Here is a 115,343-nt window from a genome sequence, read left to right as displayed (position 1 = left end):
TGGCTCGACCGTGCGCTCCAGGCGGAACGCAATATCAAAGAGCAGATTGCGGTGCTAAAAGGCAGTCTGTTGCTCTCGCGTATTCTTTACCAGCAACAGCAAAGGCTGCCCTCCGCCGATGAACTGGAGGACATGACCAACCGCATCGCGGATCTGCGTCTTGAGCAGTTCGATGTGAACCAGCAGCGCGATGCGCTTTTCCAGAGCGATGCCTTTGTCGCTAAGCTGGAAGAGGGCCACACGAGTGAAGTGAATGAAGAAGTTCATGACGCCCTGACGCAGGTAGTGGATATGCGTCGCGAACTGCTTGACCAGCTTAATAAGCAGCTTGGTAATCAGCTGATGATGGCGATTAACCTGCAAATTAACCAGCAGCAGCTGGTGAGCGTGTCGAAAAGCCTGCAGGAAATTCTGACGCAGCAAATTTTCTGGGTCAACAGTAACAAACCGATGGACTGGGACTGGGTTAAATCCTTCCCGGAAGCGCTGAAAGCCCAGATCAAAAGTATGAAAATTACGGTGAACTGGGAAAAGGCCTGGCCTTCCGTGCTGATTGCCTTCCTGGCCGGCCTGCCGCTGTTGTTGATAGCCGGCCTCATCCGCTGGCGTCTTGGCTGGCTGAAAAAATACCAGGCGAAGCTTGCCGATGAAGTGGGTCAACTGCGAAACGACAGCCAGCTCAACACGCCGAAAGCGATTTTCATCGACCTGATTCGCGCGATGCCGATCTGTCTGGTGATTCTGGCGGTGGGGCTGATTTTACTGACGATGCAGCTCAATATCAGCGATCTGCTGTGGGCATTCAGCAAGAAGCTGGCGCTGTTCTGGCTGGTGTTTGGCCTGTGCTGGAAAATTCTCGAGAAAAACGGCGTTGCGGTCCGCCACTTCAACATGCCTGAACAACTGACCAGCCACTGGCGTCGTCAGATCGTACGGGTGAGCCTGGCGCTGTTGCCGCTGCACTTCTGGTCGGTGGTGGCAGAGTTGTCTCCGCTGCATCTGATGGATGACGTGCTGGGCCAGCTGGTGATCATGCTCAACCTGCTGCTCATCGCCGTGCTGATGTGGCCCATGTGCCGCGAAAGCTGGCGCGATAAAGAGTCGCACAACATGCGTCTTCTCACCGTCACCGTGCTGGCGCTCATCCCGCTGGCGCTGATGGTGCTCACGGCGACAGGCTATTTCTATACCACGCTGCGTCTGTCGGGCCGCTGGATTGAAACCGTCTATCTGGTGTTGATGTGGAATGTGCTCTATCAAACCGTGCTGCGCGGTCTGAGCGTGGCGGCGCGCCGTATCGCGTATCGTCGTGCGCTGGCTCGCCGTCAGAATATGGTCAAAGAGGGGGCAGAGGGCGCGGAACCGCAAGAGGAGCCTACCATCGCCCTGGAGCAGGTGAACCAGCAGACGCTGCGTATCACCATGCTGGTGATGTTCGCCCTGTTCGGCGTGATGTTCTGGGCCATCTGGTCTGATTTAATCACCGTTTTCGCCTATCTCGACAGCGTTACGCTGTGGCAATACAACGGCACCGAAGCCGGGACGGCGGTGATGAAAAGCGTCACCATGGGAAGCCTGCTCTTTGCCATTGTCTCGGCGATGGTGGCCTGGGCGCTGATCCGCAACCTGCCAGGTCTGCTGGAGGTGTTGGTCCTCTCGCGGCTCAATATGCGCCAGGGGGCATCCTATGCCATTACCACCATCCTTAACTACGTGATCCTTGTAGCGGGGGCGATGACGGTGTTCGGGTCGCTCGGCGTATCCTGGGATAAATTGCAATGGCTCGCCGCCGCGCTGTCGGTCGGCCTGGGCTTCGGTTTGCAGGAGATCTTCGGTAACTTCGTCTCGGGCCTGATTATCCTCTTTGAACGTCCGGTACGCATAGGCGATACCGTGACCATCGGCACCTTCTCCGGTACGGTCAGCAAGATCCGTATTCGTGCGACGACCATCACCGATTTCGATCGCAAAGAGGTGATCATTCCGAACAAGGCATTCGTAACCGAGCGGTTAATCAACTGGTCGCTTACCGACACCATTACCCGCGTCGTGATACGCATTGGGGTGGCTTACGGCTCCGATCTGGATAACGTGAAGAAGGTCCTGCTGAAAGCGGCGATGGATCACCCGAAAGTGATGCACGATCCGGAACCGGCCGTCTTCTTTACGACCTTTGGTCCGAGTACGTTAGATCATGAGCTGCGTCTGTATGTTCGCGAACTGCGCGATCGCAGTTATACCGTGGATGAACTGAACCGTACCATCGATCGTCTGTGCCGCGAAAACGACATTAATATCGCCTTCAACCAGCTCGAAGTGCATCTGCGTAATGAGAAAGGTGAAGAACATACGGAAGTGAAGCGCGAGTTAAAAGGGGACGACCCTCAACCTCACCTTCAGCCATAACAGGCGACGTATCAGGCAGACTGAAGGCATCGCCTCAGTCTGCTTTATTCCTCAGCCTGCGGGCGGAGGCGAAACCTCTCTCCGCTCAAAATCCCGCTTCACAATCTCCAGCGCTTTCAGCACCGTCTCGACCGGGATAGCGTGGTTTTCCAGCAGCATAATCAAATCGACGGCCAGTTTGACTTCGTCGGGGGCGGTGTCCAGTGACATGGGATATTCCTTTAACGGGTCAGGCGTTCGATGACGCGTTCTATCTCTTCCAGTGCCTTACGGCAGCGACTCAGACGTTCTTCGAGAGCGGTGATTTCCCGCATTAACAACTGCTGTTCCTGCAACGTTTCGGTTTCGGTCAGCCTGCGCTCACGCGAGACCTTCATCTCAACCAGGCGACGTTCAAAATCCTGATGCTCCAGCCGTTTTTGCTGCCATTTTCGCGTGCCGGGCGAGGCACTGTCCCATGCGCGCAGCGGCCAGGCAACGATTTCCCGCTGTAGCGCCGTCATTTGTTCGGCCAGATGTTCGGCCAGCCACGCCACCTGCTCACGCTGTTCCTGCTCGACGGCGTGACGCAACTCATCCAGGTGGGTCTGGGCTTCATCCAGATAATCTTTCATCCGCGTGCTGCGGGTGCGAAAAAGCTGGCGATCGAAACGCGGCTTGAGCGTGGCATGTTGCATCAGCGGTGCGGCGTCTGTACGCAGTCGTATCAGCTGATTTTGCAGCGTCTCTAAAAGCAGTGCTGTTTTCAAATCGCTCTCCAGTGGTAAAGTAACCGTTCAGTTTGATAACGATTCGCATTATGAAGCGTACTATTTTAATCATCATTGGCTGGCTCGCGGTAGTGTTGGGCACCCTCGGCGTGGTTTTGCCGCTGTTGCCGACCACGCCCTTTATTTTGCTGGCGGCCTGGTGTTTTGCCCGCTCTTCACCGCGGTTTCACCACTGGCTGCTTTACCGTTCATGGTTTGGCGGCTACCTGCGTCACTGGCAAAAACACCGTGCGATGCCGCCTGGGGCCAAGCCGCGCGCCGTCGCCGTCATTCTGGTGACCTTTGCGCTTTCCCTGTGGATGGTGAACATAATGTGGGTGCGCATTCTGCTGCTCGCTATCTTAACCTGCCTGCTTATCTTTATGTGGCGAATTCCCGTCGTTGATGAAAAGCAATAAAAGCACGTAAGCATCATGATGACTGTTGCATTTCTTACCCGCAGCCAGTAAATTCGACCGTTTTCGAGCACAGGTGCGCCTGGTTAAAGGTTAAACAATTGTTACCTTCATCCCCCATTTCGCGCACTGTGAGTCACACTGTTTCATTTAGGCACAAACCGATGACCGCAACTGCACAGCAGCTTGAATATCTTAAAAGCAGCATCAAAAGTATCCAGGACTACCCGAAGCCTGGCATTCTTTTCCGTGATGTCACCAGCTTGCTGGAAGACCCGAAAGCGTACGCACTCAGCATTGAACTGCTGGTCGAGCGTTATAAAAACGCCGGGATCACCAAAGTAGTGGGTACCGAAGCACGTGGCTTCTTGTTCGGCGCACCGGTTGCGCTGGCGATGGGCGTGGGCTTTGTTCCGGTCCGTAAACCGCGTAAATTGCCGCGTGAAACCATCGCGGAAAGCTATGAGCTGGAATACGGCACCGATCAGCTGGAAATTCACGTCGATGCGATCCAGCCTGGCGATAAAGTGCTGGTGGTTGACGATCTGCTGGCGACGGGCGGCACCATCGAAGCCACGGTAAAACTGATTCGTCGTCTGGGGGGGGAAGTGACCGATGCGGCCTTCATCATTAACCTGTTTGATCTGGGCGGCGAGCAGCGTCTGGAAAAACAGGGTATTACCAGTTTCAGCCTGGTGCCTTTCCCGGGTCATTAATCCCCACTCCCACAACCTCGCCCAACGGGTGAGGTTGTGTTAGCATTACCCCCCTGAATATCCACCTTCCAGCGTTGCAGAGCCTGCCCATGAGTTATCAGGTGTTAGCCCGTAAATGGCGACCCCAAACCTTTGCTGACGTTGTCGGCCAGGAACATGTGCTGACCGCCCTGGCGAACGGCTTATCGCTAGGACGTATCCATCACGCGTATCTTTTTTCCGGCACCCGTGGCGTCGGCAAAACCTCTATTGCCCGTTTGCTGGCAAAAGGGCTGAATTGCGAAACGGGGATCACTGCCACGCCGTGTGGCGTTTGCGATAACTGCCGCGAAATCGAGCAGGGGCGTTTTGTCGATCTCATCGAAATTGATGCCGCCTCGCGCACCAAAGTCGAAGATACCCGCGATCTGCTGGATAACGTCCAGTACGCTCCGGCGCGTGGCCGCTTCAAGGTCTACCTGATCGATGAAGTGCACATGCTGTCGCGTCACAGCTTTAACGCCTTGCTGAAAACGCTGGAAGAGCCGCCCGCGCATGTTAAATTCCTGCTGGCGACCACCGATCCGCAAAAACTGCCGGTGACGATTTTGTCCCGCTGCCTGCAGTTCCATCTGAAGGCGCTGGACGTCGAGCAGATCCGCGCCCAGCTTGAACACATTCTTGATGAAGAGAAGATTGTCCACGAACCGCGCGCCCTCCAGCTGCTGGCTCGTGCCGCCGATGGTAGCCTGCGCGATGCGTTGAGCCTGACCGATCAGGCGATTGCCAGCGGCGACGGTGAACTCTCTACACAGGCCGTCAGCACCATGCTGGGCACGCTGGATGACGATCAGGCGCTGTCGCTGATTGAAGCCGTCATTGATGCCAACGGCGAGCGCGTGATGTCGCTGGTCCATGAGGCCGCATCTCGCGGCGTGGCGTGGGAAACGTTGCTGGTCGAGATGCTCAGTCTCTTGCATCGCGTAGCGATGCTGCAGCTCTCTCCTTCGGCAATCGGCGCGGATATGGCGACCATCGAACAGCGTATGCGTGAACTTGCCCGCATCGTGCCGCCTGCCGATATACAGCTTTATTATCAGACGTTGCTCATCGGGCGAAAAGAGCTGCCTTTTGCCCCCGATCCGCGCATGGGGGTTGAGATGACCCTGCTGCGTGCGCTGGCGTTCCATCCGCGTAAGCCGCTTCCTGAGCCCGAGGTGCCGCGACAATCCTTTGCCCCCGTAGCCCCGACTGCGGTGATGACGCCGTCGCAGGTGCCGCCGCAGCCGTCGCCACCTCCGCAGCCCGATGTACCGCTGTCGGATGCCACCAGTTCGGTGCTTGCCGCCCGCAGTCAGCTTCAACGCGCGCAGGGAGCAACCAAGCCAAAAAAGAGTGAACCGGCAGCGCCAGGAAGAGCGCGGCCGGTTAACAACGCCGCCCTCGAACGCCTGGCATCGGTAACGGAGCGCGTTCAGGCGCGCCCGTCCCCGTCCGCGCTTGAGCAAAAAGCCCCGGCGAAGAAAGAGGCTTATCGCTGGAAAGCAACCACCATCACCGAAGCGGTGAAGGTGGAAGTGGCTACGCCCAAGGCGCTTAAAAAGGCGCTGGAGCATGAAAAAACTCCGGAACTTTCCGCGAAACTCGCTGAAGAGTCTCTTGAGCGCGACGCCTGGGCCGCAGAGGTCAGCAAACTGCAGCTGCCAAAGCTGGTGGAGCAGGTGGCGCTGAACGCCTGGAAAGAGCAGGACGGTCATCAGATACGTTTACACCTGCGCCCGGGGCAGCGGCATCTGAACTCCCCTGGCGCGCAAAAAGCGCTGGCCGAGGCGCTCACCGCATTACAGGGTGCGCCGGTTGAATTGACTATCATTGAAGATGATAATCCGACGGTGCGAACGCCGCTGGAGTGGCGCCAGGCGATTTATGAAGAGAAGCTCGCGCAGGCGCGTGAGTCGATTATTGCGGATAACAACATACAGACTCTGCGCCGGTTCTTCGACGCCGATCTGGATGAAGAGAGTATTCGCCCCCTTTGATCGTGAGTCTGACTTACGGTTGTAATCCTTAAACGTGAAAGAAGAGAGAAGCCTATGTTTGGTGGAAAAGGCGGTCTGGGTGGCCTGATGAAGCAGGCTCAGCAGATGCAGGAAAAAATGCAGAAGATGCAGGAAGAGATCGCTCAGCTGGAAGTCACGGGTGAATCCGGTGCCGGTCTGGTCAAGGTGACCATCAACGGTGCGCACAACTGCCGTCGCGTTGAAATCGACCCAAGCCTGCTCGAAGACGACAAAGACATGCTGGAAGATCTGGTTGCAGCCGCGTTTAACGATGCAGCACGCCGTATCGACGAAACCCAGAAAGAGAAAATGGCTTCTGTTTCCTCCGGGATGCAGCTGCCGCCAGGCTTTAAGATGCCGTTCTGATGCAAACCAGTCCGCTGCTCACGCAGTTAATGGAAGCGTTGCGTTGCCTGCCGGGCGTTGGCCCAAAGTCAGCGCAGCGCATGGCGTTTACGCTGTTGCAGCGCGACCGCAGCGGCGGAATGCGACTGGCGCAGGCGCTGACCCGCGCGATGTCTGAAATCGGTCATTGTGCGGATTGCCGTACCTTTACCGAGCAGGATATCTGCAACATCTGTTCGAACCCGCGTCGTCAGGAAAACGGCCAGGTCTGCGTGGTGGAGAGTCCGGCGGACATCTATGCCATTGAGCAAACCGGGCAGTATTCCGGGCGCTATTTTGTGCTGATGGGCCATCTCTCTCCCCTGGACGGAATTGGCCCGGATGACATTGGTCTCGACAGGCTGGAGCAGCGTCTGGAGTCAGAATCCCTGACAGAAGTCATTCTGGCCACCAACCCGACGGTGGAAGGTGAAGCCACGGCTAACTATATCGGTGAGCTGTGCGCGCAGTATGGCGTTGACGCGAGCCGCATCGCCCACGGCGTGCCGGTAGGCGGTGAGCTGGAGATGGTCGACGGCACTACGCTGTCGCACTCGCTGGCAGGGCGCCGCAAGATTATTTTATGACCAAACGGAGGCTGCGTTCGTGGCCTCCGCTTGAAATATTTCTCCCTTGTCCCCATCTCTCCCACAACGCTTTTAAAACCCCATTAAATGGCATTGTTGAGGTCGACTTAAGATGAAAGGACAAGAAACCCGTGGTTTCCAGTCAGAAGTGAAACAGCTTCTGCACCTGATGATCCATTCCCTGTATTCCAATAAAGAAATCTTCCTGCGTGAATTGATTTCCAACGCCTCGGATGCGGCGGACAAGCTGCGCTTCCGCGCCTTGTCTAACCCGGATCTGTATGAAGGCGACGGCGAGCTGCGCGTTCGTGTCTCTTTTGATAAAGAAAACCGCACGCTGACCATTGCCGATAACGGTATCGGTATGACCCGCGATGACGTCATCGACCACCTCGGGACCATTGCGAAATCGGGCACTAAATCCTTCCTCGAATCCATGGGCTCCGATCAGGCGAAAGACAGCCAGCTTATCGGCCAGTTCGGTGTGGGCTTCTATTCGGCGTTCATCGTAGCGGATAAAGTCACCGTGCGTACCCGTGCCGCGGGCGAGAGCGCAGAGAACGGCGTATTCTGGGAATCCCACGGTGAAGGCGAGTACACCGTTGATGACATCACCAAAGCGGATCGCGGCACCGAAATCACCCTTCACCTGCGTGAAGGCGAAGATGATTTCCTGAATGACTGGCGCGTGCGCTCCATCATCAGCAAATATTCCGACCATATTGCCCTGCCGGTTGAAATTGAAAAACAGGAAGAAAATGACGGCGAAACCGTCGTTACCTGGGAAAAAATCAACAAGGCACAGGCGCTGTGGACGCGCAATAAGTCTGAAATCAAAGACGACGAATATAACGAATTCTACAAACACATTGCCCACGACTTTACCGATCCGCTGACCTGGAGCCACAACCGTGTCGAAGGTAAGCAGGAGTACACCAGCCTGCTCTATATTCCGGCGCAGGCGCCGTGGGATATGTGGAATCGTGACCATAAGCACGGCCTGAAGCTGTACGTCCAGCGCGTGTTCATCATGGATGATGCCGAGCAGTTCATGCCGAACTACCTGCGCTTCACCCGGGGCCTGATTGACTCCAACGATCTGCCGCTGAACGTCTCGCGTGAAATTCTGCAGGACAGCACCGTGACCCGCAATCTGCGTAACGCGCTGACCAAACGTACCCTGCAGATGCTGGAAAAACTGGCAAAAGATGACGCGGAAAAATATCAGACCTTCTGGAAACAGTTCGGCCTGGTGCTGAAAGAGGGTCCGGCAGAAGATACGGCGAACGTTGAAACGATTGCCAAACTGCTGCGCTTTGCCTCTACGCATACCGACTCTTCCGAGCAGACCGTGTCGCTGGAAGAGTACGTATCGCGTATGAAAGATGGGCAGGAGAAGATCTACTACATCACCGCGGACAGCTATGCTGCGGCGAAGAGCAGCCCGCACCTTGAACTGCTGCGTAAGAAAGGGATCGAAGTCCTGCTGCTCTCCGATCGTATCGATGAGTGGATGATGAATTACCTCACCGAGTTCGACGGTAAAGCGTTCCAGTCCGTCGCGAAAGCGGATGAGTCCATTGATAAGCTGGCGGACGAGGTCGATGAAACGGCGAAAGAAGCTGAAAAAGCGCTGGAACCGTTCGTTGAGCGCGTGAAAACGCTGCTGGGCGATCGTGTGAAAGAGGTGCGTTTCACGCATCGTCTGACCGACACCCCGGCGATTGTCACCACCGACGCGGATGAAATGGGTACCCAGATGGCGAAACTGTTCGCGGCTGCGGGCCAGGCGATGCCTGAAGTGAAATACATCTTCGAACTGAACCCGGATCACCCGCTGGTGAAACGTGCGGCAGGTACCCAGGATGAAGCTCGCTTCGCCGAGTGGGTCGAACTGCTGCTGGATCAATCTCTGCTGGCCGAACGCGGCACGCTGGAAGATCCAAACCAGTTCATTAAACGCGTGAATGCGCTGCTGCTAGCGTAACTCCCCCTCACCCCGGCCCTCTCCCACAGGGAGAGGGTGAAAGAGTTCCCTCCCCCTGTGGGAGAGGGTGAAAGAGTTCCCTCTCCCTGTGGGAGAGGGTTAGGGTGAGGGCACCCGACCACACTAACCCAAATTATCTCCCCCATTAACCGTTTCAGCCGTCCCGCCTTCCTTGAGCCATGCCCGTTCTGATGGTATTGTTTAGCGCTTTTGAAAAATTGAACCAACTTTTGAGGGGATTTTCGCAATGCGTATTATTCTGCTTGGCGCTCCGGGCGCGGGTAAAGGAACTCAGGCTCAGTTCATCATGGAGAAATACGGTATTCCGCAAATCTCTACGGGTGACATGCTGCGTGCCGCTGTTAAATCTGGCTCTGAGCTGGGTAAACAGGCGAAGGACATCATGGACGCCGGCAAACTGGTGACTGACGAACTGGTTATCGCCCTGGTTAAAGAACGCATCACTCAGGAAGATTGCCGCAACGGTTTCCTGCTGGACGGCTTCCCACGTACCATTCCTCAGGCTGACGCCATGAAGGAAGCAGGAATCAACGTGGATTACGTGCTTGAATTCGACGTACCTGACGAGCTGATCGTGGACCGTATTATCGGTCGTCGCGTTCACGCTGCTTCTGGCCGCGTTTACCACATCAAATTCAACCCGCCTAAGGTTGAAGGCAAAGACGACGTGACCGGCGAAGAGCTGACCACGCGTAAAGACGATCAGGAAGAGACCGTGCGTAAGCGCCTGGTGGAATACCATCAGATGACCGCGCCGCTGATCGGCTACTACTCCAAAGAAGCGCAGGCGGGTCACACCCAATACGCAAAAGTTGACGGTACCAAACCTGTCGCTGAAGTCCGTGCAGAGCTGGAAAAAATCCTCGGCTAATTGCACGCTTCTCACCCGGGCCTCCGGGTGAGAAAAATTCTCATCCTGCCTATCACAGCAATGGGTTCCGTTTAGCTGCTTTTCCGCTACAATTAACAACTATTCAAATGGTTAAGAGGCGTGAATGAGTCAGGCGAAAACCGGCATCTTGCTTGCCAATCTGGGCACCCCCGAAGCACCCACTCCTGCGGCGGTAAAGCGTTATTTGCGCCAGTTTCTGAGTGATTCCCGTGTCGTCGATACGCCAAAACTCTTGTGGTGGCCGCTGCTGCGCGGCGTGATCCTGCCGATTCGCTCGCCTCGTGTGGCGAAGCTCTATCAGTCCGTCTGGATGGAGGAGGGATCACCGCTGATGGTCTACAGCCGTCGCCAGGAGAAAGCGCTGGCTGCCCGCCTGCCGGATATGCCCGTTGCGCTGGGAATGAGCTATGGCACACCGTCGCTGGAAAGCGCGGTCGATAAGTTGATGGCGCAGGGCGTTGAGCACATAGTGGTGCTGGCACTCTATCCGCAATACTCATGCTCAACGGTGGCGGCCGTCTGGGATGAGCTGGCGCGCATTCTGTCGACGCGCCGTTTTATTCCGGGCATTACGTTTATCCGTGATTACGCCGACAATGAGCGCTATATTGCGGCCCTCGCCAGCAGCGTGCGGGCTTCGTTTGCTCAGCATGGCGAGCCGGATCTTCTTTTGCTCTCCTATCATGGGATCCCGCAGCGTTATGCCGATCAAGGCGATGACTATCCGCAACGGTGTCGGGATACCACGCGCGAGCTGGTCTCCGCGCTGGGCTTGCCGCCAGAAAAGGTGATGATGACCTTCCAGTCACGCTTTGGTCGTGAGCCGTGGTTAACGCCCTATACGGATGAGACCCTGAAAATGCTGGGCGAAAAAGGGGTGAAGCATATTCAGGTGATGTCGCCGGGCTTCTCTGCCGACTGTCTGGAAACGCTGGAAGAGATCGCCGTGCAAAACCGCGAGTTTTTCCTTGAAGCGGGCGGTACAAAATATGAATACATACCGGCACTTAACGATTCCCCTGAGCATATCGAGATGATGGCTTCCCTGGTGACTTCGCGCCGCTAATCGCGTTACGGGCCGGGTTTGTGCTACCCTTTCCGGCCCAATCTTCAGATATAGCCCAGAAAATGAAATTTCCCGGTAAACGTAAATCCAAACACTATTTCCCCGTCAACGCTCGCGATCCGCTGCTGCAGCAAATACAGCCGGAAAACGAAACCAGCGCAGCGTGGGTGGTCGGTATCGATCAAACGCTGGTGGATATTGAAGCAAAAGTGGATGACGCGTTTGTCGCACGATATGGCCTGAGTTCTGGTCATTCGCTGGTCATTGAAGACGATGTCGCAGAGGCACTGTATCAGGAGCTGGTGCGCGAAAATCTCATTACCCATCAGTTTGCCGGTGGCACCATCGGTAACACCATGCATAACTACTCTGTGCTGGCCGATGACCGTTCGGTATTGCTTGGCGTTATGTGCAGCAATATTGAAATCGGCGGCTATGCCTACCGCTATCTGTGCAACACCTCCAGCCGTACCGATCTGAACTACCTGCAGGGCGTTGACGGTGCGATTGGCCGTTGTTTTACCCTCATCAGTGATTCCGGTGAACGTACGTTTGCCATCAGCCCCGGCCACATGAATAAACTGCGCCCGGAGAGTATTCCTGAAGAGGTGATTGCGGGCGCGTCCGCACTGGTGTTGACCTCGTATCTGGTTCGCTGCAAGCCTGGTGAACCTATGCCAGACGCGACCATGAAGGCGATCGAATACGCGAAAAAGTACAACGTGCCGGTGGTCCTGACGCTGGGAACGAAGTTTGTGATCGCCGATAACCCGCAGTGGTGGCAGGCTTTCCTGAAAGAGCACGTCTCGATTCTGGCCATGAACGAAGAGGAAGCGGAAGCACTCACCGGCGAAAGCGACCCGCTGCTGGCCTCCGATAAGGCGCTGGACTGGGTCGACCTGGTGCTCTGCACCGCCGGACCGGTGGGCTTATATATGGCGGGCTTCACGGAAGAAGAGAGCAAACGCAAAACCCAGCATCCGCTGCTGCCCGGGGCGATTGCTGAGTTTAACCAGTACGAGTTCAGCCGCGCGATGCGTCATAAAGAGTGCGTGAACCCGCTGCGTATTTTCTCCCACATCGCCCCGTATATGGGCGGACCGGAGAAAATCATGAACACCAATGGCGCAGGCGATGGCGCGCTGGCAGCGTTGCTGCACGACATTACCGCTAATGCATACCATAAAACCAACGTACCCAACTCCAGCAAGCATAAATTCAGCTGGCTGACCTATTCGTCACTGGCGCAGGTCTGTAAATACGCGAACCGCGTCAGTTACCAGGTGCTGAACCAGCACTCGCCGCGCTTAACGCGCGGCCTGCCGGAAAGAGAAGACAGCCTGGAAGAGTCTTACTGGGATCGTTAAAAACTGACGTAAATCGGGGCCCTCTCGCCTCACCTCAACCCGACTCCTGACTATTCCCTCTCCCTGTGGGAGAGGGCCAGGGTGAGGGCATCAGGCCGCAGAGCCTGACTGTCGGGTGGCAGTTTAGACTGACCCGACCAACCAAACCTCCACCCGACTCCTGACCGTTCCCCTCTCCCCGTGGGAGAGGGCCAGGGTGAGGGCATCAGACCGCAGAGCCTGACTGTCGTGTGGCGGCTTCGCCTGACCCGACCAACCAAACCTCCACCCGACTCCTGACCGTTCCCCTCTCCCCGTGGGAGAGGGCCAGGGTGAGGGCTACAGACCGCACAAAACCTACCCCGTCACGGTCTCTGCAACTGGCGCCTTCTCAATCAGCCCAATCATCGTGTTCGCAATTTCACGTTCGCCCATCACCACCTGATCCGCGCCGCGTTCGGTAATGTAGTCAACCTCATCGTCATAATGGGCGCGAGCAATGATCTCAATCGAGGGGCATTTCTCCCGCGCCGTGGCAACGATTTCGCCGGCCTCATAGCCATTCGGTATTGTCAGCAGCAGCCAGCGTGCGCAGTCCAGATGGGCCAGATTCATGATCTCTTCATTCGCCGCGTTCCCCAGCACCGCCCGGATGCCGCGTGCGCGCAGTTCATCCACGCGCGTGCGTGACGTTTCAATCACCACCAGCGGAATCCCCTGGGCCATCAGCGCCTCTCCCAGCAGGCTGCCGACGCGGCCAAAGCCAACCAGCAGTGCATGGTTACAGATATCCACCGGGATCTGTTTGTCCTCTTCAATCGCCTCTTCGAGCGACTGCTCCTCCAGCGTTTCAGTTTTATCGAGATATTTCTCCAGAACCGTAAACAGCACTGGATTCAGCATGATCGACAGAATAGCGCCCGCCAGCACCAGATTTTGCCCGGCCTGCGGCAGCAGATTAAGCGACATTCCCAGCCCGGCGAGGATAAAGGCAAATTCACCAATTTGCGCCAGACTGGCGGCGATAGTCAGGGCGGTACGCGGTGAGTGTCCGAACATGCGGACCAGCAAAAACGCGACCACCGATTTACCGAAGATAATGATCGCCAGCGTCCCCAGCACGGCCAGCGGCTGCTCAATCAGAATGAACGGATCGAACAGCATGCCGACGGAGACAAAGAACAGCACCGCAAAGGCATCACGCAGCGGTAACGTATCGTGCGCGGCGCGATGGCTAAGTTCGGATTCATTCAGCACCATACCCGCGAAGAACGCGCCTAAGGCGAAGGAGACGTCAAACAGCTCCACGGCGCCGAAGGCGATGCCCAGCGCCAGGGCCAGTACGGACAGAGTAAAGAGTTCACGAGAGCCTGTCGCCGCGCTACGGGCCAAAATCCACGGCACCAGACGGCGACCAACCACCATCATAATGGCGATAAAGGCGATGACCTTCCCGATAGTGATGCTCATATCCAGCGTCAGCGAGGCAAAACCGACGTTTTCTTTTTCAACCATACCGGCGACGGCGGGCAGCAGGACCAGCGTCAGGACCATCACCAGATCTTCGACAATCAGCCAGCCAATGGCGATCTGACCGCGCTGGCTGTCTATCAGCTGTCTCTCTTCAAGCGCGCGTAGCAATACGACGGTACTGGCAGTTGAAAGACATAATCCAAAGACGATACCGGTCATCAGAGACCAGCCAAGCAGTGCGGAAAGCGCCATTCCCAGTAACGTCGCCACGCCAATCTGGGCGATCGCACCGGGTATGGCGATATGCTTTACCGCCAATAAATCCTTCAGGGAAAAATGCAGACCTACGCCGAACATCAGCAAAATCACGCCCAATTCCGCCAGTTCAGGTGCCAGTTTCGTATCAGCCACGAAGCCTGGGGTAAACGGACCGGCCAGTACACCCGCTAATAAATAGCCGACAAGAGGAGAGATTCGAAGCTTATTGGCAATCATGCCAAAAATAAAAGCGAGCACAAGGGCACCCACAATGGTGGTAATAAGCGGTGTGGCGTGATGCATTCCGTCTCCTTTCGTCGTGATGTGTTCCATTTTTGGTCGAAAACCAAAAGGCCGATTAACAGTTTATGACAATTTTCATCATTGTGTTTATGAATAATTGTTGAAACCTTAATAAATCGACAATAAGCACGATAAAAAGCAGGTTTGGACAAAACCGATGACGGAGTGAGAGCAAAGCCTCATGGCATAAGGAATGCGAGGTGGCCGAAGTTTATCTTAAGCCACCCATAATTCACGCTTTATGACGGTAATCAGGCAGGAATATGGTCAACATCCCGAGAAGCGGCAGGAAAGCACAGATTTTATAAACCAGGAAGATACTCGTATGGTCTGCGATCAGCCCCAGAACGGCCGCGCCAAGGCCGCCCATCCCAAACGCAAAGCCGAAAAAGAGCCCGGACACCATGCCAATACGGCCCGGTAGTAGCTCTTGAGCATAGACAAGGATAGCTGAAAAGGCCGAGGCGAGGATAAAACCAATGATCACAGTTAAAATCCCCGTCCATTCCAGGCTGGCATAGGGTAAAACAAGCGTAAAGGGCGCAACGCCAAGGATAGAGCCCCAAATCACATATTTACGCCCAATTTTATCACCCACCGGGCCGCCAATCATGGTTCCAGCCGCCACGGCAAACAGGAAAGCGAAGAGGTGAAACTGGGCGTTTTGGACCGATAATCCGAATTTTTCCATCAGATAAAAGGTGTAATAACTGCTAATGCTCGCCATATAGAAGTATTTCGAGAAAATCAGCACCAGCAGCAGCGAAACTGCCAGGATCACCTTATTGCGCGGCAGAGGATTAATGACAGGCGTCTGGGGTTTGCCCTTATTCACCCGATGCTGAGCGGCATACCAGCGGCTGATCTGAATCAGCACAACAATCGCCAGCAGGGCGGCGAGCACAAACCACGCCACGTTTCCTTTACCGTAGGGGGCAATAATCACCGCAGCGAGCAGCGGACCCAGCGAGCTGCCAAAGTTGCCGCCCACTTGGAATAAGGACTGCGCCAGACCGTGACGTCCACCCGAGGCCATACGCGCCACGCGCGACGATTCGGGGTGAAAGACCGAGGAACCGGTGCCGACCAGTGCCGCAGCCAGTAATACCATTTCAAAACTGCCCGCCAGTGCCAGCAGGATCAGCCCGCTTAAGGTAAAGCACATCCCAATCGGCAGGGACCACGGCATAGGGTATTTATCCGTCCAGTAACCCACCACCGGCTGTAGCAGCGAAGAGGCGAGCTGGAAGGTGAGGGTTATCATCCCTATCTGCACAAACGTCAGCGAGAACTCTGATTGCAGCAGCGGATAGATCGCCAGAATCAGCGACTGAATCATATCGTTAAGCAGATGAGAAAGACTGATCGCACCCAGAATGCCAAAGGCGGTGCGTGATTTTGGCGGCGACGCCGGCGCGCCCGAAACGGGCGGAGTTGATTCACTGATTGCCATAAATACCACGTGTTTTATGAAGAAACTGACAGGACGTCATTATTATCGGACTAACATACCTGTCTGCGAGTTTTGAAGAAAGTCGCAATTCTGAAAACTTATTTGTCTATTCTTGTGACTCATTGTAATTTTTGCGTTTGTCTACGGGTCAGGGAGAGAGAGATGAAGTTAATGAAACGCGGCGTTGCGCTGGCGCTGATCGCCGCCTGGAGTCTGGCAAGCCTGCCGGCTCAGGCTTATGAAAAAGATAAAACCTATAAAATCACCATCCTTCATACCAACGATCATCACGGTCATTTCTGGCGCAGTGAATATGGCGAATATGGTCTGGCGGCACAAAAGACGCTGGTAGACGGTATTCGTAAAGAGGTGGCGGCTGCAGGTGGCAGCGTGCTGTTGCTCTCCGGCGGCGATATCAATACCGGCGTGCCGGAATCCGATTTACAGGATGCCGAGCCGGATTTCCGTGGCATGAATTTAATTGGCTATGATGCGATGGCTGTGGGTAACCACGAGTTTGATAATCCTTTGTCCGTGCTCCGCCAACAGGAAAAATGGGCTAAATTCCCGCTCCTCTCCGCCAATATTTATCAAAAAAGCACCGGCGAGCGTTTATTCAAACCCTGGGCATTATTCAAACGTCAGGGGCTGAACATCGCGGTTATCGGATTAACGACGGATGATACAGCGAAAATCGGTAACCCGGAGTATTTTACCGATATTGAATTCCGTAAACCGGCTGATGAAGCGAAGCTGGTTATTCAGGAACTGAATCAGAACGAAAAACCTGACGTCATCATCGCAGCAACCCACATGGGGCATTACGATAATGGCGACCACGGCTCTAATGCGCCCGGTGATGTCGAGATGGCGCGCACTCTTCCGGAAGGTTCGCTGGCGATGATTGTGGGTGGTCACTCACAGGACCCGGTCTGCATGGCTTCTGAAAATAAAAAACAGACGGACTATGTCCCTGGCACGCCGTGCGCACCGGATCGTCAGAACGGTATCTGGATAGTGCAGGCGCATGAGTGGGGGAAATATGTCGGGCGTGCTGATTTTGAATTCCGTAACGGTGAGATGAAGCTGGTCCACTACCAGCTGATTCCGGTGAATCTGAAAAAGAAAGTCACCTATGACGACGGTAAAAGTGAGCGCGTACTTTACACCCCAGAAATCCCTGAAAGCGCCCAGATGCTCTCATTGCTGACGCCGTTCCAGAACAAAGGTAAGGCACAGCTGGATGTGAAAATTGGCACGCTCAACGGTCGTCTGGAAGGGGATCGCAGTAAGGTTCGTTTTGTGCAAACCAATATGGGGCACCTGCTTCTGGCGGCACAAATGGCACGTACCAGTGCTGACTTTGGCGTCATGAGCGGCGGTGGGATCCGCGATTCTATCGACGGCGGAGACATCACCTATAAAGACGTCCTGAAAGTGCAGCCGTTTGGCAATGTGGTGGTCTATGCGGACATGAGCGGTAAAGAGGTGATCGACTACCTGACCGCCGTGGCGCAAATGAAGCCGGATTCGGGCGCCTACCCACAATTCGCCAATGTCAGTTTCACGGCGAAAGACGGCAAACTGAATGATCTCAAAATCAAAGGTGAGCCGGTCGATCCGGGTAAAACCTACCGCCTGGCAACGCTCAGCTTTAATGCCACCGGCGGTGATGGTTATCCGCATCTCGATAACAAACCCGGCTACGTAAACACCGGCTTTATCGATGCGGAAGTACTGAAGCAGTTTATCCAGCAAAACTCACCGATCGACGTGAACGCCTATGAGCCGAAAGGTGAGGTGAACTGGCAGTAGTGCGGTTTTTTATGCCGGGTAGGGGGATGCCTTATCCGGCATAAAAGGGTATCGCAGGCCCGGTACGCGCAGCGCCGCCGGGCATAGACGTCACTCTCGTCGTGCAATATCCGCAAATTTTGCGTCCAGCATTTTCGCCAGATCGGCTGCGGCCAGTTCAATGTCCAGCCCGCGCTTGCCGCCGGAAATATAAATGGTCTCAAACGTCTGTGACGGGGCATCGATCAGCGTAGGCAGACGTTTCTTTTGCCCCAGTGGACTGATACCGCCCACCAGATAACCCGTTGTGCGTTGCGCAACCATCGGGTCAGCCATATCGACCTTTTTTGCCCCCAGCGCTTTCGCCACCTTCTTGAGATCCAGCTGTCCGGCGACCGGCGTAACGGCGACGGCCAGCTGTTTCATGTCGCCATTGACCGCGACCAGCAGCGTTTTATAGACCTGATCCGCATTCAGGCCGAGTTTGCGCACCACTTCGTCACCAAAGTTCGTCTCACTGGGATCGTGATCGTAGGTATGGATGCGGAAAGGCACTTTATTTTTTTCGAGTAATTTAACGGCGGGAGTCATCGCTATCCTTCTTGCCACAGACAATCAATACGTAAAGCATACGCCTGACATTGGTCTAAAAAATAGCACCATCTTGCGCAATAGTGTTGGCAGTGATGGTTACTTTGAGCGACAATCGCTCAACCGGGGGTCTCCCCCGGCATAATAATAACGATGAAATTCCTCTTTGACGGGCCAATAGAAATATTGGCCATTTTTTTATTTCAGCAACGACGGTAAATTGCCTTCACCGTATAAATGCAGCGCGCCAACCGCCACCACATAACGCCCCGCAGGCAGCGCCTGCAGCCGCGTCCGCCATGCCTGATTTCGCTCATGCATCAGCACATCGTATAAGCTTTCGCTAAAGGTGGAGGGCAATGCCAGCTGCGTGTCTGAGGGCGGAGCATCCAGCCACCAGCTGATCATGGTTTGCAACAGGCGGGCATTGGTGTGCCAGTGGGTCAGGGTGTCATCGAGCAACAGTAAACCATCTTCAGGAAGCTGGCGTAACAGGGCCACCTGGCTCTCTGCGCCTTCCAGTTCAATGACGGGCAACTGGCGTGATTTGGCGAGCGTTAACAGCTGGAAATCGATGCCGTAATCCCCGCGTAACCCCAGACGCTGCGCCTGCGTTGCCTGAAGGACCATGGCGATTTGCCACAATGGCTGGGTGTCGAGCATGGCAAGCGACAGCCCGACCTCTTGCGCAACGCGCTCCAGTTCCGCCAGCTGCGATTCAGTGAGACGTTCGTTGAGCGGAGGGGGGATCGCCAGATCGGCAAAGGGGGAGTCGTGACCTGAAATATCCGCTTCGACGACCAGAGCGTCGGCACGCGAGAGCTGTTTTAACAGCCCCGAGGGTAACGGCGACATATCCCGCGTCCCCATGTGAATGCTTCCCACCAGATGCAAATGCTGGCCGCCAGACAAGAGAATATCCACGGCAGGCCAGGCGTATCGGCGGGGGAAAAGGACGCGTAAACGGGCTTTTATTTGCTGAAACAGACTCATACGCGCTCCCACAATCGAAAGGATCATGCTAGCGCGTAGGCGTCTCAGGTTCAATCTTTCGGTGTAAAGCGCAACAGTCGGTTGGCGTTACTGACCACGGTGATAGACGACAGCGCCATCGCCGCACCTGCGACGACCGGGTTCAGTAATGTTCCGGTAAGCGGCCACAGGATCCCGGCGGCAATGGGTATCCCCAGCGCGTTATAAACAAAGGCGCCCAGCAAGTTCTGCTTCATGTTGCGCAACGTGGCTTTTGAGATCGCCAGCGCGTCGGCGACGCCCATCAAGCTGTGACGCATCAGGGTAATCGCGGCAGTTTCAATAGCGACATCGCTCCCGCCGCCCATGGCAATACCCACATCGGCCTGAGCCAGGGCAGGGGCATCGTTAATCCCGTCGCCGATCATCGCCACCTGACGTCCTTCAGACTGCAGTTTTTTGATCGCATCAGCCTTACCGTCAGGCAGTACGCCCGCGATCACCTCGTCAATGCCCGCCTCGCGGGCAATAGCATGCGCGGTCGTCGGGTTATCCCCGGTCAGCATCACCAGACGATACCCCGCCTGATGCAGACGCTTAAGTGCCGCCACGCTATCCTGACGCAGCGGGTCACGGATAGCGAAAACCGCCTCCGCTTTGCCGTCGACGGCCATTAAGACCGGCGTAGCGCCCCGGGAGGCCTGAGCGTTCACTTCGTCATCGAGCGAGGAGGTGTCGACGTGATGTTCATTCAGCAAGGCAAGGTTGCCGAGCAGAACCTGACGTCCGCCAGCATCACCGCTGACGCCTAACCCGCGCAGGGTGCGGAAGTTTTGTATCTGCGGCAGATCGGTCGTTCCGGCTTTCTCAAGAATAGCGTGGGCCAGCGGGTGGCTGGAGCCTTGTTCAAGTGCAGCCGCAAGACGCAACGCCTCTTCCTGTGAAAGACCGTTCGTGTGAATCGCCACAACCTGCGGCTTGCCTTCGGTCAGCGTGCCGGTTTTATCAAAGACAAGGGTGTCCAGCGTGCTGGCACGTTGCAGGGCATCGGCATCACGCACCAGAGCACCGAATTCCGCCGCACGTCCGACGCCGGAGATAATCGACATCGGCGTCGCCAGACCCAGCGCACATGGGCAGGCGATGATCAGCACCGTGGTGGCAATCACCAGGGTGTAAACAATCTGCGGTGCCGGACCAAAGAAGTACCAGATGGCGGCGCTAAACAGCGCGATCCCCACCACTACAGGGACAAAAACGGCGGAGATCCGATCGGCAAGCTTGCCAATTTCTGGCTTGCTGCTTTGGGCCTGACGCACCATGCGAATAATGCGTGACAGCGTGGTATGACTCCCCACGGCGCTGGCGCGGAATAAGACGCTACCGTCCTGGACCACCGTCCCGGCATGCACCGCATCACCTGCCGATTTTTGCTGTGGCACAGGTTCCCCCGTCAGCATCGCTTCATCGAGCCAGGCTTCGCCCTGGGTAATTTCCCCGTCGACCGGAACCCGATCGCCCGTGGTTAAACGCAGCGTCATACCGGCCTGCACCTCGGCGAGGGGAAGGGATTTTTCACCGTTGTCAGTGACGACCCGGGCAGTCGGCGGAGTCAGATCCAGTAAACGTTCCAGCGCTTTGGACGAGCGCTGCCGCGCGCGCGCTTCAAGCATATGGCCCAGGTTAATCAGGCCGATGATCATCGCGCTAGCTTCATAGTAGAGATGACGCGCTTCCATCGGGAACCACTGCGGCCAGACGTTCACGCTCATCGAGTAGAGCCATGCCGCACCGGTACCCAGCGCAACCAGCGTATCCATGGTCGCCGTGCGATTTTTCAGGCTCTTCCAGGCGCTGGTATAAAAATGGCCACCGGCAAAAACCATGACCGCAAGGGTAAGGATACCGATACCCAGCCACAGGGTGCGGTTGTCCCCGGTGACCATCATGTTGTCACCGATCATGCCCCAGACCATCACCGGGATCCCGACCAGCAGCGCAACGATGGCCTGCCAGCGGAAGCGTTTCATGGTGGCGATAGCGGTTTCTTGCTGACGTTCACGCCGTTCGAGATCGTCTTCTATGGCTTCAGCGCCATAGCCTGCTTTTTCGACGGCCTGAACTAAATTTGCGGCGGACGCACTGCCCATGACCAGGGCCGTGCGTTCCGCCAGGTTCACCCGTGCCTGTGAGACGCCCGGTACAGCCTGCAAAGCCTGTTGTACGCGGGAGACGCAGCTGGCGCAGCTCATGCCGTTGATTAACAGCTGTTGGCTGTCATCCAGGTCACTGGCTGCCGGAAGCTCAGGAGTTGCCGCTGTCAGTGCTTCCGACGGGGTTGTTGACGCTGTCAGCGGGTCAGCCTTTGGGTGGCTTAGCTCCGCCCCGTATCCGGCTTGTTTAATGGTTTCGATAAGCGTATCCGCGCTGGCACTGCCCAGCACAACGGCATGATCGAGGGTGACGTCAGCTTGCTCAACATCTGGTCGTTGTTCCAGACTCTCTTTCACCCGTTTGACGCAATGACCGCAGGTCAAACCGTCCAGGGTCAGGTCGATAGTTTGAGACATATTCAGGCTCCTTTGTTTCATAAGTTAACCTACGCTTATAAGCTTAAACCTTCCCGTAACTGGAAGGTCAAGGCGTAATGAAAAAGTCTCTTGCGGGTAAATTCCAGGACGCGACGATCCTGGGCGCAGAGCAGACCCCGTTGTATATGAATGTAATGAAGGTTGGTTCTTGACCTGAAGGGCTTACAATAAGCAGGGGCAGGTGAGCCAACGTGCAGGAGCAAAAATGAATATTAGCGATGTGGCAAAGAAAACCGGTTTAACCAGCAAAGCCATTCGTTTTTACGAAGAGAAAGGGCTGGTCACGCCGCCATTGCGCAGTGAGAACGGCTATCGCAGTTATTCCGCGCGGCATATTGATGAACTGACGTTATTGCGTCAGGCAAGGCAGGTTGGCTTTAACCTGGAAGAGTGCGGCGAACTGGTCAATTTGTTTAACGATCCTGAGCGTCATAGCGCTGACGTTAAAAAACGCACGCTGGAAAAGGTGGACGAGATAGAACGCCATATCGTTGAACTCCAGTCGATGCGGGATCAGCTCTTGACGCTGGCGGAATCCTGCCCTGGCGATGACAGTGCCGATTGTCCCATCATGGACAACCTTTCTGGCTGCTGCCACCGCAAAAGCCGCGCTTAGCAGGCTTTGACCCGAAGCGTAATCCCTTCGACCGCGATAACCTCAATGCGCGTACCCGCAATCAGGTCATCCTCGGACACGACGGGCCAGGAACTGTCCCCGACCTGAACATGTCCACGACCGTTCACCAGGGTGGTGTCCAGGATGAAGCGTTTACCAATGAGCTGTACGCCTCGCTGGTTAAGCGCTGCGTCCACCGGTTTTTGCGCGCGCACCTGACGTGAAAGCCAGCGCCACCACAGCCAGGCTGCAATCAGCGTCAGAGCGGCAAACAGCACGCCTTGCCACTCCCAGCCAAAGGGCAGCAACCAGACGAGCAGCCCGGTGACCACCGCCGCCACGCCGCTCCAGAGCAGGTAGCCGTTGCCGCCCAACATCTCGGCCGCCAGCAGCAACCCACCAAGGCTGAGCCAGAACACATGAGGATGTGCAGCAATCGTCTCAATCATTTTTTAAGCTCGTTTCCGCTGTCTTTCACCAGCTCTGCAATACCCGCGATAGATCCCATCAGACTGCTGGCGTCCAGCGGCATCATCACCACTTTGCTGTTATTGGCAGAACCGATTTGCTGCAGGGCATCGGTGTATTTCTGTGCAATGAAGTAGTTCACGGCCTGAATATCCCCTGCGGCAATGGCCTCAGAGACCATTTTCGTGGCGCGGGCTTCCGCTTCAGCAGAACGCTCACGCGCTTCAGCCTCCAGGAATGCCGACTGACGTTCGCCTTCGGCCTTCAGGATTTGCGATTGCTTGTCCCCTTCAGCTTTCAGGATCTCGGCCTGGCGAATACCTTCGGCTTCAAGGATGTAGGCGCGCTTGGTCCGCTCGGCTTTCATTTGCGCGTTCATGGACGAGATAAGCTCTGCCGGTGGGCGCACGTCACGAATTTCGATACGCGTAACCTTGATCCCCCACGGATTGGTCGCCTGGTCGACAATGTGAAGCAGACGCGTGTTAATGCTGTCGCGCTGAGAGAGCATCTCGTCAAGCTCCATGGAGCCGAGTACGGTACGGATATTGGTCATCGTCAGATTAATAATCGCCAGCTCCAGGTTGCTCACCTCATAGGCGGCTTTTGGCGCGTCGATCACCTGAATGAAGCAGACGGCATCAATCGTGACGTTAGCATTATCCTTGGAGATCACCTCCTGGGAAGGGATATCCAGTACCTGTTCCATCATGTTGATTTTGCGGCCAATGCGGTCCATAAAGGGGACCACCAGGCTCAAGCCGGGTTGTAGGGTAGTGGTATAGCGACCAAAGCGCTCCACCGTCCACTGATAGCCCTGCGGAACAATCTTGACGCCTGCTCCCACAATAATAAGCACAACGAAGATAAGAATGGGTACCACGATAAGCATAAAACCTCCTGTTTACTCGTCCGTTTAGCGAAAAAAGTCGTCGCGTGTTGACCTTAAGTATAAGGGGAAAATAGCGCGCGAATCACTCGTCCGGTTACACTACTACGGGTTTTCGGAATAAAACAGGGAATGCCATGAAGGACAACAACTTAATTTTGGAAATCAGCGACGTTGGCTACCGTGCGGGCGAGAAGACCATCCTGAATCACGTCAGCATGAATGTCTCGCCCGGGGAATTCAGGCTGATCACCGGGCCGTCAGGCTGCGGGAAAAGTACGTTGCTTAAAATTATCGCCTCGCTGCTCAGCCCTACGCACGGACGCATTTTATTTAAAGGCAAAGACATTGCCACCCTCTCGCCGGAAGCCTACCGACAGCAGGTTTCCTGGTGTGTGCAAACGCCTTCGCTCTTCGGGGATACCGTTTACGACAACCTGATTTTTCCCTGGCAGATTCGACATAAAAACCCCGAGCCAGAGGCCTTTATCGCCGATCTGGAGCGTTTCGGATTATCCCCTGATACGCTGACAAAGTCCGTTTCCGAACTGTCTGGCGGTGAGAAACAGCGGGTGTCCTTGATGCGTTATCTGCAATTTTTGCCCGACGTCTTGCTGCTGGATGAGGTGACCAGCGCACTGGATGAGCGCAATAAACAAAATGTGAATGACATCATTCATCGCTATGCCAAAGAACACAATGTGGCGGTGCTGTGGGTCACGCATGACGCAGATGAAATAAAACACGCGGATGAGGTGCTTCTGCTTCAGCCGCAGCCCGGGGAAGGGCAGGAGACGTATCATGGGTGAGCATAATATTACGAATGAATCGCTGGCTTTCTCCATGATTCTGGTGCTCGTGGCGATCCTCGTGAGCTACCGCGAGAAACTCGGGCTGGAAAAGGACATTATCTGGAGTATCTGCCGCGCGGTGATTCAGCTGATTATCGTCGGCTATGTGCTGAAATACATCTTCAACGTTAATCACGCGGTACTGACGTTATTAATGGTCCTGTTTATCTGCTTCAACGCGGCCTGGAACGCGCAGAAACGCAGTAAATATATTGATAAAGCCTTTGTCTCTTCGTTCATCGCAATTGCCACCGGAACAGCGCTTACCCTGACCGTGCTGGTTTTTTCTGGCTCAATTGAATTTACGCCGATGCAGGTCATCCCCATTTCCGGGATGATCGCGGGGAATGCCATGGTGGCGGTGGGGTTGTGTTACAACAATCTTGGCCAGCGCTTCAGCAGCGAACAGCAGCAGATTCAGGAAAAACTCAGTCTGGGCGCGACGCCCAAAACGGCCTCAGCGGGGCTGATTCGGGAAAGTATTCGCTCGTCGCTGATCCCGACGGTGGATTCAGCGAAAACGGTCGGGCTGGTGAGCCTGCCGGGTATGATGTCCGGGCTGATCTTTGCCGGTATCGATCCGGTTAAAGCGATTAAATATCAAATAATGGTGACGTTTATGCTGCTGTCAACGGCGAGCCTGTCGACCATCATCGCCTGCTATTTGACCTACCGGAAGTTCTATAATGCCCGCCACCAGCTGGTGGTGACGCAGCTGAAAAAAGCCCGGTGAAGCGATCACCGGGCCGCAGGTATCAGTACAGCAGGGCGTAAAGCTGGCGGCGATAGCGCGACGCCAGCGCATCCCCGGTCCCAAGCGCCGCGAGGATCTCCTGGAAGACCTTTCGCGCCTGTCCGTCGGCGGCGGTTAAATCTGTGCTCAGGTGCGCGAACAGGAGCTCAAGGGCTTCTTCATTGCGGCCCACCTGGTGCAGCTGTAACGCAAGCTGACTGGCCAGCGCGGCATCGTCAGGTTTGTCAGCCACCTGCTGCTGCAGTTGCTGGATTTCCGGCGTATCGGCAGCCTGCTTCAGCAGTTCAATCTGGGCGATAAGGCCCTGATAGCGGGTATCCTGATCCTGCAACGGAACCGTATTCAGAACGACCTGCGCATCGTCAGAACGGTTCAGGGCGATCTGCGTTTCCGCCAGCAGCAGTCCAATCTGGCTGTCCTGGTTTGAGAGCTGCCAGGCCTCCTTCAGCAGCGGCAGCGCCTCGTCATATTTCCCTTCCTGCATCAGCGCGATGGCTTCCTGCGCTTTTAACTCTTCTTCGCGGGGCAGCACTTTTTCAAGCAGGGCGCGGATCGCCTCTTCCGGTTGTGGGCCCTGGAAACCGTCCACCGGTTGACCATTCTGGAACAGATAAACGGTCGGAATGGCGCGCAGGCCAAACTGCGCGGCGACGCGCTGCTCGGCGTCACAGTCCAGCTTTGCCAGAATAAACTGACCATTGTACTGAGCGGCGAGGCGATCCAGCACCGGCGTCAGCTCCAGGCAATGCTGGCTCCGCTCGGACCAGAAATAGAACAGCACAGGTTTAACCATTGACTGTTCAAGCGTCTGTTGCAGGTTCGCTTCGGTGATGTTGACAATATTCTGTTCGGACATACGAAATTCTCAGTTATCAGTTTGATAAATACATGGGGGTGAGGAGCGAGGCTTCAACTCACCCGCGTAAAATTTTATCCATCATGCGGCCCGGCAACAGCCGCTTCAGCCACCCGACGGCATGGGTGACCAGGGTGACCGGATAGCGCATTTTGGGACGGTCACTTTCAAAAGCATGACGTACTTTTGCGACGACCGCCTCTGGCCCAAGGGTAAAGCGAGCCGCGATGCCGGGATTTTCGACCGGCTTATCGGACTGGGTCTGATTAACGTTTTCCGTGAAGCGGGTGCGAATCGGGCCGGGTTCAATCAGGCTGACTTTGATGCCGCTATGGCGCAACTCCATACGTAGCGCGTCGGACCAGGCTTCAAGAGCATATTTGCTGGCCGCATACGCGCCGCGGCCCGGCGTGGAAATCAGCCCCATGACGGAAGAGGTCATGACGATTCGGCCCTCGCCGTGCGGCAGCATGGCAGGGAGCAGTGCCATGGTCAGCTGATGTACGCCAAAGAAGTTGGCGGAAAACTGCTGTTCCATTTGCTCGCGCGTAATGGTTTCCAGCGGGCCATACATGCCGAAACCGGCGTTATTGAACAGGCCATACAGGCGATTGTCCGTCAGCGCGATCGTTTCGGCGGCGGCGCGTTCGATGCTCTCGGGGGAGTCGAGATCCAGCAATATGCCGGTCAGTCCCTTACCGTTCATCCGCTCGACATCGTCGGGTTTACGGCAGGCGGCCAATACCCAAAATCCCTGGCGTTTTAATTCTAAGGCGCTTTCAAGGCCAATTCCGCTGGAACATCCTGTAATTAAGACCGATTTTTGCATAACTTTACCTGTCAGGATCTCCGCTGAATTAAGAGTCATGTTTAACTAGAGGTGCCAGTCGTGTTGCCATCCAGTCGGCAATAAACGGCTGAGCGTCGCGATTAGGGTGAATGCCATCATCCTGCATCCATTGTGGTTTCAGATAGACTTCCTCCATAAAAAACGGCAGGAGGGGGATATCAAACTCTTTGGCCAGTTTTGGATAGATCGCGCTAAAGGATTCATTATAACGGCGACCGTAGTTTGCGGGCAGACGAATTTGCATCAGCAGCGGTTGCGCATTGGCGGCCTTGATATCCTGTATGATTTTACGCAGGGTTTGCTCCGTCTGTTGAGGCTGGAAGCCGCGCAAACCGTCGTTACCGCCCAGTTCTACTAACACCCAGCGCGGCTGATGTTGTTTCAGGAGCGCGGGCAGCCGGGCCAGCCCTTGCTGCGAGGTATCGCCGCTGATGCTGGCATTCAGCACCGGCGTCCGGGCCTGCCATTTCTCGTTAAGCAGCGCAGGCCAGGCCGCGGTGGCCGCCATTCGATAGCCTGCGCTCAGGCTATCGCCCAGAACCAGTAATGTGTCCGCCGCGGCGGCGCGAAAGGTCATCAGAATCAGAAACAGGAAGGGCAAATGCCAGCGGAAAACATTGTTGCAGTTCATCATCTTAAGAAGTCCGTCGGTCAGGGGGAACACGAGCTATCCATCCTCACCGGAGTTGAACTCGTTGTCAAACGCGGGGAAAGCATTGCCCTGATTGGTGAGTCGGGTTCCGGTAAATCCACCCTGCTGGCGATCCTTGCCGGGCTTGACGACGGCAGCAGTGGCGAGGTCAATCTGGTGGGCCAGCCGCTGCACAGGCTGGATGAAGAGGCGCGCGCTGCGCTTCGGGCAAAGCATATCGGCTTTGTCTTTCAGTCGTTTATGCTCATTCCCACCTTAAATGCGCTGGAGAACGTCGAGCTGCCTGGTTTGCTGCGCGGTGAAAATACCCGTCAAAGCCGTGACCACGCGAAAGCACTCCTTGAACAGCTTGGCCTGGGGAAACGCCTCGATCATCTTCCGGCACAGCTTTCCGGCGGGGAGCAGCAGCGAGTAGCGCTGGCGCGTGCCTTTAACGGGCGTCCGGACGTGCTGTTTGCTGATGAACCCACCGGCAATCTCGATCGCCAGACGGGGGATAAAATTGCCGACCTGCTGTTTACGCTCAACCGTGAACATGGCACCACCCTGATTCTGGTGACGCACGATCCTCAGCTGGCAGCCCGCTGCGACCGCCGCCTGCGGCTGGTGAATGGCCAATTGCAGGAGGAAGCATGATCGCACGCTGGTTCTGGCGGGAATGGCGCTCGCCATCGTTATTGATTGTCTGGCTGGCATTGAGTCTGGCCGTCGCCTGCGTGCTGGCGCTGGGCAGCGTCAGCGATCGTATGGAAAAAGGGCTGAGCCAGCAAAGCCGTGAATTTATGGCCGGTGACAGGACGCTCAGCAGTTCCCGCGACGTGCCTCAGGCCTGGCTCGATGAAGCGCAGCGGATCGGATTGAAGGTCGGTAAGCAACTGACCTTCCAGACGATGACCTTTGCCGCCGATACCCCGCAGCTGGCTAGCGTGAAGGCCGTTGACGATATCTATCCGATGTATGGCGATTTACAGACCACGCCACCGGGACTCAAGCCAACCGCAGGCTCCGTCCTGCTGGCGCCACGCCTGATGGCGTTGTTAAACCTTAAAACCGGCGACAAGATTGACGTTGGCGACGCGACGTTCACCATTGCGGGGGAAGTGAACCAGGAGCCGGATTCCGGTTTCAACCCCTTTCAGATGGCGCCGCGGTTACTCATGAACACCGCTGACGTAGAGAAAACCGGCGCGGTGCAGCCGGGCAGTCGGGTGACCTGGCGTTATAAGTTCGGCGGAACGCCGGCACAGCTGGCATCCTATGAAAAATGGCTGCTGCCTCAGCTTAAGCCTGAACATCGCTGGACCGGCATGGAGCAGGACGACGGCGCGCTCGGGAAATCGCTGGAGCGCTCGCAGCAATTTTTATTGCTCTCTGCACTGCTGACGCTGCTGCTGGCCGTTGCGGCGGTCGCGGTGGCGATGGGGCACTATTGCCGCAGCCGTTACGATCTGGTGGCGATCCTCAAAACGCTGGGCGCGGGCCGGGCACAGTTGCGAAAACTGATCGTGGGTCAGTGGCTGGCCGTGCTGGTGCTTTCCGCCGTGACGGGGGGCGCGATAGGGCTGCTGTTTGAAAAGCTCCTGATGGTGTTGCTCAAGCCTGTTTTGCCTGCGGCGCTTCCGGCGGCCAGCCTGTGGCCCTGGCTATGGTCGATAGGGGCGATGGGGGTGATTTCCCTGCTGGTAGGCCTACGTCCGTATCGTTTGCTTCTTGCCACGCAGCCGCTGCGTGTCCTGCGTCGTGACGCGGTGGCGAACGTCTGGCCGCTCAAAGTTTATCTTCCCGTTATCGTCTGTGTGGTGGTGGGATTGCTGGCCTGGCTGATGGGCGGCAGTATGCTTCTCTGGGCCGTGCTGGCGGGGGCGGTGGTGCTGGCAATGCTCTGTGGCGCGCTGGGCTGGCTTCTGCTTAGCCTCTTAAAAAGGGTCACGCTTCATTCCCTGCCGGTACGCCTGGCGGTGAATCGCCTGTTGCGTCAACCGTGGTCCACGCTCAGCCAGCTTTCAGCGTTCTCACTCTCATTTATGTTACTGGCGATGCTGCTGGTGTTGCGCGGCGATTTGCTGGATCGCTGGCAACAGCAACTTCCGCCTGAAAGCCCAAACTATTTTCTGATTAATATCGCGCCGGAACAGGTGACGCCGTTAAAAACCTTCCTGGCGGAACATCAGATTATCCCTGAGTCGTTCTACCCCATTGTCCGCGCGCGGCTGACCCAAATTAACGGCAAGGCGACGGAGGGGAGCCAGGATGAGTCGCTGAACCGCGAGCTGAATCTGACCTGGCAGGATAAACGTCCGGATCACAATCCGATCGTTGCCGGCACCTGGCCACCGAAAGCGGGGGAAGTGTCGATGGAAGAGGGGCTGGCGGGGCGTCTGAAGGTGACGTTGGGCGATACCGTCACGTTTACCGGAGACACCCAGGAATTCAGTGCCAAAGTCACCAGCCTGCGTAAAGTGGACTGGGAAAGCCTGCGTCCGAACTTCTTCTTTATCTTCCCTGCGGGCGCACTCGACGGACAGCCGCAGAGTTGGCTCACCAGCTTCCGCTGGGAGAAGGGCAACGGCATGTTGACCCAGCTTAATCGTGAGTTCCCGACGGTGAGCCTGCTTGATATCGGGGCGATCCTGAAGCAGGTGGGACAGGTTCTGGAACAGGTCAGTCGTGCGCTGGAGGTGATGGTTGTCCTCGTTACCGCGTGCGGCGTACTGCTGCTTCTGGCACAGGTCCAGGTGGGGATGCGTCAGCGACATCAGGAGCTGGTGGTCTATCGCACGCTTGGCGCAGGTAAAAAACTGCTGCGTACCACGCTGTGGTGTGAGTTTGCGCTGCTGGGGCTGGTCTCCGGGCTGGTGGCCGCCATTGGCGCAGAAACTGCGCTGGCGCTGCTCCAGACCAAAGTCTTTGACTTCCCGTGGGAGCCAGACTGGCGATTGTGGCTCATTTTGCCGATCTGCGGCGCGTTACTGTTGTCACTGTGTGGCGGCTGGCTCGGCACGCGTCTGCTGAAAGGAAAGGCGCTTTTCCGGCAGTTCGTTAGTTAATAACCTCCCGTTATGATTGCGCACCGGTTTTTATGCTGGTGCGTAATCATTTGGCAGCACAAATTGATAATACCCCTCTGTTTACCCGCACAAATCATTAAAAACCCGGCCACACGAGCGGTTTAATTCCGGATATTATTCGTCTGCTAAATAATTAGCAGCGTGTCTATCAAGGAATAATAATGACGATAACTAAAACAGCGCTGGCGGCAACGATCGGCGCAGCATTAGCAATGACTTCTTTCGCCAGCCAGGCAGAAATCACCGTATTGAAACAAGACCCTCAGGCAGGTAACCCGCTGAGCCGTCTTAACTTCACCGTGGGCGGCAGTATTCGTCCCCAGTTCCAGAATATGACCGGCGACGACGGCAAAAACGGCTATAAGCGCAACGGTTTTGACGGTGGCACCCGTTTCCGTTTCGCCGCCGATTATTACCTGTTCGACGATATTAGCTGGATCAGCTACTACGAGCTGGGCGTGAACATCCCGGCTCAGTTCAACTGGGACAATCACTACGCTGAAGGCGCACACGACACCTCTCGTCGTATGCTCTACACCGGCCTGAAAAGTGATACCTGGGGTACGCTGACCTACGGCCAACAAAACAGCGTTTACTACGATGTGGTCGGTGCGAAAACCGATATCTGGGACTATGACATGATCGGTCAGGCGTCAGGTAACGGTATTAACGGCGACTATGATGGATCTTATCGTTCACGCAAGATGCTGAAATATAAGAAAACCGTTGGCGATGCGGATATCTATGCTTCTTATCTGTTCGAAGACAGCGAATACCTGCCGGGCAATGGTCTGCGTTACAAACGTAAAGGCGGCGGCTCACTGGGTCTGAACTATCATCTGACCACCGATCTGACCTGGGGCGCAGCATGGAACTATACCCGTGCGGATATGCGTAACCCGGATAATGGCGACAGCAAATCCTATGACCAGAATATCCTGGGTACGGCGCTGAGCTGGACACCGGATAACTGGACCTTCTCTGCTGGCGGCGGCTGGTACCAGAACTTCCTGACCACCAAAAAAGTCTCTACTGACAACTACTTTGCCGGTGATGCATGGGGTATTGAATACTTCGCAGGTTACACATTCCCGGTCGAGCAGTATGCCGTTAAATCCATCCAGCCTTATTTTATGGGCGATCGCATCGAGTATGTGAATGGTCGTAACTACCAGCGCATCGATAACGGCGTGGGCATTAGCTTCCAGCTGGATTACGGTTTCCGTGTGGATTACGAACACGTGTTCACGTCCAGCACCGACAACCTGGGTGATATGAACCTGGTGCGTCTGCGTTACGACTTCTAAGACGTCTGTTCCCCGGTGGCGTTTCGCTTACCGGGGCTGCAAACAACGTGCAGGCCGGGGAAGGCGTAGCCGCCCCCGGCTTTTTTTAGCGATTTAACCAGTCCGCAATTTCGGCGAACGTCCCGCGATAAACAATCTTGTCGGCTTTCTTTTCAAGCTGATAGCGGTACATCGGGTCGTAATAGTCATTCAGCAGCGGCACAAGCCAGCTGAAGTGAGCGTCAGTGCCACCTGTCCGTTTTTGTTCCAGCAGCGCGCAATCGAGCAGGGCGGTGAATTGCGCAAAGCGTTGTAGCCCCAGTCGACGGCGAATCGCGAAAAGGCCGTGATGTAAGTATTCGCTATATGCCTGCCAGCCCGCATCCTCGCCGTATGCGGCAGAAAAATCTGCCCACATATGATCGAAATACTCTTCACGAAGACGTTCAAGACGAACGTCAAACGGATCTTCCACCACCACGATCGCCGCCTGTACCATGCTGTCGCGCAGGCATTCCGGCAGGTGGTTGGAGCCAATCATCCGGCCTTCATCTTCCAGCACCCAGCGTGCGGCCTCTTTTTTTAACAGCGCAACGGCTAGCTGGTTTTCAAAGCTCGCCTGGGAAAGCTGTGGCAGCAGCGTCCGGCCAAACGACGAGCCGCGATGATGTGCAAGCCCTTCCAGATCAATACCCTGCGGATGCTGTTTCACCAGCAGCGTTTTACCGCTGCCGGTGCAGCCGCCGATGAGCACCATCGGTTTTTGCGCCTGCTCAGCCGTAACCTCTATCGCCGTCTGACGCAGCGCTTTATAACCGCCCGCCACCAGGGGGTAGTCGACTCCGGCCTCTTTCAGCCACGCCTGGGTAATGTGCGAGCGCTGGCCGCCGCGCGCGCAGCAAAGATATCCCACAGGATGGGCCAGGCACGCCTCGCGCCAGGCCTGGATTCGGGCATCACGGCTTTCGCCTTGCACCAGGCTATGGCCGAGGGCCAGCGCGGCTTCGGGTCCCTGTCGCTTGTAGCAGGTCCCAACCGCGGCACGTTCGTCGTCGTTCATTAAGGGCAGGTTGATAGCGGCAGGCATCGCGCCCTGCGCAAACTCGATCGGCGCGCGAACGTCGATTAAAGGGGTATCGGACGCGAGGATCGCGCGATAGTCCATTCCATCGTTCATGGTTATTCCAGAAAACTAAACAGCAATGGACGGGGATTTTACGCGCGTTGTAAGAGGCCGGGGAAGGGGAAGATCAACTCCCCGGCACATATCGCTTATTTCAGCTTTGATTGCGCCCAGACAATTCCGCTGGCGTACTCTGGCGGCAGCAACGGAATGATGGCTTCAAGGGTCGCGCTCAGGCGGTCCGTATCGATATCATTCAGGTTCAGGTGGCCCACTTTACGGCCTGGACGCACCTCTTTGTCGTACCAGTGCAAATGCACCAGCGGCAGTTTCAGCCAGTTTTCATTCAGATCGGTACCGATCAGATTGATCATGACTGACGGGCTGTTGACCACCGGCACCGGCAGGGGCAGATCAGTAATGGCTCGCAGATGCAGTTCAAACTGACTGATCGACGCCCCGTTTTGCGTCCAGTGGCCGCTGTTGTGGACTCGCGGCGCCAGCTCGTTAATCAGCAGACCGGCAGGCGTGACAAAGCATTCCATCGCCATGACGCCCACGTAACCCAGCTCATGCATGATCGCAGAGAGCATTGCTTCCGCCTGAGACTGCTGGTCAGGATTGGCCTGTGGGAACACCACGCTGGTGCGCAGAATGCCGTCCTGATGCAGATTGTGGGTCAGTGGATAAAAGACGGTGCTGCCGTCGTGAGCGCGCGCCCCGACCAGTGACACTTCGCCGCTAAAGTTAATGCCCTGCTCAACGATACATTCGCCGTAGCAATCATCCGGCAGCTCAGCGGTTTCGCTGGCGCGTAAACGCCACTGTCCACGGCCATCATAGCCCCCGACGCGACGCTTCACGATGGCCAGTTCCCCCAGCGTGGCGAAAACGTTATTCCATTCGCGTTTATCCGCCAGGAGTTGCCACGGCGCGGTCGCCAGACCGAGCTTATCGAAGAGCTGTTTTTGCGTCAGACGGTCAGCAATGATCGGGAAAACATCGCGGTTAACAAAGGCGTTATGCCGTGCCAGCTCGCGGGTCAGAGCGGTTTCCGGCCAGCGTTCAATCTCTGCGGTAATCACGCTTTGCTGGAACGGCACGGCTTCGGGTTCAGCATCCAGTCCGACAGGCCAGACCGAAATGCCCAGCGGTTCGCCCGCCTGGCGCAGCATGCGGCCTAACTGACCATTGCCAAGGACGCAAACCTGCTTCATGCCTCACCCCGCGGGTCCGGATTGTCCAGCACTTCATCGGTCTGCGATTTGCGCCAGTCCGCCAGACGCTGATGCAAGGCCTTATCGTGGGTGGCCAGAATTTGTGCGGCCAGCAGGGCGGCGTTCGCGGCACCCGCTTTGCCAATCGCCAGCGTACCGACGGGAATACCGCGCGGCATCTGAACAATAGAATAGAGGCTGTCGACACCGCTTAACGCGGCGCTCTGTACCGGCACGCCCAGAACGGGCACCAGCGTTTTGGCGGCAATCATGCCGGGCAGATGTGCTGCACCGCCCGCACCGGCAATGATCACCTCATACCCGTTCTCTTCTGCGCCTTCGGCGAAGCTGAACAGTTTGTCAGGTGTGCGGTGCGCGGAAACCACTTCAATATGGTGCGGAACGTTCAGGATTTCGAAGATTTCGGCGGCGAATTGCATGGTAGCCCAGTCGCTTTTGGACCCCATCACGATGGCGACACGCGCCGGATTATTGCGGGAAGACATGCGTCTTAAAACTCCTGTGGTGCGAAACACACTGCTTTCGAGGGCACAGAGAATAGCATGTAATACGGGCAAGGAAAACGGTTGCGTGGTCAAAACGTCAGCCGTTGTCAGGCGTTTTGCAAAACAAAACAGACCGCGCTAAGGGCGGTCTGTTGCGTGAAATGTCGGCGTTTTTTTACAGCAGATTACCGGCGGTCAGGCTCTCTTTATCGAACGCGTGGCTCACTTCAATATGATTCTGCTGCGCGTGGGTGTCCATATTGGAACCTGCTTCAGGTGTTAAGACGCGATGCTCTGCCGCCACTGCGCCAGTCGACAGTGACGCGGCCAAAAGCAGGGCGCTTACGATGCTCATCTTTTTCATTCTCTTGTCCTTTCTCATCGTCTTGTCGCTGTCGCTGATGTACGGGCGGCACGGCAATCATCATCGTTAGTGAGTCAGTTCAGCGGTCATATGCACACGGTTGTCGAACTGAGCGCTGGTGATTTTGTAGGACGCACCCTGTTCAGCCGCTTTGGCGGCAATAATGGCTTCTGCACGGTCAAGCGTTGAGGCGTTCGCGCTTAAGCTTTGTGCGAAAGAACCGAAAGAGAGCAGAGAGAGAGCCGCAACTGCAACGAAAGTTTTGATGGATTTCATGGTCGTATTCCTTAAGCAATTTATCTGGAGTAGGGCGTGTTGCCCTGATGTGATAAATAATAGACCGACCATCGGTTGATTAAAATCGAAACAATTTGCAGATATCGTTCAAAAAATATGAACTATTCTATGAAGTAAAAATGACGGGTCAGAACGGGAAAGCAATCAGCTCCACTGCATCAGGAGTGACTTTGACCATGGAGCCTTCACGATGCCAGGCACCCAGCACGACACGATGAGCGGGCATGCCGTTGGCGCTCAGCGCATGCACGTCCGGGCGATGGGTATGCCCGTGGATAAGCCACTGCACCGCATGTTTCTCCATCACGTTGACCACCGCCTGCGGATTTACATCCATAATCGTCATCGATTTGCTGCTGTTTGCAGCTTTGCTGTCTGCACGCATTTTTGCCGCAATGCGTTTACGGATAAACAGCGGCAGCGCGAGGAAGAGCGTTTGGATCCAGGGCGTATGGACCTTTGCGCGAAACGCCAGATAGCCCGTGTCGTCGGTACAGAGCGTATCGCCATGCATGATCAGCACCTGGCGACCATACAGGTCGAGCACCTTTTCTTCCGGCAGCAAGGTCATGCCGCTTTCGCGGGCGAAGCGTTTGCCGATGAGAAAATCGCGGTTACCGTGGAGGAAATAGCAGGGAACGCCCGCCTTCACCAGGGAGTGGATCGCGGCGGCAACGTCACGATGAAGTGGATTAGGGTCGTCGTCGCCAATCCAGGCTTCAAACAAGTCGCCAAGAATATACAACGCGTCAGCCTTGCGTGCTTCGCCCTGTAAAAAACGCAGAAAACCGGCGGTAATCGCCGGTTCTTCTGTTTGCAGATGAAGATCCGCAATAAAAAGTGTCGCCACCAATTACTCGCTGACAGTCACGCTTGTAATGATCACGTCTTCTTTTGGAACGTCCTGATGCATACCGCTGCGGCCAGTAGAAACGCCTTTGATTTTCTCAACCACGTCCATACCTTCAACCACTTCTGCGAACACGCAGTAACCCCAACCCTGCAGGCTTTCGCCGGAGAAGTTCAGGAAGTCGTTGTCAGCCACGTTGATGAAGAACTGTGCGGTTGCCGAGTGAGGGGCCTGGGTACGCGCCATCGCCAGCGTGCCACGGGTGTTTTTCAGACCGTTGTTTGCTTCGTTTTTAATCGCTTCTTTGGTCTCTTTCTGGTGCATACCAGGTTCGAAACCGCCGCCCTGGATCATAAAGCCATTGATCACACGGTGGAAAATAGTGTTGTTGTAGAAACCTTCGCGGCAGTAGTCCAGGAAGTTTTTAACTGTTTCAGGCGCTTTGTCATCGAAGGTTTTGATGACGATATCGCCATGATTAGTGTGCAGAGTAACCATTTTTGCATCCTGTTCCGTTATTGTGGTACGTCGACCCTGGTTCGGGTCACATCTAGGGGCTTGTTATAGCATAACCTCTGGACGCGATCACCTTGCATTGTGTGCTGCTTCGATGACGAATAATGGGTATGATAGTAAAGTTTCTATCCACACACGTCTCACATGGAATCTTCGATGTTAAAAATCTTTAATACTATGACGCGCCAAAAAGAGGAATTTAAACCTATCCATGCCGGGGAAGTCGGCATGTACGTGTGTGGTATTACGGTTTACGATCTCTGTCATATTGGCCATGGCCGCACCTTTGTCGCCTTCGACGTTGTGTCTCGTTACCTGCGCTTTTTGGGCTATACGCTGAAATATGTCCGCAATATTACCGATATTGACGACAAAATCATTAAGCGCGCCAACGAAAAAGGGGAAAGCTTTGTCGATCTGGTCGACAGAATGATCGTTGAAATGCACAAAGATTTTGACGCGCTGAACATTCTGCGCCCGGACAGCGAGCCGCGTGCGACTCATCATATCCATGAAATTATTGAGATCACGGCAACGCTTATCGAACGCGGCCACGCTTATGTGGCGGATAATGGCGACGTGATGTTCTCCGTGCCTACCGATCCTGCATACGGTCAGCTGTCCCGTCAGGATCTGGATCAGCTGCAGGCGGGCGCCCGCGTTGACGTGGTCGACGTGAAGCGTAACCCAATGGACTTTGTTCTGTGGAAGATGTCGAAAGCGGGCGAACCAAGCTGGCCTTCTCCGTGGGGCGAAGGACGTCCTGGCTGGCACATCGAATGTTCCGCGATGAACTGCAAACAGCTGGGCAACCATTTCGATATCCACGGCGGCGGCTCGGATCTGATGTTCCCGCACCATGAGAACGAAATCGCTCAGTCAACCTGTGCCCACGGCGGTGAGTACGTTAACTACTGGATGCACTCCGGAATGGTGATGGTTGACCGCGAGAAGATGTCGAAATCGCTGGATAACTTCTTTACCGTGCGTGATGTGCTGAAATACTACGACGCGGAAACCGTGCGTTACTTCCTGATGTCTGGCCACTATCGCAGCCAGCTTAACTACAGCGAAGAGAACCTTAAACAGGCACGTTCCGCGCTGGAGCGTCTCTACATCGCGATTCGCGGCACCGACACATCGGTTCCTGCGGCAGGCGGTGAGGCTTTCGAAGCGCGCTTCATCGAAGTGATGAACGACGATTTCAACACCCCGGAAGCCTATTCCGTTCTGTTTGATATGGCCCGTGAGATTAACCGCCTGAAAGTCGAAGATGTCGCCGCCGCGAATGCGCTGGCATCACATCTGCGCAAGCTTGCCGCTGTACTGGGCCTGCTGGAGCAGGATCCTGAAGTGTTCCTGCAAAGTGGCGCACAAACCGACGATGACGAAGTGGCTGAGATTGAAGCCCTGATCACGGCGCGTCTGGAAGCGCGACAGGCTAAAGACTGGGCGGCAGCCGATGCGGCGCGTAATCGCCTGACCGAGATGGGCATTGTGCTGGAAGATGGCCCTCAGGGAACGATCTGGCGTCGTAAGTAATCGCCCCTGACCCTCTCCTTATGCGAGAGGGCAGCGCCGATACTCCCTCTCCCTAAGCGAGAAGGCAGCGCCGATACTCCCTCTTCCTAAGCGAGAAGGCAGCGCCGATACTCCCTCTCCCTAAGCGAGAGGGCAGCGCCGATACTCCCTCTCCCTAAGCGAGAGGGCAGCTCCGATACTCCCTCTCCCTACGCGAGAGGGCAGCACCGATACTCCCTCTCCCTAAGCGAGAGGACAGCTCCGATACTCCCTCTCCCTGTGGGAGAGGGTTGGGGTGAGGGCATCAGCGCGCACGTCTCCACCACAACAGCCCCATCACCACCACGCCCGGCAACCACACCCACAGTAGTTCTGAATAAATCACCTGATGCCCATAGGGCGTGGTATAACGCGACAGCGCAAAAGGGGCCACCCGGATAACCTGCCAGGGCGCAAAGAAACGTTCATCTGACCAGGGCCATAGCCAGCCGACCCCTTTTCCGCCTGTCGTTATCGAATCCAGTAAACTGTGCGACAGCAGCGACACCGTCAAAAAAAGCCAGCATCGGGTCAGGCTCGCCCGTAACCATCGCCGCCCAATCAACACGCAGAGTATCGGCACCACAAAAGCAAAGAGCAGCGAATGGGTAAAGCCGCGATGACCAAAGATATTCCCGTAGGCGATACCGAACTTAAACGCCAGCACGTCGGCATCCGGCAGCATGGCCAGAACGATGCCCGCAAACAGCAGGCGAGGGGGAATGATTTTGGTTCCCAGCCCTACTCCTAAGCAAAGGGGAACAGCGGCGTGGGTAACAATGGTTGGCATGGTAATGCTCCAGAGCAAATCAGGGGAATATACCAGTGAAAGCGCGTCGCGGGACCGGCGTGAAACTCTGAAATTACGCTGATTCCCGTGCGATAAGTTGCCCGGACAGGGTAATTCGCTGGATTTGCAGGTCCGGCTCTTTCAGCTTACGAATCATTAACCCGGCCGCCTGACGACCCGTCTCTTCGCTTGCCGAGGAGACATAGGTAAATGATGGCGAGGTGAGATTCACGTGAAGCATATCTTCAAAGCCTACCAGCGCGACCTGTTGCGTAAGGAAAACGTCTTTGCCCACCGTTCGGCCCACCTGATGAATGCCGGAGATGGAGCCAATCATCGCATCGGGAGAGTGACACAGCAGGGCGGTAATGGTGTTGTTTTTTTCCAGTAACTGACGCGTGGTAAAGCTGACGGCTTGCGTATCGTCGCTGCAGGCCGGCGTCGACTCCTCACGGCTGACCAGACCATACTGTTGCATTGCGCTGCGAAATCCCAGCAAACGCTGTTCGCGAATCAGACACCCTTCCTGACCGCCCACATAGGCAATGTTGCGATGTCCGCGTTCGATCAGATATCGGGTCGCGAGGTTGGCCGCCTGACGGTTGTCACGCATAACCAGATTGCATTTATCTTCCAGCAAGGACTGCGAGACCACGACCATCGGCAGCGGGTTCTGGCGGATTTTTTCCGGCAGATGCGGCGTCCGCGTGTCGGATGAGAGATAAATAACCCCGGCAACGCCCTGCTGTTTAAATGAAAGCAGGCAGCGCTCAAGATGTTCATGATCGTTGAGCGGCTGTCCGAGAAAGACCATGAATCCCTGCTTTTCCAGCTCCAGTACAATGCTTGCCATCACTTTTATGGAAAAGCTGTCGCTGAAATCGCGCAGGATCAGGCCGATAAGATTGGAGGTGTTGGCGCGAAGATTGGCAGCGGCGACGTTATGAACATAGCCAAGCAGGTTGATGGCGGCGTGGACTTTCTCAGTGGTGGCCTCTGAGATTTTCCCTTTCTGACGTAACACCAGCGACACGGTCGAAACCGAGACGCCCGCATGTTTTGCGACATCAATAATGCTGACTTTCTTCAAAACCGCTCCCTGAAATTTACCGATTATCAGCCAGATAAGACACGTCTCCCAGCGTACAGCAGACGTGTCTTTCAGGCATCTTATTATTTGCCGATCAGGGTGGACATGGTCTGTGCGATAAACTGTGCTCTGGCACCGAAAATCACCTGAATACCATTGTCACCAACAAAGACGACGCCACGCGCACCCAGGGCATTTAGCCCATCCTTGTTCACCGCCTCGCTTTTATCCACTTCAAGACGCAGTCGGGTGATGCAGGAACCAACGGAGCTGATGTTCTGCGCGCCGCCCAGCAGGCCGATAATATCGGTGGCGATTTCCGTGTCGGTTTTGTCATTCGCGCTCGTGGTCACCTCAGTACGGCCGGGCGTTTTCACATCGAAACGACGGATAACGAAGCGGAACGTGAAGTAGTAAATCAGCGCCATCGGAACCCCGATGATAATCGCATTCAGGAAGTTGGTCTGATACCCGTTGAAGGACGGCAAAATGCCGAATGACACATAATCAATAAAGCCCGCAGAGAACGACTTGGCGATATGCGCATGCATCAGATACATGGTCATGTAGGCCAGACCCGCCATGATGGCGTTAAAGACGTACAGAATCGGGGCCACAAAGATAAAGGTGAACTCAACCGGCTCGGTGATCCCCGTCAGGAAGCAGGTCAGGGCCGCGGAGAACAGAATACCGGCAGCGATTTTCTTATTTTTGGTATGGGCTTCGTGATACATCGCCAGACATGCCGCAGGCAGGGCAAATAACATCAGCGGGAATTCACCCTGCATAAACTTACCGGCGTTCTGGTAGGTGTCGCTGCTAAAGGATTTTACCCCTTCTTCCAGCATTTTGAACCAGATGGTCTGGTCACCATGAATTACCTGGCCTGCCTGGGTTGTATAATCCCCGAAGGAGTACCAGAAAGAGGGATACCAGATGTGGTGCAGGCCCAGCGGGATCAGAGCACGTTCGACCAGACCAAAAATAAAGGTCGAGGCGGCCTGGTTATCGCCGTTCACCACCACCGACAGCGCATCAATACCGGACTGAATATGCTGCCAGATGTAAGGCAACAGCAAGCCGAGAAGGAACGACAGCAGTGCGGTAGCAATGGCGACAAAGCGTTTCCCTGAGAAGAAGCCGAGGAATTCGGGTAATTGCAGGGTATGAAAACGGTTGTAACACCATGCGGCGAGAATACCGCAAATCAGGCCGCCAAAGACGCCCATCTGCAGCGTGGGGATCCCGACCACCATCGCGTATTTTCCGCCTTGCGACGCCATTTCTGGCGTTATGCTCAGCACCGTGCTGATGGTAATGTTTGTTACAAAGACCGATACCGCCGCCGACAGCGCAGCAATGCCGGATTCAGACGCCAGACCCACCGCTGAACCAATGGCAAACAGCATCGGCAGGTTATCAAAAATAACCCCGCCCGCATTCATCATCAGCGGCAGATGGAATTTATCGCCAAAGGCCAGTAACAGACCCGCAGCAGGCAACAGTGAAATTGGCAGCATAAGCGCGCGGCCAATCATCGATAACTTCGACAACGATTTAACAAACCCTGATATCAGACCCATGCTGATTTCCCCCGAAAAGCGCTTTTTTAGGCGCTGTTATTGTAAGTAGAACGTTTTAGTAGAACGTTCTACTTATCGTGAGGAAAGTCTGAAAAACGTGCAACGTTATTTTCACATTTCAACAAACGAAATAGTGATTATTTGAAGTTGATCGATAATTAACCGTGATGGTTGTGGGGGATTGGGAAGCCCTCTCCCGGTGGGAGAGGGTGAGAGCGCAGTCGGCTCAGGCAGTAACGGTAATGCTATGACCCTGGAAGGTCACGGTCTGTCCGGCAACAATTTTGCAGCGCTTGCGGGTTTCGATCGCGCCATCGACTTTGACCAGGCCATCAGCGATGACGATCTTCGCCTGCGCGCCGCTTTCGCTCCAGCCTTCCAGTTTAAGCAGATCGCACAGCTCGACGTGCGGGTGTTTACCTAATGAAAATGTGTCCATCTTATGCTTCCTCTGCATCGTGGTATTCGACGCATGCCTGATAGGTATTCTGAATCAGGGTTGCAACGGTCATAGGACCGACGCCGCCCGGTACGGGGGTGATATAAGACGCACGCGCTGCGGCGTCTTCGTACACCACATCACCCACCACTTTGCCGTTTTCCAGACGGTTAATGCCTACGTCCACCACGATCGCGCCCTCTTTAATCCACTCACCCGGGATAAAGCCTGGCTTGCCGACAGCGACGATCAGCAGATCGGCATTCTCGACGTGCTGGCGCAAATTTTTAGTAAAGCGGTGCGTAACGGTGGTGGTACAGCCTGCCAGCAACAGCTCCATGCTCATTGGGCGGCCAACAATGTTGGAGGCGCCAATGACTACTGCGTTGAGGCCGTACGTGTCGATGTTGTAGCGCTCCAGCAGGGTCACAATACCACGTGGGGTACAGGGACGCAGGCGGGGGGCGCGCTGGCATAAACGGCCCACATTATACGGATGGAAACCGTCAACGTCTTTATCGGGGGCAATACGCTCCAGTACCTTCACGTTGTCGATGCCAGCAGGCAAAGGCAATTGCACCAGAATGCCGTCAATCACTTCGTCGGCATTCAGGGTGTCGATCAGTTCCAGCAGCTCTGCTTCGCTGGTGGTTTCTGGCAAATCGTAAGAGCGGGAGATAAACCCCACTTCTTCACACGCTTTGCGCTTGCTGCCGACATAAATCTGCGAGGCCGGGTTACTGCCTACCAGCACTACGGCTAACCCCGGGGCGCGTTTTCCGGCCGCTGTACGGGCCTTCACTTTTTCCGCGACCTCAGAGCGCACCTGCTGCGCAATCGTTTTACCGTCAATAATTTTTGCTGCCATCAGAGAGAAGATTCCGTCTGTAACGTTTGAAAGGGGGATTGCCTATATTTTGTCAGAAGCGAGGGCTGCTGTCAGTCACCCATTGCGAGATTTCGACGGCGTACCGCGAACCCGCGTTAAAAACCCTGGGTTTCATGTGGCATATTCTTAGGCGTAATTAGGATGCGACCTGGACGATTAACAGTGTTTTGACATATTTAAAAATAACATCCTGCGCTACTTTAGCCTCTCCGAAATAAGCCTTGAATTAGGCCATCGTTCGTCACTCTTATTCCCGATATTGTCGGGAAGGGTATTTTACATTTTAAAGGAATAGACATGAAAATCAGCAATATTGCTTCTATCGTTATTGCTTCCCTGGCCCTGGTCGCGGGTGCTGCACAGGCTGAAGATCCTACGCCGGTTTCTGTAAACGGTGGCAGTGTGCATTTTAAAGGTGAATTAGTTAACGCCGCCTGCTCAGTGAATACTGAATCTTCTAACCAGACGGTTAATTTAGGCCAGTATCGTACGGCGAAATTTACCAAAGTAGGAGACACCACCTCCAATATTCCGTTCACTATCGAACTGAATGATTGCGATCCTCTGGTGGCCACCACCGCTTCTGTTGCGTTCACCGGCCAGATCGACGCCACCGATAAAACCCTGCTGGCCGTTACCTCAGGCAGCAATGATAACACCGCCAAAGGCGTGGGTATCGAAATCCTGGACAGCAAGTCCGCGACCCTGACGCCTGATGGTGCGACCTTCTCTGCAACCAAAGCGCTGATCGAGGGCACCAACACCCTTAACTTCACTGCCCGCTACAAAGCCACAGCAGCCACCACTGCGCCAGGCCAGGCAAACGCAGACGCAACCTTCGTGATGAAATACGAATAAGCCTTGTATCAGGGAGGAGTCTGGTCTCACGGAAGAGGCCTTTTTCAGGCGAAGCGAGGAGGATGGATGACCAGCAAAGGGATGATTTTTCTCATGATGCTTGCCGTTGTAAAGCCCGTCATCGCGCACAGCGTGATTGTGGATGGCGGCCAGGTCCATCTGAAAGGCGAGCTGGTTAACGGCGGCTGCGCCGTTGCCCCTGAAAGCCAAAATATGCGTATTGAAATGGGGCAGTACCGCACGAATGCCTTTTCTGGCGTGGGCAGCTTTTCGACGGTCAATGTGCCTTTCACGCTGCGGCTGGTGGATTGCAGTACCGATGTTTCAGGCACGGTTGGCGTGATGTTTGAAGGGGCCACACCTGTCGAAGATCCACAGGTTTTTCTGGCCACCTCCCGACCCGGTGAAAGCCCAATAAGCAGCGGCGTAGGGCTGGCGATATTTGATCCGCAACAGCGGCAGGTTATCCCCAACGCCCCCGCCATCAGTGAATTGCAGATGGATGAGCGTGAATTAGCGTTTCACTTTAGTGCCCGTTACCGGGCTATTTCCGAACACCTTGTACCAGGCAATATTCAGTCGGATGTCTGGTTTACGTTGATTTATCCATAACAACGTACGCACCTGCGAATCGATAATAAAAGGTAATGTTGTGATGAACTCACTCTTTAAACCAGGACTGATTGTTTCACTTATTTTTATGATGATCGCGTTACCGGCAAAAGCATCCGGTGGCATTGCACTCGGGGCAACCCGCGTTATTTACCCGGCGGATGCCAAACAGACATCGCTTGCTATTACCAATAGCAATAAGCAGGAACGTTATTTAATTAACGCATGGGTTGAAAACGATCGTGGGCAAAAAGAAAAAACCTTTGCCGTGACGCCGCCGTTGTTTGTCAGCGAGCCGGACAGCGAAAACACCTTACGTATCATTTACGCCGGCCCCGCGCTTCCTGCCGATCGGGAATCACTCTTTTTTATGAACGTGAAGGCCATCCCGTCGGTCGATAAAGCCAGTATGGAAGGTAAAAACGTCCTGCAACTGGCGATTCTGTCCCGAATCAAGCTCTTTGTGCGGCCCGCGAATCTGGCCATGCAGCCGGAAGAGGCCCTGTCGCACCTGCGATTTGAGCGGACGGGTAACCACCTTAAAGTCAGCAATGCCTCCCCGTATTACGTCACGCTGGTCAATCTGCAGCTGGGCGGCCAGAAGCTGGACAATCTGATGATCGCCCCGAAAAACGCGGCTCAGCAGGCCATCCCCGCGGGCACCAGCGGCGTGCTCTCCTGGCAAAGCGTCAACGATTACGGCGCTATTACGCCGGCGCGTAACGTGAATCTGTGAGTCGGGTCAGCATGATGCATATTCAGCGAGGGCGTTATGGCCCGGTCGCGCTGGCGTTGATGACGGCGCTCTGGCCGCAGGTGGGGTGGAGTGAAAGCTACTTTAACCCCGCATTTCTGTCTGATGATGCCGCAAAGGTCGCGGATCTCTCTCACTTTGAAAAAGGGCACCAGCAGGCCCCCGGTATTTATCGGGTGGATCTCTGGCGCAACGACGAGTTTATCGGCACGCAGGATGTCCGCTTCGGGACGGCGGAGGAGAGCACCTCCTCCGTATCGGGTGGGCTTTCACCTTGCATTACCCGCGCCATGCTGGAGCGTTTTGGCGTCAATATCGCCGCCTTTCCGGACCTGATTCAGGTCAGCGGCGAAACCTGTATCCCTCTGGCAACGGTCATTCCTGGCAGCGTGATTGCCTTTAACTTTGCCGCCCTGCGGCTGGACATCAACCTGCCGCAGGTGGCGATGCAGAACAGCGCGCGGGGCTATATTCCACCTGAACAGTGGGATGAAGGGATACCTGCGGCCTTGCTGAACTACAGCTTCAGCGGCAACAGGGGCAGCGATGACGACAGTTATTATCTTAACCTGCAAAGCGGGCTGAATTACGGCGCGTGGCGGCTACGCAACAACGGCGCATGGCGCTATACGAGCAGTAACGGCGAGCGTCACAATGAGTGGCAGAACATCGGCACCTGGGCTGAACGCACCGTCATTCCGTTGAAAAGCGAGCTGGTGTTAGGTGACAGCAATACGGGCAGCGACGTGTTCGACAGCGTCGGCTTTCGCGGAGGACGGCTCTACTCCTCCGACAATATGTACCCGGACAGCATGCAAGGCTACGCGCCAACCGTGCGCGGCATCGCGCGCACCCCTGCCAAAGTGGTTATTCGTCAGAATGGCTACGTTATTTATCAAAGCTATGTCCAGGCGGGGGCATTCGCCATTACCGATCTTAACCCCACCTCATCGAGCGGTGATTTGGACGTGACCGTTGAAGAGAAAGACGGCAGCCAGCAGCGCTATTCGGTGCCTTACTCCACCGTTCCGCTGTTACAGCGCGAAGGACGGCTGAAATACGATCTGGTCGTCGGGGATTACCGCAGCGGTAACAGCAATCAGGACACGCCATTCTTCACGCAGGGCACCTTGATTGCGGGGTTGACCGACGGTTACACCGTATATGGCGGCACGCAGCTTGCCTCGCGCTATACCGCGATGGCCGTTGGCGCGGGTAAAAACCTGGGGGACTGGGGGGCGGTATCGCTCGATTTCACCCATGCCCGAAGCCAGCTGGCCGATGACAGCCGCCATGAAGGTCAATCTTTGCGATTCCTGTACGCCAAATCGCTGAACGGCTTCGGCACCAACTTCCAGCTACTGGGGTATCGCTACTCCACCAAAGGGTTCTACACCCTGGACGACGTCGCGTGGAGAACGATGGAAGGTTACCAGTATGGCGACAGCAAGGACGAAAACGGCGTTCCGGATGTGCAGAGCTATCACAACCTGACGTGGAATAAAAAGGGGCGCTTCCAGGTCAATATCTCTCAATCTTTAGGCGACTATGGCTCGGTGTATGTCTCGGGTAGCGAACAAACCTACTGGGGCACCAGCGACTCCAATATCTGGTATCAGCTGGGCTATGCCGGCGGAATGAAAGGGGTGAGTTACTCCGTCTCCTGGTCATGGAACCAGGCGGTGGGGATCGGCGGCACCGACAAAATCGCCTCTTTCAATGTCTCTGTCCCGTTCAGCCTGTTTACCGGCAACGGCTCTCGCCGCGACAGCGCGATCGACAGGGCGTATGCCACCGCTTCGGCCAGCCGCAACAGCGAGGGAGAAAACAGCTGGCAGACCGGGGTGAGCGGCACACTGCTTGAAGACCGCAATCTTAACTATAGCGTGACCCAGGGGCACTCCAGCAGTAACGGAACCAGCGGAAGCGCCAGCGCCAACTGGCAGGCGACTTACGGCACTCTTGGCGTAGGGTACAACTATGCTGGCGATCGGCACGATCTTAACTGGCAGCTTTCGGGCGGCGTGGTAGGCCATGCGAATGGCGTTACGCTGAGCCAGCCGCTGGGGGATACCAACGTACTGATTCAAGCGCCGGGCGCCTCGGGCGTCAGCGTTGAAAACCAGACCGGCGTGAAAACCGACTGGCGCGGCTATGCCGTGATGCCTTACGCCACGGTGTATCGCTATAACCGCGTGGCGCTCAATACCAACACCATGAGCAACAACACCGATATCGAGAATAACGTCAGCAGCGTCGTGCCCACCAAAGGGGCGCTGGTACGCGCCAGTTTTGATACGCGTATCGGCGTGCGGGCGCTGATTACGGTGAGGCGAGCGGGCCAGCCGGTGCCGTTTGGCGCGGTGGTGCGGGAAACGCAAAGCGGCGTCACCAGTATGGTGGGCGACGACGGGCAAATTTATCTCAGCGGATTACCGCTTTCAGGGGACTTGCTCATCCAGTGGGGCAATGGCGCGCAATCCCAGTGCCGCGCACACTACACCCTGCCTGCGGACAGTCTCGACAAAGCCATTACGCTGGCGGAGGCCAACTGTGCGTCATAACAGGATACGAATCATGACTCTTATTCGCGCTTTTCTGGGCGCTCTGGTTTTTATCAGCGCATTGCCCGCCTCGGCCACCGTGTGCCAGAACGCCAACGGGGCGGCAAAAGATATCGCGTACGATCTTTCCGATGTGTTTAACAGCTCCAACAATAAGCCCGGGCAAATTATCACCCTGGCGCAAAAATCCGGGCTGGTGGGGGTGTACGCCATTTGCCCGAAGGGCACCACGGGCAAATCGACCCTGCGAAGCTATGTCACCGATCTGCCGATCACCAGCGTGGAGGACCGGTTTCAGTACGTCAAACTGAATGATTATCTCGATGGCGCCATGCAGATCCACGATGACTTCGCCGGCACCTTCTACCCGCCTGCGAAAGAAATCCAGATGGGACAACATCCCAACGTGCCGAATCAGAAATCATTTCCGGTGACGGATTCGAAGCTGGTGTTCCGGCTGAAGGTCACCCGTCGCTTTATCAACCTGGTGGTGATCCCCCGACAAACGATGTTCAGGGTGTATGTCACCACGCAAAAAGGCGATCCCCTGAGCACGCCCGTCTATACCATCAGCTACAGCGGAACGATTCAGGTGCCGCAAAGCTGTACGCTTAATGCGGGATCTATCGTTGAGTTTGATTTTCGCGAAATGGGGGCGTCGCTGTTTAGCGAAGCCGGGGCAGGGAACCGGCCGCAAAAAATCGCGCCGCAGACCAAAACCATCGCCATTAAATGTACCAACGTTGAGGCCAATGCCTACCTGACGATGCGTATTGAGGCGGACAGGGTTTCAGGCAATGCGCTGGTTTCCGATAATCCCGATCTGGGTTTTGTCGTCGCCACGCAGGAGGGTACGCCGCTGACGCCGAACAACCTCTCCAGCAAGATACCGTTTCGCCTGGATGATAATGCCTCGGCGCAGGTGGGGATCAGCGCCTGGCCGGTAAGTATTACCGGAAAAAAACCGGCGGAAGGCAAATTTACCTCGGTCGGCTATTTGCGGGTGGATTATGAATAACGTGATGCGACGAACACTGACGCTGGCCCTCTTGGTCGCAAGTAGCGCGACGCAGGCGAACAGCTCGCTGGGGCAGGTTAATATCAAGCTGTACGGCACTGTAGTGGACTTCACCTGTGTCGCAGAAGGTAATGACAGTAATAAATCGGTGACGCTGGGAACCTGGCCAACGAAGCAGTTGAGCAAGACCGGTAACCGTACGCAGGCGATGCCCTTTACGCTGAAACTGACAGGCTGCCCCCCAGGCGCAGCCTCGATCACCTTTTCCGGCAAAGCGGATGCTCAGGATAGCGAACTCCTGGCGCTGAATGATGCCAGCCAGGCCAGCCGCGTGGCGGTGGAAATCCGCGACAGCGACAAAACCCGTCTCCCCCTGCAGCAGGCCAGTCGGAACGTCGCGATTGATGCTCAGGGAAATGCGGTGTTAGCGTTCTACGCTAATTACATTGCCACGGCAGATAACCCGCAGCCTGGGCGAGCGGATGCCGATGCCACCTTTATGATTAATTATAATTAATGCGCAGCGACTTCCTGTCGCCCGGGCCGGGGCAGGAAGCCGCATCAGTTAAAGCAGTTCGTGTGCTTTAGCGTAATCAATGAGTTCAACAATAGTCTGAACACCTAATTTCGTATAGATATTCGATTTATGCGCACTAATTGTTTTGTTACTCAGTAATAATTGTTCTGCAATTTCTTTGTTAGATAATCCATTGGCGAGATAACGGAGAACCGTCACTTCCCGGTTGGATAAAGGCGTTTCCGATGAATGCCCACGTTGATGCGTAGCGTTATAAATAAAATTCAGCGTGTCAGATGGAAAGAAAGAATATCCAGAAAGCAACATTTCCACCGCGTTATAGATATCATTCAGATCCTTACGTTTACTGACAAAGCCGTTCGCGCCAGCCCGAATTGCCCTTCCTGCATAGAATGACTCCGATTTAGATGATAAAAACAGAACCTTTATTTTTTCATCTATGTTTTTGATTCTCTTGAGTAAAGAAAAACCGTCCGTGCCAGGGAGTTCGATGTCCAGTATCACCAGGTCGACGGGGTGATTACGGATGTAATCGAGGGTTTCGTGGCAGTCGCCAGACTTGAGTTTAATCTCGATATTTTTATTTTTCTGTAGCAGGACTTCTATCGACATTCTGACGATAGGATGTTCGTCCATAATGATTACGGATGCCGGTTTCATTTTTATGCCTCAGATTGTTAAAGCGCTGGTAAGCCGGAAGGATATTTAAGCAACCCCTGGTGGTGGGGTATTTCCCTGGAAAAAGCGAAAGCATCCTTGTTTACGTAATAACGAAAATACTGCCTCAGCGCTGTGGGTGAACATAGCTTGTAAAGGTAACTAAACGGTATTTCCGATTCATCTCTGGAATTTGGCTTATTATACCGTGTAAGTTTTCTCCGAAAAGCCTGTAAATTATCTTAATACCCTTGCCTAATATGATGTTCTGGAGAAACAAAGCGAATATTTTAAAAATGGTCTAAATATCTCTTTATCTTCATTAGTCCAACGCAACATGTTGATGTAATGACAAAAAATAATATATATCTCCAATTGTTAATGGTTTGTTAACTCAAGCGTCATGATTTCTTCTTTTATCAGGTGCCCGAAAAGGGTCCAGATTCCCTGTTTGTCCGCGTGACGCCTTCATTTGAAAGCGCTCCCTCATCTTATACCAGGCGGCCATATCAAAAAGCAGGATCTGCTGGATGCCCGTTCCTGGAGGTGGCACTTATTCACCAAGTTGATTGTTTTTACATCACTATTACAAAATTAACCGAAACGATTCATTCATAAACAGTGGACAGAAATGCTTTATCTCACTCATTCCTCAGAATTTAACGTTGCCTGAAGAAGAAAATTAGGAATAGTTATAATTGTTTTTATAATGTTAAATAATAACATTAAATTAACTTAATTTGATAAGTAATTTCCTAAAGTTATTTAGGAATTAAGGGGTTAGCAGAGGTTCCGGGAGTCTATTCAGAGAGGCGATTAAGAAGATGCAGCAGTTCCTGGCGATGATGTAAACCCAGTTTTGCCAGAATTCGACCCACGCGATACACGATTCTGCTGTAGGGCAGACCCCGCAGCAACGCAATATGCCGCAAGGATTCACCGGAGGATAAGTTTCGCAGGATGGCCCACTCCTCACGCGAAAACCACTCGCCACGCAGGGAGACGGGGACAGCGAGGTTGGTCAGCGTGTGTTGCAGCTGCGCACTTGGGAGCTGGCGCTCAATGACATTAAAGGGACCCGCCGCTTTGCAAAAAAGGCGACCATCATAATCATCTGCCCGCACCAGCAGATTCACGGGCGTGTAGGGGGGATAAAGGGCCAATCTGCGCAGCGGATCGAGCAGATCCGTAAGAGGGGAGATTCGGCTTTCAATGTCCACGACAAGCCGCGCAGAAGGCCAGAGTTGAACCGCACTGATGGCGTTTTCAAGCGTGTCATAGTTGCAGCAATGGCTTAAAGGGGAGGGGCTATGCTGGAATCCGGTGCAGAGAAAACGATCGTGCGAAACCAGAATCATGAAGGGCACGTCGGGCTTACGCATTTGATTGATGGACTGGCTCAGATGGACAAGACGATCAAAAAAAGGCGCGCTAAAGCGTGATTGCGCGAATCCCAACGAATCACTTCCCGTTCGGCGACGCCGATAACGGCGTACGGTCATGCGCATAACGTCCCTCTCAGGCGGCTGTCCTTTACTCTCGCGGCCAGCCAACGGATGGCCAGTAATATCCCTGACCGAATCCCGCTCCTGCTTTCAGCGCGCACTCACGATCCCGGTTTGATTCAATGCCTTCGATAAGCACATTTTCGGCAACGTGTGCGCAAAGGCTCACCAGTTCTTTTAATGCCGGAGTCGCCCTTAGTCGCCAGAATGCTATCTTATCGATTTTGATCCCGCTTAAGGTTAAACGGCTGCGTAAGAATCGCTGAATTTGCGTTTCATCAATATCATCAAGCCAGATGCGACAGTGACGCCGGTCAAGCAAGTGCAGGCGTTGAACGACACGGTGATACGACGCAGCGGGCAAAGAAAAAAAGGTGTCCGGATCGACAATCTCGATATTGATGCCAGGGCTGAGCAACGGTAACACCCGGCGAAATAATTCCGTCTCTGTTAATAAGGTTATCGGCAGATTGATAAAAAGATTGGCGTCCGGAAGACGATTTTTTAACGTGGCAAGCTGGGCCTGCAGTAATGCCAGCGACTCTTCAGCTGACTGCTGGTGAAAATAGCGTTCACTTTGATCGGGGGTGGCGAGCACGCTGAGGACCTCCAGACCGACGATGCGGGAGGTGGGCAGCGCGACGATGGGTTCCAGTTTTAAACCAACGACGTCACGCGCCACACGCCGCCATTCCAGCGGATCTGAAAGCAAACAAGGGTTCAACGCGCTCACACCACAATCCTGTCATTACCGGCCTCCTGGGCGCCGGGATACCGTTCTTCATTGTGAAGGCGATGACGAGGGGAAAATACAGGGCGTTACTTAATGTCTGCCAGGCTTTTTCGTATAGGGCTGATGCGACGGAAAATAAGGCGAAATGGCGAAAAAATGGGCATATCTCAGCGGCCTCCAGACCCAGGCGGAGAGAAGACAGGCAAACACGCCAAAAGGCATTGACTCACTTGCCATTGACCGTATAATTCCACGCGTTTCACCACGTTGTATCGCACTCTTCTCCGTGCGCCCTTAGCTCAGTTGGATAGAGCAACGGCCTTCTAAGCCGTAGGTCGTAGGTTCGAATCCTACAGGGCGTACCATTCAGCTACTTGCGCCTCCTTCTCATCGTCTGATTTTTTCCGATTAGGATATAGCTTGTACATTACCTCTAAAATCGAGTCAGTTAGCTTCGCATGTTCTGACGTTGCTTCGGATTCAGCAAGGTAAAATGGCATGCTTTTATATTGCTTTTCCAGGATATTAATTTTTCATGTCTGATGACATTGATCAGAACTTCCGATAAAGCTCGAACTGGGGACGTAATCTCTTGGCTGACTTTCTGCCCTCAGGCTTTAGTGAAAATATCTGTTAATTGCAACGTGGCGCAAAAAAGGGTCGTGATTGGAAGTATGAAAAATTAAATGTGAAGCTTACCTGGTTTAGGTGGCGCAAAGCGCCACCTCTTAATTATCCGACACGCCTTGTGACTGATTTACCAAGTCGGATGAAGGTAATTTCAATGTATCGAAATATGAGATTCGAGATGATAAGCGCTACACCCGTTGCTAAAAGGAAGTAGGTTAAACTCCCTTCGGTATTAATATTAAATGGAGTGGTGATATAGTACTTTATCGCAAAGAAAATAATTATATGAGACAAGTAAAGGGAGTAGGAAATATCTCCAAGCCTATCAAGTATTCCAATTTTTGGCAGAACGCCTGACCTTTCCAGAGTTAATCCAGCTATCGTAACTGCGATGGCAGCAAACCCATAGCTGGATGGGCCGTGAAAATTTGATACTCCACATTCGAAGAGGGAAATAAAAATGATAAACGATAGAATTGATAACGATATATAGGTTGAGCGTTTAAAGTTTACTCTGCTTATCACAGCCGAAATAATAATCCCATAGATGAATTCTATAAGCATAGGTGATGCTAACAGTTTAAACAGACCTTGAGTGAAAGCTAACGTCAGGGGTAGTTCAAAACTAACAGTATTATTAGAAATAAGCTGAAGGAAAATTACGCATGTGAGTATTATCAGTGAAGCAATCAAACCTCTTTTTTCATGGCAAATACTGATTGCTAGCACAAAAATAGAATAAAAAAGAAGTTCGTATGTAAGTGTCCATGCTGGATAAAGAAAGTTATATCCATAAAAGGGGGCTGCAGAATCAAAGTTTAAAGGAATAAACATTAATCCTTTGGCTAAATCAACAGGTTGTGGTATACCAGGAGCTATAGCAATAAAAGTGAAAACGCAAAATATAAATACCGGGTAAATTCGGAATATCCTCCTAATAATAAAGGTTAAAGGTTTGCTATGTTCTTTTTTAAGTGTTGACTGATGAATTATAAATCCACTTATTATAAAGAATAAATCAACACCGAATATTCCGTGCGAAAATAATTTGGAACCAATATCAGTTATGCCAAATGCACCATTCAAATTCTCCTTGAGGTGGGTGAACACTACCATTAGTGCGGCAATACCCCTCAAGTACTGGATGCTGTGGAATCTTTCCTGCATATAAATCAACCAGTGAAATTAATTTTAAGTATCCTCCAATCATAACAGCATGATGCTGTTGATCAAGCAGTCAGAACAATAGTCGGTCGAAGGGTGTCGATTTGGCAGGGGCGACGCAGGATGTAGCACCGAGGGTGATAACCGTGAGGTGTAAAGTGACTCCTTTGCCGCCTCGAATGTCACTTTAAAAATTGCTTATTTTCCGAACAGTTTTTCACAGTGAATTTCGGGATGAAAATTCTTGATTAAGTCAATAACGTACCCGGTAGTAAAGATCGTAAGGGAAGACGGCCATTTTTTTGTTGATCTCCCTTTTCCACAAGGTAAAACCTAAAGCGTTTGGATGCACCCCATCGGAATGAGTATATTTTAACTTTATGCCATCCTTATTTATCATATTCTTAGGTAAAGGTATGACATGACAGTTTTTGAACTGGGAGCATGTCGTATGGATTCTGGCATTGGCGGAAGGAAAATCAGCCGCGACAAAGGGGTACTTGACCCGATTTGGTACAAACGTTTCCATAACAAAGAGTTGCTTCGCGCGCGGCGCAGCATATTCGATCACGGCTGCAATCTCCCCTCCAAGCGCCTCACCTGACTCGCCCTGCATGAAATTGTTCGCACCCACTGATACCAACACGCCGTTGTACTTTTCAATTGGTGTTTCTTTTATACGTTTGAAAACGCCATGAACGGTGTCTCCCGCAATACCCAGGTTGACGTACTCGACATGCAGCTTATCCTGTTTCAGCGCCTGTATAATTGAGTCCCCAAAGAAAAGATAACTTTCATGAGACGCTTGCGAAAGGCGCATTTTATTGATTTGATTAGTAATTCCATAAAAACTCATGGGACTTTCATCAGTTTTATATATTGACTCGGCCTGCGCCAGAAAAGGCGATAGTGCTAGCATTAAAAAAATAGTCTTCACATCAACTCCTTATTGTTACTAAGGGATTTTACCACTTTGGGGAAGCTATCGGACCCTTGATAATTCTGACTTTTTAGAGTTTTGTAGGTACGCACAGTGACTTTTGTGCGTCTGTGCGAGGCAACTGGTATCTGAATGCACCGAACTGCAAGCCTTGATAATCAGTCTTACTTTTGCATCATATCAAAGGCGTACAGCGTTAAAGTCTCTTAAGTCCAATCTCATTCTGCATTTTATTTTTAAAAGAGCACAAAGTTGTACCTCACTCACCATTCGCACAATGACGCTCTATCCCGCTACGGTTTACGCTTGATTACAGAAAGATAATGCGTATAGTTCTCATTCTCTTTGGTGTTTGTGGGCGCAGAGGGACATCTCCCGCATAAAGTGAGCGCAGTTCTCACACGGAACCCTGAGTGTTTACGGTGGATTCTGCACTGGCCTCACCGCCTGTCGACAAAACATATCGCACAAACGCATGCGACGCAGACCCCGCCTGACTTCTCTTTAAAACGGTAAAGGATGTTCCTGATGACAAAAAAATTGTCCGCGCTGGCACTGCTGGTCGCTGCCTCTCTTTCGGGCTGTGCGGCTCAAAACGCGACTCCCGTTGCACCTGAATCTGCCCAAAAGGTTGCCGCGCCGGCGGAAACGGGCGTGGTGAAGCGCGATCTGGCGGATGGGCTTTATGAAATGGTGTTAAGCCCGAAAGGTGATGCGCTTTATGTCGCCAGCGCGGAAGGGTTCAAAGATGTGCAGGGCGGGGTTATCTATAAACTCGATCCGACCACCCTGAAAACCCTTGGCCGAAGCCATACCGATTTGAAAAACTTTGCGCTGGCAATCTCCCCTGATGGCAGCACCCTCTATGCGACGAACTCCCTGGACGGCGGCATCACTGCCCTTAATACCGCAGACGGTAAAGTCAAACATCGTCTGCTGTTCACCGAGCGCAACAAAGAGGGTTATCCCTACGGCGCGCGTCAGGTCTTGCTCCATGATGGGTTACTGTATATCGGCGGAGTCGCGGATCCTGCGGTCATCTGGGTGGTAGATGCCCAAACGCTGAAGTTGAAAAAAACCATTAAGAATGCGGGTCAGTGGGTGACCGGGCTAATGTGGTCTGAGCAGACCGGGCGCATCTATGTAGCCAACGGCGGCGGGGAGATCCTGATCGTTAATCCACGCACCAACCGTATCGAAAAACGCTGGAAGCCTCTGGGCGATAAACCAGCACTGCTGCTGAATATGGCCGAAGACAGCGCCACGGGCCGTTTGTTCGTGACGGACAACTCCAAAGCCAAAACTACGCTGGTCCTCGACATCCGCACGGGCGAAATTATTAAGCAACTCGACGTAGGTGATTCTCTGGCGGTGAAATTCAACCCCAAACGCCATGAACTCTATATCACCCAGCGTGAAAGCGGAAAACTGCTGAGTCTGGATGCGACCACCTGGGCGGTTAAGCAACGTTGGGATCTCCCGCCTAACCCCAACAGTCTGCTGCTGTCGGATGATGGTCAGACGCTCTACGTCACCGTGAAACAGGCCTTTAATAAAGACCACTCCACGAACGGGCCGGACAGCGTTGTCAGAATTTCTCTCAAATAAAAATGACCCGGCCCGGTAACGGGCCATTTTGCGCGTGATGAACGAGTTAATTATGAAAAACACCAGAATGAATAAAACGCTGCTGGCGATAGCTATCGGCACGGTTATGCATGCCGCTCAGGCGGCGGAAGCTCCCAAAGAAGAGACCATTGTCGTGCAAACGGCACCGGCTGATGCGTTTAAACCTGGCGGCGATCGGCTTGTTCCGGCCTTCCTGGACGGTCAGGTCGCCAACGGCGGACGCATGGGCATGCTGGGCCAACAGAGCGCGATGGACGTGCCCTTTAATATTATTAGCTACACCTCAAAGCTGGTAGAGGATCAACAGGCCCATACGATTGGGGATGTGGTGGCAAATGATGCGGGCGTGCAATCGGTTCAGGGCTTTGGCAATAACGCGGAAAGCTACCGTATTCGCGGCCTGAAATTCGACGGCGACGATATGACTTTTGGCGGCTTGTCGGGTGTCTTACCGCGCCAGGTTGTCGACGCCCAGATGGTTGAGCGTATCGAGATTTTTAAAGGGGCTAACGCCCTGATGAACGGCGCCGCGACTTCTGCCGTGGGTGGGATGATCAACCTGGAACCCAAACATGCCGGAGACCTCCCGCAGGCGAAAGTCGGCGTCGATTACACTTCAAACTCTCAGATTGGCACGACCCTGGATGCGGGGCGTCGTTTTGGTGACAGCGACCAGTTTGGCGCTCGCGTTAACCTGGTACATCGCGAAGGCGAGGCGCCCGTGGATAACGACCGCCGCCGCACCACGCTTCTCTCAACCGGACTTGACTATAAAGGCGATAAGTTCCGCACCTCCGTGGATATGGGCTATCAGAAGAAAAGTTTCCACGGCAGCGAAACCGGCGTGAATATCTCCGGGGTGGATTTTGTCCCCGAGCCTCCCAAAAATGATCGTAACTACTCGCAAAAATGGGCCTACAGCAATATCGAAAATGAGTTTGGGATGTGGCGCAGCGAGTATGACATTACCGACAACTGGACTGCCTACACCGGCCTGGGCGCGCAGCACGCACACGAAGAAGGGCTTTACAGCGGGGCGAAACTTGTCGATAAGAGCGGTAAAAACACCGCCACGCGTCTGGATACTAACCGTATCAGCGATTCTGTCAGCGGTATGGCAGGCATTCGCGGTAACTTCGACACCGGCTTCGTTTCCCATAAAGTGAATGTCGGCTATTCGGCGATGAGCAAAAACGAAAAAATTGCCTGGAAGATGTCGGCCGCGGCAGATAACCCAATCAGCAATATCTATCACAATACCGGCGTGGATGCGCCTGACAGCACCAACTCAAATGGTAAGGGCGGCAACTATAGCGATCCTCTCACCAGCGGGCGCACCCGCACCCAGGGCTGGCTATTGAGCGACACGCTCGGCGTACTGGACGATTCACTGCTGTTTACCGTCGGCGCCCGTCATCAAAAAGTGGTGATTCGCGGTTACGACAAAATCACCGGCGCGGAAAATGAAGGAGACAGCTTCGACGGCAGTCGCTGGATGCCAACCTACGGCGTGGTATACAAGCCGTGGCAAGAAATTTCACTGTACGCCAATCATACCGAAGCGCTACAGCCGGGCAAAACCGCACCCAATACGGCGACGAACTACGGGCAAAGCACCGGTATCGTTCACTCGAAGCAAAACGAAGTTGGGGTGAAGGCTGATTTTGGCCGTGTGGGCGGCTCGCTGGCGTTATTCGAAATCAAAATGCCTTCTGCAATCCTCGACAGCGTGACCAAACACTACGGACTCGACGCCGAGCAGCGTAACCGTGGCGTGGAGCTGAACCTGTTTGGCGAGCCGATGCTGGGGATGCGGCTTAACGCCAGCGCAACCTGGCTGCAGGCGGAAATGACCAAAACCAATAATGGTCTTTACCAGGGCAACGATGTGATTGGTGTGCCGAATTTCTACGCCGTGTTAGGCGCTGAGTACGACATCAAGCCAATCGACGGGCTGACGGCTACCGCCCGCGTAAACCACTCCGGTTCGCAGTATGCCAATCTGGCGAATACCAAAAAGCTGGACAGCTACACCACGCTGGATCTGGGCGTGCGCTACCGCTTTGCGGTCAACCATGATCAGAATCAGATGACGCTTCGCGCGGGTATCGAAAACGTGACCAACGAAAACTACTGGGCGGGCACTGAAGACTCTGGAACCTATCTCTTCCAGGGCGAGCCGCGCACGTTCAAAGTGTCGGCCAGCTACGCGTTCTGATTTCTTAGTATCCGGGGCAGGGATGCCCCCTTGCCTTCAACTGACCTGAAACTTGCTCCCGCTGACCCGAAGTGTTAAAAGGTGCCCCTCAATAAATAGACAGGGGAAAGGCGTGAAAGACGCGTCATCCGCTTCAGGCACCGGTGTTTCTGAAGCTTCGTCGGAACAGATTCCGACGCTGCAACGTGGTTTGCAAAATCGACATATTCAATTAATTGCCCTTGGCGGCGCTATCGGTACGGGGCTTTTCCTGGGTATCGGCCCCGCCATTCAGATGGCTGGCCCGGCGGTTCTGCTGGGTTACGGCATCGCCGGGGTCATCGCCTTTTTAATCATGCGCCAGCTTGGCGAAATGGTTGTCGAAGAGCCGGTCTCAGGCTCGTTCGCGCACTTTGCCTATAAATACTGGGGCCCTTTTGCAGGCTTCCTCTCCGGCTGGAACTACTGGGTGATGTTTGTGCTGGTGGGCATGGCTGAGCTGACTGCGGCGGGCATCTACATGCAGTACTGGCTCCCCGACGTCCCTACGTGGATCTGGGCCGCTGCCTTCTTTATCATCATTAACGCGGTTAACCTGGTGAACGTGCGCCTGTATGGCGAAACCGAATTCTGGTTTGCCCTGATCAAAGTGCTGGCGATTATTGGCATGATCGGCTTTGGGCTGTGGCTGCTGTTTTCGGGGCACGGCGGAGAACGCGCCAGTATCGATAATTTGTGGAAACACGGCGGCTTCCTGGCGACAGGATGGAAGGGGCTGATTCTGTCACTGGCGGTGATCATGTTCTCCTTTGGCGGGCTGGAGCTGATAGGGATCACTGCCGCAGAAGCGCGCGATCCACATAAAAGCATCCCGAAAGCCGTTAACCAGGTGGTGTACCGGATCCTGCTGTTTTATATCGGTTCGCTGGTGGTCTTGCTGGCGCTTTACCCCTGGGTGGAGGTCAAATCCGACAGTAGCCCGTTCGTGATGATTTTCCATGATATGAACAGCAATCTGGTGGCCTCGGCGCTTAACTTTGTGATTCTGGTGGCGTCCTTGTCGGTCTACAACAGCGGCGTCTATTCAAACAGCCGCATGCTGTTTGGCCTCTCTGTTCAGGGCAATGCACCGAAATTTTTAACCCGCATCAGCCATCGCGGCGTGCCGGTAAATTCGCTGCTGCTCTCAGGCGGGATCACCTCTCTGGTGGTGCTGATTAACTATCTGCTGCCCAAAGAGGCCTTTGGCCTGCTGATGGCGCTGGTGGTTGCCACGCTGCTGCTGAACTGGGTCATGATCTGCCTGGCGCACCTGAAATTTCGCGCAGCGATGCGTCGAAAAGGGCGCGAGACTCAGTTTAAGGCGCTGCTCTATCCGGTGGGAAACTATCTCTGTATCGCCTTCCTGGGGATGATCCTGGTGCTGATGTGTACGCTGGACGGCATGCGACTTTCAGCAATGCTGCTGCCGGTATGGGTTGCCTTCCTGTTTGTGGCGTTTAGGCTTTCTCGCAAAAAAGGCATGTAGCCTTACGCCCGGCAGCGCAGCCGTTGCCGGGCTAACAACCTCTCAAATTTGAAACGCAATCCGTTTCCCATTAGGCAATGTGACATCAAGACTCAACTCTCCACCGAGCGCTGCGACATAGCGTTTTAGCGTGGACAAGCGTGGGTCATTACCCGGTTGTTCGATTTTAGCCAGCGTAGGCTGCTTTACGCCCATTGCCGTGGCGAGCTCCGTCTGCGAAACATTGAGTTCCTCACGCAGTTGGTGAAGTGCAACTATACGGCGCATTTCTGCAATCTTAGCTTCAATGCGCGCCTGACTTTCCACGCTTTGTTGTGCCATGAGTTCTTTTAACGTTGCCATAGGATCTCCTTACTTCGCCAGGTGTTTACTGAATTCGGCGTCAGCCAACCTAATCATTTCTTTGTAGAATTGTTTTTCAACGCATCCAGTTTTATCACCAGCGCAGAGCACTATGGCTTTGCGACAGGGATCGAAAGCGAAGAATGCCCGAATCGGATCGCCAGCATGCTGGATGCGGAGCTCTTTCATGTTGGGATACACAGAAGATTTAACGGTATCCACATACGGGCGCCCGAGCTGCGGGCCGAATTCTGCAAGGATATGCAATGCAGCCAACATATCCTCCTTTAACGAAAGTGACTGGCGAAAGAGCCATTCTTCAAATCTCTCAGTAGTTTCAACATTCCACATTGTTTCTCCTGTGCTTCCTCGCTTAAATAATTTTATAGCTTATTGGCTATAAATCAATATTGTTCTTCGCCTCAGGTTCTCAAAAAATATTTATCGTGACCTCCTTCCCAAATCTGTTGCGATCCGCAGGATCTTTATTTTGTAATCGATTACTTTTTATGTGAACCGTTTTGTAATCGATTACTTTTTCTGGGTGAGGCTCATCATGGTGTCAACAACTGAAAGTAGTGGAAAGGCGACAGTACATCACCGGATGCTGGTTCCGCGTCTGTCGCTGATGATGTTTCTGCAGTTTTTTATCTGGGGTAGCTGGTCGGTAACGCTTGGCCTGGTGATGACCCAGCACAACATGTCGTTGCTGATCGGTGATGCATTTTCCGCCGGGCCTATCGCCTCAATTCTCTCGCCGTTTGTGCTTGGTATGCTGGTGGACAGGTTTTTTGCCTCACAGAAGGTGATGGCAGTGATGCATCTGGCCGGGGCGGCGATCCTCTGGTTCGTGCCAGGCGCGCTGGTCGCGGAAAACGGCGCGCTGCTGATAGGCCTGCTGTTTGGCTACACGCTCTGCTATATGCCCACGCTGGCATTGACCAACAATATTGCCTTTCATAGCCTGGCGAACGTCGATAAAACCTTCCCGGTTGTCCGGGTGTTTGGCACCATCGGCTGGATTGTGGCGGGGATCTTTATCGGTGTGACCGGTGTGGCTTCCAGCGTGACCATTTTCCAGGTGGCCGCGGTCAGCTCCGTGCTGCTGGCGATTTATAGCCTGACGTTGCCCCATACGCCTGCTCCGGCGAAAGGGCTTCCGGTTCAGGTTCGCGATCTGTTCTGTGCCGATGCCTTTGCGCTGCTGAAAACGCGCCATTTCTTCGTCTTTTCCGTCTGCGCGATGCTGATCTCCGTACCGCTTGGCACCTATTACGCTTACACCGCCTCGTATCTGGCGGATGCCGGTATTGCGGATGTCAGTACCGCCATGTCATTCGGGCAAATGTCCGAAATCGTCTTTATGCTGGTCATCCCGCTGCTGTTCCGCCGTCTGGGCGTTAAGTACATGCTGCTGATCGGTATGCTGGCCTGGTTTGTGCGCTATGCAATGTTTGCCCTGGGCGTGAGCGAGGAAGGTCGTATCCTGCTCTATCTCGGCATTCTGCTGCACGGCGTGTGCTATGACTTCTTCTTCGTGGTCGGCTTTATCTATACCGATCGCGTGGCGGGGGAGAAGGTCAAAGGTCAGGCGCAGAGCATGATCGTCATGTTCACCTATGGTATTGGCATGCTGCTTGGCTCGCAGATTTCTGGTGCGCTCTATAACCGCCTGGTGGCGGGGCAGACCGTACCGCAGGCGTGGGTGACATTCTGGTGGATCCCGGCGGTGGCTGCCGCGGTAATTGCACTGATTTTCCTGCTCACGTTCAAATACGACGATGACAAGGCGTAATTTTCAGGAGGTGGTATGAGGACAATAAAAGGACCGGGTATTTTTCTCTCGCAATTTATCGGCGGGCAGCCGCCGTTTAATACCTTAGACGGACTGGCTGGATGGGCGGCGGATAAAGGATACAAAGCGGTGCAGATGCCGTGCAACCATCCGCACATTTTTGATGTGGCTAAGGCCGCCGACAGCCAGACCTATTGCGATGAAATCGCCGGCATACTGGCCGGGCACGGGCTGGTTATCAGCGAACTGTCGACCCATCTTGAAGGGCAACTGGTGGCGGTAAACGACGCCTATCGCGAGGCGTTTAGCCACTTTGCTCCGGCTGAGGTCCGCGGGGATGATGCGGCGCGTCAGGCGTGGGCAACCGAAAAGGTCAAACAGGCGGCGGTCGCATCGGCCCGATTAGGGTTAACGGCACACGCCACCTTCTCCGGCTCGCTGGCGTGGCCCTTTTTCTATCCGTGGCCACCGCACAATGCACAACGTTTTTACGAGGCCTTTCAGGCGCTGGCTCGCCGCTGGCGTCCGATACTGGATGTTTTCGATGAGCAGGGGGTGAATCTCTGTTTTGAACTGCATCCCGGCGAAGATTTACACGATGGTGTAACGTTTGAGCGTTTTCTGGCGCTTGTCGACAACCACCCGCGCTGCAATATTCTCTACGATCCCAGCCATATGCTGCTGCAACACATGGATTATCTGTCGTTTATTGATATCTATCATTCACGTATCAAGGCGTTTCACGTCAAAGATGCGGAGTTCAGAGCTAACGGGCGCAGCGGCGTGTATGGGGGCTACCAGCCCTGGATCAACCGAGCCGGGCGTTTTCGTTCTCTGGGGGACGGGCAGATCGATTTCAACGGTATCTTTAGCAAGCTGACTCAGTACGACTACGACGGCTGGGCGGTGCTGGAGTGGGAGTGCTGTCTTAAGGATGGCGATACCGGCGCCCGTGAGGGCAGCGAGTTTATTCGCCGCCATATTATTCCGGTTTCCGGGCAGGCGTTTGATGATTTTGCGGCAGGAGGGCGTCATGATTAACGTTGGCATTATCGGCAGCGGATTTATCGGCCCGGCGCATATTGAGGCGCTGCGCCGTCTGGGATCTGTTCAGGTGGTCGCGCTGTGTGATAGCTCGCTTTCACAAGCCCAGGAAAAGGCGCGCCAGCTGAATGTGCCGCACGCCTACGACAGCGTAGAGGCGCTGCTCGAACACCCCGATTTGCACGTGGTACACAACTGCACGCCAAACCATATGCACGCCGGGATTAACCGGCAAATTTTGCGGGCGGGTAAGCATGTTTTCTCCGAAAAGCCGCTGTGTATGACCCCGGAAGAGGCCCGCGAGCTGGTGGCACTGGCTGAGCAGGCGGGGGTGATCCATGGCGTCAGCTTTGTCTATCGCCAGTTTGCGATGGTGCGCCAGGCGGCAAGCATGGTGCGTCAGGGCAGCCTCGGACGACTCTTCGCCGCCCACGGCAGCTATCTTCAGGACTGGATGTTACTGGAAACCGACTACAACTGGCGGGTGGATGCCGCGCTGGGCGGCGCGTCGCGTGCGGTGGCGGATATTGGCTCCCACTGGTGCGACACGGTGCAATTTGTCACCGGGCGGCGGATCACCGAAGTCATGGCCGATCTCGCCATCGTCTGGCCAACGCGCAAGGCCAACATGGCGGGCAATCAGACCTTTTCACAGGGTGAACATGCACAATACGAAGACAAACCGGTCACCACCGAAGATTTCGGCTCCGTGTTGATCCGCTTTGATGACGGCAGCAAAGGCAGTTTTAACGTCTCGCAGGTGAGCGCCGGGCGCAAAAACCGTCTGACGTTTGAGATTAACGGCAGCGAGCAGTCGGTTGCCTGGGATCAGGAGGTGCCCCAGCAGCTATGGACAGGACATCGCGCACAGCCAAACCAGTGCCTGACGGACGACCCCGGTTTGATGAACAAGGATGTGGCCGACAGTGCCCATTTTCCTGGCGGTCATATTGAGGGCTGGCCGGATGCGTTTAAAAACATGATGGCGCAATTTTACCGTGCCGTTGAGGCCGGTGAAATGCCCGCGCGGCCTCTGTTTGCTACCTTCCATGACGGTGCAAACGTCATGCATATCATTGATGCTATTGTGAAAAGCCATCAGCAACAGCGCTGGGTGCCGGTCGCGTCTTAAACCATTGCCCGGTTCGCCGGGCAACAAATTTATGGTAGCCTGCATAAAACGCTAACCGCAGGATGTGTCGTCGCTATGTCAATTCAGAAAATCGCCAGGCTTGCCGGGGTGTCCGTGGCAACGGTTTCCCGCGTGCTGAATAACAGCGATTCCGTGAAAGCCAAAAACCGCGAGCGCGTCCTGCAGGCCATCAAAGAGAGCAACTATCAGCCCAACCTGCTGGCTCGCCAGCTACGGACCGCCCGCAGCTATATGGTGCTGGTGATGGTGTCCAATATCGCGAACCCGTTCTGCGCGGAAGTGGTGAAAGGCATAGAAGAAGAGGCCGAAAAGAACGGTTACCGCATCCTGCTGTGCAACTCCGGCTCGGATATAGAACGCTCCCGTTCGGGCCTGAGTCTGCTGTCGGGTAAAATTGTTGATGGCATTATCACCATGGACGCCTTCTCAAAGCTTCCTGAACTTTCCGCCCTGATTGGCGCCGCCCCCTGGGTGCAGTGTGCTGAATACGCCGATGCCGGAACGGTGTCCTGCGTGGGGATTAATGACGTCGACGCTTCGCAGCATGTGGTGAGCCAGCTTGCCGACGGCGGGCATCGACGTATTGCATTAATTAACCATGACCTGAGCTACAAATATGCACGACTTCGCGAACGTGGCTACAAAAGCGTGCTGCATCTGCGGGAGCTGGACTATCAAAGGGTGGAGTATGCCAGCGAACTCAGCTCCAGCGCCGGGATGAAAGCCATGCAGAAATTACTGGCAGAGGACCCACCTGATGCGGTCTTCGCGGTTTCGGATACGCTGGCGGCAGGCGCGATGCGCGCTATTGAACAGGCCGGGCTCAGGGTTCCGCAGGATATTGCCGTGGTGGGTTTTGATGGAACAGAGTTGTCAGAGATGATCGCCCTGACCACCATCCAGCAGCCGTCGCGGGAAATTGGGCGCAAGGCGGTCGATTTACTGCTGAATAAAATCGATAACCCCGATGCGCCAACGGAAAGAGTGATGATGGACTGGCGCTATGTTTCCCGCGCCAGCACCTGACGTTTATTTTGCGAAGGCGTCCGACAGCGAGCGGATATCGTTTCCGGTCGGAGACTGATGAATGCGCAGACCAAATTCATCCACCACCGCGAAAATATGATCGAAGATATCGGCCTGAATCGCCTCATATTCCGCCCAGACCACCGTATTGGTAAACGCGTAAATTTCGATCGGTAATCCGTGAGCCTCTGGCGCTAACTGACGCACCATCAGCGTCATATCTTTACGGATGCGTGGGTGATTGCGCAGATATTCGTTCAGATACGCGCGGAAGGTGCCAATATTGGTCATCTTACGCCTGTTCAGCACCGACTCGCCTTCACCATTTTCCTGATTCCACAGCGTAATTTCGTCATGGCGTGCAGACATATAGGGTTTTAGCAGCTTTGCCTGAATCAGATGCTGCTGTTCCTGCTCGTTCAGAAAATGAATGCTGGTGGTATCTATATTCAGGCTGCGCTTTATACGACGCCCGCCGGAAGTGGACATGCCGCTCCAGTTGATAAACGCATCGGATACCAGCGCCCACGTGGGGATCGTGGTGATGGTATTGTCAAAGTTGCGCACCTTGACGGTGGTCAGCCCGATATCCGTTACCGTGCCGTTGGCGCCGTATTTCGGCATCTCCAGCCAGTCGCCCAGCTTGAGCATATCGTTGGCGGAAAGCTGAATACCGGCCACTAAACCGAGTATCGGGTCTTTGAACACCAGCATTAACACCGCTGCCATGGCGCCCAGACCGCTAATCAAAATCGCCGGAGACTGCCCAATCAACAGGGAGATAATCAAAATCCCGACCAGGATAGCGCTCACCAGCTTAATGCCCTGAAATATTCCCTTGAGCGGAAGCTGAGAGGCGGTAGCCATTTTCTGCGTCAGATTGAATATCACATCCAGTAACGAGAAAAAGGAGAGCAGGGCGTAAACCATGACCCACAGTTTTGCGCAGGTGGTCAGTAACTCCGCCGCTTCGCTGCCCTTCTGAAGCCATAATGCCGCCTGAACGTTGACGATAATCCCCTGGAGGGTAAAGGCCAGACGGTGAAATAATTTATTTTCAGTGATGATTTGCAGCCATAAATGACTGCTGGCACGTGCACGCTTTTCAAAGATCCGCAACACGACTTTGTGCAAAATAAAATGTACGACAAGGGCAGTCAGAAAAATAATACCAAAGATAATCACTAACGAGGTGGTGTGATTAATTTCAATCCCTAACTCTTCAACCTGAGCAATTAATTCCTGCATAACGTCTCCTGTATTGATGCAGCCTCATGATGACGGCTGCGGATCTATTATGCAAATTCGACGCTTTACTTCGCCAGCTGACAGCTTTTCACGACCGGCAAGCACAGACGATGGCGCATCCGTACCGTGGCCAGCGCCAGCACGATCATCATGGCGGTTTCGACACCGAGAAAGAGGGTGATCGCCCGGGTATACTCTCCGTGATGGGTTTGCAGGGCGTGCAGCAAAATCGCCCCGAAGATAGCCGGGCCCAGCCCCAGCGCCGCTTGCTGAAGGGTGCTTAAAATGGCGCTGGCCGCGCCTGCATCATCAGGCTGAATATCGCGCATCCCGATGCGATAAAAGCTGTTCACAATCAGCGCCTGTCCATAGCCGACCAGCCCTGTTGCGGGCGCCAGCGTCAGCGCGGTGTTGCTCATGCCCCAGACCCGGAAGGTGGCGATGAGCGCCAGCAGGCCGATAATTTGAATGGCCAGACCGGTTAGCAGGATTGTGCTGGTGCTGTAACGGGCAATCAGGCGAGGGGCAAACCACGCGGAGATAAAATAGGTCACCCCGAGCGCGATAAAACTGTTGCCAGACTGCCACGGCGCCATCCCCAGACCCGTCTGCATGGTGAGCGCCATGCAGAACATAAACCCGGACCAGACGCTGAAAAAGAGGAGCGCAATCAACACGCCAAAACGAATACTGCGCAGCTGCAGCAGACGGGGCGGGATCAGTGGATGCGCATCCTCGCGCTCTTTTTTACGTGCATTCAGCACCATCAAATAGCCCAGAGGAATAATGGCGAACAGCGCGACTTTCAGCGGCCATGACCAGTGCCACTGCGGGCCAAGCGCCATCGGGAAGAGCAGGCAGCAGAGGATAACTGCCAGCAGCGCGGTGCCCTGCCAGTCGATGCGGGACGGCGTATCCCGGCGGGTTTCCGGCACATAGCGTTGACTCAGCGCCAGCACGACGAGGCAGATCGGCACATTGATAAAGAAGGCGTTACGCCAGCCCAGCCCGGCAATATCCGCCGAGACCAGCCAGCCGCCGCCCATCTGACCGACGATAAACGCGATGCCGCCGATGCCGCCGAACAGGCTAATGGCTTTTGCATGGGCTGTCCCTTTGAGGGTGACATGCAGTGTGGCCAGGATTTGCGGCATGATCAGCGCCGCGCCTGCGCCCTGAACAATGCGCGCGGCCAGCAGCTGTTCAACGCTTCCTGCCAACCCGCACAGCAGCGAGGCAAGACCAAAAATCGCCACGCCGGTCATAAATAAGCGACGCCGACCCAGGTTATCGCCAAGCTTGCTGCCGAGCGCCAGGCAGACGGCAAAAGCCACGCCGTAGAGCGCGACAATCAGCTCCAGTTCGGTGGCGGTGGCCTGTAAAGAGTGGGTGATGGAGTCCAGCGCCACGTTGGTGATTGAGGTATCAATCAGCGGCAGCATCTGGCCGGTTAAGAGCAATATCAGGCCTGCGCGGCCCGGTGAAACAACTGACGTATTCATGGTTACTCCATTGCGTCATTCAGCAGATGGTCGTAGCATCAACCATCTGATAAACGGGTACCAGTTCTTGCTTATACTGGTACTGGCACTACCATGCAGGGGGAATTATGGCGCTCATGTCGGAACCCGTCGTCTCGCTCAAGGATGACACCCGAAAACAACTTGGTGCGTTCTTACGCGCCCGACGCGAAAGCCTCGATCCCCAGCGGCTCGGCCTGCCGCGCAGCGGTCGACGTCGCACGCCCGGGCTGCGCCGTGAAGAGGTCGCCCTGCTGGCAGACGTTGGAGTCACCTGGTACACCTGGCTTGAGCAGGGCAGGGACGTCAACCCGTCCAGCGCGGTGATGGCCGCCGTGGCAAAAGCGCTGCAGTGTACCCCGACCGAAGCGCGCCATCTTTTTGTGCTGGCCGGGCTACCGCCGGGTGAAGCGCCGCAGGCCACCTGCTGTGAAGGCATCAGCGAAGGCACGCGCCGCCTGCTTGATACGCTGATGCCGAAACCGGCCAGCATTCAGAAACCCAATTTTGACATCGTGGCGTGGAACGACAGCTTTGGTCATCTGATGGGCGTCGATTTCAATGCGATCCCCCCGGAAGACCGCAACTGTATTTATCTGTTCCTCACCCACCCGGCATGGCGCGCCCGCCTTGGCCGACGAGACGATGTGCTGCCCGTTTTTGTCTCCTATTTCAGGGCGGCGATGGCTGAGCATCGGGGCGACCCGCTGTGGGAAGCCAAACTGGCCCGCTTTTTTGCTGTGTCCGATGAGTTTAAAACCCTGTGGCACCAGCGCAACGATGTGCGCGGTGTGGAAAACCAGCTCAAGCTGTTTACCCATCCTGAGCTGGGGGAATTTACCCTGCAGCAGATGTACTGGTACTCTGCTCCACGAAACGGTTCCCGGCTGCTGGTGTACCTGCCAGTGGATGACGCCGGGGAGAGAGCAATGGAATGGCTGACGGAGCAGGCAAGATGAAGGTGACCGGCAAAGAGGAGCGGCTTTTACGCCGCGCGCTCAACGAGTGGCAACAGGAAGGCACCTTAACCGCTGACGAGCATCAGCGGCTGGCGGGTACGCTTCACCGCGTGACCATGGACTGGCAGCGGCTGAGCCGCTACGCCTTCTGGACGGCGATTGCCTGCGTCATCATCGCCATCGGCAGCCTGTTCTCGGACAGCGAACTGATGGCGCGCATTATCGAATTCTTCGCGTTTTCCTCCCTTGCCCGCATCGGGCTGCCCGCGCTGCTCGCCGTGCTGTTTTACCTGTGGGGATTCAGCCGCCAGCGGCGGGAGAGACAGTGGCACTATAGTACCGAAGCGATTCTTTTCCTTGGGGTCTTGTTTACCGCAATCGCACTGTGGCAGCTGGGTGAACGGCTGGATAACGGCAGTGGTCATATTGCGCCGCTGTTTCTGGCGGGCTGTGCGATTTACGGGCTGGTGGGGTACTTTGGCCGCTCCGGGCTGGTGTGGTTGTTCTTCTTGCTCTCGCTTGGCAACTGGTTTGGCGCCGAGACCGGCTATGTATCCGGCTGGGGTGCCTACTGGCTGGGGATGAACTATCCGGTGCGCTTTCTCTTTTTCGGCGGCGCGCTGCTGGCCCTGTGCTGGGGACTGCGCAGTCTGTTGCTGGCAAGGCATCTCTATACCATCAGTAAAGCGATGGGGCTGACGTATCTCTTTATCGCCCTGTGGATCATGTCGATAGTGGGTAATTATGATATCGATAACTGGTACAGCGTCACTCAGGCCTCGCTCCTGCCGTGGGCGCTGCTGTTTGCGGTGGCGGCGGTGCTCTGTATTTACATCAGTCTGAAAACCGACGATGGCATGCTGCGTGGATTTGGTCTGACGTTCCTGGCCATTAACCTCTATACCCGCTACTTCGAATACTTCTGGGACGCCATGAACAAGGTGGTGTTCTTCCTGATTCTGGCGGCGTCGCTGGCGGTGATTGGGCGGTATGCGGAGCGGATCTGGCATGCCGGCAGGGCGGACAGGTAGATTTTTGCGAGGGGCTTTCAGGGATAAACAGCGGGATCGGTCCAGGCTGAATATAAGGTGTAAGGTATGTCCGGAATGAAAACAACCCACTGAATCTCTGCCATTTAGATGGGAACTAAACTGGACTATACTTGCGCGATGAGTAACCACTGATGGCCCCACTGATGATCGATTCCGCTGATTTTAGCCAGAAATTAGGGCTTATTTCCCGAAACGTTGAGCATACTGCTGCGTTTTTGGCGCGTGGTACGGAAGAGTTCACCTTACCGGGTTTTGTCCTGCCAGTGGGATACCGCCTTCTGAAATCACGTTTTAACGACGAATATCGCATCGTCACCACGGATGATGGTCAGCCCTACACGGCGTATGCTGTAAAGCTCGAATTTCATAGAGAGATTACTTTTCCGCGCAGTGCGGCGACGCAGGTGATGGTCTGGCGTACGCCACGTATGCTGCATCAGCGTGTCATTCATGGGTTTCCTCAGTGCTTTTTCCAGTGGTTACTCAGTAAATATGACATCGTTGTGTCTGACAGTGAGCAGACCGGAGATGGACAGCGTTTTTGGCTAAGAATGATCGACTGGGCATTTTCCATGAACTATCAGATTAGCGTGGCAGACGGGACGGTCGAAGAAGCATGGGAACTTACGCCCGTCAGCTCTTATGCTGAGCTGGAAGAGCGATGGATAGCCTTTGCATGGGGACACGATCGCGATATCCATCCGCATCGCAGGCTGGTTATCAGCAAAAGTTGACGGGCCGAACTGCGCGGCCCGTTTAGCTTAGCACTCGGTGACAATGGTGCTCAGCGGCAGGCGAGATTTTGGCAGCGTGGCGTTGAAATCTTCCACGCTGTGATGCCCAACCGGGACCACGACCAGGCTGGTGAAGCCTTTCTCTTTCAGACCAAACTCTTCATCGAGAATAGCGGCATCGAAGCCTTCAATCGGCACGGCATCCAGACCCATCGCGGCCACGCCCAGCAGGAAATTACCCACATTCAGGTAAACCTGTTTTGCCATCCACTGATCGTCATCTTTCAGATCCACGCGGTGCATATCGGCGAAATAGCAGCGACCTTTATGATTCGCCGCTTTTGCTTCTGGGGTGTTGAAGCGACCGTCGGCGTCTTCCTGATCCACCACGCGCTCAAGCCAGGCGTCATCCATGGCCGTTTTGGCACAGAAGACCACTACGTGCGAGGCGTCCAGCATCTTACGTTCGTTGAATACAAAGGTGCCCGCGGCGGATTTTGCGACGCGTGCTTTGCCTTCCTCAGTGCTGGCGACGATAAAGTGCCAGGGTTGCGAGTTAGTGCTGGACGGGCTGAATTGCAGCAGGGTTTTGATGTTTTGCGCTTCTTCAGCGGTCAGTTTTTTGCTGGTGTCGAACGCCTTCGCAGAGTGGCGTTTCTGCGCGACAGAAATAATATCCATAACAACTCCTGGGAAATACGCCCGTGGGGGCGCGAAAGAAAAGCAGATTACAAGGGTCAACGGGAAAAGATAAGTGCAATTCGAGCGCTTAAACTGTTCGTCTTAGCCGAACAATCAGGCTGGACGGATGCGCTTCTGATCTTTTTTCGGCAGCTTATCCACAACCAGGTTCCACGAGTCGTTAATCAGATCGGCGACCAGTTCCGGTGTCATGTCATCGGTGCCATAGAGGGAGATCCAGTGTTTTTTATTCAGATGGTAGCCCGGTTCGATCCCGCGATAGATTTGTTGATTTAATAAAGATTTTTCAGGATCGGATTTCAGGCTGACGTGCAATCGCCCGTGCGCGACGGCGGCTAACATGAAAATCTTTCCGCCGACTTTAAAGACATCAAACTCTGGCCCAAACGGCCAGCAGTGTTCGGTAAACGGCAACGCAAGCGCCACGCGTTTTGCGTGTTCCTGTAGTGATTTACTGTCCATTGATATCCTCGATGGCGAGGGCACGCCACATGGCTTCAAATCCCAGCGCTTTAAAATCGACGGCGCGGGCCGGGTCGCGCGTGGCAAATTCCATGGTTGTTTCAGCCAGCGATAAGAACATCGCATCGCCAAAGGTCTTAAACTCGTCGGACATAAAGATCGGGCGCACTGCACGACGGCACAGTTCGTTCAGCTCCGGGAACATATTGTGGACGGCCTGTTCGGTCTCTTTGGAAATTTTCTCGCTCACGCCGAGCTGGCGGATCGCGCCATGGGCAACAGGGTTAAGAATGCCCCAGTCAACATAGCTGTTCCAGATATTGCGGGTATGTTCTTTAGGCAGCGTAATAGAGCGATCGAGGTTTGCCCGCATGTTCTGGCAAAGATCCTGTTTCAGGTGCAAATAGAGGGCATTAAGCAGATCGTCTTTGGTCGCAAAGTAGCGAAACAGCGTTCCTTCGGCGACGCCCGCATTACGGGCAATCAACGCCGTGGAGGCAGCAATACCTGATTGCGCAAATGCAGCGGTTGCTGCCTCCAGTAACGCCAGTTTTTTATCTTCACTTTTTGGACGAGCCACTCAAAATCCCCCTTGTACGTCCTTCTATAGCCGGTGAAGGCTGAAGAAGTTGATGCATCTTGACGAAAAAAACATATTGAATCATGCGTGTCATACCGCTGCAACGCGGAATGTCAAAGATCGAAAACATCTTGACGATATATTCATCGTATCTATAATGAGTGCTTACTCACTCATATTCAAGTGTCACCCGCGCAAATCACTGGATGGGGCGCGTTGGCGGGTCAGGAAATGAAAAAGCCTCAATTCATCTGCGTGGTGTTTGTCATGATTATTGCTTCAGCGGCGAGTTTACCTTTTGTACTGAATGCCGGATTTGGTCAGCCGCCGCAAGGCGCGCAGCTTACGGAAGTGGAAGCCTCTCCCCATTATCGCGACGGGAAGTTTCATAACACGCTTCCTACGCCAGGCTATAACGGCGATAAGAATATGCTGGTGGCGATGTGGGATTTCTTGACCAAAAAAACCGAGAACGCCCGCCCGGCACAGCCTCTGCCATTGATCCCGACCGATCTGGCCCGTCTGCCGCTGGATGAGGATACCTTAGTCTGGCTGGGGCACTCCTCCTGGTATCTTCAGCTGGCGGGGAAACGCATTTTGATCGACCCGGTGCTGGGCAACTACGCCGCGCCGTTCTCGTTCCTCAATAAAGCCTTCGACGGGGACTACCCGTGGAGTGCAGAAAGCATGCCGGATATCGACCTGCTGATTATCTCCCACGATCATTACGATCATCTGGATTACGCCACCATCAAGGCCTTACTGCCTAAGGTTAAGCGCGTGGTGACGCCGCTGGGTGTCGGTTCGCATCTGCGTTACTGGGGAATGGATGCTGCCATTATTGACGAGCGCGACTGGAATCAGTCGGTGCGTATCAGCGATGGCCTGACGGTACACGTGCTCCCGGCTCGTCACTTCTCGGGGCGCGGGATTAAGCGTGACCAGACTCTGTGGGCCAGCTTTATGTTCGTGACGGCGGATCAAAAAATTTACTACAGCGGCGACTCCGGGTACGGCCCACATTTTAAGGCAATTGGAGAGCAGTTTGGCGATGTGGACCTCGCCATCATGGAAAACGGCCAGTATGACCAGGACTGGAAGTACATTCACATGTTGCCAGAAGAGACAGCGCAGGCGTCGGCGGATCTGAATGCCAGAGCCGTCGTGCCCGGTCATAACGGTCGCTTCGTGCTGGCAAAACACACCTGGAACGACCCGCTTATTCAGCTGGCAAAAGCCAGCAAAGCGCAAAATTATCGCCTGTTGACGCCTGAACTGGGCGAACCGGTGCACGTTAACGACGTATCACAACAGTTTCGTGATTGGTGGAAATAATGATGAATCGAGAATCAGAGGGGGAGAGCACCATGACCATTTCCGCTCAGGTCATCGACACCATTGTCGAGTGGATCGATGACAACCTGCATCAGCCATTACGCATTGATGAGATTGCCCGGCACGCCGGTTACTCAAAGTGGCATCTGCAACGGCTCTTTATGCAGTACAAAGGCGAAAGTCTGGGGCGTTATATACGTGAACGCAAGCTTCTGCTGGCGGCGCGCGATCTGCGTGAATCGGACGCGCGCGTATACGACATTTGCCTGCGCTATGGCTTTGATTCCCAGCAGACCTTTACGCGTATCTTCACACGGACCTTCCATCAGCCGCCCGGCGCCTATCGTAAAGAGAACCACAGCCAGACACATTAATGGCACGCAAAGCAGTATCTTAAGGTCGGGAAGGGCGTCATCGCTCCCCGACTTTTTTTATGGACGCCTTCAGGGTCGGTATACCGAACTTTATGTGTATTGCAAATCATTACCATTTGCATTAGCGTTGGTCGCAAATTTCGTCGGGGAATATGCGGTAATGAAAAAAGCATGGAGTGGTTTGCTGTTAGGGATAAGCGCGCTTCCGGCGCTGGCAGCAACCTGCGAGCAGCCCTCCTTTCAGGGGGAACAGCAGGGCAAATTCGATGCCAGCGGGGAGGTCTGTTTCGTGCTCCCTGCGATGGGGCAAAATTATGTTTCTGCCACCTTGAAGGGCGTAAAGGATGCCCGCCTGCTGGATGTGCAAAATCGTCGCATACGCACCCTGATTGAGAACGGCCCTGCGGACGGCGAACACTCGCTGTTGTTTGCCCTGCCGGTGAAGCAACACTCCTCGCTGGTACTGCACGGTGAAGCGGGTACACCGTGGCAATTTCAGTGGCGCATGAAAGAAACCTCACCTTTACCCCGCACGCAGACGCTGGCGCCTGAAAGCCCCACGCTGCAGGCGCTGGCTAAAAAGGTCGCCGCCGGCGAAGGGACTGAGGCGTTCTGGCAGATGCAGATTCAACAGGGAACGCCGATGGTGGAGCCTGTCGATGCCGACCATAAGCGCGTCACCTTTTTATGGCGCGGGGCGCGTGACAACGTCTATCTGTTTGGTTCACCCAATGGCGATCACCAGCCGTTGTTTCGCCTGGGCAAGAGCGATGTCTGGTTTCGCAGCTACGTTGTCCCTGCCGATACGCTGATGCAGTACAAACTTGCCCCGGACGTGCCGCGTGTAGAAGGCAGCCCGCTCGATCAGCGTCGCGCCATTCTGGTGAGCGCGCAGGCCGATCCGCTCAATCCCCATACGTTTGGCGATCGAAAAGCCGATCGCTGGAGCCGTTTTTCGCTGCTCGATCTTAGCCCGGCACGCTATTGCTCCGTGCAGGCCACCGCGCAGCCGCTGGCACACGGCACGTTATCCCGGCAGAGGCTGACCAGTAAAATCCTTGGCAACACCCGTGACGTCCTGATCTATAAACCGCGCGGTGTACAGCCAGCGCGCTGGACGTTACTGCTCTTTGACGGGCAGGTTTATCAGGACCAGTACCATTTTGCCAACGTGCTGGATGGGCTGGTTTCACGGCATCATCTTCCGCCGGTCAACCTGGTGTTTATCGACAGCCTCGATCATCCTCGTCGCGCTAAAGAGCTGCCGCCGAATCCACACTTTGCCGACTTTATGGCGCACGAACTGGTGCCGTGGCTGCGCGGGCAGGGGGTTGCCCTGCAGCGGCAAAAGACGGTGCTGGCGGGGTCCAGCTACGGTGGAATCGCCTCGTCATGGGTGGCGCTACGCTACCCGCGTCTGTTTGGAAACGTGCTCAGTCTTTCAGGATCTTACTGGTGGGCGCCCAAAGGCGAGCCGTCTGGCTGGTTAACGCGTCAGTATCAGCAATCCCCGCTTTATCCGGTGCGTTTCTGGCTGCAGGCCGGAACCTTTGAAACGTCCGGTCCGGGTGGCGGGAACTATCCCACCACAAAGGCGTTCGAGCAGGTCTTGCGGGAGAAAGGCTATCGCGTCAGCTTCCACTCCTCTTCCAGCGGGCATGACTATGCAGCCTGGTGCGAAGCGCTGATCCATGGCATGCGCGACTTCGCCGGGCTAAGAGGCCAGTGAGAACCAACGGCGCCAGATGAAACGCAAAACAAAGAATTCAATGGCGCCGAGCATAACAAACCACAAACAGAACAGGATGGTATAAAGCTGGTTAAGGTCCATCAGGTGAAAGGTCGTCACCAGCTTTTGTGCCACCACCAGGCCAAGGGAAGGCGCCGGGAGCAACAGACAGGAGATCAGGGCCATCAGCAGGATACCGCCCGCCGTTAACAGCGACTCTAACGGGTGTTTCATATTAATGTTAATCGTCAGTTAAAAAAGTTATTGTCCGGCATATCGAAACGTAAAGCAATATCCGGAAAATAAACCCTCATTTCCCTCCACCCTGCACAAAAAACATTATTTCTGGCTAAATAAACTCAAAAATCCCCGCATAATTAAATGAGTCTTTCGTTGTGTCAATTATTGTCATTATCCGGCAAATAATTTTACAAACGTGTAGGTGCTCAATCCAATTAACGTTGCAATAACAATGGCAACAACTATGTATAAAACCAGGCGTGGCGCGCGATAAATACCAAACATGCTATTCCCTCGTTTAGTTTTCGTTTAGAAACATTTTGTAAGAATCAACGTATCAAGCAGGTTGTGGCAAATTATGAAAATAACCTGGTAAATATAGTGCGGCAGATTATTTCTTCCCGCAAGCCCAAAAATGAAAATATTAGAGCCAGAAAGGAATTCAGGCTGCCGTCCACCGGATATTGAAGGAAATAAATAAATGACTAAAAAAATAACGTCGCAGAATACGTTCTGGCAGCAGACACCCGAGCAGGTGCTGGCGGCAATGCAAAGCCAGTCGCAGGGCCTGGACCGCACCGAAGCGCAGGCTCGGTTGCAAGAGCATGGTCCGAATGCGTTGCCAGAAAAAAAAGGGAAACCGGCCTGGCTGCGTTTTCTTGCCCATTTTAATGATGTATTGATTTATGTTCTTCTTGCTGCTGCTGTATTAACAGCAGTAATGGGACATTGGGTCGACACGCTGGTCATTCTCGGCGTGGCGGTTATCAATGCATTAATCGGCCATATTCAGGAAAGCAATGCCGAAAAATCACTGAAAAGCATCCGTAATATGCTTTCCAGCGATGCCGTTGTCATTCGAAATGGCACGCATGAAACGTTGCCTACTACGGAAATCGTACCGGGCGATATTATTATTCTGCGTGCGGGCGATCGTATTCCTGCCGATATGCGACTCATTGAAGCGCATAATTTACGCGTGGAAGAAGCCATTCTGACCGGCGAATCGACGGTGGTGGATAAACATATTCTTCCCTTAACGGGGGAATTATCGCTGGGCGATCGGACAAATATGGTATTTTCCGGCACCACGGTAAGTGCGGGCGGCGGTATCGGGGTCGTCATCGCGACCGGCGAGAAAACCGAACTGGGCCACATTAATCAGATGATGGCAGGGATCGAAAAGCATCGTACGCCGTTGCTGGTGCAGATGGACAAGCTGGGTAAAGCGATCTTCGCCATTATTCTGGCGATGATGGCGGCGCTGTTTGTCTTCAGCCTGGTCTTCCGTGAAATCCCCATGGGCGAGCTACTGCTCTCTCTGATTAGCCTGGCCGTTGCCTCGGTACCGGAAGGTCTGCCAGCCATTATCTCTATCATCCTGTCGCTGGGCGTTCAGGCGATGGCGCAGAAAAAAGCCATTATCCGCAAGCTGCCGACGGTCGAAACCCTGGGCGCCATGACCGTGGTCTGCTCGGACAAAACCGGCACCCTGACCATGAATGAGATGACCGCAAAAGCGATCATTACCGCCGATTGCTGCTACCGCGTAGAAGGGAATAGCTACGAGCCGGTGGGCGATATCTATCTGGAAGGCAGTAACGAGCCGGTGCAAATTCAGCCAGGCACCGTGCTTGAGCAGTATCTGCGCACCATCGACCTGTGTAATGACAGCCAGATGGTCCAGGATGAGCGCGGCCTGTGGGGGATCACCGGTGGGCCAACCGAAGGCGCGCTGAAGGTGCTGGCGGCGAAAGCGCATCTGGCACCGGTCGACACCACGCTTTTAAATAAGATCCCGTTTGACTCGCAGTACAAATACATGAGTACGCACTACCGCATTGGTGGCGAGGAGCAGATTCTGATTACCGGCGCGCCGGACGTTCTTTTCGCCCTCTGCGAGCAGCAGCAGACCCGCAATGGTACGCAACCCTTCGACCGCACCTTGTGGGAAACGGAAATGGAGCGCTATGCGCGTCAGGGCTTGCGCATGGTCGCTGCGGCGTTCAAACCGGCGAATGGCGAGAAGACCCTTACCCACGATGACCTGAGCCAGGGGCTGATCTTCCTCGGTATTGCCGGGATGATGGATCCGCCGCGTCCGGAAGCCATCGACGCCATCCATGCCTGTCAGCAGGCGGGGATCCGCGTGAAGATGATCACCGGTGACCACCCGCAAACCGCCATGAGCATCGGCCAGATGCTGGGCATTACCAACAGCGAGCAGGCGGTCACCGGCTACGATCTGGAAAAGATGGATGACGCACAGCTTGCAGAAGCCGCGGTGAAATATGACATTTTTGCCCGCACCAGCCCGGAGCATAAGCTGCGCCTGGTCAAAGCCCTGCAGAACAAAGGTGAGATTGTCGGGATGACCGGCGATGGCGTGAACGACGCGCCCGCGCTGCGTCAGGCTGACGTCGGCATCGCAATGGGTATTAAAGGTACCGAGGTGACCAAAGAGGCGGCGGATATGGTCCTGACGGACGACAACTTTGCCACCATCGCCGGTGCAGTGAAAGAGGGGCGTCGCGTTTACGATAACCTCAAGAAGACCATCCTGTTTATCATGCCAACCAACCTGGCACAGGGGCTGTTGATTGTTATCGCGCTGTTGGCGGGGAACATTATTCCGCTGACGCCGGTGCTGATTTTGTGGATGAACATGGCGACGTCCGCCACGCTCTCCTTCGGCCTGGCCTTTGAAGCGGCCGAGCGCAACATCATGAAGCGTCCGCCACGTCAGACCGGGCAGCACGTGATGGACGCCTACGCCGTGTGGCGCGTCGCGTTCGTCGGCACCATGATTGCGATTGCCGCTTTCGCGCTGGAAGCCTGGCTCGCACCGCGCGGCCACAGTGCCGAATTTATTCGCACCGTGCTTCTGCAGATGCTGGTCTGTGCACAGTGGGTCTACATGATTAACTGCCGCAACAGCAACGGGTTCTCACTGAACCGCGGACTGCTGGCGAACAAAGGTATCTGGCTGGTCACGGGCGTGCTGTTCCTGCTCCAGGCCGCCATTATCTACCTGCCATTTATGCAGATGCTGTTTGGCACCGAAGCCCTGCCGCTGCGCTACTGGTTCGTTACGCTGGCCGTTGCGGGTGTGATGTTCTTCATCGTCGAAATCGAGAAGCGCCTGACCCGCAGGTTCCGTCACGCTGCATAACTTTTTGCCCTCACCCTAACCCCTTTACAGGGATAACTCTCCGCCCTCTCTCTTTGGGAGAGGGCCAGGGTGAGCGGCAAACTCAGAGGGACTCCCCATGAAATTCCCACTTCTGTTCCTGCTCCTGGCTTCTACGTTGCAACCTGTCTTCGCCGCAGCCATCCCTGTCCGTGTGGCGACCGTCGAGCAAACCGCTCACGCCGCTGAACGCCAGATTCCGGGGCGCATCGAAGCTATCCATATCGTTGCACTGCGGGCCCGTACCGAAGGCGTGATTACCCGTGTTCATTTTCGCGACGGTCAATACGTAAAAAAAGGTGACGTACTGTTTGAACTGGACGATGCCGAACCGCGCGCGGCCTTAAGGCTGGCGCAGGCCGAGGTCAAGAGCGCTCAGGCCACCTTGCGTCAGGCGCAGCAGCAGCTTTCGCGGTTCGAAAGCCTGGGCAGCAGCAACGCCATCAGCCGCCACGATGTGGATAACGCACGCATGCAGCGGGATGTCGCCAGCGCCGCGCTGGAGCAGGCAAAAGCCCGCCTCGAAACGCGTAACGTGACGCTGGCCTACACCCGAATCACGTCGCCGATTGACGGGCGCGTGGGGCACAGTCAGTACCACGCTGGCAGTCTGGTTAACCCCTCAAGCGGCGTGCTGGTGGAGGTGGTACAGCTTGATCCTGTCCGCATCGCTTTTGCGCTGGAAGAGAGCGCGTTTGCCGCGAAAGCCGGACAACATGCGGATATCCACGCCATGAAGCAGGCCTGGCAGGCGCTGATCGACAACAACGGCCAGCGTATCAGCGGTGAACTGACGTCGGTGGATAATCGTATTGATCCGCGCACCGCCAGCGTCATGCTGCGTGCAGAATTTGCGAATCCAGGGCATCAGTTGCTGCCCGGCGGGAACGTGAATGTCTATCTGCGTCCGGCAAGCGCCCAGCCGATGCTGACGCTCCCTGCAGCGGCGGTCCAGCAAAATAGCGACGGCTTCTTTGCCTGGGTCATTAACGCCGAAGGCAAAGCGGAAAAACGTCCGCTAACGATTGCCGGGCAGATGGGGCAGCAGTTCCAGATTGCCGCCGGTGTGACATCCGGTGAGCGAGCGATCACTGACGGCGCACAGCGCATTCAGCCGGGTGCTGACGTCCAGATACTGAATTAAGGAGCCACCATGCTGACGTTTTTCATCAAACGCCCGCGGTTCGCCATGGTGATCGCGCTGGTGATTGCATTGCTTGGCGCGATTGCGCTGAGAATCATTCCCGTAGAGCAGTATCCGCAGATCACGCCACCGGTCGTGAATGTCTCCGCCAGCTGGCCCGGCGCCAGCTCGGCAGACGTAGCGGAAGCGATTGCCACCCCGCTGGAAACCCAGCTCAACGGCGTGGATCACATGCTGTATATGGAGTCCACCAGCTCGGATGAAGGCACCTACAGCCTGAATATCACCTTTGCGGCAGGCACCGATGCGGATCTGGCGGCCATCGACGTGCAAAACCGCGTGGCGCAGGTGGTGGCACAACTGCCTGCCGAAGCGCAGCAAAACGGCGTACAGGTGCGTAAGCGCGCCACCAACCTGATGATGGGGGTAAGTCTTTACTCACCACAGGGGACGCTCGCGCCCTTGTTTGTCAGTAACTACGCCAGCACGCAGGTGCTGGAGGCGTTAGCGCGCCTGCCGGGCGTGGGACAGGTGCAGATGTTTGGCGCCCGTGACTACAGCATGCGCATCTGGCTGCGTCCGGATCGGATGAACGCGCTTAACGTGACCACTGAGGATATCTCGCAGGCGTTGCGCGAGCAGAATGTGCAGGGCGCAGCGGGCCAGGTGGGCACGCCGCCGGTATTTAACGGCCAGCAGCAGACGCTGACCATTAACGGGCTGGGGCGGCTTAACCAGGCCAGAGACTTCGGCAATATCATTATTCGTGCCGGGGAAATGGGACAACTGGTGCGCCTGAGTGATGTCGCCAACATTGTGCTTGGCTCGCGCAGTTACAGTTCAGGTGCGCAGTTGAACGGGCTGGATTCGGCGTATCTGGGCGTCTATCCCACGCCGTCGGCCAACGCACTGCGCGTTGCCGACGCGGTGCGGGGCGAACTTGAACGACTCTCGACCCGGTTTCCGGACGATCTCAGCTATGAAGTGAAGTTTGATACCACCGAGTTCGTTGCCGCCACCATTAAGGAGATTGGTCTCTCGCTGGCGCTCACCTTGCTGGCCGTGGTGGTGGTCGTTTCGCTGTTTTTGCAAAGCTGGCGCGCCACGCTGATTGTCGCCCTGGCGATCCCCGTGTCATTGATCGGTACGTTTGCGGTGCTTTATACGCTGGGTTACTCCGCCAATACCCTCAGCCTGTTTGCCATCATTCTGGCGTTAACCATGGTGGTGGATGACGCGATTGTGGTGGTGGAGAATGTCGAAACGTTGATGGCGGAAGGACAGAGCCGCACTGCGGCAACCGCGCTGGCGTTACGCCAGATTGCCGGGCCGGTGATCGCCACCACGCTGGTGCTGCTGGCGGTGTTTGTGCCGGTGGCATTGATCCCGGGCATTGTCGGAGAGCTGTACCGCCAGTTTGCGGTAACGCTATCGACCGCCGTGACGCTCTCAAGCCTTGTCGCGCTCACCCTGACGCCGGCTTTGTGCGCCATGCTGCTGCGTCCACGGACAACGCGCCCGGCGGCAATCTTCCGGGGTTTTAACCGGGGACTTGAGGCCACGCGCGCTCTTTATACGCGTGTCGTCAATCTATTTAACCTGCGTCCGTGGCTGGCACTGCTGGCGACGGCGGGTGCCGCAGCCGTGGTGGCGTTCAGCTTCATGTCGATGCCAAAAGGCTTTTTGCCGCAGGAAGACCAGGGCTATTTCTTTGCCAGCGTCCAGCTGCCGGAGGCGGCGTCGCTGGAGCGCACCGAAGCGGTGATGGAGACCGCCCGTGCCGTGATTGCCAGCCATCCAGCGGTTGCAGATGTGATTCAGGTGTCCGGATTTAATCTCCTCAACGGCACCAGCGCGTCAAACGGCGGCTTTATCTCCGTCATGCTGAAAGACTGGAGCGAGCGTCAGCCTCTGGACGAGGTGATGGGCACGCTGCAACGCCAGCTTCTGGCGCTGCCGGAAGCCACCATTATGACTTTTGCCCCACCGACGCTGCCGGGTCTGGGCAATGCCTCCGGCTTCGATTTGCGTATTCAGGCGCAGGCGGGGCAACGTCCGGCGGAGCTTGAGCAGGTCACGCGGCAGATCCTCGCCAAAGCCAATCAGGATCCACGACTGAACCGGGTCTTCACCACCTGGAGCAGCAACGTGCCGCAGCTGACGCTGACGGTCGATCGGGAGAGTGCCGCCAGGCTCGGCGTGCCGGTCTCGCGGATCTTCGCCAGCCTGCAAACGGCCTTTGGCGGCACGCGCGCCGGGGATTTCAGCGTCAATAACCGCGTTTATCACGTCGTGATGCAAAATGAGATGCAGTGGCGCGAGCGCGCGGAGCAGATCGGCGAGCTGTTCGTGCGCAGCAATAGCGGTGAGCGGGTGCGCCTGAGCAACCTCGTGACCATCACGCCAACCGTGGGCGCGCCATTCCTGCAACAGTACAACCAGTTCCCCTCGGTATCCGTGAGCGGATCGGCAGCGGACGGGGTCAGCAGCAGCACGGCCATGGCCGTGATGGGCCAGCTTTTGGCCGATGAACTGCCTGCGGGTTACGACTATGCCTGGAGTGGAATGTCCTATCAGGAGCAACAGACCGGGAATCAGGCTGTCTGGATTGTTCTGGCGGCCGTGGTTATGGCCTGGCTGTTTCTTGTGGCCCAGTACGAAAGCTGGACATTGCCTGCCAGCGTAATGCTGTCGGTGTTATTCGCCATTGGTGGGGCGCTGGTCTGGCTCTGGATTGCCGGTTACGCCAACGATGTCTATGTGCAGATAGGACTGGTCCTGCTGATCGCGCTGGCGGCGAAGAATGCCATATTGATTGTCGAGTTTGCCCGCGCGCGGCGCATGGAGGGGATGGCGATTATTGACGCCGCCCGGGAAGGCGCGTCGCGCCGCTTTCGCGCGGTGATGATGACGGCGGTCTCGTTTATCATCGGCGTGCTGCCCATGATGCTGGCGACCGGCGCGGGTGCCCAAAGCCGCCGCATCATTGGCACCACGGTGTTCAGCGGCATGCTGGTCGCCACCGTGGTGGGCATCGTCTTCATTCCGGCGCTGTATGTCTTGTTCCAGCGCCTGCGCGAGTGGGGACATAAGCTTACGGATTAGTCGCCCAAAGCTCACAGTGTTTTTGCACCAGCGAAATCAGCGAGCCGCCGTCGGCTATGAAGTCCCGCATCCGCTGTGCCTCGCTTTTGCCCTGTTTCAGCATCAGGGCAATTTCCTGAATCGCGCTCGCACCGCCCAGCTTTTCCGCTGACGGTGCGACGCGCTCCAGCAGCCCTTTAAGATCTTCAGCAATGGTTTTCTGCTCGCCGGTATGGACGTCGGTCAGGATGCCTTCCAGCCCGTAGCGACACGCCTGAAAACGGTTAAATTTATACAGCAGATAATCCAGCTCCTGGTGTTTGTAAGGGCGTTCGGTCAGCAGCCAGTGGGCGGTGGCCTGAATCAGTCCGGCAATGTTGATCGCGTGGGCGAGCGTCAGAGGGGTATCCATGACCCGCACTTCAACGGTACCAAAATGCGGGCTGGGGCGAATATCCCAGTGCACATCTTTGATACTGTCGATCATGCTGGTGTAGCTCAGGCGACGAAACAGCCCTTCAAACTCCTGCCAGCTGTTCACCCACGGCATTTTGCCGTTGTCAGGGAAGCCGGAGAAAATGTTCAGGCGTGACGAGGAAAACCTGGTGTCGCTGCCCTGCATATAGGGCGATGAGGCCGACAGGGCGATAAAATGCGGCACAAAGCGCGATAAACCATGCAGCAGGTAGATTGCGTCGTCACCGTTTCGACAGCCTACGTGAACGTGTTGACCAAAAACCGTCGCCTGCAAAATCAGATAACCAAAGCGTTCCAGCGTGACGTTATAGCGCTCGTCGTCACACACTTCCTGGCGCTGCCATTTCTGAAACGGATGCGTTCCTCCCCCGGCAATCTGAACATGATGCTCGCCAGCGGCCCGCAGGATCGCCTGCTGCATAGCTGAAAACTGCGCCGCAGCCTGGCTGATGTCTTTACAGACGCCCGTGGCGATTTCGAGCATGCTTTCGGTGATGTCGTGTTTCACTTCTCCGGCTTTGATGTCGTCTTTTACCGCGGCGATAAGCGCCGACGAATCCTGACTGAGATCGAAGCCGGGCGGATTCACCACCTGCAATTCCAGTTCAATTCCCAGGGTGTAAGGCTCAGAAGAGTGAAAGTCGGGTAGGGCCATGGCGTGCTCCATCGTGGGGGATAAGGTGAGTATAGAAGGGATTTACTGGACGCCTGGCGTAAAGCGACAGCCGGTTACGCGGTCATGGCATGTGCCGCCGCGTTTTCCACCAGAAAAGCAGGGCGACCAGGCTGACCAGGGCACCGAAGAGACATACGCCCTGCCAGCCGAAGCGCACGTAAACCGCGGTGGTGCTGATAGCGCCTGCGCCGCTCCCGACGGCATAAAAGAGCATGTAGAGACCAACCAGGCGGCTGTGTGCTTCCGGGCGGGTGCGAAAAATCAGGCTTTGATTGGTAACATGAAGCGCCTGTCCGCCAAGGTCGAGCAACACAATGCCGATGAGCAACGCCCATAATGAGGTCATCATTTGCGACAGGGGCCACCACGCCAGTATTAATAACCCAAGGGCGAGCGCGCTGGTGGTTTGGGCTCGACCCTGGTCTGCCCACCTTCCCGCCCGCGCGGCGGCTAAGGCACCGATGGCCCCAACCAGACCAAAACTGCCGATTACCGTATGCGAGAAGCTAAACGGCGGCGCGCTCAAGGGCAGCACCAGGGCGCTCCAGAAAATATTGAACGCGGCGAACATTAATAACGCCAGCACTCCTCTGATCTGTAATACCTTTTCTTCACGCAGTAGCGTGAACATGGAGATCAGCAGATCTTTGTAAGTCAGTACCTCTGATGCCCTGGGCAACGCGGGGAGGCCTCGCCAGAGCGGGATCGCCAGGAGAAGCATTAAAAAGGCCGAGCTAAAATAGACCCCGCGCCAGCCCGCAAGATCGCTGATCCCGCCGGCAAACACCCTTGCCAGTAGCAGGCCTATGAACACACCGCCCTGTGCCGCGCCCACCACATGGCCCTGTTCGTGGGGCGCAGATGCACTGGCCGCGTAGGCGATAAGCCCCTGAGTCATGGCGGTGCCGAGCATGCCGATCGCAACCATGCCTGCCAGCAGCGCAGGGGCAGACGTTGCCATTCCGACTGCCATCAGGGCGCTTATCAACAACAGGAGCTGAATAGCCATCAAGCGGCGGCGATCCACCCGATCGCCCAGTGGTACCAAAAAAAGCAGCGCTATCGCGCAGCCTGTTTGCGTGGCGGCAATAACGCCCCCAACGGCCGCATGGCTCAGCGCAAAATCCCGCGCCAGCGCGTCTAGCAAGGGTTGAGCAAAATAGACGTTAGCCACGCTTAAGCCGCTGGCGAGGGCAAACAACCACACCAGGCTGCGTGACACTGTGCTGGGGCAGGGCGGAGAGGCGCGTTGAGATGACGGTGAAGCAAGCAGTGCTTTCATGCGTAACGATTCCTGCAATGTGGTTTCAAATCAAAACTAGTTGAATGCTAGGTCATGTGGTTTTAAAATGCAACCATGCATCGCAGTCGATTTTCCTGTTCGGAGGCACCATGAAGCCACACAAATCCATGAGTAACGCATACTGTCCTGTCGCACGATCCGTGGATCTGATTGGCGATCGCTGGTCACTGCTCATCGTGCGTGACGCATTTGACGGGATGCGCCGTTTTGGTGATTTTCAGCGCAGTCTGGGCATGGCAAAAAATATACTTTCCGACAGGCTACATAAGCTGGTTGAGGCGGGCATACTTGACCGTCAGGATGCCTCGGACGGCACGGCCTATCAGGAATATGTGCTGACGCCCCAGGGTGAACGTCTGTTTCCCCTCGTCGTCGCCCTGCGTCAGTGGGGGGAAGCGCACCTGTTTGCGCCCGGCGAACCGCATTCGGTATTAATTGATAAGCAAACGGGGAAACCGGTGCCGCCACTGGTTTTGACCGCGAAGGATGGTTCATCCTTGTTAGCGTCTGATACCGAGGTGAGAAAAGTTACTGAATAAGAATGACGTTTTTACAACAGGTCAAACCCATCACGCCTGTCTGAACAATGACGTTCGTCCTGCCAGCCGCATTTCGCCCTTCACCGCGCAAGGCGGTCAGAGTGAGCGAAGCGTGGAAAATATCTTGTACCTCTGCGGGTCATGACATCCGGGTTGAATATTTAAAAAAATATCCGTGTTTTTCACGCTTTCGCCGCTTCGTTTAATTGCGCATGTTATTAGCCATTCAGCCATCCGGGTGTTTAAGTGGTTATAATAAAAAATAAAAACTTTGCTTAATAAATTTTTCTATGTCTTAATAGCGTCATCGGTTTGGAATACAGACCTTATTAAAGCAGTTTAGTAAAGCAGTCCTCAGTTCAGGTGTTATCAATAGATACTCTTCTTCATGAGCCTCCTCCTAAGTGCCAAATAAGTCACTCTCTAAAAACAGGCCATCCTCGCCGCGCTTAGTGGCCCAAAAAAATTAAGGAAGTATCTATGTCTAATAAAATGACTGGTTTAGTAAAATGGTTTAACGCTGATAAAGGTTTTGGTTTTATCACTCCTGACGACGGCAGCAAAGATGTATTCGTACATTTCTCTGCAATTCAGAGCGACAGCTTCAAATCCCTTGATGAAGGTCAGAAAGTTTCCTTCACCATTGAAAATGGCGCTAAAGGCCCAGCAGCGGGCAACGTTTCTCCGCTGTAAGTCGCGCTGATTATCAGTGGCCCTTACGATAGCGATGAAGACGATAGTCTGAGCAGTTAAGCTAAGCTGATAACAAAAAAACCCGCCTTGTGCGGGTTTTTTTATGGCTACGGCGCAGTGATTTTAGCGGCGTGAGGCGTCCACTCTGCCTCCCTTTTCATCAACCACCTTTTCACCGTCTTCTTTGGTAAACGCCTTTTTCTGTGCATCAGGAAGAATATCCAGTACGACTTCGGAAGGGCGACATAACCGGGTACCGAGCGGCGTAACCACAATAGGCCGGTTAATTAATACGGGATATTGCACCATAAAGTCGATTAACCGATCGTCCGTAAAACGATTTTCTGCGAGGCCCAGCTCGTCATAAGGGACGACATTTTTACGCAACAGCGCCCGTACGTCGATACCCATATCCTGAATGAGTTTCACCAGCTCCTCACGTGACGGTGGCGTCTCGAGATAATAAATAATCGCCGGTTCTGTCCCGCTATTACGGATCATTTCAAGCGTGTTCCGTGACGTTCCGCAGGCAGGGTTGTGATAAATAGTGATGTTGCTCATATCAATATCTCATGACAAAGTGAAAGAAAGGCGAAGCGCCAGCGCGGCCAGCGTGACAAACAGCACCGGGATTGTCATCACAATGCCCACGCGGAAATAATAACCCCAGCTGATGTGAATATTTTTTTGCGACAGCACGTGCAGCCAAAGCAACGTCGCCAGACTGCCGATAGGGGTAATTTTCGGTCCCAAATCGCTGCCGATCACGTTGGCATAAATCATCGCTTCTTTAATCACGCCGGTCGCAGTGCTGCCATCAATCGACAGAGCGCCAACCAGCACGGTAGGCATATTGTTCATGACGGAAGAGAGAAACGCCGTCAGGAAGCCTGTTCCGAGAGTCGCCGTCCATAAACCCTTTTCTGCCAGCTGGTTTAAAACGGACGAGAGGAAGTGGGTCAAACCGGCATTGCGTAAACCGTAGACCACCAGATACATGCCCAGCGAGAAGATGACGATTTGCCAGGGCGCACCCTGCAGCACTTTGCGCGTGTTGATGGCATGGCCTTTGCGGGCGACGGCAAACAGAATCAGTGCTCCAACGGCAGCAACCAGACTGACCGGAACCCCCAGCGGCTCAAGGGCAAAGAAGCCTACCAGCAATAACACCAGCACCAGCCAGCCGGTTTTGAAGGTTGCGGCATCTCGAATGGCTTCCTGAGGATCTTTTAACAGCGAAACATCGTACACAGCGGGGATGTCTTTGCGGAAAAACAGGTGCAGCATCGCAAGCGTTGTGGCAATGGCGGCAAGGTTAACCGGCACCATCACGGCGGCGTATTCTGCAAAGCCAAGCCTGAAGAAGTCCGCCGAGACGATATTGACCAGATTGGACACAATAAGAGGTAAACTGGCCGTATCGGCGATAAATCCTGCCGCCATCACAAACGCAAGCGTGGAACCCCGGCTGAACCCCAGCGCCAGCAGCATCGCGATAACGATCGGGGTCAGAATCAGGGCGGCACCATCGTTGGCAAAGAGCGCGGCAACCATCGCACCCAGCAGGACAATCCAGGTAAAGAGCAGCCGTCCCCGGCCATTTCCCCAGCGGGCGACGTGCAGCGCCGCCCATTCGAAGAAGCCCGATTCATCGAGTAACAGGCTGATGATGATCACCGCGATAAAGGTCGCCGTCGCATTCCAGACAATCTGCCACACCACCGGAATATCCGCCGGGTGAACGACGCCTGTCAGCAAAGCCAGCCCCGCGCCCAGCGTGGCGCTCCAGCCAATCCCCAGTCCCCGGGGCTGCCAGATAACCAGAATGATGGTGAATAAAAAGATAACCCCAGCCAGTAACATTAAACCGTTCCTTCACATTTGATTAATCGTATATGTTAACGTCTTCAGCACGCGCTGCAGGAGGCGTTAGCCAGCGTCGTGCGTATTTTTTCACGTTCGCAGTTCCAGGCGGTGTCAATAATCTGTGCGGCCCAGGCAGGCATATGAGGAGAGAGTCGGTAATAGACCCATTTCCCTTCGCGACGATCGATAACCAGCGAAGCCTCACGTAACAGCGCCATATGGCGTGAGATTTTTGGCTGAGACTCTGCCGTGACAGCACAGATATCGCAGACGCACATCTCACCGGACTCCCTGAGCAGCATGACGATAGTCGAACGTGTTTCATCGGCGAGGAGTTTAAAAAGAGAAACAGGCTGTCGCATGGTTTACCTCGGAGATGTATGAGAACGTATATGGTATTCCATATGCGATGAACAGGAAAGCGTGGGATTTATGGTACAGGTGCAGGGGCCTCGGGATCTGGCCTGCCAGACCCCGGGCAGGTAAATGCTATAGTTTTAGTCTCTTTGGCTCACCACTGGCGATATCACCGCGCCAGCACAGGGAATTTAATTTGTCTCAGCACCCACCGCAGGCTAACCGTCGAAGGGCATTTATTGCAGACACCACCGCCCTGATCCTCTTTTTCACGACCACGGGCATCATTAACGAACGCGTGATAGCAGGTATGTCATGGGAACAAGTGATCCATGCACGTCTGTTGGGCGCGGTTCTGATGGTGCCGGTGGCGCGACCTTACGGCGTATGGCGGGATTGGGTGATGAAGCATGCGGGGCAGAGTCGGATTTCTCAGCTGCTGTGGGACAGTGGTGCCCTGGTCACTTTTCAGGTGCCCCTTTACGCCATGATTATCGCGTTCAGCGGGGCGACGGGAGGCGGGTTAATACGTGGCACGCTGGGGGCCGCCGTCATGATGCTCTGTCTGGGGCGCCCCTATGGTGCGTTTCTGACGTGGGTGCGTAAGGTGTTTGGATTACCCCCGGGTGGCGAGAAACCCATGTCACTTAACAGCTAAATCACAGTATCGGCAAAGGGCGCACGCCGTTGCAGGCGTGATTAACGCTCACCCGACGGGGGGGTGCGATCCCGAAGGTGGCTTTCCTGCGATAAACGCCAGAAATCGTGACCTGCCGGATACTGATACACGCGCAGCGAGAATTGTCCGGCGACAGCGGTGATGTATTCAAAGATAGCCGACTGCGTATCCTCATATTCCATCCACAGCGTCGAGGAGGTAAAGCAATAGACTTCCAGCGGGATACCCGAGGGCGTGGGTTTTAACGTTCTCACCACAATATACATATCTTTTATAATATCGGGCCGGTCGGCGAGCCAGGCCATCAGGAAATGACGAAAGAGCGTTAAATTCGTCAGGCCGTTATCCATAAACCAGCTGTCCGGCACACCCGTTGGGTCGCGGCCGTCGATCAGTTTTGCCAGCGGTTCGTTTGTCCCACGCAGCGCCAGCATAGGGGCCAGCGTCTCCTGAGTCAGGAATTTAACCGAGTGCTGATCGATCGTGGTGCTGCGCATAATCCGCCGTGCGCCTGACGAAAACATGGCCTGCCAGTTGGTATAGGTTTCGGTCAGGAAGTTCTTGGTCGGAATACGTGAGATCGTATTATCCCAGTTTCGAATAGTAATCGTATGCAACGCGATATCGGTGACTTCGCCGCTCAGATTCTTATCAGGCATTTCTATCCAGTCCCCCAGTTGCAGGACGTCATTAGAGGAGAGCTGGACGTTGGCGACGAGCGAAAGCAGGGTATGCTGAAACACCAGCATCAGCACCGCCGCGACGGCCCCGAGACTGGAAATAATAATTGCGGGGGATTTATTCGACATCACGGCGAGGATCATGATCGCGGCGATAACGTGAATAAATATTTTCCCTATCTGAATATAGCCTTTGATAGAGTGATTTTTACGCTTTGTCTTGCGTAAATAAGAGCTGTTCACGATATCGAGCAATTCATTAAAGAAAACAGAGAGGAAAATAAAGAATAAAATCCCGCAAATGGTATTAATAGCCGTCACCAGCGATGCCGGCATATTCGGCATAAACTGCAGGACATAATAAACAATGATGACCGGGATAAAATTAGACAGCTTTTCAGCGATACGGCGATCTTTTTCCAGCGGTACGTCCTGTTTATGGCTGGAAAAGAAGACCTTACGCACTACCTTGATGAGCAGGAATTTGCACATAAGGTGCGCGAAGAAGCCTGAAATGACTAACAGAATTAGATTAAAACCAATGGCCAGAGCCGGATTGCTTTCTATAAATGTTAATAAATAATCCAAATACGCCATCGCTCATCGCCTGAATAACTATGCCCTTTTGTATTGAACGTAATCTTAACGTTAATACAAAAATTTAACTCATTCCCATCATGGCATATCAGGAACAGATAAGTCCATGCTTTGAGCCTGCGAGGCAGGAGCCTGTGTTGTTATGCACCCTGCCAGACGCAGATATTACAGTTAATGCGTCCACCCCCGCTGAACAACACCATGACAGACACTTTATCTCTGTTATCATGAGGATAATGACTTTTGCCTTGAGGGTATCTTAATGTCTCACATGTCCCTGCATATCCTGAATGCTCAGAAGAAACTCTCCGCCCACTGTGACTGGCTGCAAACCAGCCTGACTGACACGTACGAACAGGTTCAAAAGCTGATGCCGATTCCTTCTCTGGATGTGGTGGTTAAAGCCGGGAAATTTGTTATCCCTGAAAAAGGGCATCTCGGGTTTTGTCCAGAGGCGGGCATTGTCTATTTAACCGTAGATCCTGAAAGTCCGGCATTCTGCAAAAATGAAGCGCACTCTTTTGAACGACTGTTTGCTCATGAACTCCACCATGCTGCGCGGTGGGCCGGGCCGGGATACGGCTCAACGTTGGGGGAGGTGATCGTCTCTGAAGGACTCGCGGGCCATTTTTCGCTTGAACTTTTTGGCGGTGAACCTGAACCCTGGGAAAGCCTCAACGCGGAGATGATTCAGCCCTACCGTCAACTGCTCGTTGAAAACTGGTCTCGCAGTGATTACGACCATAATGCCTGGTTTTTCGGCACCGGGGATTTACCCAGGTGGCTGGGATATACCGCAGGATTCAACCTGATTTCCCGATATCTTGCAGCATTCCCGCATCTGAAGGCTTCACTGCTGGCGAACATCAATGCTGACGAGTTAATGGCGTATAGTTGAAATGTTAAGGCACGCTACTCCTGACCCCATTGCGCTGATGAAGGTCAATCGAAGCAGCCCTGACTGGCACCCCTATCCGCTGTGTCCCGTTTTTTCCCACACACGTGTAGAGATAAAGCGAGTCGATGCGATATTCTCAGGGTTGCCTTTTACCGGGGAAAATTTGGGATGATTATGCTTTTTCGAATGAGTGTTTTATTGACGGCCATACTGACTTTAACAGGCTGCGTTGTGGCGGATATGGATTCTACCAACTACACCTCTGTTCCCTGGATACAACTCTTTCAAAAAGTGGATTCAACAGGGCAAACAAACTTTCGTGAACGAAAGGAAGCACTCTACAGCTGCGGTGTCGATCGACGCGATAACCTCGACGACAAAAATTGGGGTTTAAATGTTGTACATAAAAATGAAACTGTTGAAGACATGGTAAAAAGAAGAGCCACCGTGACTTCCTGCATGAAGAGTAAAGGCTATCAGGTGTATGGTTTCGATGATTGTGGACCGTTAAAAGCACCCACTGGGTTATGTCCTAATTAAAAGCGGCTTACTCCGCGCGTGCAACTGCACGGTCCGCTTCTTATCTGAAGCGGACTTCAGGCAATTTCAGGGAGTTATGTGCTGGTGAAGCCCTCAAGTATGTTAATTATTAAATCGAGTGGGAAGATAATTTCATTGGTTTGTTTGAGTTCTTCTAAGGACCACCAGTAGTGATCGCGAATGACACCTTTTTCGTTGTCACTCCAGCCTGAGCGGTCAATATCTGAATCATCTGTATTGATGATAAAGAAACGTTCTTCAGCAAGAACGTTCTCACCATCTGGCAGCATCATAGTGAAGGTTCTGGACGCTATTTGTGGACCCGCAGATGCTCTTGCCAGTCCCGTTTCTTCAAATAATTCACGTAACGCGGCCTGCTCAAAAGACTCGTTTTGCTCAAGTCCTCCCCCTGGCGTAGCCCAATATGTTTTTCCCTCCAGAGCATCCTCTGTATGGCAAAACCTGAAGAGCAGCACATGACGTTCAGGTGAAAGGACTATCAATCGAGAGGCTGGTCGAGTACGCATATATTCACTTTTTAATAAAATTTAAACCCTCATATGGGATTTCCATATAAACATAACGTGCAGTCTGCAAACGCACAACGAGAATGTATTTTCTTGCCACGTCAACAGTGTATATCGTCCGCATCTCGCTCAAAGCGCACTTTATGCTCACTTAGCTTGTTCGCCTGGTGCCAGGAGGAGACGTTGAATACACCGTAGAATCGTGTCTGGCTTTAAAAATTAATAAAGTCGCCAGCTGACGACTTGTGTGCAGTAAGGCAGATTCAGCTGTACTCAATAATAGTAAACCCTTCATCAGCTGCTGGTTCTGAAAAATAACGCGTTATGATTTCAAATTGTTGATCTGAAGCAGAAAACTCATGTTGTCCTTCTGCATTACGGGCGCGTAAGCGTGATTTGCATACATCATCAGATACGTTCAGATAGTGCAGTTGATTACTGGCCCCTGACTCCCTAATAATGCTCATCATCCATTCACGATTCGTTCGTGTGTTTGCAGGGAAATCAAGAACTACTGATAAACCAGCTTTTAGTAGTGACACCAGATGAGGCTTCATAGCATTTCTGAGTCTTAATGAATACTGCACATAATCAGATATGGATTGCATTTCACTGGTAAAGAGGGCAGCCAGCCAGTAATCCTCGCTGACAATTACAGTCCTGGGGGATGCTCCTAATTTTGCTGACAATGTGGATTTTCCTGATGCGATTTTTCCACATAACAGGTGCAAAACAGGCTTTTCAGGCGGCGCTACTGTATTTGTGTCCATTATTTGCCTCACTGGATTGTTACCGGTAAGGCCCGCCTTACCGGCGGGAAAATGGCGAACGTTATCCCACCTGAATTCGATAGGTGATGATAATAATTGAATGTAATAGCACAGAGATTGTTTTCATTGTGATTCAAGTTAACAGGGATTGAACAAGAAATCAGCACTTTTTTACTGATACATATAACGTCCGCTTCTTGCTCAAAGCTGACCGTCAGCCTGTTCAGGAAGATTTCCCGTCCATATAATGGACAAACCTCACCTGGTTCAAGCTCCGGCTCGCACCTGAACTGCACGCTCACCGTCATGAAAAATACTGCGTGCCTTCTGCATGGAACCCCTCCTGCGATCGTTTACCGCAACTCCTGATTCCAGCAAGTTAATAGCGAAGCCTTTGGATCTGGCTGTGAGCAAGAGCGCTAAAGGGGCGGCCTGAGCCATTACCGACAGGTTCTTTACGCTGATAAGCATCACAATCAGGCCCTCGTTACAGGTCGCCGGAAATGACTTAGCCAGGATAATAGAATTCAATTCGTATGCCACTCGGCTCGTAGCACATCATGTGCATCGACGGTCCTTCGCGAAGCAACGTGGGTTCGAATTCAATTTCGACCTGATTTGCTTTTAACACTTCAAGGATCTGATAGAGACCGTCTTTGGTTTCGACCCGCAAAGCCAGGTGATGAAGTCCGACATTATTTTTACGATCGAACTGAACGGGCGCTTCTGTCTGCGTTTTCCAGAGCGTGAGCGTCAGTGCCCCGTCTTTTACGAAGATGGCCGGATAATCTTCACGTCGTTTTACTTCCTGCCAGCCCAGCAGGTCAGTGAAGAACGCCGCGCTCTCTTCAAGTTTTGCAACGGCTAAGCCAATATGTTGTACACCATGAGTCAATGACATTATTTCTGTCCTCTTTTTGAACGCTTCGGGCTGGTAGGGTCGCTCTCTGGCAAGCACGTCTGCGGTGTGTAAAATCTGTTTCTACGCTCCGGCAGCCATGCCCGCATAAAGCTCATAATGGGTCCCGATTTTGTTTTAAGCGAATCCTGTCGCCATTACTGCTTACCCGCCTGACCAATGTGGTGGTCAAGAAATTCCCGAATATCATCGCCTATCTCTTTCGCATGGGTTTCAAGCGCGAAGTGACCCGTTTCATATAAGTTTATCCGGGCGTTCGGAATATCACGCTTCCAGGCTTCGGCACCTGCAGGCATGAAAAACGGATCATGTTTTCCCCAGACCGCCAGTAAAGGCGGCTGATACTCCCTGAAATACTGCTGAAACTGAGGATACATACGCACATTTGAGGCGTAATCCAGCAGTAAATCGAGCTGGATCTCGGCATTGCCCGGCCGTAAAACCTGCATCCCTTCAAGCGAGTAGCCATCCGGGGAAACCAGGCCTGGATCGGTTACGCCTTCCAGATACTGCCATTTGATTGACGCAGGCGTCGGAAAATCACGCAGTGCGCTGCGGTTTTCGGGGGCGGGGTCGGCCCAGTATTTCTGGATAGGCGCCCAGGCCTCTCCCAGACCCTCTTCATAAGCATTGCCATTCTGGGAAATGATGGCGGTAACCCGCTGCGGATGCGCCAGGGCAAGACGCCACCCGACAGGAGCGCCATAGTCGTGAACCATCAGGGCATAGACGTCGAGGCCGAGCGCTTCAGTAAACTGGTCAATGGTTTCAGCCAGCTGGTCAAAGGTATACGCGTAGTCACCGCGCGCTGGCGACTCGGTGAAACCGAAAGCCGGCAAATCTGGCGCTATCAGATGGTAACGATCGGCCAGCTGGGCAATAAGGTCGCGGAACATAAATGATGAGCCTGCAAAACCATGCAGCATCAGCAGAACGGGCGATGCCGGATCGCCAGCCTCACGGTAAAAAACGTTAACATCGCCCGCCTGTTTGTAGCGGTAATGCACCTGCGCTGGCGTGTTATTGACAGTTGATACACCCGAATGTGGAGATGTCATAGGAAATCCTTTGTAACCGTTAAAGTGGTTAATTGAAGGTTACACATAAATCTGGTAACCTGTCAAAATTATTTAACGGGTTACAGGTGCGTATGGAAATTAAAAAACGTTCTTCCCCGCCTCTCTTCCTGGCCGATAACCTCGCGCTGGACTTCATTAACAGTGAATACGGAACGGGCGAAAACCGGCATGACTGCTTTGATAATGCTCAAAGCGTTATCGACTGGCTGGAAACGACGGGCCTTGTGCCAAAAGGAACTGAAGCTCCGCCTGAATTACTGGCGGAGGCTCGCCAGCTGCGCGATGCCGCCCGGGCGGTAGTGCATGCTGCGATGCAATCCCGTGAGGCTGAGCTCACGGTCATCAACAGGGTTCTTGAAAATGGACGGCCAGAAGTCAGGCTGACATGGGAGAAGGATGCAGGGCGATATCGTGTCGATGTTCACTCCGGCGTCGACAGTCCTGCCAGGCTGCTCTGGCCGGTTGCCGACGCGCTGGTAAAACTCGTCACGGATGACAAATTTGAATATGTACGCCAGTGTGAAGCCCATGACTGTATTCTACTTTTTCACGATTTAAGCAAATCGCACCGCCGTCGCTGGTGCAGTATGGCCACCTGCGGTAATCGCATGAAAGTGGCCGCATTCCGAAACAGAAAAGGTTCATAGCATCCAGGCCGCACTTGCCAAAGTGCGGCTTCAGAACATGTGCGCAGGAACATACCGCATCCGCGTCCAAATCAGGCGCTACACCTATCCGACGGGTTAAAGGGCGCGCATCCCGGTATTTCTCTGGACAGCGTTCAAACGAAACGAGCTGCTCCCCGTCCGGAATACGTTGAATATCCCTGAACGCCTTTTATTTGCCAAAACCACCCGGGGATGAAAATTCCACTCATCATTTATGCATTGATTTAAAAGTTCTTTTCACCCGCCACCCCATCTGAAAGAAATAATCCAGAAAAGAGCGCTTGACGAGGTAGAATGATCGTTCTACCTTTAGGGCATGAACAAGAAGCCAAGTGATACACGAGAAAAAATCCTCGCCACCGCCGAGCAGCTCATCTACCAGAACGGTATCCATGCCATGGGCATGGACCTTCTGGTGAAGACCTCGGGCGTCGCAAGGAAAAGTATTTATCGCCATTTCGCGAACAAGGAGGACTTGGCGTCTGCCGCGTTGAACGAGCGTGACGAACGGTGGATGCAGTGGTTCAGAACCGAGTCTGATAAAGGCGACACGCCTCAGGAGCGCATTCTGAATATGTTCACCGTTCTGAAGAGCTGGTTTGAATCCGAGGGGTTCCGGGGCTGTGCCTTTATCAACACAGCCGGAGAAGTGGGGGACCCGGACGATCCCGTTCGTCAGATAGCGAAAATGCATAAGCAAAAACTGCTGGATTATGCGCTCGAGCTCAGCGGGCAGACGGACACAGAACACCCTGCCGTTCTGGCCAGACAGCTGCTGATTCTGATAGAGGGGGCTATCACCATGACATATGTGATGGGCGACCGGAACGCCGCTGACAACGCACGGGAAATGGCAAAAGTTTTACTGGAACGCACCTCTGACGGGGCCTGAGTAACGAACCTTTTTATTATCTCTTCACCAGAATTAACAGGAGTTTTACCATGACCGATACACAAGTACGCCCGCCGCTTCCGCCATTTTCGCTGGAAACTGCTATCGAGAAAGTTCGTCTGGCTGAAGATGGCTGGAACTCCCGCGACGCGGCAAAGGTTGCCCTGGCTTATTCGCTGGATACCAAATGGCGTAACCGTGCCGAATTCGCCAATAACCGCGAAGAGGCCGAAGGGTTCCTCGCCCGTAAATGGAAAAAAGAACATGAGTACCGCCTCATTAAAGAACTGTGGGCGTTTGGCGGGAACCGCATCGCCGTCCGCTACGCTTATGAATGGCATGATGACTCAGGTAACTGGTTCCGCTCTTATGGCAACGAAAACTGGGAGTTTGAGGCGGATGGCCTGATGAAGCGTCGCTTCGCATGTATCAACGACATGCCTATCAAAGAGAGCGAACGCAAATTCTTCTGGCCGCTTGGCCGTCGTCCTGACGATCACCCGAGCCTGTCTGACCTGGGTCTGTGAGTCGTTAAGTTATACCGCGTAGGGCCACGGCAACTCTTCTTACCGGGGCCATAATCAGCCAGTCGACGCAAAATAAGGTTCGGGCTGAGGCGGGGGAGTCATCAGGTCCTGTGTGACGGGCAAAAAAGACAGGCAACGGAGCCTGGCTCGCTTTGGCGATCGGCAGACAGAGAGTAGACAGCACTGCGGCTGGAGAATGCGGAGAAATCGGCCCCTCACGTCGCCCATTCCTTTTTATGATTCTCTGCCTTATCACCGCAACATGCACCGTGATGCAAATTGCGGCGGGTTAATCAGATTCTTTAAAGCCAATAAAGTCATTTCCTGATGACAGGAAAATACATCTTCCTGCATCAGGCTGCCAGCCAGCGCTGACCTTCGGCTTTCATTTTGGTTTCAAGCTCACTGCCCCGTGTGGCAAACACGCGGCCGAGTGGGAACCCGCTGCACTCGAGTAAGTAGGCTAGTGCTGCATATTCACGGGGATACTTCGTGACAATGCTCTGATCAATCCCGACAGGACCTAACGGGAAAGTAAATGTGCCAATGTCGTAAATACTCTGACGGTGAAAGAGTTTCCAGACGCCCTCTCTTTTTTCTGCAAGATCATAAAAGCGATTGTGGCATTCACAACCAATATTTAGCGTCACGTTTTCAGCAATGATAATTGCGTTTGTTTCCAGAAGCGCTTTATTCCCGGTGGAATTGAAGGTCACCGCGGGAGAGGCGATCAGGTGCTTAGTGCGTAAATCCGACGCTCCCATACGCATTGAACCCTTTACAAAATCGCTTGCCAGCCCTTCGAACCAGGTGATTTCAATGGTTCCATCAGGATGAAAAAGGTTTTGTAATTGTTCCCATTCGCTCAGGTCCCTGTGCATCCAGCCATTCATTAAATCGTTAAGTTGTTGACGGTCTTGCAGTTGATTGTTCATTGCGTTGGCTCCTGTACGTTGACGGAGTTCAGTTTGCCTGCGATAACAGATAAAATGAAATATATTGATTTTACTAATCAATCATTTTTATTTATCGAAAGGGGCAGGAATGGATTTACGTCATCTGCGTTATTTTTTAGCCGTCGCGGAAGAGGGCCATTTTGGTCGTGCCGCGAAGAGGCTTAACATTGTTCAGCCTGCCCTGAGTATGCAAATTAAGGCGCTTGAGGCTGAACTGGGAGGCGCGCTCTTTATACGTACCAGTCGTCGGGTTGTGCTTACGGAGGCCGGGCTGTTATTACAGACTGAAGCAAAGCGGATAGTAGAGCAGACCGAGAATACCCGGCTTACCGTAGAACGCGCGATTCGTGGAGAAACGGGCCGGGTACGAGTGGGTTTTGCCGGGAATGCCATTTTTAGTGGTAAATTGATAGCCGATCTCCGTCTGTTTCATAACTGTTTTCCAGATGCAGAATTGATGATCCACGAGGTTGGCCCCCAGGAACAGGTGGAGGCAATTCTCGCCGGGCAACTGGACATAGGTTATACGCCCGTGCATAGCAAAGTTGTGGCTTCGGATCTTGCTGTCAGACGGATTGGCGACTGGGAAATACTGGTTGGACTTACAGAAGAGCACCCGCTTGCTCAGCATAAATGCGTCACGATGGAAATGCTGGCCGGACAGCCACTTATTATTTATGACGCTCACGACGCGCATGAGCATCTTTTTATGATGTTAACGCAGAGGCTAGGGGAAGAGTGCAATATTGCGTACCGATCTGGCAGCACCCTGAGTATTCTTGCTATGGCTGCAACCGGGTTGGGTCTGGCTTTGATTCCTGCGCCTTTGCAGCAAGTACATATCCCGGGCCTGGTTTATCGTCCCCTGAATGAACCCAATTTAACCGCCAATCTGGTGCTTATTAGCCGTGAGCAAGAATCCAGTGCCAGTGTAAAAGCGTATCTTGAGTTGGTGAGCCGGTCTGTTTGAGTGGACGACGCGAGGAGAAACTGTCATCGGGACGTAACCGTAACGCCTTGTTGACAAGCGTCATCATTCAAAAAGGGTAAAAGCGATGTCATATCCTGCGCATGACGCCGTAAGCCGGTAACTCCGCTCCGTTTCAGAAACGGACATCGATACTGAAATGGCATCGTTGCAGGCGTTGTATAGGGTTAAAAACCAACCGTTGCCCCGAGCAAGAGAGAAAGAGGAAGCCTGTTTCGTTTAAGAAGGGGGGAGGGGAAGCGTTTTACGTCCTCATTTTAGCGTGGGTAAGACGCATTCTGTGCCGTGGCATCGACACAGAATATTTAGGTGACATCAAATCAAAGCCAATGGCGCGACCTGAGCTAAATTTCAGAGAGTGACATCTGCAATCTTATTAGGATTCAGGTACCCAAATCTTCGCTTCGCTATCGTCAGGATAGTAATAACCATTAGGTATCGATTGCAGCTCTACAAGACTGCCCCATGGGGTGTAAAAGTAGACGCCGGCGTTATTCTCCGTGTCTTCATGACGTGAGTTTTCATGCACTTCTGAGAGAAACTTCCCTCCAGCAGCCTTCACTCTTTCAATCGCGTAATTGATATCGTCCACGTACAAAGAAATATGATTCCAGCCATAATCCTGCACTCTGACTGGCTTCACCTGATCTTTACTGATGAATTCAAAGAGCTCCACATTGGGTCCGTTCCCAATCCGCAGCAAACGTTGTTTGATCATCATCGAGCCTGACGTTAGTCCCAGCTGTCTCTCCGCATCTGCCCCTTTCAGTGGATCGTCATCGCAGGTCAGACCGTCATAAACAAATTTTGCATCCAGCGCCGCTTGCAAAAATTCAGTTGCCTGTTGCAGGTCGGGCACGGTTAATCCCACATGGTTTATACCCCTGGTAACAGCACGAGTCGTTTTATTTTCCATGTATATCCTCCAGTTAGACAAATGAATGATCTTTACAAAGCATAGACCCTTTTCATTCGTGGGGCTCAATCAGGCGAAAACACAAGATAATTGTTTGATGCGTTGGTCAGGAATTAAACTATCTGACAAGCCGCAGCCCTCTGGATCCGATTTTTTGGAATACTTCACATTCGGAATGCACGCTCCTTGTACAACATGCCACATGTTTCAGCCCCTGGATTAGCAACTGGAGTTTGCAGATAGTGTTATCACTATCCTTTGCTCGTTGAAGAAGCTGAACGTTGTCTACTGCAAGTTTGTTCTCTGGACTAAACATCTTAGCCATTTCATCAAGCGAAAACCCTGCGGAACTTCAGTCCATTTTACAATGCCCGCCTGCCAGAAGCGGTCATAGCCAGGCAAAAATAAAAAATCCTCGGATGAAACTGAAATGAAGGTTGAAGCGATGCGTTCACTGTAAGTTTCTCAAAGACTCTGTCGCCACCAGTGCTTCTCAAAAAATCATTCTGCATGATTGATGAGATTGCGGCGTAATCAAACAATATGTTGAAAAGTGTTTATTTCTTTTTTTATGTAATCAACATTAAACTCACACCATTAATTATCATTATTTATTTACATCGAAACTGAGGGGAATAATTTATTCTAATAATATAAGCCTGTTGCGCATGGGTTTTGATTATGATCAATGTTCTTCATCATCTTTAAATAGAAAATGAAATCACTTATTACATTTCATGATTTTATTGCTAAATCTATATTAGATGATGTTATTGTAATATTAATCGCATGATGCGTTATGTATAGACGTAACCTTTATCCTGCTGCCACTATAAAATTAAGAGGACTGCTACCTGGCTAAGTTCATTTCAGAGAAATCTAAAACAAACGTCGACTTCATTGCCTGGTCCGTAGCGCGAATGGAGCATGAAAAGAGATCGATAACTGCTCCTGCTGTTGCCGGGAATATGTGTGCGACGATGGCAGAACAATTTCATAGTCGCTTAATGTATTACCGTTTATTACTGAGTGGTAAGGAGTCGCAATAATATCAAGCTCAGGGAGGGTGATATTTAATCAACATAAACCCGAAGCACATATAGTAACCCCAAATCACGCCGAAAATATTCTTAAAGCGCCACAAAGGGAGGGTGAATAAAATAGTGTATTGATAACCTATCAGGAGAATATTTATGATAAAAGATAATTGTAATAACGAAGTCCAGACAGCTATTCGGGGTCCTGTCATTACTTTTACGGATGACCCGTTTAAAAGAAATCTTGACGACGCTATGGTCTATGAACCTGATGGTATCATCGCCTTTGCTAACGGTATTATCACCCATTTCGGTCCGGCTGGGGTCATTGCGCCCCAATTACCTCCTGGTGTAAAAATAACCCATTACGGATCTGACTCACTGATCTCCGCAGGTTTTATTGATAGCCACGTTCATTATGCACAAACACCCATGATCGGCGCATTCGGGGAACAACTCCTTGACTGGCTCAATAAATATACATTCCCGATGGAGCGAAAATTCTCAGATAAAGATTTTGCCCGCTCTGTTGCAAAGGTTTTTCTGCAGGAACGTCTTAAACATGGCATCACGACAAGCTGTGTTTTTGGCACTGTTTTTCCACAATCCGTAGACGCGCTTTTTGAAGAGGCCGATAAGCTCAATATGCGGATTGCTGGCGGGAAAGTCATGATGGATCGTAACGCGCCGGACTATTTACTGGATACCCCTGAAACCAGCTATGACGAAACGAAAGCACTGATTGAAAAATGGCATGGATATCATCGCATCATGTATGCCATCACCCCCCGTTTTGCCCCTACCAGTACCGCTGAACAGCTCTCCGTCGCTGGTGCATTATTTGCCGAATATCCGCAATGCTATATGCAGACCCACATTGCCGAGAACCTCAATGAAGTGGAATGGGTTAAAGCGTTATTTCCGGAAAGAGAAGGCTACCTTGACGTGTATGACCATTATGGACTTTGCCGACCCCGGGCGCTCTTTGGTCACGGCATCCATTTAACGGAAAATGAATTAGCCAGGCTGCACAGCAGTGGCTCAGCGATTACCCATTGCCCGACGTCTAATTTCTTTCTTGGTAGTGGCTATTTTAATGCAAGCCGGGCAATGCAGAAGAACCGCCCTGTCCGCACAGGGCTGGGGACTGATATTGGTGCCGGAACATCGTTCTCTATGTTGACCACGCTCAGCGAAGCCTACAAAGCCGCGCAGCTTAACCAAAGCGCGCTTCACCCCGCACAGGCATGGTATCTGGCAACGCGTGGCACCGCCCATGCGATGTACATAGATGACAAAGTCGGAAGCATCGCCCCAGGCATGGAAGCTGACATCGTGGTGATCGATATGAAATCCACGCCGATGATTGATTACCGGATGCAATTTGTGCAGGACATCAATGAAGCCCTCTTTGTTCAGATAACACTCGGTGATGACCGTGCGATAAGGGCGACGTATATCGCCGGGGAATTACGCTATAGCAAAGATGCGATTATGGAAGGAGAGCATAAATAATGAACAATCTATCAGTATGTAAACTATCAAAGTCTTGTGGGCCCCCTGTTGGAGGAGGAAAAGCCTGGTGGATTTGGGCTCTGGGTGTCACTTTTGTCGTGTTTCTGTTCAGTTTCCAGACGGGATACTCTGCCTCTAACCTGCGTGTACAAGGAGACCTGGGGTTGTCGATATCGCAGGTCAGTATGGTGGCCGCCGTCTATACCTGGGCCTTCGCTGTGGGTCAGTTCTTTAGCGGGGCGCTGTTGGATAGACTCGGCGCTGGCAGAGTAACCCCTATTGCTATCTCGCTGGTGACCGTCGGGATATTCCTGTTTGCAAACGCACAAAGCTTCGAAATGCTGCTTTTGGCCCAGTTCGTCATTGCCTGCGGTGCCTGCTGTGGTTTTGTCGGGGCAGGGTTTATCGGTGGCCAGTGGTTCGGGCTGGCAAAATACAGCATCATGTTCGGGCTGGTACAGGTTGTGGCCTCAACGGCATCGTCGTTCTCACAGGTATTTATCAACCTTGGGCTCGAGCAAATGCACTGGCGTGTATTCTTTAACGCCTGGGCGATGTTTGGCGTTCTTCTGACCCTCCTCGCCTTTATATTTATCCGCAACCGCGTCCCTGCGACGGGCCTGGGCAAAGAAGGTTTCTTCGCATTCCTGAAATCAGTGGTCCAGAACATCGTCACCGTCGGTAAGATGCCGCATATCATTATCGTGTCGATTATGAGTGCAACAACATTCGCGACGTGGCTGTCGATGGGCATTATCTGGGCCCGGCGCCTGCTTGAATCTGTCCATGGTTTTGAGTCAGGTTGGGCGAACTTAGGTGGCTCGCTTATTTTTCTGGGTATGGCTGCGGGCTCGGCGGTTATTCCAAAAATTTCTGACATGATCCAAAAGCGTAAGCCGCTGATGATCATAGGGGCTGCAATCCAACTGCTGTGCCTGGTAGCACTGCTCTATGTTCCAGCGCCGCAGCTGTCGACCGCACTGGTGATCTGTTTCCTGTTTGGCCTTGGGTCATCCTGTTCAATGCTGCCCTTCAGCTCCGCAGCAGACGTCGTAAAACCTGACCAGGTTGGTACCTCCGCGGCCATCGTCAACGGCGTGTCGTTTATACTTGCTGGCTTCATGATGAGCAGACCTGGGGTTATCATCGAGAGAGGCATAGCCTCTGGAGTAGAGATGGGGCTGTTTGACATTGCCCGAAATGCAGCGATGCCACTCTTGTTGTGCGCTGTTGTGCCAGTTGTCCTGGGGTTCTTTATGAAAGAATCCTACCCGGTTGCGCAGTTGCGCTGAGTAAAGGGAACACGACTCAGCTATGGCGACGATAATCCATCTCCCCTTGATTGTTTCTATCACGATAGCGATTCTGGCCCTGTCTTTAGGGGGCAGAATCAGCCGCTATCTTAATGTGCTTCATACCTGGGGAGTGCCAAATGTGGTCACCGGCGGCTTGATCGTCGCCGTTATTTGTAGTGCGCTTCACACACTAACGGGCATAACCATCAATTTCGATCTCTCGGCCCGGGATATTCTGCTTTTATACTTTTTCACCTGTATTGGGCTGAATATCAGATTAACCGATGTCACTTCCGGTGGAAGACCCCTTTACCACCTTCTGCTGCTGACCACCGGGCTGATTATCCTGCAAAATCTGGTTGCTTACGCGATTGTCTCCGCATTTTCGCTGCCACCTGCGCTGAGCGTTCTGCTCGGCTCAATGGCACTGACGGGCGGGCATGGAACCGCCATTGCCTGGTCACCATTTATAGATGCTTATTTCGGTATTGATAATGCACTGGAAGTGGGGATTGCCGTTGCCACGCTGGGGTTAATAACAGGCAGTCTGCTTGGCGGGCCGATTGCGCACAGGCTAATGACACGCTTTCGATTAAAGACAAACCATCCCAAACCCCCTATCGTCGGTCTTCCGGAAGATATGGGCACGGATGGTAAAAACGACATCAATCACTTTGATCTCTTACGTACGATAGCCATCATTCATATTGCCATATTACTGGGATACGGCATGGATGGCGTCCTGAAAGCCGTTAATATTACGATGCCGCTGTTTGTTTCAGCACTCATTATGGCAATGGCGATCGCCAACGCGATCCCACGACTCTTCCCTGCCGTGATCATGCCTGCAAAAACGCCCGCTCTCGCGCTGATATCAGATCTTTCTCTGGAGCTGTTTCTGGCGCTGTCTTTGATAAGCATGCAATTGTGGCAGCTCAGCGGCACAGGTATAACCATCCTGCTTCTGTTTACAACACATGTCGTTCTTGTTGTCTTGTATATCCTGGTGTGCGTTTTTCCATTGATGGGAAAAGATTATGATGCTGCCGTCATTGCCGCTGGATTTACAGGAATAGGCCTTGGTTCAACCGCTACCGCATTCACAAATATGTCTGCCACGACCTCCATTCATGGCTCATCACCAAAGGCGTTTATCCTTCTGTCAATTGTTGCCGCACTTTTTTTAGATATCGCCAATTCAGCATTCATTGCATTTTTAATGAGATGAAGAATAGGAGATTTATATATATTTCAAAACAGCAACAGCCGCGCTATCCGCCGCCCGCGGAATCTGAAGATTTGGGTGAGCAGTGGAAAGCATTCACCCCACAGGGATATCACGGTGTGGTTATCACCGAAAGATTTAGAAAATGATACCGGAAATACGCGAATGAGTGCCGGGTGGTTTACAGTAATAGTGACCGCTGCGAGACCTAAGCTGAGGGAATAACAATGCAACGCACCTTTTCGGCAATCTGGATGGTTTTGTTTTTATTCGTCGCACCGCTTCATGCAGACCCCACCGTCTATGGTGAGCAGCGTATCAGGGGCTGGTGGAACGCGCTGACGGACGATATTTCGCAAACCTGGGAGCAGCCTCAACGATACGATCTGTACCTGCCGTTTTTGAGCTGGCACGCCCGCTTTATGTATGACAAAGAAAAAACCGACAATTACAACGAAATGCCGTGGGGCGGGGGGCTGGGCTTGTCCCGCTATAACGAAGAGGGCAACTGGAGCGCGCTCTTCGCCATGATGTTTAAAGACTCGCACAATGAATGGCAGCCCGCGATGGGCTACGGCTGGGAGAAGGGCTGGTATCTGGATAATGCTAAAGACTTCCGGCTTGGGCTCGGTGCCGCTGCGGGCATCACGGCGCGGGATGATTTTGCGAACTATGTGCCCCTGCCGTTTATCTTCCCGCTGTTTTCTGCTGGCTATAAACGCGTTACCGTCCAGTTCACCTATATTCCAGGAACGTATAACAACGGTAACGTGCTTTTTGCCTGGCTGCGGTTAGGCTTTTAAAGGGTGATCACCTTTTTTGCCACGGTATGAGAGAGTATCAGCATCGAGAAGAGTACAGAGGTGATGAAAGTGAGCACAATCAACGCAAGCTTCATGCCGAGAGATGTCACGGGTATCAGCGCCGTCAGCAGATGAAACACAGAGTAGTGCACAATATACACGCCGGTCATTGTTTTACTGATGGCGGCCAGCACAGACTCCTTGAACTCGGTGTTGCGGCGAAAGCGCACGCCGTTCGCTGCTATCACCAGCGCAATAATCAGAATGTAGATTTGCGAGCCGGTAAGAATAAAGGCGTTTCTGTCGGCCTTGAACAGGGCAAAAAAGAAGTGGCGCTCGTAAAACCAGGTGAAGAGGTAGATAAACGGGATGGCGATAACCGTATTGCGGATCACCACCTTGCGGCTAATCCACCCGGCGATAGTAGGATCGCAGAAAAGCTGTCCCGTCAGGTAAAACAGGATCCACGTCCACAGGCGGTACTGTGGCGAAAGGGAAAGGATGTGGACGTGCGGGTAGAGCGCTGAAAGCAAATCATACCCGTAGGAGAAAAGCAGCAGGCAGCCAATGACGCCACAGAACAGCGCACGCCGCTGGCTCAGCCACTCCACCGCCGGGTGGAAGGTGTAAATCACGACAAACACCAACACGAACCACGGCTGGATTAAATACCCGCGCTGATACGGCTCCCACAGGTAGTAGATCGTTATCCAGAAGAGAAAAACAATCACCAGCCTTTTAATTTTGCCCAGCTGCCAGAGGTTGCCGTGCCGGGATTGTCCGTCAAGATAGCCCGAAACCACAAAAAACAACGGGGTGGCGATCGTCGAGATAAAGGTTAAAAAACCCAGGATCCAGTGATAGTCATAATCATAACGATCCCAGGTATTGTAGAGGGTGAAGAAGGTCACCGCCGTCATACAGCCCAGCGTTTTGAGAATATTCAGCCCTGTCGCATTCATTGTGGTCTGGCTTCGTCCTTACGATGGAAACACGCATAGAGCACGGGGAGTACCAGCAGCGTCAGGACTGTGGCAAACCCCAGTCCAAACATAATCACCACGGCCATGCTCTGGAAGAAAACGTCCAGTAGCAGCGGCGCCAGACCCAGTACGGTAGTAAACGCGGTAAGCAGGATAGGGCGCAGGCGTGAGGTAGCGGCGTAAACGATCGCCTCGTGCTGATCTTTATGCGCTTTCTGTTGCTCGATCTCTTCTACCAGCACGATGCCGTTGCGGATCAGCATTCCGCTCAGGCTCAGCAGGCCAATCAGCGCCATAAAACCGAACGGAATCCCGGTGATCAGGAATCCTGGCGTGACGCCAATCAGCGCCAGCGGCACGGTCAGCCAGATGGCGACGGCGTTTTTCACCGAGCTGAACATCAAAACGGTGATGACAAACATTACCAGGAACCCGATCGGCAGCGTGGTGAAGATCCCCTGCTGTGCTTCGCTGGAGTTTTCCGCATCGCCTCCCCACTCGATGCTGTAGCCATGGGGCAGGGCGAGGGCGTCAATGCGCGGCTTCACCCGGGCGAGAATATCGCCGGAGGTTTGCTGGCTCAGCGGGTCCGGGTCGGTCTGAACCGTCAGCACCCGCGAGCGGTCGCGTCGTAGGATGAGCGGGTCCTCCCACTCCAGCGAGAAGCGGCTGACGACGTTACTTAGCGGGATATACTGCTGCCGCGTCTGGCTCCAGACCAGAACGTTATTCAGGTGATTGGCGTCCAGTCGTTCGCTTTCTGGCGGGCGCACGACGACCGGGAGCAGGTCGCTGCCTTCCCGATATAATCCCGCCCGGCTGCCGGAAAAATTCATCTCCAGCGCGTTGTCGACGTCCTGCTTATCGACGCCAAGCTCGCGTCCCAGCGCGGCGACAAATTGCGGACGGATCACCTTGCTGCGGTTCTGCCAGTCGTTTCGCGGGCTGGTCGTAGCCGGATCGCGCGCCAGAATATCATCCACCTGGCTGGCAATCAGACGTAGCCTGTCTGGATCGGGGCCCTTGATGCGCACCTCAATGGCGCTGTCGCCGGAAGGGCCAAACATCACACGTTTGGTGCTGGCGTTAACCTGCGGATAGTTTCGCGCAATGTACTCATCGACGTGGCGTGTCAATGCGGAGATGTTGCGCTGGTCATCCATGCGCACCATGATTTGCGCGTAATTGCTGTACTGCCGCTGTCCGCTGTAGGTCAGAATAAATCGCATGCTGCCCTGACCTATGGTTGAAAGGGTGGTTTCCACGCCGGGCTGCCCGTTAATGGTCTTCTCGATATCGCCGGTCATCTTCTCGGTCCATTTGATATCGGTGCCGTACGGTAACCAGAGGTCGACAAAGAAAATCGGCGTATTGGATGACGGGAAAAAGTTTTGCCGCACGGCGCTAAAACCCCAGACCGACGCCGCCAGTAGCGCAGCCATCACGATGAGTGTCGGCGCTTTCCAGTGCAGCAGCGCGTTAAGCAGACGTTGGTAAAGCCGGTAGAGGGGTTTGTCGTACGGGTCTGATTCGTCAGTTTTTGCTGTCGCGCTGTCGTTTTTAAATAACCACCACTTGATCAGCACCGGCGTGATGGTGAGCGCCGAGAACCAGCTCAGCATCAGGGAAATGAGCAGCACCTGGAAAAGGGATTTGCAATATTCCCCGGTAGAATCCTGCGACAGCCCGATAGGGGCAAATGCCAGAATGGCGATCACCGTCGCCCCCAGCAACGGCAGGGCGGAGCGACGGATGATGTCGTTAATGGCGGTCAACAGCGGGGAGCCCTGCTGACGCGCTATCAGCACACCTTCAACAATCACGATAGCGTTATCCACCAGCATACTGAGGGCGATTATCAGCGCGCCGAGCGAGATACGCTGCAGCTCAATGCCCCACAGATACATAATCAGCAGCGTGCCCAGAACGTTAAGCGCAAGGGAAAACGCGATGATGATCCCGCTGCGTACGCCCATAAAGATCAGCAGCACGCCGATGACAATCGCCAGCGCCATCAGGAAGTTAATCATAAAACCGTTTACAGAGTGGCCCACTTCGGCGGCCTGATCGTAGAACAGGTTGATGTGTAACCCTGCCGGTTTTTCCGCTGACATCTGGTTTAGCTTGTTCTCGAGCGCGCGTCCCACGTCGATCACGTTCACGCCGGGAATAAACGAGACGCCCAGGGTGACGGCTTTTTTGCCGTTAGCATGGTAGATACTGGCTGGCGATTCGTTCAGCCCGCGCGACAGCGTGGCGATATCCCGCAGACGCGTTGCCGCCCCGGTGCCGGAAGGGGTAATGATGAGATCCGCCAGTTCATCCAGATTTTCGAACTCACCGGTCGGATGCAGGCGAATGGATTCTGTTCCCGAGGTGATGTCTCCGGCACTGGAAACGACGTTAAGCCTGCTGAGCAGGGCGGAAAGCTGATTAAGCGTAATGCCGCGTGCGGCCATTTTGGTCAGGGAGATATCGATGTTGATCTGCTGGCTAATGGCCCCGCCAATGGCGACCTTCCCGACGCCGGGGACCAGAATCAGTTCGCGACGCAGCTGCTCGGCATACCTCACCAGTTCAGGATTACTGAATTCCTCCCCGGAAATCGCGAAGAAAAAGCCGAACACGTCGCCGAAATCATCATTTACGAAGGGCGTAACGACGCCAGGCGGGAACTGGCGCGAAGCATCGCCCACGCGACGGCGCAGTTCGTCCCAGATCTGCGGCAATTCGTTCGAATGATAGCGAGAGGCGATGTTCACGGTAATTTGCGACAGGCCATTTGAAGAGATGGAACTCACGTTGTCCAGATAAGGCAGCTGCTGAAGGGCATTTTCCAGCGGCAGCGTGACCTCCTCTTCCACCTGCTGAGCCGATGCGCCGGGATAGTGGGTGATGACCACGGCCGTTTTGATGGTAAAGGCGGGGTCTTCCAGTCTGCCGATGTTCAGCAGGGCAAAAATGCCCCCGATGCCCAGCAGGAGGATCGTTAGCCAGACGCGAATGGGGTTATTGATAAACTGGCGAGAGATATCCATTACAGACCCCGTTCACGCGTCCAGATACGCACCGGCTGATTAGCATGAAGCTCACCAACACCTGCTGCCACCACGCGCTCGCCTGCTTTAAGACCACGGGTGATGACCACGCCCTCTGCGGTCACTTGACCCACGCTAATCTTGCGGTCTTCAAGATGGAGCGTGTCGCCTTCTCCCGCCACGACCCAGACGTGCGGCTCATTGCGCGGGCTGTTATTCGGGTTAAAGACCGCCTCAACGGGTACGACCAGCGCCTGATCGCCCGCGCCAGCCGGGAGGTTGGTTAAATTGATGGTAACCGTACCGCTTACGCCGCCCACAGCGGGAAAATCATCCGGGCGCGGCATGGTAAGTATCACCTGCCAGGTCAGGGTATTGCTATCGCTGCTGCCCGAGTGCTCTTTGTAGACCGCGGAAAACTCACGATCCGGGAAGGCGTTAATTCTCACCACGGGGCGATACCGGGCGTTACGGATATCAAAGGTCCTGAAGAGATTCTCTGGAAGACTAAACACTACGTCCAGCAGGTCGGTACGGGTCAGGGTCGCTATGGGCTGACCGGCAGACACGACCTGATGGTTTCGCACATGGACGCTCGCCGCCGTTCCGCTGAACGGGGCAATGAGCGTCATCTGATTCAGCTCTTCACGGGCGATCGCGAGCGCCGCATTCGCCGAATCGCGATTCGCGCGCTGTACGTCCATTTCTGCTTTTGAGATAGCCTGGCGGCCCGCCAGCGTCTGGAAGCGATCGAACTGCCGCTGGGCAAGCGTCGCCGCTGTTTGTCTGTCGTTCACCCGCTGCTGAGCTTCACGGGCGTTCAATTTTGCAAGCTGTTGCCCTTGCTTGATGGCTGCACCCTGGCGTATATCGAGCGCTTCAATTTGACCTCCTCGCTTGAAGGAGAGGTCGGTGGCATCACCTGATTCAATACGGGCGGGAAAGACGCGCTGCTGGGCATGAGCGGGAACAGCCACTTCCGCCACTTTGACCATTCGCGGCAGGGGAGTCACTTGCTCGGGTTTCGGGTCGCACGCCGTGAGCGTTAACATAACTAACGGTAAAAGAGAAAGATAGCGGTTCACTGTATTCCCCTAATAAATAACTTTTTTATTTATTCCGCAGCAAGGGCAGGGGGTGACACTATTCTGCCAGAAGAGTGACAACCATATAGGTAAACAGGCCGATTGCTGTGGTGGCAATAATGGCAAGCGCGATAAACAAACCAAGACGGAAAAGGCTTATACCGTACATTCTTTTCTCCATGAGCCATAAGCAGCGTCTTTCTACAAGCATAGTCGGCGAAAAGATAAATGTTAAATAACCAATATCAGGAGGGACATGCTAATCCTGAAATTCCTGTGCTACGTTTAATATCATTCATCTCTTTCTCCCGTAATGGCCATTAACTGCAAGTCCCTGCATGTAATGCATTTTTTACTCTACCCACAATCATGTTGGTTATAAAAAGGATGCTCGATATGTATAAAAATATTCTGGTTCCGGTGGATGTCTACGAGACGAGCCTGGCAGATAAAGCGCTGCAGCATGCTCATTTCCTGGCGCAAAGCGCGTCGGGTGAGATTCACCTGCTGCACGTCATGCCAAAATTTTCCGCTGAGCTTACGCGTGGGTTTATTTCAGACGCGCGAAAGATGGATGAATATATGGTTAATAATTCAAAAGAAAAACTGTCTGCCCTGGCTAAAAAACTGAATCTGCCTGAAGAACACATCCATCTTCATGTGCGGAGCGGGAATATCCGTGATGAAGTGATTAAGCTGGCGGATGAACTTTCTGCCGGGGCAATTATTGTCGGCTCGCGAAATCCTGACATTCAAACCCATCTGTTAGGGTCAGAGGCGGCCGGCATTGTGCGTTATGCGCATGTTCCTGTTTTTGTTATTCGTTAATGCCATGAAAGCAAGGTGATTTCTGAAAGAACCTGAGGAAGGAACGATGAAAACAGGAAAACCTGAACATCCGTATTATCAACAAACCGTTGACGACACCCTGGCAAATATTAACTCCACCCCGGATGGGCTGAGCAGCACCGAGGCATTGGCCCGACTCCAGCAGTATGGTGAGAATGCGTTACCGCAAAAAAAAGGCAAGCCTGCCTGGCTGCGCTTCCTCGCCCATTTTAACGATGTACTGATTTATGTTTTGCTGGTGGCAGCGCTACTCAAGCTCTTTATGGGCCATTGGGTCGATATGTTTGTGATACTGGGCGTTGCCATCATCAACGCGCTGATTGGTCATATCCAGGAGAGCAATGCTGAAAAATCGTTGCAAAGTATTCGCAATATGCTCTCCAGCGAAGCCGTCGTGGTACGACAAGGTAATCACGAAACCATCCCCACCACGGCGCTGGTGCCCGGCGATATCGTGGTGATCCGCGCCGGGGACCGTATTCCTGCGGACCTGCGCGTGATCGAAGCGCATAACCTTCGCGTGGAGGAGGCCATCCTGACCGGTGAATCCACGGTTGTTGAGAAAAACAGCGATGCGTTAAGCGGAGAACTGCCGTTAGGTGACCGGTTTAATCTGCTCTATTCAGGCACCACCGTCAGCTCTGGCGGCGGTAAAGGCGTGGTGGTAGCAACCGGTGGTGAGACCGAGCTTGGGCACATCAATCAGATGATGTCCGACATTGAAAAGCACCGCACGCCGCTGATGGTGCAGATGGATAAGCTTGGTAAGACCATTTTCATCACCATCCTGGTCATGATGGTTGCGCTGTTTATTTTTAGTCTCCTGTTCCGGGATATGCCGGTTTCTGAACTGGTGCTGTCGCTTATCAGCCTTGCCGTTGCTGCCGTGCCAGAAGGGCTGCCTGCCATCATTTCCATCATCCTTTCACTTGGCGTACAGGCCATGGCGCGTCGTAAGGCCATCATTCGTAAGTTGCCCACGGTGGAAACCCTGGGCGCAATGACGGTCATCTGCTCGGATAAAACCGGCACCCTGACGATGAATGAAATGACGGTTAAGGCGGTGATTACCGCTGATACGACCTATCGCGTGGAGGGTGACAGCTACGAACCGGTGGGGAATATTCACCCCGTAGATGACCCGACGCCCGTCAGCGTGACGCAGGGCTCCCTGCTGGAACGCTATCTGCGTACCATTGACCTTTGTAATGACAGCCAGCTGATCAAAGATGAGCAGGGGCTGTGGAAAATCACCGGTGGCCCGACCGAGGGGGCGCTGAAGGTGCTGGCGGCGAAAGTCCCGCTTCCAGCGCTTGATACCGAAATGCGCAGTAAAATCCCGTTTGACTCGCAGTATAAATACATGTC

General features: G+C 54.0%; 107 protein-coding genes, 1 tRNA gene and 1 other annotated feature (2 of these 109 running past the window's edge). Of the genes, 56 read left to right on the top strand and 52 right to left on the bottom strand.

The genetic code is table 11. The annotated features are described in order from the left end of the window. A protein-coding gene (mscK, locus tag LZP96_RS04945; RefSeq protein ID WP_087892568.1) for a mechanosensitive channel MscK crosses the window boundary here: on the top strand, positions 1-2,406 show its 3' portion. The gene continues 957 nt to the left of window position 1, outside the view; the window shows 2,406 of its 3,363 coding nt (coding positions 958-3,363); the start codon falls outside the window, past its left edge; it ends in the stop codon at positions 2,404-2,406. A 51-nt stretch (positions 2,407-2,457) separates the two neighbouring features. On the opposite strand, the gene rsmS is transcribed toward mscK, so the two are convergent. Both rsmS and priC read right to left on the bottom strand, forming a co-directional pair. Then, positions 2,458-2,616 (bottom strand): pleiotropic regulatory protein RsmS, encoded by a 159-nt coding sequence (rsmS, locus tag LZP96_RS04940; RefSeq protein ID WP_064325097.1) that lies wholly within the window; start codon positions 2,614-2,616, stop codon positions 2,458-2,460. Between the two features lie 11 nt (positions 2,617-2,627). Further along, positions 2,628-3,155, bottom strand: coding sequence for a primosomal replication protein N'' (priC, locus tag LZP96_RS04935; RefSeq protein ID WP_064325098.1), 528 nt, complete (start codon positions 3,153-3,155; stop codon positions 2,628-2,630). Between the two features lie 50 nt (positions 3,156-3,205). Here priC and LZP96_RS04930 point away from each other — a divergent pair, with 50 nt between their 5' ends. From LZP96_RS04930 to LZP96_RS04890, 9 genes are all read left to right on the top strand, one after another. After that, positions 3,206-3,574 (top strand): DUF454 family protein, encoded by a 369-nt coding sequence (locus LZP96_RS04930; protein WP_064325099.1) that lies wholly within the window; start codon positions 3,206-3,208, stop codon positions 3,572-3,574. 161 nt (positions 3,575-3,735) lie between these two features. After that, positions 3,736-4,287 (top strand): adenine phosphoribosyltransferase, encoded by a 552-nt coding sequence (gene apt / locus LZP96_RS04925; protein WP_064325100.1) that lies wholly within the window; start codon positions 3,736-3,738, stop codon positions 4,285-4,287. Positions 4,288-4,376: 89 nt separating this feature from the next. Next, complete coding sequence (dnaX, locus tag LZP96_RS04920) at positions 4,377-6,305, top strand: DNA polymerase III subunit gamma/tau (RefSeq protein ID WP_064325101.1); 1,929 nt, start codon at positions 4,377-4,379, stop codon at positions 6,303-6,305. Further along, positions 5,635-5,699, top strand: a sequence feature (DnaX frameshifting element). It overlaps the preceding gene by 65 nt. Before the next feature lie 54 nt (positions 6,306-6,359). Further along, positions 6,360-6,692 (top strand): YbaB/EbfC family nucleoid-associated protein, encoded by a 333-nt coding sequence (locus LZP96_RS04915; protein WP_010428194.1) that lies wholly within the window; start codon positions 6,360-6,362, stop codon positions 6,690-6,692. Beyond that, positions 6,692-7,297: a recombination mediator RecR gene (gene recR, locus LZP96_RS04910; RefSeq protein WP_064325102.1), complete on the top strand. Its 606-nt coding sequence runs from the start codon at positions 6,692-6,694 to the stop codon at positions 7,295-7,297. The genes LZP96_RS04915 and recR overlap by 1 nt, the downstream gene beginning before the upstream one ends. 112 nt (positions 7,298-7,409) lie before the next feature. Further along, a complete protein-coding gene (gene htpG, locus LZP96_RS04905; protein WP_064325103.1) occupies positions 7,410-9,284 on the top strand; it encodes a molecular chaperone HtpG in 1,875 nt (624 codons plus the stop codon). A 247-nt stretch (positions 9,285-9,531) separates the two neighbouring features. Then, positions 9,532-10,176: an adenylate kinase gene (gene adk, locus LZP96_RS04900; protein ID WP_064325104.1), complete on the top strand. Its 645-nt coding sequence runs from the start codon at positions 9,532-9,534 to the stop codon at positions 10,174-10,176. A 124-nt stretch (positions 10,177-10,300) separates the two neighbouring features. Next, positions 10,301-11,263 (top strand): ferrochelatase, encoded by a 963-nt coding sequence (hemH, locus tag LZP96_RS04895; RefSeq protein WP_064325105.1) that lies wholly within the window; start codon positions 10,301-10,303, stop codon positions 11,261-11,263. Between the two features lie 62 nt (positions 11,264-11,325). Further along, a complete protein-coding gene (locus tag LZP96_RS04890; protein ID WP_064325106.1) occupies positions 11,326-12,630 on the top strand; it encodes an inosine/guanosine kinase in 1,305 nt (434 codons plus the stop codon). Between the two features lie 336 nt (positions 12,631-12,966). Here the strand turns inward: LZP96_RS04890 and ybaL are convergent, their stop codons facing one another. Together ybaL and LZP96_RS04880 are read right to left on the bottom strand one after the other, a co-directional pair. Then, positions 12,967-14,643, bottom strand: a complete 1,677-nt coding sequence (ybaL, locus tag LZP96_RS04885; RefSeq protein ID WP_064325107.1) for a YbaL family putative K(+) efflux transporter — start codon at positions 14,641-14,643, stop codon at positions 12,967-12,969. 232 nt (positions 14,644-14,875) lie between these two features. Next, a complete protein-coding gene (locus LZP96_RS04880; RefSeq protein ID WP_064325108.1) occupies positions 14,876-16,096 on the bottom strand; it encodes an MFS transporter in 1,221 nt (406 codons plus the stop codon). A 162-nt stretch (positions 16,097-16,258) separates the two neighbouring features. On the opposite strand from LZP96_RS04880, the gene ushA reads away from it, so the two are divergent. Further along, positions 16,259-17,911, top strand: coding sequence for a bifunctional UDP-sugar hydrolase/5'-nucleotidase UshA (ushA, locus tag LZP96_RS04875; RefSeq protein ID WP_064325109.1), 1,653 nt, complete (start codon positions 16,259-16,261; stop codon positions 17,909-17,911). A gap of 90 nt (positions 17,912-18,001) precedes the next feature. Here the strand turns inward: ushA and ybaK are convergent, their stop codons facing one another. From ybaK to copA, 3 genes are all read right to left on the bottom strand, one after another. Next, entirely contained in the window at positions 18,002-18,481 is a 480-nt protein-coding gene (ybaK, locus tag LZP96_RS04870; protein ID WP_064325110.1) for a Cys-tRNA(Pro)/Cys-tRNA(Cys) deacylase YbaK, read from the bottom strand. Positions 18,482-18,679: 198 nt separating this feature from the next. Next, entirely contained in the window at positions 18,680-19,474 is a 795-nt protein-coding gene (locus tag LZP96_RS04865) for a TraB/GumN family protein (protein WP_064325111.1), read from the bottom strand. Between the two features lie 50 nt (positions 19,475-19,524). After that, positions 19,525-22,023: a copper-exporting P-type ATPase CopA gene (gene copA, locus LZP96_RS04860; protein WP_258925710.1), complete on the bottom strand. Its 2,499-nt coding sequence runs from the start codon at positions 22,021-22,023 to the stop codon at positions 19,525-19,527. Positions 22,024-22,249: 226 nt separating this feature from the next. Here copA and cueR point away from each other — a divergent pair, with 226 nt between their 5' ends. Then, positions 22,250-22,660, top strand: coding sequence for a Cu(I)-responsive transcriptional regulator (gene cueR, locus LZP96_RS04855; protein WP_064325113.1), 411 nt, complete (start codon positions 22,250-22,252; stop codon positions 22,658-22,660). Here the strand turns inward: cueR and LZP96_RS04850 are convergent. Both LZP96_RS04850 and LZP96_RS04845 read right to left on the bottom strand, forming a co-directional pair. Further along, positions 22,657-23,109, bottom strand: coding sequence for an NfeD family protein (locus tag LZP96_RS04850; protein WP_064325114.1), 453 nt, complete (start codon positions 23,107-23,109; stop codon positions 22,657-22,659). The two genes, cueR and LZP96_RS04850, sit on opposite strands and share 4 nt — an antisense overlap. Further along, the gene (locus LZP96_RS04845; RefSeq protein WP_258925709.1) at positions 23,106-24,020 is read right to left on the bottom strand and encodes an SPFH domain-containing protein; all 915 of its coding nucleotides are present in this window, start codon (positions 24,018-24,020) and stop codon (positions 23,106-23,108) included. Before LZP96_RS04845 ends, LZP96_RS04850 begins: the two co-directional genes overlap by 4 nt. Positions 24,021-24,154: 134 nt before the next feature. Here LZP96_RS04845 and fetA point away from each other — a divergent pair, with 134 nt between their 5' ends. Both fetA and fetB read left to right on the top strand, forming a co-directional pair. Next, positions 24,155-24,826: an iron efflux ABC transporter ATP-binding subunit FetA gene (gene fetA, locus LZP96_RS04840; RefSeq protein WP_064325116.1), complete on the top strand. Its 672-nt coding sequence runs from the start codon at positions 24,155-24,157 to the stop codon at positions 24,824-24,826. Beyond that, the gene (gene fetB / locus LZP96_RS04835; RefSeq protein WP_064325117.1) at positions 24,819-25,601 is read left to right on the top strand and encodes an iron efflux ABC transporter permease subunit FetB; all 783 of its coding nucleotides are present in this window, start codon (positions 24,819-24,821) and stop codon (positions 25,599-25,601) included. Before fetA ends, fetB begins: the two co-directional genes overlap by 8 nt. 22 nt (positions 25,602-25,623) lie before the next feature. Here fetB and LZP96_RS04830 read toward each other — a convergent pair whose 3' ends face one another. The 3 genes from LZP96_RS04830 to tesA are packed head-to-tail and all read right to left on the bottom strand — an operon-like array spanning position 25,624 to position 27,959. Continuing rightward, on the bottom strand, positions 25,624-26,478 hold the full coding sequence (locus tag LZP96_RS04830; protein ID WP_064325118.1) for a co-chaperone YbbN: 855 nt from the start codon (positions 26,476-26,478) through the stop codon (positions 25,624-25,626). A gap of 58 nt (positions 26,479-26,536) precedes the next feature. Continuing rightward, complete coding sequence (locus LZP96_RS04825) at positions 26,537-27,346, bottom strand: SDR family oxidoreductase (RefSeq protein ID WP_087892570.1); 810 nt, start codon at positions 27,344-27,346, stop codon at positions 26,537-26,539. Then, a complete protein-coding gene (gene tesA, locus LZP96_RS04820) occupies positions 27,336-27,959 on the bottom strand; it encodes a multifunctional acyl-CoA thioesterase I/protease I/lysophospholipase L1 (RefSeq protein WP_064325120.1) in 624 nt (207 codons plus the stop codon). Before tesA ends, LZP96_RS04825 begins: the two co-directional genes overlap by 11 nt. On the opposite strand from tesA, the gene ybbA reads away from it, so the two are divergent. The 3 genes from ybbA (at position 27,930) to LZP96_RS04805 (ending at position 32,355) form a co-directional block, all read left to right on the top strand. Continuing rightward, positions 27,930-28,616 carry a putative ABC transporter ATP-binding protein YbbA gene (ybbA, locus tag LZP96_RS04815; protein WP_064325121.1) on the top strand — a complete coding sequence of 229 codons (687 nt, stop codon included), beginning with the start codon at positions 27,930-27,932 and terminating at the stop codon, positions 28,614-28,616. The two genes, tesA and ybbA, sit on opposite strands and share 30 nt — an antisense overlap. Further along, entirely contained in the window at positions 28,613-31,027 is a 2,415-nt protein-coding gene (gene ybbP, locus LZP96_RS04810; protein ID WP_064325122.1) for a putative ABC transporter permease subunit YbbP, read from the top strand. Before ybbA ends, ybbP begins: the two co-directional genes overlap by 4 nt. A gap of 182 nt (positions 31,028-31,209) precedes the next feature. Beyond that, positions 31,210-32,355 (top strand): porin, encoded by a 1,146-nt coding sequence (locus tag LZP96_RS04805; protein ID WP_064325123.1) that lies wholly within the window; start codon positions 31,210-31,212, stop codon positions 32,353-32,355. An 85-nt stretch (positions 32,356-32,440) separates the two neighbouring features. Here LZP96_RS04805 and mnmH read toward each other — a convergent pair whose 3' ends face one another. The 7 genes from mnmH to ppiB form a co-directional block, all read right to left on the bottom strand. Further along, positions 32,441-33,511, bottom strand: coding sequence for a tRNA 2-selenouridine(34) synthase MnmH (gene mnmH, locus LZP96_RS04800; RefSeq protein WP_064325124.1), 1,071 nt, complete (start codon positions 33,509-33,511; stop codon positions 32,441-32,443). 95 nt (positions 33,512-33,606) lie between these two features. Next, entirely contained in the window at positions 33,607-34,674 is a 1,068-nt protein-coding gene (gene purK, locus LZP96_RS04795; RefSeq protein ID WP_064325125.1) for a 5-(carboxyamino)imidazole ribonucleotide synthase, read from the bottom strand. After that, positions 34,671-35,180, bottom strand: coding sequence for a 5-(carboxyamino)imidazole ribonucleotide mutase (gene purE / locus LZP96_RS04790; RefSeq protein WP_064325126.1), 510 nt, complete (start codon positions 35,178-35,180; stop codon positions 34,671-34,673). Before purE ends, purK begins: the two co-directional genes overlap by 4 nt. Before the next feature lie 175 nt (positions 35,181-35,355). After that, positions 35,356-35,544, bottom strand: coding sequence for a hypothetical protein (locus tag LZP96_RS04785; RefSeq protein WP_064325127.1), 189 nt, complete (start codon positions 35,542-35,544; stop codon positions 35,356-35,358). A 66-nt stretch (positions 35,545-35,610) separates the two neighbouring features. Beyond that, a complete protein-coding gene (locus LZP96_RS04780) occupies positions 35,611-35,820 on the bottom strand; it encodes a YdgH/BhsA/McbA-like domain containing protein (protein ID WP_064325128.1) in 210 nt (69 codons plus the stop codon). Between the two features lie 148 nt (positions 35,821-35,968). Continuing rightward, entirely contained in the window at positions 35,969-36,691 is a 723-nt protein-coding gene (lpxH, locus tag LZP96_RS04775; RefSeq protein WP_064328074.1) for a UDP-2,3-diacylglucosamine diphosphatase, read from the bottom strand. Positions 36,692-36,694: 3 nt separating this feature from the next. Beyond that, positions 36,695-37,189, bottom strand: coding sequence for a peptidylprolyl isomerase B (gene ppiB, locus LZP96_RS04770; protein ID WP_064325129.1), 495 nt, complete (start codon positions 37,187-37,189; stop codon positions 36,695-36,697). 174 nt (positions 37,190-37,363) lie between these two features. Between ppiB and cysS the strand changes: the two genes are divergently transcribed. Then, a complete protein-coding gene (gene cysS, locus LZP96_RS04765) occupies positions 37,364-38,749 on the top strand; it encodes a cysteine--tRNA ligase (RefSeq protein WP_064325130.1) in 1,386 nt (461 codons plus the stop codon). A 283-nt stretch (positions 38,750-39,032) separates the two neighbouring features. Here the strand turns inward: cysS and LZP96_RS04760 are convergent, their stop codons facing one another. The 5 genes from LZP96_RS04760 to folD all read right to left on the bottom strand — a co-directional run bounded on the left by LZP96_RS04760 (position 39,033) and on the right by folD (position 43,537). Then, positions 39,033-39,557, bottom strand: coding sequence for a metal-dependent hydrolase (locus tag LZP96_RS04760; protein WP_064325131.1), 525 nt, complete (start codon positions 39,555-39,557; stop codon positions 39,033-39,035). Between the two features lie 73 nt (positions 39,558-39,630). Beyond that, the gene (gene malI / locus LZP96_RS04755) at positions 39,631-40,647 is read right to left on the bottom strand and encodes a Mal regulon transcriptional regulator MalI (protein WP_064325132.1); all 1,017 of its coding nucleotides are present in this window, start codon (positions 40,645-40,647) and stop codon (positions 39,631-39,633) included. Between the two features lie 83 nt (positions 40,648-40,730). Then, the gene (locus LZP96_RS04750; protein ID WP_064325133.1) at positions 40,731-42,230 is read right to left on the bottom strand and encodes a PTS transporter subunit EIIC; all 1,500 of its coding nucleotides are present in this window, start codon (positions 42,228-42,230) and stop codon (positions 40,731-40,733) included. Positions 42,231-42,456: 226 nt separating this feature from the next. Continuing rightward, the gene (gene ybcJ, locus LZP96_RS04745; RefSeq protein ID WP_064325134.1) at positions 42,457-42,669 is read right to left on the bottom strand and encodes a ribosome-associated protein YbcJ; all 213 of its coding nucleotides are present in this window, start codon (positions 42,667-42,669) and stop codon (positions 42,457-42,459) included. Position 42,670: 1 nt separating this feature from the next. Beyond that, on the bottom strand, positions 42,671-43,537 hold the full coding sequence (folD, locus tag LZP96_RS04740) for a bifunctional methylenetetrahydrofolate dehydrogenase/methenyltetrahydrofolate cyclohydrolase FolD (RefSeq protein ID WP_064325135.1): 867 nt from the start codon (positions 43,535-43,537) through the stop codon (positions 42,671-42,673). 318 nt (positions 43,538-43,855) lie between these two features. On the opposite strand from folD, the gene fimA reads away from it, so the two are divergent. The 6 genes from fimA to sfmF all read left to right on the top strand — a co-directional run bounded on the left by fimA (position 43,856) and on the right by sfmF (position 49,881). Beyond that, positions 43,856-44,416: a type 1 fimbrial major subunit FimA gene (gene fimA, locus LZP96_RS04735; protein ID WP_064325136.1), complete on the top strand. Its 561-nt coding sequence runs from the start codon at positions 43,856-43,858 to the stop codon at positions 44,414-44,416. Positions 44,417-44,482: 66 nt separating this feature from the next. Beyond that, positions 44,483-45,028 carry a type 1 fimbrial protein subunit FimI gene (fimI, locus tag LZP96_RS04730; RefSeq protein ID WP_064325137.1) on the top strand — a complete coding sequence of 182 codons (546 nt, stop codon included), beginning with the start codon at positions 44,483-44,485 and terminating at the stop codon, positions 45,026-45,028. Between the two features lie 43 nt (positions 45,029-45,071). After that, entirely contained in the window at positions 45,072-45,764 is a 693-nt protein-coding gene (gene fimC / locus LZP96_RS04725) for a type 1 fimbria chaperone FimC (RefSeq protein ID WP_064325138.1), read from the top strand. A gap of 14 nt (positions 45,765-45,778) precedes the next feature. After that, positions 45,779-48,346 (top strand): fimbrial biogenesis usher protein, encoded by a 2,568-nt coding sequence (locus tag LZP96_RS04720; protein ID WP_064328075.1) that lies wholly within the window; start codon positions 45,779-45,781, stop codon positions 48,344-48,346. A gap of 13 nt (positions 48,347-48,359) precedes the next feature. Further along, the gene (gene fimH, locus LZP96_RS04715; RefSeq protein ID WP_064325139.1) at positions 48,360-49,364 is read left to right on the top strand and encodes a type 1 fimbria D-mannose specific adhesin FimH; all 1,005 of its coding nucleotides are present in this window, start codon (positions 48,360-48,362) and stop codon (positions 49,362-49,364) included. A 4-nt stretch (positions 49,365-49,368) separates the two neighbouring features. Continuing rightward, complete coding sequence (gene sfmF / locus LZP96_RS04710) at positions 49,369-49,881, top strand: fimbria assembly protein (RefSeq protein WP_445297873.1); 513 nt, start codon at positions 49,369-49,371, stop codon at positions 49,879-49,881. A gap of 48 nt (positions 49,882-49,929) precedes the next feature. Here sfmF and fimZ read toward each other — a convergent pair whose 3' ends face one another. The 3 genes from fimZ to LZP96_RS04695 all read right to left on the bottom strand — a co-directional run bounded on the left by fimZ (position 49,930) and on the right by LZP96_RS04695 (position 52,797). Continuing rightward, positions 49,930-50,562 (bottom strand): fimbria biosynthesis transcriptional regulator FimZ, encoded by a 633-nt coding sequence (gene fimZ, locus LZP96_RS04705; protein WP_064325141.1) that lies wholly within the window; start codon positions 50,560-50,562, stop codon positions 49,930-49,932. A gap of 797 nt (positions 50,563-51,359) precedes the next feature. Continuing rightward, positions 51,360-52,067, bottom strand: coding sequence for a helix-turn-helix domain-containing protein (locus LZP96_RS04700; RefSeq protein WP_064325142.1), 708 nt, complete (start codon positions 52,065-52,067; stop codon positions 51,360-51,362). A gap of 25 nt (positions 52,068-52,092) precedes the next feature. Further along, positions 52,093-52,797: an EAL domain-containing protein gene (locus tag LZP96_RS04695; RefSeq protein WP_064325143.1), complete on the bottom strand. Its 705-nt coding sequence runs from the start codon at positions 52,795-52,797 to the stop codon at positions 52,093-52,095. A gap of 288 nt (positions 52,798-53,085) precedes the next feature. Between LZP96_RS04695 and LZP96_RS04690 the strand changes: the two genes are divergently transcribed. After that, positions 53,086-53,162: transfer RNA gene (locus LZP96_RS04690), tRNA-Arg, on the top strand. A gap of 367 nt (positions 53,163-53,529) precedes the next feature. Here LZP96_RS04690 and LZP96_RS04685 read toward each other — a convergent pair. Continuing rightward, positions 53,530-54,594 carry an acyltransferase family protein gene (locus LZP96_RS04685; protein WP_064325144.1) on the bottom strand — a complete coding sequence of 355 codons (1,065 nt, stop codon included), beginning with the start codon at positions 54,592-54,594 and terminating at the stop codon, positions 53,530-53,532. A 250-nt stretch (positions 54,595-54,844) separates the two neighbouring features. After that, positions 54,845-55,528: an SGNH/GDSL hydrolase family protein gene (locus LZP96_RS04680; protein ID WP_064325145.1), complete on the bottom strand. Its 684-nt coding sequence runs from the start codon at positions 55,526-55,528 to the stop codon at positions 54,845-54,847. A gap of 531 nt (positions 55,529-56,059) precedes the next feature. On the opposite strand from LZP96_RS04680, the gene LZP96_RS04675 reads away from it, so the two are divergent. The 3 genes from LZP96_RS04675 to pheP all read left to right on the top strand — a co-directional run bounded on the left by LZP96_RS04675 (position 56,060) and on the right by pheP (position 60,885). Next, entirely contained in the window at positions 56,060-57,139 is a 1,080-nt protein-coding gene (locus LZP96_RS04675) for a YncE family protein (protein WP_064325146.1), read from the top strand. A gap of 52 nt (positions 57,140-57,191) precedes the next feature. Next, on the top strand, positions 57,192-59,378 hold the full coding sequence (locus tag LZP96_RS04670; RefSeq protein WP_064328076.1) for a TonB-dependent receptor: 2,187 nt from the start codon (positions 57,192-57,194) through the stop codon (positions 59,376-59,378). Between the two features lie 112 nt (positions 59,379-59,490). After that, positions 59,491-60,885, top strand: a complete 1,395-nt coding sequence (pheP, locus tag LZP96_RS04665) for a phenylalanine transporter (RefSeq protein WP_258925708.1) — start codon at positions 59,491-59,493, stop codon at positions 60,883-60,885. A 42-nt stretch (positions 60,886-60,927) separates the two neighbouring features. Here the strand turns inward: pheP and LZP96_RS04660 are convergent, their stop codons facing one another. After that, entirely contained in the window at positions 60,928-61,227 is a 300-nt protein-coding gene (locus LZP96_RS04660) for a helix-turn-helix domain-containing protein (RefSeq protein ID WP_258925707.1), read from the bottom strand. A 9-nt stretch (positions 61,228-61,236) separates the two neighbouring features. Further along, positions 61,237-61,578 carry a type II toxin-antitoxin system RelE/ParE family toxin gene (locus LZP96_RS04655; RefSeq protein ID WP_064325149.1) on the bottom strand — a complete coding sequence of 114 codons (342 nt, stop codon included), beginning with the start codon at positions 61,576-61,578 and terminating at the stop codon, positions 61,237-61,239. Positions 61,579-61,783: 205 nt separating this feature from the next. Between LZP96_RS04655 and LZP96_RS04650 the strand changes: the two genes are divergently transcribed. From LZP96_RS04650 to LZP96_RS04635, 4 genes are all read left to right on the top strand, one after another. Then, entirely contained in the window at positions 61,784-63,022 is a 1,239-nt protein-coding gene (locus LZP96_RS04650) for an MFS transporter (RefSeq protein ID WP_064328077.1), read from the top strand. A gap of 15 nt (positions 63,023-63,037) precedes the next feature. After that, positions 63,038-64,063: a sugar phosphate isomerase/epimerase family protein gene (locus LZP96_RS04645; RefSeq protein ID WP_258925706.1), complete on the top strand. Its 1,026-nt coding sequence runs from the start codon at positions 63,038-63,040 to the stop codon at positions 64,061-64,063. Next, positions 64,056-65,198: a Gfo/Idh/MocA family protein gene (locus LZP96_RS04640; protein ID WP_258925705.1), complete on the top strand. Its 1,143-nt coding sequence runs from the start codon at positions 64,056-64,058 to the stop codon at positions 65,196-65,198. The genes LZP96_RS04645 and LZP96_RS04640 overlap by 8 nt, the downstream gene beginning before the upstream one ends. Positions 65,199-65,273: 75 nt before the next feature. Then, positions 65,274-66,245: a LacI family DNA-binding transcriptional regulator gene (locus LZP96_RS04635; RefSeq protein WP_064325152.1), complete on the top strand. Its 972-nt coding sequence runs from the start codon at positions 65,274-65,276 to the stop codon at positions 66,243-66,245. 3 nt (positions 66,246-66,248) lie between these two features. Here the strand turns inward: LZP96_RS04635 and LZP96_RS04630 are convergent, their stop codons facing one another. Further along, entirely contained in the window at positions 66,249-67,493 is a 1,245-nt protein-coding gene (locus tag LZP96_RS04630; protein WP_064325153.1) for a mechanosensitive ion channel family protein, read from the bottom strand. 65 nt (positions 67,494-67,558) lie between these two features. Next, entirely contained in the window at positions 67,559-68,995 is a 1,437-nt protein-coding gene (locus LZP96_RS04625; RefSeq protein WP_064325154.1) for an MFS transporter, read from the bottom strand. A 107-nt stretch (positions 68,996-69,102) separates the two neighbouring features. On the opposite strand from LZP96_RS04625, the gene LZP96_RS04620 reads away from it, so the two are divergent. The 3 genes from LZP96_RS04620 (at position 69,103) to LZP96_RS04610 (ending at position 71,758) form a co-directional block, all read left to right on the top strand. Continuing rightward, positions 69,103-69,972 carry a helix-turn-helix transcriptional regulator gene (locus LZP96_RS04620; protein WP_064325155.1) on the top strand — a complete coding sequence of 290 codons (870 nt, stop codon included), beginning with the start codon at positions 69,103-69,105 and terminating at the stop codon, positions 69,970-69,972. Beyond that, complete coding sequence (locus LZP96_RS04615; protein ID WP_064325156.1) at positions 69,969-71,003, top strand: hypothetical protein; 1,035 nt, start codon at positions 69,969-69,971, stop codon at positions 71,001-71,003. The genes LZP96_RS04620 and LZP96_RS04615 overlap by 4 nt, the downstream gene beginning before the upstream one ends. Positions 71,004-71,155: 152 nt before the next feature. Next, positions 71,156-71,758, top strand: coding sequence for a hypothetical protein (locus LZP96_RS04610; RefSeq protein ID WP_064325157.1), 603 nt, complete (start codon positions 71,156-71,158; stop codon positions 71,756-71,758). A gap of 27 nt (positions 71,759-71,785) precedes the next feature. Here LZP96_RS04610 and nfsB read toward each other — a convergent pair whose 3' ends face one another. The 3 genes from nfsB to LZP96_RS04595 all read right to left on the bottom strand — a co-directional run bounded on the left by nfsB (position 71,786) and on the right by LZP96_RS04595 (position 73,502). After that, complete coding sequence (gene nfsB, locus LZP96_RS04605) at positions 71,786-72,439, bottom strand: oxygen-insensitive NAD(P)H nitroreductase (protein ID WP_064325158.1); 654 nt, start codon at positions 72,437-72,439, stop codon at positions 71,786-71,788. A 114-nt stretch (positions 72,440-72,553) separates the two neighbouring features. Then, the gene (locus LZP96_RS04600) at positions 72,554-72,922 is read right to left on the bottom strand and encodes an MmcQ/YjbR family DNA-binding protein (RefSeq protein ID WP_064325159.1); all 369 of its coding nucleotides are present in this window, start codon (positions 72,920-72,922) and stop codon (positions 72,554-72,556) included. Further along, positions 72,912-73,502, bottom strand: coding sequence for a TetR/AcrR family transcriptional regulator (locus tag LZP96_RS04595; RefSeq protein WP_064325160.1), 591 nt, complete (start codon positions 73,500-73,502; stop codon positions 72,912-72,914). Before LZP96_RS04595 ends, LZP96_RS04600 begins: the two co-directional genes overlap by 11 nt. 231 nt (positions 73,503-73,733) lie before the next feature. On the opposite strand from LZP96_RS04595, the gene LZP96_RS04590 reads away from it, so the two are divergent. From LZP96_RS04590 to LZP96_RS04580, 3 genes are all read left to right on the top strand, one after another. Next, the gene (locus tag LZP96_RS04590; protein WP_064325161.1) at positions 73,734-74,837 is read left to right on the top strand and encodes an MBL fold metallo-hydrolase; all 1,104 of its coding nucleotides are present in this window, start codon (positions 73,734-73,736) and stop codon (positions 74,835-74,837) included. 32 nt (positions 74,838-74,869) lie between these two features. Beyond that, positions 74,870-75,211: a RamA family antibiotic efflux transcriptional regulator gene (locus LZP96_RS04585; RefSeq protein WP_064328078.1), complete on the top strand. Its 342-nt coding sequence runs from the start codon at positions 74,870-74,872 to the stop codon at positions 75,209-75,211. Positions 75,212-75,371: 160 nt separating this feature from the next. Continuing rightward, positions 75,372-76,940 carry an alpha/beta hydrolase-fold protein gene (locus LZP96_RS04580; RefSeq protein WP_064325162.1) on the top strand — a complete coding sequence of 523 codons (1,569 nt, stop codon included), beginning with the start codon at positions 75,372-75,374 and terminating at the stop codon, positions 76,938-76,940. On the opposite strand, the gene LZP96_RS04575 is transcribed toward LZP96_RS04580, so the two are convergent. Further along, complete coding sequence (locus LZP96_RS04575) at positions 76,926-77,174, bottom strand: DUF1158 domain-containing protein (RefSeq protein ID WP_064325163.1); 249 nt, start codon at positions 77,172-77,174, stop codon at positions 76,926-76,928. The two genes, LZP96_RS04580 and LZP96_RS04575, sit on opposite strands and share 15 nt — an antisense overlap. Before the next feature lie 487 nt (positions 77,175-77,661). Between LZP96_RS04575 and LZP96_RS04570 the strand changes: the two genes are divergently transcribed. From LZP96_RS04570 to LZP96_RS04560, 3 genes are all read left to right on the top strand, one after another. After that, positions 77,662-80,352, top strand: coding sequence for a cation-transporting P-type ATPase (locus LZP96_RS04570; RefSeq protein ID WP_064325164.1), 2,691 nt, complete (start codon positions 77,662-77,664; stop codon positions 80,350-80,352). Between the two features lie 97 nt (positions 80,353-80,449). Next, a complete protein-coding gene (locus tag LZP96_RS04565) occupies positions 80,450-81,514 on the top strand; it encodes an efflux RND transporter periplasmic adaptor subunit (protein WP_064325165.1) in 1,065 nt (354 codons plus the stop codon). A 9-nt stretch (positions 81,515-81,523) separates the two neighbouring features. Continuing rightward, positions 81,524-84,619 carry an efflux RND transporter permease subunit gene (locus LZP96_RS04560; protein ID WP_258925704.1) on the top strand — a complete coding sequence of 1,032 codons (3,096 nt, stop codon included), beginning with the start codon at positions 81,524-81,526 and terminating at the stop codon, positions 84,617-84,619. Here the strand turns inward: LZP96_RS04560 and LZP96_RS04555 are convergent. Then, positions 84,609-85,730 (bottom strand): YbdK family carboxylate-amine ligase, encoded by a 1,122-nt coding sequence (locus tag LZP96_RS04555; protein ID WP_064325167.1) that lies wholly within the window; start codon positions 85,728-85,730, stop codon positions 84,609-84,611. The two genes, LZP96_RS04560 and LZP96_RS04555, sit on opposite strands and share 11 nt — an antisense overlap. Before the next feature lie 82 nt (positions 85,731-85,812). Next, positions 85,813-87,033: an MFS transporter gene (locus tag LZP96_RS04550; protein ID WP_064325168.1), complete on the bottom strand. Its 1,221-nt coding sequence runs from the start codon at positions 87,031-87,033 to the stop codon at positions 85,813-85,815. A 110-nt stretch (positions 87,034-87,143) separates the two neighbouring features. Between LZP96_RS04550 and LZP96_RS04545 the strand changes: the two genes are divergently transcribed. Both LZP96_RS04545 and cspE read left to right on the top strand, forming a co-directional pair. After that, the gene (locus LZP96_RS04545; protein WP_064325169.1) at positions 87,144-87,593 is read left to right on the top strand and encodes a winged helix-turn-helix transcriptional regulator; all 450 of its coding nucleotides are present in this window, start codon (positions 87,144-87,146) and stop codon (positions 87,591-87,593) included. A gap of 480 nt (positions 87,594-88,073) precedes the next feature. After that, entirely contained in the window at positions 88,074-88,286 is a 213-nt protein-coding gene (gene cspE / locus LZP96_RS04540; RefSeq protein WP_014884103.1) for a transcription antiterminator/RNA stability regulator CspE, read from the top strand. 123 nt (positions 88,287-88,409) lie between these two features. Here cspE and arsC read toward each other — a convergent pair whose 3' ends face one another. The 3 genes from arsC to LZP96_RS04525 are packed head-to-tail and all read right to left on the bottom strand — an operon-like array spanning position 88,410 to position 90,514. Next, positions 88,410-88,847 (bottom strand): glutaredoxin-dependent arsenate reductase, encoded by a 438-nt coding sequence (gene arsC / locus LZP96_RS04535; RefSeq protein WP_064325170.1) that lies wholly within the window; start codon positions 88,845-88,847, stop codon positions 88,410-88,412. 9 nt (positions 88,848-88,856) lie between these two features. Then, positions 88,857-90,149, bottom strand: coding sequence for an arsenic transporter (locus LZP96_RS04530; RefSeq protein ID WP_064325171.1), 1,293 nt, complete (start codon positions 90,147-90,149; stop codon positions 88,857-88,859). 44 nt (positions 90,150-90,193) lie between these two features. Beyond that, positions 90,194-90,514: a metalloregulator ArsR/SmtB family transcription factor gene (locus LZP96_RS04525; RefSeq protein WP_064325172.1), complete on the bottom strand. Its 321-nt coding sequence runs from the start codon at positions 90,512-90,514 to the stop codon at positions 90,194-90,196. Between the two features lie 191 nt (positions 90,515-90,705). On the opposite strand from LZP96_RS04525, the gene alaE reads away from it, so the two are divergent. Beyond that, positions 90,706-91,167, top strand: a complete 462-nt coding sequence (alaE, locus tag LZP96_RS04520; RefSeq protein ID WP_064325173.1) for an L-alanine exporter AlaE — start codon at positions 90,706-90,708, stop codon at positions 91,165-91,167. A gap of 41 nt (positions 91,168-91,208) precedes the next feature. Here alaE and LZP96_RS04515 read toward each other — a convergent pair whose 3' ends face one another. Then, positions 91,209-92,465 (bottom strand): mechanosensitive ion channel family protein, encoded by a 1,257-nt coding sequence (locus LZP96_RS04515; RefSeq protein ID WP_064325174.1) that lies wholly within the window; start codon positions 92,463-92,465, stop codon positions 91,209-91,211. Between the two features lie 262 nt (positions 92,466-92,727). On the opposite strand from LZP96_RS04515, the gene LZP96_RS04510 reads away from it, so the two are divergent. Together LZP96_RS04510 and LZP96_RS04505 are read left to right on the top strand one after the other, a co-directional pair. Further along, positions 92,728-93,363: a DUF2268 domain-containing putative Zn-dependent protease gene (locus LZP96_RS04510; protein ID WP_064325175.1), complete on the top strand. Its 636-nt coding sequence runs from the start codon at positions 92,728-92,730 to the stop codon at positions 93,361-93,363. A 168-nt stretch (positions 93,364-93,531) separates the two neighbouring features. Then, the gene (locus tag LZP96_RS04505; protein WP_232462955.1) at positions 93,532-93,903 is read left to right on the top strand and encodes a hypothetical protein; all 372 of its coding nucleotides are present in this window, start codon (positions 93,532-93,534) and stop codon (positions 93,901-93,903) included. A gap of 74 nt (positions 93,904-93,977) precedes the next feature. Here LZP96_RS04505 and LZP96_RS04500 read toward each other — a convergent pair whose 3' ends face one another. The 4 genes from LZP96_RS04500 to LZP96_RS04485 form a co-directional block, all read right to left on the bottom strand. Then, positions 93,978-94,430, bottom strand: a complete 453-nt coding sequence (locus LZP96_RS04500) for an NUDIX hydrolase (RefSeq protein WP_064325176.1) — start codon at positions 94,428-94,430, stop codon at positions 93,978-93,980. A gap of 263 nt (positions 94,431-94,693) precedes the next feature. Next, entirely contained in the window at positions 94,694-95,200 is a 507-nt protein-coding gene (locus tag LZP96_RS04495; protein ID WP_258925703.1) for a P-loop nucleotide/nucleoside kinase family protein, read from the bottom strand. A 508-nt stretch (positions 95,201-95,708) separates the two neighbouring features. Next, entirely contained in the window at positions 95,709-96,101 is a 393-nt protein-coding gene (locus tag LZP96_RS04490; protein ID WP_064325178.1) for a VOC family protein, read from the bottom strand. A gap of 155 nt (positions 96,102-96,256) precedes the next feature. Further along, positions 96,257-97,177 (bottom strand): alpha/beta fold hydrolase, encoded by a 921-nt coding sequence (locus LZP96_RS04485; RefSeq protein WP_064325179.1) that lies wholly within the window; start codon positions 97,175-97,177, stop codon positions 96,257-96,259. Positions 97,178-97,269: 92 nt separating this feature from the next. Here LZP96_RS04485 and LZP96_RS04480 point away from each other — a divergent pair, with 92 nt between their 5' ends. The 3 genes from LZP96_RS04480 to LZP96_RS04470 all read left to right on the top strand — a co-directional run bounded on the left by LZP96_RS04480 (position 97,270) and on the right by LZP96_RS04470 (position 99,285). Further along, complete coding sequence (locus LZP96_RS04480; protein ID WP_064325180.1) at positions 97,270-97,845, top strand: CGNR zinc finger domain-containing protein; 576 nt, start codon at positions 97,270-97,272, stop codon at positions 97,843-97,845. A gap of 337 nt (positions 97,846-98,182) precedes the next feature. After that, positions 98,183-98,758, top strand: coding sequence for a TetR/AcrR family transcriptional regulator (locus LZP96_RS04475; RefSeq protein ID WP_064325181.1), 576 nt, complete (start codon positions 98,183-98,185; stop codon positions 98,756-98,758). 50 nt (positions 98,759-98,808) lie between these two features. Continuing rightward, a complete protein-coding gene (locus LZP96_RS04470) occupies positions 98,809-99,285 on the top strand; it encodes a nuclear transport factor 2 family protein (RefSeq protein WP_064325182.1) in 477 nt (158 codons plus the stop codon). Between the two features lie 353 nt (positions 99,286-99,638). Here LZP96_RS04470 and LZP96_RS04465 read toward each other — a convergent pair whose 3' ends face one another. Further along, on the bottom strand, positions 99,639-100,220 hold the full coding sequence (locus LZP96_RS04465; protein WP_064325183.1) for a nuclear transport factor 2 family protein: 582 nt from the start codon (positions 100,218-100,220) through the stop codon (positions 99,639-99,641). A gap of 109 nt (positions 100,221-100,329) precedes the next feature. On the opposite strand from LZP96_RS04465, the gene LZP96_RS04460 reads away from it, so the two are divergent. Continuing rightward, positions 100,330-101,211, top strand: coding sequence for a LysR substrate-binding domain-containing protein (locus tag LZP96_RS04460; protein WP_064325184.1), 882 nt, complete (start codon positions 100,330-100,332; stop codon positions 101,209-101,211). Between the two features lie 394 nt (positions 101,212-101,605). Here the strand turns inward: LZP96_RS04460 and LZP96_RS04455 are convergent, their stop codons facing one another. Beyond that, entirely contained in the window at positions 101,606-102,145 is a 540-nt protein-coding gene (locus tag LZP96_RS04455; RefSeq protein WP_064325185.1) for a VOC family protein, read from the bottom strand. 1,193 nt (positions 102,146-103,338) lie between these two features. Here LZP96_RS04455 and guaD point away from each other — a divergent pair. From guaD to pagP, 4 genes are all read left to right on the top strand, one after another. Further along, the gene (guaD, locus tag LZP96_RS04450) at positions 103,339-104,697 is read left to right on the top strand and encodes a guanine deaminase (RefSeq protein ID WP_064325186.1); all 1,359 of its coding nucleotides are present in this window, start codon (positions 103,339-103,341) and stop codon (positions 104,695-104,697) included. A gap of 98 nt (positions 104,698-104,795) precedes the next feature. Further along, a complete protein-coding gene (locus LZP96_RS04445) occupies positions 104,796-105,989 on the top strand; it encodes an MFS transporter (RefSeq protein ID WP_071892345.1) in 1,194 nt (397 codons plus the stop codon). Between the two features lie 22 nt (positions 105,990-106,011). Then, positions 106,012-107,220, top strand: coding sequence for a sodium/glutamate symporter (gene gltS, locus LZP96_RS04440; RefSeq protein WP_258925702.1), 1,209 nt, complete (start codon positions 106,012-106,014; stop codon positions 107,218-107,220). 224 nt (positions 107,221-107,444) lie between these two features. After that, a complete protein-coding gene (gene pagP / locus LZP96_RS04435) occupies positions 107,445-108,020 on the top strand; it encodes a lipid IV(A) palmitoyltransferase PagP (protein ID WP_064325189.1) in 576 nt (191 codons plus the stop codon). Here the strand turns inward: pagP and LZP96_RS04430 are convergent. From LZP96_RS04430 to LZP96_RS04420, 3 genes are read right to left on the bottom strand one after another with little or no spacing between them, the layout of a single operon-like run. Further along, a complete protein-coding gene (locus tag LZP96_RS04430; protein WP_064325190.1) occupies positions 108,017-108,982 on the bottom strand; it encodes an acyltransferase in 966 nt (321 codons plus the stop codon). The two genes, pagP and LZP96_RS04430, sit on opposite strands and share 4 nt — an antisense overlap. Continuing rightward, a complete protein-coding gene (locus tag LZP96_RS04425; protein WP_064325191.1) occupies positions 108,979-112,041 on the bottom strand; it encodes an efflux RND transporter permease subunit in 3,063 nt (1,020 codons plus the stop codon). The genes LZP96_RS04430 and LZP96_RS04425 overlap by 4 nt, the downstream gene beginning before the upstream one ends. Then, a complete protein-coding gene (locus tag LZP96_RS04420) occupies positions 112,041-113,126 on the bottom strand; it encodes an efflux RND transporter periplasmic adaptor subunit (protein WP_064325192.1) in 1,086 nt (361 codons plus the stop codon). Before LZP96_RS04420 ends, LZP96_RS04425 begins: the two co-directional genes overlap by 1 nt. Positions 113,127-113,522: 396 nt before the next feature. Here LZP96_RS04420 and LZP96_RS04415 point away from each other — a divergent pair, with 396 nt between their 5' ends. Both LZP96_RS04415 and LZP96_RS04410 read left to right on the top strand, forming a co-directional pair. Beyond that, complete coding sequence (locus tag LZP96_RS04415) at positions 113,523-113,954, top strand: universal stress protein (protein ID WP_064325193.1); 432 nt, start codon at positions 113,523-113,525, stop codon at positions 113,952-113,954. A gap of 46 nt (positions 113,955-114,000) precedes the next feature. Next, positions 114,001-115,343, top strand: partial view of a cation-transporting P-type ATPase gene (locus LZP96_RS04410; RefSeq protein WP_064325194.1) — the beginning only. Its footprint extends 1,354 nt past the window's final position; the window shows 1,343 of its 2,697 coding nt (coding positions 1-1,343); the start codon lies at positions 114,001-114,003; the stop codon falls past the right edge of the window.

It is taken from the genome of Huaxiibacter chinensis (assembly GCF_022171985.1).
Classification (GTDB): Bacteria; Pseudomonadota; Gammaproteobacteria; order Enterobacterales; family Enterobacteriaceae; genus Enterobacter; species Enterobacter chinensis_A.
Note: the sequence above shows the minus strand (reverse complement) of the source record. Positions and strands in the feature narration are given on the sequence as shown.

Bases quoted from the DNA above. Each gene is read 5' to 3' on its own strand.
- LZP96_RS04455 (WP_064325185.1), bottom strand. From the start codon at position 102,145: ATGGAAAATAAAACGACTCGTGCTGTTACCAGGGGTATAAACCATGTG.
- LZP96_RS04500 (WP_064325176.1), bottom strand. From the start codon at position 94,430: ATGCGTACTCGACCAGCCTCTCGATTGATAGTCCTTTCACCTGAACGT.
- purK (WP_064325125.1), bottom strand. From the start codon at position 34,674: ATGAAGCAGGTTTGCGTCCTTGGCAATGGTCAGTTAGGCCGCATGCTG.
- LZP96_RS04930 (WP_064325099.1), top strand. From the start codon at position 3,206: ATGAAGCGTACTATTTTAATCATCATTGGCTGGCTCGCGGTAGTGTTG.
- LZP96_RS04785 (WP_064325127.1), bottom strand. From the start codon at position 35,544: ATGAAAAAGATGAGCATCGTAAGCGCCCTGCTTTTGGCCGCGTCACTG.
- ybcJ (WP_064325134.1), bottom strand. From the start codon at position 42,669: ATGGACACATTTTCATTAGGTAAACACCCGCACGTCGAGCTGTGCGAT.
- cspE (WP_014884103.1), top strand. From the start codon at position 88,074: ATGTCTAATAAAATGACTGGTTTAGTAAAATGGTTTAACGCTGATAAA.
- LZP96_RS04475 (WP_064325181.1), top strand. From the start codon at position 98,183: ATGAACAAGAAGCCAAGTGATACACGAGAAAAAATCCTCGCCACCGCC.
- fimH (WP_064325139.1), top strand. From the start codon at position 48,360: ATGACTCTTATTCGCGCTTTTCTGGGCGCTCTGGTTTTTATCAGCGCA.
- adk (WP_064325104.1), top strand. From the start codon at position 9,532: ATGCGTATTATTCTGCTTGGCGCTCCGGGCGCGGGTAAAGGAACTCAG.
- ppiB (WP_064325129.1), bottom strand. From the start codon at position 37,189: ATGGTTACTCTGCACACTAATCATGGCGATATCGTCATCAAAACCTTC.
- LZP96_RS04825 (WP_087892570.1), bottom strand. From the start codon at position 27,346: ATGACTCTTAATTCAGCGGAGATCCTGACAGGTAAAGTTATGCAAAAA.
- rsmS (WP_064325097.1), bottom strand. From the start codon at position 2,616: ATGTCACTGGACACCGCCCCCGACGAAGTCAAACTGGCCGTCGATTTG.
- LZP96_RS04465 (WP_064325183.1), bottom strand. From the start codon at position 100,220: ATGAACAATCAACTGCAAGACCGTCAACAACTTAACGATTTAATGAAT.
- LZP96_RS04530 (WP_064325171.1), bottom strand. From the start codon at position 90,149: ATGTTACTGGCTGGGGTTATCTTTTTATTCACCATCATTCTGGTTATC.
- LZP96_RS04565 (WP_064325165.1), top strand. From the start codon at position 80,450: ATGAAATTCCCACTTCTGTTCCTGCTCCTGGCTTCTACGTTGCAACCT.
- LZP96_RS04590 (WP_064325161.1), top strand. From the start codon at position 73,734: ATGAAAAAGCCTCAATTCATCTGCGTGGTGTTTGTCATGATTATTGCT.
- LZP96_RS04640 (WP_258925705.1), top strand. From the start codon at position 64,056: ATGATTAACGTTGGCATTATCGGCAGCGGATTTATCGGCCCGGCGCAT.
- LZP96_RS04560 (WP_258925704.1), top strand. From the start codon at position 81,524: ATGCTGACGTTTTTCATCAAACGCCCGCGGTTCGCCATGGTGATCGCG.
- apt (WP_064325100.1), top strand. From the start codon at position 3,736: ATGACCGCAACTGCACAGCAGCTTGAATATCTTAAAAGCAGCATCAAA.
- LZP96_RS04655 (WP_064325149.1), bottom strand. From the start codon at position 61,578: ATGTGGAATGTTGAAACTACTGAGAGATTTGAAGAATGGCTCTTTCGC.
- hemH (WP_064325105.1), top strand. From the start codon at position 10,301: ATGAGTCAGGCGAAAACCGGCATCTTGCTTGCCAATCTGGGCACCCCC.
- LZP96_RS04600 (WP_064325159.1), bottom strand. From the start codon at position 72,922: ATGGACAGTAAATCACTACAGGAACACGCAAAACGCGTGGCGCTTGCG.
- LZP96_RS04495 (WP_258925703.1), bottom strand. From the start codon at position 95,200: ATGGACACAAATACAGTAGCGCCGCCTGAAAAGCCTGTTTTGCACCTG.
- LZP96_RS04510 (WP_064325175.1), top strand. From the start codon at position 92,728: ATGTCTCACATGTCCCTGCATATCCTGAATGCTCAGAAGAAACTCTCC.
- LZP96_RS04635 (WP_064325152.1), top strand. From the start codon at position 65,274: ATGTCAATTCAGAAAATCGCCAGGCTTGCCGGGGTGTCCGTGGCAACG.
- sfmF (WP_445297873.1), top strand. From the start codon at position 49,369: ATGCGACGAACACTGACGCTGGCCCTCTTGGTCGCAAGTAGCGCGACG.
- LZP96_RS04865 (WP_064325111.1), bottom strand. From the start codon at position 19,474: ATGAGTCTGTTTCAGCAAATAAAAGCCCGTTTACGCGTCCTTTTCCCC.
- LZP96_RS04760 (WP_064325131.1), bottom strand. From the start codon at position 39,557: ATGCCAACCATTGTTACCCACGCCGCTGTTCCCCTTTGCTTAGGAGTA.
- ybbP (WP_064325122.1), top strand. From the start codon at position 28,613: ATGATCGCACGCTGGTTCTGGCGGGAATGGCGCTCGCCATCGTTATTG.
- LZP96_RS04890 (WP_064325106.1), top strand. From the start codon at position 11,326: ATGAAATTTCCCGGTAAACGTAAATCCAAACACTATTTCCCCGTCAAC.
- fetB (WP_064325117.1), top strand. From the start codon at position 24,819: ATGGGTGAGCATAATATTACGAATGAATCGCTGGCTTTCTCCATGATT.
- LZP96_RS04645 (WP_258925706.1), top strand. From the start codon at position 63,038: ATGAGGACAATAAAAGGACCGGGTATTTTTCTCTCGCAATTTATCGGC.
- LZP96_RS04805 (WP_064325123.1), top strand. From the start codon at position 31,210: ATGACGATAACTAAAACAGCGCTGGCGGCAACGATCGGCGCAGCATTA.
- tesA (WP_064325120.1), bottom strand. From the start codon at position 27,959: ATGAACTGCAACAATGTTTTCCGCTGGCATTTGCCCTTCCTGTTTCTG.
- recR (WP_064325102.1), top strand. From the start codon at position 6,692: ATGCAAACCAGTCCGCTGCTCACGCAGTTAATGGAAGCGTTGCGTTGC.
- LZP96_RS04580 (WP_064325162.1), top strand. From the start codon at position 75,372: ATGAAAAAAGCATGGAGTGGTTTGCTGTTAGGGATAAGCGCGCTTCCG.
- ybaL (WP_064325107.1), bottom strand. From the start codon at position 14,643: ATGCATCACGCCACACCGCTTATTACCACCATTGTGGGTGCCCTTGTG.
- fimI (WP_064325137.1), top strand. From the start codon at position 44,483: ATGACCAGCAAAGGGATGATTTTTCTCATGATGCTTGCCGTTGTAAAG.
- LZP96_RS04570 (WP_064325164.1), top strand. From the start codon at position 77,662: ATGACTAAAAAAATAACGTCGCAGAATACGTTCTGGCAGCAGACACCC.
- LZP96_RS04470 (WP_064325182.1), top strand. From the start codon at position 98,809: ATGACCGATACACAAGTACGCCCGCCGCTTCCGCCATTTTCGCTGGAA.
- LZP96_RS04830 (WP_064325118.1), bottom strand. From the start codon at position 26,478: ATGTCCGAACAGAATATTGTCAACATCACCGAAGCGAACCTGCAACAG.
- copA (WP_258925710.1), bottom strand. From the start codon at position 22,023: ATGTCTCAAACTATCGACCTGACCCTGGACGGTTTGACCTGCGGTCAT.
- fetA (WP_064325116.1), top strand. From the start codon at position 24,155: ATGAAGGACAACAACTTAATTTTGGAAATCAGCGACGTTGGCTACCGT.
- ushA (WP_064325109.1), top strand. From the start codon at position 16,259: ATGAAGTTAATGAAACGCGGCGTTGCGCTGGCGCTGATCGCCGCCTGG.
- LZP96_RS04675 (WP_064325146.1), top strand. From the start codon at position 56,060: ATGACAAAAAAATTGTCCGCGCTGGCACTGCTGGTCGCTGCCTCTCTT.
- LZP96_RS04505 (WP_232462955.1), top strand. From the start codon at position 93,532: ATGATTATGCTTTTTCGAATGAGTGTTTTATTGACGGCCATACTGACT.
- LZP96_RS04625 (WP_064325154.1), bottom strand. From the start codon at position 68,995: ATGAATACGTCAGTTGTTTCACCGGGCCGCGCAGGCCTGATATTGCTC.
- fimC (WP_064325138.1), top strand. From the start codon at position 45,072: ATGAACTCACTCTTTAAACCAGGACTGATTGTTTCACTTATTTTTATG.
- LZP96_RS04660 (WP_258925707.1), bottom strand. From the start codon at position 61,227: ATGGCAACGTTAAAAGAACTCATGGCACAACAAAGCGTGGAAAGTCAG.
- LZP96_RS04700 (WP_064325142.1), bottom strand. From the start codon at position 52,067: ATGCGCATGACCGTACGCCGTTATCGGCGTCGCCGAACGGGAAGTGAT.
- folD (WP_064325135.1), bottom strand. From the start codon at position 43,537: ATGGCAGCAAAAATTATTGACGGTAAAACGATTGCGCAGCAGGTGCGC.
- LZP96_RS04850 (WP_064325114.1), bottom strand. From the start codon at position 23,109: ATGATTGAGACGATTGCTGCACATCCTCATGTGTTCTGGCTCAGCCTT.
- dnaX (WP_064325101.1), top strand. From the start codon at position 4,377: ATGAGTTATCAGGTGTTAGCCCGTAAATGGCGACCCCAAACCTTTGCT.
- LZP96_RS04585 (WP_064328078.1), top strand. From the start codon at position 74,870: ATGACCATTTCCGCTCAGGTCATCGACACCATTGTCGAGTGGATCGAT.
- cysS (WP_064325130.1), top strand. From the start codon at position 37,364: ATGTTAAAAATCTTTAATACTATGACGCGCCAAAAAGAGGAATTTAAA.
- ybbA (WP_064325121.1), top strand. From the start codon at position 27,930: ATGCCAGCGGAAAACATTGTTGCAGTTCATCATCTTAAGAAGTCCGTC.
- LZP96_RS04545 (WP_064325169.1), top strand. From the start codon at position 87,144: ATGAAGCCACACAAATCCATGAGTAACGCATACTGTCCTGTCGCACGA.
- LZP96_RS04515 (WP_064325174.1), bottom strand. From the start codon at position 92,465: ATGGCGTATTTGGATTATTTATTAACATTTATAGAAAGCAATCCGGCT.
- LZP96_RS04430 (WP_064325190.1), bottom strand. From the start codon at position 108,982: ATGAATGCGACAGGGCTGAATATTCTCAAAACGCTGGGCTGTATGACG.
- LZP96_RS04880 (WP_064325108.1), bottom strand. From the start codon at position 16,096: ATGGCAATCAGTGAATCAACTCCGCCCGTTTCGGGCGCGCCGGCGTCG.
- LZP96_RS04720 (WP_064328075.1), top strand. From the start codon at position 45,779: ATGCATATTCAGCGAGGGCGTTATGGCCCGGTCGCGCTGGCGTTGATG.
- ybaK (WP_064325110.1), bottom strand. From the start codon at position 18,481: ATGACTCCCGCCGTTAAATTACTCGAAAAAAATAAAGTGCCTTTCCGC.
- LZP96_RS04915 (WP_010428194.1), top strand. From the start codon at position 6,360: ATGTTTGGTGGAAAAGGCGGTCTGGGTGGCCTGATGAAGCAGGCTCAG.
- LZP96_RS04845 (WP_258925709.1), bottom strand. From the start codon at position 24,020: ATGCTTATCGTGGTACCCATTCTTATCTTCGTTGTGCTTATTATTGTG.
- gltS (WP_258925702.1), top strand. From the start codon at position 106,012: ATGGCGACGATAATCCATCTCCCCTTGATTGTTTCTATCACGATAGCG.
- LZP96_RS04670 (WP_064328076.1), top strand. From the start codon at position 57,192: ATGAAAAACACCAGAATGAATAAAACGCTGCTGGCGATAGCTATCGGC.
- LZP96_RS04550 (WP_064325168.1), bottom strand. From the start codon at position 87,033: ATGAAAGCACTGCTTGCTTCACCGTCATCTCAACGCGCCTCTCCGCCC.
- LZP96_RS04750 (WP_064325133.1), bottom strand. From the start codon at position 42,230: ATGGGTCTGATATCAGGGTTTGTTAAATCGTTGTCGAAGTTATCGATG.
- cueR (WP_064325113.1), top strand. From the start codon at position 22,250: ATGAATATTAGCGATGTGGCAAAGAAAACCGGTTTAACCAGCAAAGCC.
- LZP96_RS04620 (WP_064325155.1), top strand. From the start codon at position 69,103: ATGGCGCTCATGTCGGAACCCGTCGTCTCGCTCAAGGATGACACCCGA.
- LZP96_RS04685 (WP_064325144.1), bottom strand. From the start codon at position 54,594: ATGCAGGAAAGATTCCACAGCATCCAGTACTTGAGGGGTATTGCCGCA.
- LZP96_RS04425 (WP_064325191.1), bottom strand. From the start codon at position 112,041: ATGGATATCTCTCGCCAGTTTATCAATAACCCCATTCGCGTCTGGCTA.
- LZP96_RS04460 (WP_064325184.1), top strand. From the start codon at position 100,330: ATGGATTTACGTCATCTGCGTTATTTTTTAGCCGTCGCGGAAGAGGGC.
- htpG (WP_064325103.1), top strand. From the start codon at position 7,410: ATGAAAGGACAAGAAACCCGTGGTTTCCAGTCAGAAGTGAAACAGCTT.
- LZP96_RS04415 (WP_064325193.1), top strand. From the start codon at position 113,523: ATGTATAAAAATATTCTGGTTCCGGTGGATGTCTACGAGACGAGCCTG.
- LZP96_RS04615 (WP_064325156.1), top strand. From the start codon at position 69,969: ATGAAGGTGACCGGCAAAGAGGAGCGGCTTTTACGCCGCGCGCTCAAC.
- nfsB (WP_064325158.1), bottom strand. From the start codon at position 72,439: ATGGATATTATTTCTGTCGCGCAGAAACGCCACTCTGCGAAGGCGTTC.
- fimZ (WP_064325141.1), bottom strand. From the start codon at position 50,562: ATGAAACCGGCATCCGTAATCATTATGGACGAACATCCTATCGTCAGA.
- guaD (WP_064325186.1), top strand. From the start codon at position 103,339: ATGATAAAAGATAATTGTAATAACGAAGTCCAGACAGCTATTCGGGGT.
- LZP96_RS04480 (WP_064325180.1), top strand. From the start codon at position 97,270: ATGGAAATTAAAAAACGTTCTTCCCCGCCTCTCTTCCTGGCCGATAAC.
- LZP96_RS04555 (WP_064325167.1), bottom strand. From the start codon at position 85,730: ATGGCCCTACCCGACTTTCACTCTTCTGAGCCTTACACCCTGGGAATT.
- LZP96_RS04610 (WP_064325157.1), top strand. From the start codon at position 71,156: ATGGCCCCACTGATGATCGATTCCGCTGATTTTAGCCAGAAATTAGGG.
- LZP96_RS04650 (WP_064328077.1), top strand. From the start codon at position 61,784: ATGGTGTCAACAACTGAAAGTAGTGGAAAGGCGACAGTACATCACCGG.
- mnmH (WP_064325124.1), bottom strand. From the start codon at position 33,511: ATGAACGATGGAATGGACTATCGCGCGATCCTCGCGTCCGATACCCCT.
- LZP96_RS04780 (WP_064325128.1), bottom strand. From the start codon at position 35,820: ATGAAATCCATCAAAACTTTCGTTGCAGTTGCGGCTCTCTCTCTGCTC.
- LZP96_RS04575 (WP_064325163.1), bottom strand. From the start codon at position 77,174: ATGAAACACCCGTTAGAGTCGCTGTTAACGGCGGGCGGTATCCTGCTG.
- arsC (WP_064325170.1), bottom strand. From the start codon at position 88,847: ATGAGCAACATCACTATTTATCACAACCCTGCCTGCGGAACGTCACGG.
- LZP96_RS04490 (WP_064325178.1), bottom strand. From the start codon at position 96,101: ATGTCATTGACTCATGGTGTACAACATATTGGCTTAGCCGTTGCAAAA.
- LZP96_RS04525 (WP_064325172.1), bottom strand. From the start codon at position 90,514: ATGCGACAGCCTGTTTCTCTTTTTAAACTCCTCGCCGATGAAACACGT.
- LZP96_RS04485 (WP_064325179.1), bottom strand. From the start codon at position 97,177: ATGACATCTCCACATTCGGGTGTATCAACTGTCAATAACACGCCAGCG.
- fimA (WP_064325136.1), top strand. From the start codon at position 43,856: ATGAAAATCAGCAATATTGCTTCTATCGTTATTGCTTCCCTGGCCCTG.
- LZP96_RS04630 (WP_064325153.1), bottom strand. From the start codon at position 67,493: ATGCAGGAATTAATTGCTCAGGTTGAAGAGTTAGGGATTGAAATTAAT.
- purE (WP_064325126.1), bottom strand. From the start codon at position 35,180: ATGTCTTCCCGCAATAATCCGGCGCGTGTCGCCATCGTGATGGGGTCC.
- pagP (WP_064325189.1), top strand. From the start codon at position 107,445: ATGCAACGCACCTTTTCGGCAATCTGGATGGTTTTGTTTTTATTCGTC.